Source organism: Corallococcus sp. AS-1-12 (assembly GCF_020036995.1).
Lineage (GTDB): Bacteria > Myxococcota > Myxococcia > Myxococcales > Myxococcaceae > Corallococcus.
Genome location: NZ_JAIQDD010000025.1, coordinates 54,908 through 145,205 on the forward strand (window position 1 = coordinate 54,908; position 90,298 = coordinate 145,205).

General features: G+C 70.1%; 69 protein-coding genes (1 of these 69 only partly in view). 32 read left to right on the plus strand and 37 right to left on the minus strand.

Annotated features, from left to right (window positions below):
• Window positions 1-934, minus strand: the 5' portion of a protein-coding gene (locus K8556_RS29820; protein ID WP_223743499.1) for a bestrophin family protein. 2 nt of this gene lie to the left of the window's left edge; the window shows 934 of its 936 coding nt (coding positions 1-934); it begins with the start codon at window positions 932-934; only part of the stop codon is in view: it crosses the left edge, with 1 base visible at window position 1.
• A gap of 74 nt (window positions 935-1,008) precedes the next feature.
• Between K8556_RS29820 and K8556_RS29825 the strand changes: the two genes are divergently transcribed.
• A complete protein-coding gene (locus K8556_RS29825; protein ID WP_223743500.1) occupies window positions 1,009-2,139 on the plus strand; it encodes a hypothetical protein in 1,131 nt (376 codons plus the stop codon).
• Window positions 2,140-2,197: 58 nt separating this feature from the next.
• Window positions 2,198-2,887, plus strand: coding sequence for a lecithin retinol acyltransferase family protein (locus tag K8556_RS29830; protein WP_223743501.1), 690 nt, complete (start codon window positions 2,198-2,200; stop codon window positions 2,885-2,887).
• Here the strand turns inward: K8556_RS29830 and K8556_RS29835 are convergent.
• Window positions 2,884-3,642 (minus strand): 2OG-Fe(II) oxygenase, encoded by a 759-nt coding sequence (locus tag K8556_RS29835; protein WP_223743502.1) that lies wholly within the window; start codon window positions 3,640-3,642, stop codon window positions 2,884-2,886. The two genes, K8556_RS29830 and K8556_RS29835, sit on opposite strands and share 4 nt — an antisense overlap.
• An 80-nt stretch (window positions 3,643-3,722) precedes the next feature.
• On the opposite strand from K8556_RS29835, the gene K8556_RS29840 reads away from it, so the two are divergent.
• Entirely contained in the window at window positions 3,723-4,160 is a 438-nt protein-coding gene (locus tag K8556_RS29840) for an iron chaperone (protein ID WP_223743503.1), read from the plus strand.
• Window positions 4,161-4,174: 14 nt separating this feature from the next.
• Here the strand turns inward: K8556_RS29840 and K8556_RS29845 are convergent, their stop codons facing one another.
• Complete coding sequence (locus K8556_RS29845; protein ID WP_223743504.1) at window positions 4,175-4,894, minus strand: DUF2306 domain-containing protein; 720 nt, start codon at window positions 4,892-4,894, stop codon at window positions 4,175-4,177.
• 139 nt (window positions 4,895-5,033) lie between these two features.
• Between K8556_RS29845 and K8556_RS29850 the strand changes: the two genes are divergently transcribed.
• The 3 genes from K8556_RS29850 (at window position 5,034) to K8556_RS29860 (ending at window position 8,286) form a co-directional block, all read left to right on the plus strand.
• Entirely contained in the window at window positions 5,034-6,197 is a 1,164-nt protein-coding gene (locus tag K8556_RS29850; protein WP_223743505.1) for a sensor histidine kinase, read from the plus strand.
• The gene (locus K8556_RS29855; protein ID WP_223743506.1) at window positions 6,194-6,841 is read left to right on the plus strand and encodes a response regulator transcription factor; all 648 of its coding nucleotides are present in this window, start codon (window positions 6,194-6,196) and stop codon (window positions 6,839-6,841) included. Before K8556_RS29850 ends, K8556_RS29855 begins: the two co-directional genes overlap by 4 nt.
• 302 nt (window positions 6,842-7,143) lie before the next feature.
• The gene (locus tag K8556_RS29860) at window positions 7,144-8,286 is read left to right on the plus strand and encodes a hypothetical protein (RefSeq protein ID WP_223743507.1); all 1,143 of its coding nucleotides are present in this window, start codon (window positions 7,144-7,146) and stop codon (window positions 8,284-8,286) included.
• A 54-nt stretch (window positions 8,287-8,340) separates the two neighbouring features.
• Here the strand turns inward: K8556_RS29860 and K8556_RS29865 are convergent, their stop codons facing one another.
• Complete coding sequence (locus K8556_RS29865) at window positions 8,341-9,585, minus strand: MFS transporter (RefSeq protein ID WP_223743508.1); 1,245 nt, start codon at window positions 9,583-9,585, stop codon at window positions 8,341-8,343.
• Window positions 9,586-9,707: 122 nt separating this feature from the next.
• Here K8556_RS29865 and K8556_RS29870 point away from each other — a divergent pair, with 122 nt between their 5' ends.
• Window positions 9,708-10,691: a LysR family transcriptional regulator gene (locus K8556_RS29870; RefSeq protein WP_223743509.1), complete on the plus strand. Its 984-nt coding sequence runs from the start codon at window positions 9,708-9,710 to the stop codon at window positions 10,689-10,691.
• A 13-nt stretch (window positions 10,692-10,704) separates the two neighbouring features.
• Here the strand turns inward: K8556_RS29870 and K8556_RS29875 are convergent, their stop codons facing one another.
• Complete coding sequence (locus K8556_RS29875; RefSeq protein ID WP_223743510.1) at window positions 10,705-11,835, minus strand: class I SAM-dependent methyltransferase; 1,131 nt, start codon at window positions 11,833-11,835, stop codon at window positions 10,705-10,707.
• A gap of 31 nt (window positions 11,836-11,866) precedes the next feature.
• On the minus strand, window positions 11,867-12,361 hold the full coding sequence (locus tag K8556_RS29880) for an endonuclease V (protein WP_255652485.1): 495 nt from the start codon (window positions 12,359-12,361) through the stop codon (window positions 11,867-11,869).
• Window positions 12,362-12,557: 196 nt separating this feature from the next.
• Here K8556_RS29880 and K8556_RS29885 point away from each other — a divergent pair, with 196 nt between their 5' ends.
• Window positions 12,558-14,129, plus strand: coding sequence for a PKD domain-containing protein (locus K8556_RS29885; protein WP_223743512.1), 1,572 nt, complete (start codon window positions 12,558-12,560; stop codon window positions 14,127-14,129).
• 56 nt (window positions 14,130-14,185) lie between these two features.
• Window positions 14,186-15,619 carry a glycoside hydrolase family 43 protein gene (locus K8556_RS29890; RefSeq protein WP_223743513.1) on the plus strand — a complete coding sequence of 478 codons (1,434 nt, stop codon included), beginning with the start codon at window positions 14,186-14,188 and terminating at the stop codon, window positions 15,617-15,619.
• A 13-nt stretch (window positions 15,620-15,632) separates the two neighbouring features.
• On the opposite strand, the gene K8556_RS29895 is transcribed toward K8556_RS29890, so the two are convergent.
• A complete protein-coding gene (locus tag K8556_RS29895; RefSeq protein ID WP_223743514.1) occupies window positions 15,633-15,887 on the minus strand; it encodes a hypothetical protein in 255 nt (84 codons plus the stop codon).
• A gap of 29 nt (window positions 15,888-15,916) precedes the next feature.
• On the opposite strand from K8556_RS29895, the gene K8556_RS29900 reads away from it, so the two are divergent.
• Window positions 15,917-16,378 carry an NAD(P)H-binding protein gene (locus K8556_RS29900; RefSeq protein ID WP_223743515.1) on the plus strand — a complete coding sequence of 154 codons (462 nt, stop codon included), beginning with the start codon at window positions 15,917-15,919 and terminating at the stop codon, window positions 16,376-16,378.
• A 160-nt stretch (window positions 16,379-16,538) separates the two neighbouring features.
• On the opposite strand, the gene K8556_RS29905 is transcribed toward K8556_RS29900, so the two are convergent.
• The 4 genes from K8556_RS29905 to K8556_RS29920 all read right to left on the minus strand — a co-directional run bounded on the left by K8556_RS29905 (window position 16,539) and on the right by K8556_RS29920 (window position 19,430).
• Window positions 16,539-17,249 carry an iron-containing redox enzyme family protein gene (locus K8556_RS29905; RefSeq protein WP_223743516.1) on the minus strand — a complete coding sequence of 237 codons (711 nt, stop codon included), beginning with the start codon at window positions 17,247-17,249 and terminating at the stop codon, window positions 16,539-16,541.
• Window positions 17,250-17,303: 54 nt separating this feature from the next.
• Complete coding sequence (locus K8556_RS29910) at window positions 17,304-18,116, minus strand: GNAT family N-acyltransferase (RefSeq protein WP_223743517.1); 813 nt, start codon at window positions 18,114-18,116, stop codon at window positions 17,304-17,306.
• A gap of 81 nt (window positions 18,117-18,197) precedes the next feature.
• Window positions 18,198-18,752: a hypothetical protein gene (locus K8556_RS29915; RefSeq protein ID WP_223743518.1), complete on the minus strand. Its 555-nt coding sequence runs from the start codon at window positions 18,750-18,752 to the stop codon at window positions 18,198-18,200.
• Between the two features lie 273 nt (window positions 18,753-19,025).
• Window positions 19,026-19,430, minus strand: coding sequence for a RidA family protein (locus K8556_RS29920; protein ID WP_223743519.1), 405 nt, complete (start codon window positions 19,428-19,430; stop codon window positions 19,026-19,028).
• A gap of 105 nt (window positions 19,431-19,535) precedes the next feature.
• Between K8556_RS29920 and K8556_RS29925 the strand changes: the two genes are divergently transcribed.
• Entirely contained in the window at window positions 19,536-20,441 is a 906-nt protein-coding gene (locus tag K8556_RS29925) for a LysR family transcriptional regulator (protein WP_223743520.1), read from the plus strand.
• Between the two features lie 11 nt (window positions 20,442-20,452).
• On the opposite strand, the gene K8556_RS29930 is transcribed toward K8556_RS29925, so the two are convergent.
• Window positions 20,453-25,279 carry an alpha/beta fold hydrolase gene (locus K8556_RS29930; RefSeq protein ID WP_223743521.1) on the minus strand — a complete coding sequence of 1,609 codons (4,827 nt, stop codon included), beginning with the start codon at window positions 25,277-25,279 and terminating at the stop codon, window positions 20,453-20,455.
• Window positions 25,280-25,572: 293 nt separating this feature from the next.
• Between K8556_RS29930 and K8556_RS29935 the strand changes: the two genes are divergently transcribed.
• Together K8556_RS29935 and K8556_RS29940 are read left to right on the plus strand one after the other, a co-directional pair.
• A complete protein-coding gene (locus tag K8556_RS29935) occupies window positions 25,573-26,442 on the plus strand; it encodes a hypothetical protein (protein WP_223743522.1) in 870 nt (289 codons plus the stop codon).
• Window positions 26,443-26,483: 41 nt separating this feature from the next.
• A complete protein-coding gene (locus tag K8556_RS29940; RefSeq protein ID WP_223743523.1) occupies window positions 26,484-27,374 on the plus strand; it encodes a hypothetical protein in 891 nt (296 codons plus the stop codon).
• 15 nt (window positions 27,375-27,389) lie between these two features.
• On the opposite strand, the gene K8556_RS29945 is transcribed toward K8556_RS29940, so the two are convergent.
• A complete protein-coding gene (locus tag K8556_RS29945; protein WP_223743524.1) occupies window positions 27,390-28,127 on the minus strand; it encodes a helix-turn-helix domain-containing protein in 738 nt (245 codons plus the stop codon).
• Window positions 28,128-28,245: 118 nt separating this feature from the next.
• Here K8556_RS29945 and K8556_RS29950 point away from each other — a divergent pair, with 118 nt between their 5' ends.
• On the plus strand, window positions 28,246-29,181 hold the full coding sequence (locus tag K8556_RS29950) for a DMT family transporter (RefSeq protein ID WP_223743525.1): 936 nt from the start codon (window positions 28,246-28,248) through the stop codon (window positions 29,179-29,181).
• 106 nt (window positions 29,182-29,287) lie between these two features.
• Window positions 29,288-29,791, plus strand: a complete 504-nt coding sequence (locus tag K8556_RS29955; protein ID WP_223743526.1) for a hypothetical protein — start codon at window positions 29,288-29,290, stop codon at window positions 29,789-29,791.
• Between the two features lie 24 nt (window positions 29,792-29,815).
• Here the strand turns inward: K8556_RS29955 and K8556_RS29960 are convergent, their stop codons facing one another.
• Both K8556_RS29960 and K8556_RS29965 read right to left on the minus strand, forming a co-directional pair.
• Window positions 29,816-30,316, minus strand: coding sequence for a hypothetical protein (locus K8556_RS29960; RefSeq protein WP_223743527.1), 501 nt, complete (start codon window positions 30,314-30,316; stop codon window positions 29,816-29,818).
• A gap of 13 nt (window positions 30,317-30,329) precedes the next feature.
• Window positions 30,330-31,211, minus strand: coding sequence for a hypothetical protein (locus tag K8556_RS29965; protein WP_223743528.1), 882 nt, complete (start codon window positions 31,209-31,211; stop codon window positions 30,330-30,332).
• A gap of 165 nt (window positions 31,212-31,376) precedes the next feature.
• Here K8556_RS29965 and rph point away from each other — a divergent pair, with 165 nt between their 5' ends.
• A complete protein-coding gene (gene rph, locus K8556_RS29970) occupies window positions 31,377-33,971 on the plus strand; it encodes a rifamycin-inactivating phosphotransferase (RefSeq protein ID WP_223743529.1) in 2,595 nt (864 codons plus the stop codon).
• 54 nt (window positions 33,972-34,025) lie between these two features.
• Here rph and K8556_RS29975 read toward each other — a convergent pair whose 3' ends face one another.
• The 9 genes from K8556_RS29975 to K8556_RS30015 all read right to left on the minus strand — a co-directional run bounded on the left by K8556_RS29975 (window position 34,026) and on the right by K8556_RS30015 (window position 52,559).
• Window positions 34,026-34,361, minus strand: coding sequence for a hypothetical protein (locus tag K8556_RS29975; RefSeq protein ID WP_223743530.1), 336 nt, complete (start codon window positions 34,359-34,361; stop codon window positions 34,026-34,028).
• Window positions 34,358-35,197, minus strand: coding sequence for a DUF2092 domain-containing protein (locus K8556_RS29980; RefSeq protein WP_223743531.1), 840 nt, complete (start codon window positions 35,195-35,197; stop codon window positions 34,358-34,360). Before K8556_RS29980 ends, K8556_RS29975 begins: the two co-directional genes overlap by 4 nt.
• A 164-nt stretch (window positions 35,198-35,361) precedes the next feature.
• On the minus strand, window positions 35,362-35,940 hold the full coding sequence (locus K8556_RS29985) for an HMA2 domain-containing protein (RefSeq protein ID WP_223743532.1): 579 nt from the start codon (window positions 35,938-35,940) through the stop codon (window positions 35,362-35,364).
• 9 nt (window positions 35,941-35,949) lie between these two features.
• Window positions 35,950-36,189 carry a hypothetical protein gene (locus K8556_RS29990; protein ID WP_223743533.1) on the minus strand — a complete coding sequence of 80 codons (240 nt, stop codon included), beginning with the start codon at window positions 36,187-36,189 and terminating at the stop codon, window positions 35,950-35,952.
• Window positions 36,186-39,143, minus strand: coding sequence for a cation-transporting P-type ATPase (locus K8556_RS29995; RefSeq protein WP_223743534.1), 2,958 nt, complete (start codon window positions 39,141-39,143; stop codon window positions 36,186-36,188). Before K8556_RS29995 ends, K8556_RS29990 begins: the two co-directional genes overlap by 4 nt.
• A gap of 312 nt (window positions 39,144-39,455) precedes the next feature.
• Window positions 39,456-40,394 carry a hypothetical protein gene (locus tag K8556_RS30000; protein ID WP_223743535.1) on the minus strand — a complete coding sequence of 313 codons (939 nt, stop codon included), beginning with the start codon at window positions 40,392-40,394 and terminating at the stop codon, window positions 39,456-39,458.
• A gap of 100 nt (window positions 40,395-40,494) precedes the next feature.
• The gene (locus K8556_RS30005) at window positions 40,495-40,944 is read right to left on the minus strand and encodes a hypothetical protein (protein ID WP_223743536.1); all 450 of its coding nucleotides are present in this window, start codon (window positions 40,942-40,944) and stop codon (window positions 40,495-40,497) included.
• A 9-nt stretch (window positions 40,945-40,953) separates the two neighbouring features.
• The gene (locus K8556_RS30010; RefSeq protein ID WP_223743537.1) at window positions 40,954-47,139 is read right to left on the minus strand and encodes an FG-GAP-like repeat-containing protein; all 6,186 of its coding nucleotides are present in this window, start codon (window positions 47,137-47,139) and stop codon (window positions 40,954-40,956) included.
• 101 nt (window positions 47,140-47,240) lie between these two features.
• On the minus strand, window positions 47,241-52,559 hold the full coding sequence (locus K8556_RS30015; RefSeq protein WP_223743538.1) for a hypothetical protein: 5,319 nt from the start codon (window positions 52,557-52,559) through the stop codon (window positions 47,241-47,243).
• A gap of 426 nt (window positions 52,560-52,985) precedes the next feature.
• On the opposite strand from K8556_RS30015, the gene K8556_RS30020 reads away from it, so the two are divergent.
• Window positions 52,986-56,075: a kelch repeat-containing protein gene (locus tag K8556_RS30020; protein ID WP_223743539.1), complete on the plus strand. Its 3,090-nt coding sequence runs from the start codon at window positions 52,986-52,988 to the stop codon at window positions 56,073-56,075.
• 76 nt (window positions 56,076-56,151) lie between these two features.
• Here the strand turns inward: K8556_RS30020 and K8556_RS30025 are convergent, their stop codons facing one another.
• Together K8556_RS30025 and K8556_RS30030 are read right to left on the minus strand one after the other, a co-directional pair.
• Window positions 56,152-57,123, minus strand: coding sequence for a M91 family zinc metallopeptidase (locus K8556_RS30025; protein ID WP_223743540.1), 972 nt, complete (start codon window positions 57,121-57,123; stop codon window positions 56,152-56,154).
• Between the two features lie 185 nt (window positions 57,124-57,308).
• Complete coding sequence (locus tag K8556_RS30030; protein WP_223743541.1) at window positions 57,309-58,121, minus strand: hypothetical protein; 813 nt, start codon at window positions 58,119-58,121, stop codon at window positions 57,309-57,311.
• 176 nt (window positions 58,122-58,297) lie between these two features.
• On the opposite strand from K8556_RS30030, the gene K8556_RS30035 reads away from it, so the two are divergent.
• Both K8556_RS30035 and K8556_RS30040 read left to right on the plus strand, forming a co-directional pair.
• A complete protein-coding gene (locus tag K8556_RS30035) occupies window positions 58,298-59,944 on the plus strand; it encodes a choice-of-anchor D domain-containing protein (RefSeq protein ID WP_223743542.1) in 1,647 nt (548 codons plus the stop codon).
• A gap of 83 nt (window positions 59,945-60,027) precedes the next feature.
• Window positions 60,028-60,858, plus strand: coding sequence for a HEAT repeat domain-containing protein (locus K8556_RS30040; protein WP_223743543.1), 831 nt, complete (start codon window positions 60,028-60,030; stop codon window positions 60,856-60,858).
• A gap of 20 nt (window positions 60,859-60,878) precedes the next feature.
• Here K8556_RS30040 and K8556_RS30045 read toward each other — a convergent pair whose 3' ends face one another.
• Complete coding sequence (locus K8556_RS30045; RefSeq protein WP_223743544.1) at window positions 60,879-61,496, minus strand: glutathione S-transferase family protein; 618 nt, start codon at window positions 61,494-61,496, stop codon at window positions 60,879-60,881.
• On the opposite strand from K8556_RS30045, the gene K8556_RS30050 reads away from it, so the two are divergent.
• Together K8556_RS30050 and K8556_RS39565 are read left to right on the plus strand one after the other, a co-directional pair.
• The gene (locus tag K8556_RS30050; protein ID WP_223743545.1) at window positions 61,495-61,773 is read left to right on the plus strand and encodes a hypothetical protein; all 279 of its coding nucleotides are present in this window, start codon (window positions 61,495-61,497) and stop codon (window positions 61,771-61,773) included. The genes K8556_RS30045 and K8556_RS30050 overlap by 2 nt on opposite strands.
• Before the next feature lie 180 nt (window positions 61,774-61,953).
• Window positions 61,954-63,318: a M57 family metalloprotease gene (locus tag K8556_RS39565; protein WP_304504018.1), complete on the plus strand. Its 1,365-nt coding sequence runs from the start codon at window positions 61,954-61,956 to the stop codon at window positions 63,316-63,318.
• 20 nt (window positions 63,319-63,338) lie between these two features.
• Here K8556_RS39565 and K8556_RS30065 read toward each other — a convergent pair whose 3' ends face one another.
• The 4 genes from K8556_RS30065 to K8556_RS30080 all read right to left on the minus strand — a co-directional run bounded on the left by K8556_RS30065 (window position 63,339) and on the right by K8556_RS30080 (window position 66,416).
• A complete protein-coding gene (locus K8556_RS30065; RefSeq protein ID WP_223743546.1) occupies window positions 63,339-64,163 on the minus strand; it encodes a diiron oxygenase in 825 nt (274 codons plus the stop codon).
• 14 nt (window positions 64,164-64,177) lie between these two features.
• Window positions 64,178-64,462 (minus strand): hypothetical protein, encoded by a 285-nt coding sequence (locus K8556_RS30070; RefSeq protein WP_223743547.1) that lies wholly within the window; start codon window positions 64,460-64,462, stop codon window positions 64,178-64,180.
• Between the two features lie 131 nt (window positions 64,463-64,593).
• The gene (locus K8556_RS30075; RefSeq protein ID WP_223743548.1) at window positions 64,594-66,057 is read right to left on the minus strand and encodes a collagen-like protein; all 1,464 of its coding nucleotides are present in this window, start codon (window positions 66,055-66,057) and stop codon (window positions 64,594-64,596) included.
• A 161-nt stretch (window positions 66,058-66,218) separates the two neighbouring features.
• Entirely contained in the window at window positions 66,219-66,416 is a 198-nt protein-coding gene (locus tag K8556_RS30080; RefSeq protein ID WP_223743549.1) for a hypothetical protein, read from the minus strand.
• 192 nt (window positions 66,417-66,608) lie between these two features.
• On the opposite strand from K8556_RS30080, the gene K8556_RS30085 reads away from it, so the two are divergent.
• The 5 genes from K8556_RS30085 (at window position 66,609) to K8556_RS30105 (ending at window position 71,133) form a co-directional block, all read left to right on the plus strand.
• The gene (locus K8556_RS30085; protein ID WP_223743550.1) at window positions 66,609-67,532 is read left to right on the plus strand and encodes a hypothetical protein; all 924 of its coding nucleotides are present in this window, start codon (window positions 66,609-66,611) and stop codon (window positions 67,530-67,532) included.
• 114 nt (window positions 67,533-67,646) lie between these two features.
• Window positions 67,647-67,904 (plus strand): hypothetical protein, encoded by a 258-nt coding sequence (locus tag K8556_RS30090; protein ID WP_223743551.1) that lies wholly within the window; start codon window positions 67,647-67,649, stop codon window positions 67,902-67,904.
• 108 nt (window positions 67,905-68,012) lie between these two features.
• Entirely contained in the window at window positions 68,013-68,267 is a 255-nt protein-coding gene (locus K8556_RS30095) for a hypothetical protein (protein WP_223743552.1), read from the plus strand.
• A 1,202-nt stretch (window positions 68,268-69,469) separates the two neighbouring features.
• Window positions 69,470-69,964, plus strand: a complete 495-nt coding sequence (locus tag K8556_RS30100; protein ID WP_223743553.1) for a hypothetical protein — start codon at window positions 69,470-69,472, stop codon at window positions 69,962-69,964.
• A 77-nt stretch (window positions 69,965-70,041) separates the two neighbouring features.
• Window positions 70,042-71,133 (plus strand): IS5 family transposase, encoded by a 1,092-nt coding sequence (locus K8556_RS30105; protein WP_223743554.1) that lies wholly within the window; start codon window positions 70,042-70,044, stop codon window positions 71,131-71,133.
• A 168-nt stretch (window positions 71,134-71,301) separates the two neighbouring features.
• Here K8556_RS30105 and K8556_RS30110 read toward each other — a convergent pair whose 3' ends face one another.
• Window positions 71,302-73,059 (minus strand): serine/threonine-protein kinase, encoded by a 1,758-nt coding sequence (locus tag K8556_RS30110; RefSeq protein ID WP_223743555.1) that lies wholly within the window; start codon window positions 73,057-73,059, stop codon window positions 71,302-71,304.
• A 124-nt stretch (window positions 73,060-73,183) separates the two neighbouring features.
• On the opposite strand from K8556_RS30110, the gene K8556_RS30115 reads away from it, so the two are divergent.
• Window positions 73,184-75,142: an ABC-F family ATP-binding cassette domain-containing protein gene (locus K8556_RS30115; RefSeq protein ID WP_223743556.1), complete on the plus strand. Its 1,959-nt coding sequence runs from the start codon at window positions 73,184-73,186 to the stop codon at window positions 75,140-75,142.
• 6 nt (window positions 75,143-75,148) lie between these two features.
• Here the strand turns inward: K8556_RS30115 and gspC are convergent, their stop codons facing one another.
• From gspC to K8556_RS30135, 4 genes are all read right to left on the minus strand, one after another.
• Complete coding sequence (gene gspC, locus K8556_RS30120) at window positions 75,149-75,907, minus strand: type II secretion system protein GspC (protein WP_304504019.1); 759 nt, start codon at window positions 75,905-75,907, stop codon at window positions 75,149-75,151.
• Window positions 75,908-76,037: 130 nt separating this feature from the next.
• Window positions 76,038-77,555, minus strand: a complete 1,518-nt coding sequence (locus K8556_RS30125; protein WP_223743558.1) for a M35 family metallo-endopeptidase — start codon at window positions 77,553-77,555, stop codon at window positions 76,038-76,040.
• 118 nt (window positions 77,556-77,673) lie between these two features.
• Window positions 77,674-78,375, minus strand: coding sequence for a zf-TFIIB domain-containing protein (locus K8556_RS30130; RefSeq protein ID WP_223743559.1), 702 nt, complete (start codon window positions 78,373-78,375; stop codon window positions 77,674-77,676).
• 49 nt (window positions 78,376-78,424) lie between these two features.
• Window positions 78,425-80,668, minus strand: coding sequence for an ATP-binding protein (locus K8556_RS30135; RefSeq protein WP_223743560.1), 2,244 nt, complete (start codon window positions 80,666-80,668; stop codon window positions 78,425-78,427).
• A gap of 110 nt (window positions 80,669-80,778) precedes the next feature.
• Between K8556_RS30135 and K8556_RS30140 the strand changes: the two genes are divergently transcribed.
• The 5 genes from K8556_RS30140 (at window position 80,779) to K8556_RS30160 (ending at window position 87,491) form a co-directional block, all read left to right on the plus strand.
• Window positions 80,779-83,211 carry a transglycosylase SLT domain-containing protein gene (locus K8556_RS30140; protein ID WP_223743561.1) on the plus strand — a complete coding sequence of 811 codons (2,433 nt, stop codon included), beginning with the start codon at window positions 80,779-80,781 and terminating at the stop codon, window positions 83,209-83,211.
• Between the two features lie 78 nt (window positions 83,212-83,289).
• On the plus strand, window positions 83,290-84,735 hold the full coding sequence (locus K8556_RS30145) for a hypothetical protein (RefSeq protein WP_223743562.1): 1,446 nt from the start codon (window positions 83,290-83,292) through the stop codon (window positions 84,733-84,735).
• 151 nt (window positions 84,736-84,886) lie between these two features.
• Entirely contained in the window at window positions 84,887-86,035 is a 1,149-nt protein-coding gene (locus tag K8556_RS30150; RefSeq protein ID WP_223743563.1) for a hypothetical protein, read from the plus strand.
• Between the two features lie 14 nt (window positions 86,036-86,049).
• On the plus strand, window positions 86,050-87,084 hold the full coding sequence (locus K8556_RS30155) for a serine/threonine-protein kinase (RefSeq protein ID WP_223743564.1): 1,035 nt from the start codon (window positions 86,050-86,052) through the stop codon (window positions 87,082-87,084).
• Between the two features lie 26 nt (window positions 87,085-87,110).
• Window positions 87,111-87,491, plus strand: coding sequence for a VOC family protein (locus tag K8556_RS30160; protein WP_223743565.1), 381 nt, complete (start codon window positions 87,111-87,113; stop codon window positions 87,489-87,491).
• An 81-nt stretch (window positions 87,492-87,572) separates the two neighbouring features.
• Here the strand turns inward: K8556_RS30160 and K8556_RS30165 are convergent, their stop codons facing one another.
• Window positions 87,573-89,930, minus strand: coding sequence for a 3'-5' exonuclease (locus tag K8556_RS30165; protein ID WP_223743566.1), 2,358 nt, complete (start codon window positions 89,928-89,930; stop codon window positions 87,573-87,575).
• Between the last annotated feature and the right edge of the window lie 368 nt (window positions 89,931-90,298).

Consider the following 90,298-nt stretch of genomic DNA (forward strand, 5'->3'; position numbering starts at 1 on the left):
AGCCGAGGACGAAGTCCCTGGGACGCAGCGGCTCCGGCTGGGGCTCTCCCAGCGACTCCAGCATGTTGATCTCCGCCGTGCGGGACATCGCGAGCAGGGGGAGGTCGTTGGGGGCTTCTCCGAAGGGCTCCTCCAGCTCCTCGCTGAGGAGGTCCAGGCCGAAGAAGGTGTAGGCGATCATGGCCGTGAGCACCGGCGTGAACCAACCCATGGACTCCGCGAGGCCGAAGGGCAGCAGCAGGCAGAAGAGGTAGGCCGTGCGGTGCAGGAGCACCGTGTAGGCGAAGGGAAGGGGCGTGAGGCGGATGCGCTCGCAGGCGGTGAAGATGCTCATCATGGCGTGCACCCGTTCGTTCAGGGCGCCCCAGGTGATGTCGGTGAGCCGGCCCTCCCGGAGCAGGCGGGCCAGCTCCAACTGGTGCTCACGCAGGAGGGCGTTGGGGCGGTTGCCGCTGCCCAGGACGCGCGAGCGCTCGGGCTCCTCGAGGTGGCGGCTGAGGGCCTCCGTGGCGTCCTGGCCTCGCAGGTGCGCGGCGAGCGCGTAGGGGAAGGCGATGGTGCGGTGCACCAGCCTCCTCGCCGCCTGCCGCCCGGCTTCCGGCAGCTCGGCGCGCCCGTCGTCCAGCAGCGCGATGGCCGCTTGGGTGAAGGCGCGCACCTCGATGATGAGCGCGCCCCACTGCTTGCGTCCCTCCCACCAGCGGTCGTAGCAGGCGTTGTTGCGGAACCCGAGGAAGATGGAGAGCGCGATGCCGAGCAGTGACAGCGGCGCGGGCGACGTGACTGGAAGCCGCAGGTGGCCCAGCTTGAGCGTCACGACGACGAGCGAGGCGAGCGCCGCGACCCCCAGCACGTGAGGCAGGACGCGCGGCAGGATGGTGCCGCGCACGACGAACAGGAGCTTGAAGAAGCCAGGGCGGGGTCGGACGATCACGGGCGCGTCTCGTGCCCCAAAACCGCGCCTGTCGCAAGCGTGCCGCCCTAGACTGCCTCCCTCCTGGAGGCTGAATGCACCCGAAGAGACTGCACCGGTTCCCCGTGTCCACGCTGCGCACCCTGGCCATGGGGGTCGCGCTGGTGTGCGTCGCTGGCTGCTCGGACGATGAGGGCGTGGACGTCCCCAACCCGCTGACCAACCCGAAGGACGGGCCCCCGGCCGGCAACCCGAACGCCGAGGCGACGTGCACCGTGCCCGCCGAGGCGGGGCTCGCGGACGTGTCCCGGCCCACCACCGTCGTCGGGACGGGGACGCCGGCCAGTTGCACCTCGGGTGCGTTCGTCGATGCCGTGGCGAAGGGTGGGGTCATCACCTTCGACTGCGGCCCGGAGCCGGTGGTCATCACGCTGGACCGGACGGCGAAGGTCTTCAACGACAAGGGGCCGGAGATCGTCATCGACGGCAAGGGGCTGGTGACGCTCAGCGGGGCGGGCAAGCACCGCATCCTGTACATGAACACCTGCGACCAGGCCCAGGTGTGGACGACCTCCCACTGCCAGGACCAGGACCACCCCCGGCTGACGCTCCAGAACCTCACGTTCGTGGACGCCAGCTCCAAGGGGGAGAAGGAGTACGACGGCGGCGGCGCGGTCTGGGTGCGCGGCGGGCGGGTGAAGGTCATCAACTCCCGCTTCTTCAACAACGTGTGCGCGGACACCGGGCCGGACGTCGGAGGCGCCGCGCTGCGGGTGTTCGACCAGCACGACGACCAGCCCGTCTACGTGGTGAACACGACCTTCGGCGGCAAGGAGGGTTACGGCGGGGGCTGCTCCAACGGCGGCGGCATCAGCAGCATCGGGGTGTCGTGGACCATCATCAACAGCCTGTTCTCCCACAACCGGGCCATCGGCAACGGCGCCAATCCCGCGCAGCCGGGCACGCCGGGCGGTGGCAGCGGTGGGGCCATCTACAACGACGGCAACACGATGACGCTGTCGCTCTGTGGCACGCGCATCGAAAACAACGAGGTCAACGCGCACGGCAGCGCCATCTTCTTCGTGAGCAATGACCACTCGGGCGACATCCGCATCGACCGGTCGGTCATCCAGAACAACAAGGGCGGCTCCTGGTACGTGACCTATCCGCAGATCTCCAACCACGCGGACACGCCCATCCGGGTAACGAACTCCACCATCGAGTAGCGCCCGTCGCGCCGCCGGGGGCGCGTGACCGTGCAGAGGGAAACCGCGAGGGCAGAACATGGCGAGAGATTGGGCCAGCACCCTGGTTGATCTTTTGACGTCGCCTGTTTCGGTGGTGACGGACGTCATTGATGCGCTCGCGGGCACGCCCGCCCACGAGCGGTTCTCCAATTCCATCAAGACCGATGTGTTTCAAGACTCACACCTGCGAGACCTGGATGGGGTCAGCACCGACCGAAAGCTCCGCCCTGGGACGATCCTCCGGGTAGGACGAACAGGCTTCTGGCACTACGGCGTGTATATCGGTGGGGATGAAGTGGTTCACTTCACCTCGGTGGACAGCGACGTCTCCACGGACAACCAGGTCATGCGGACCCCCATGTCCAGGTTCCTGGGTGATGCCAGTGAATTCCAGACATTGAAGTTTCCGCAGAGGGTCCGCGGGCGGCGGGTGTATAGCGGGAGAGCGACCTGCGCCAGAGCCATCGAGAAGATCGGCATGGGTGGGTACTCCTTGCTTGATAACAATTGTCAGCACTTCGCCGTCTGGTGCAAGACCGGCGTGGCGATTTCCGGGCAGACGGTTCTTGTCAATGGAGGTGAATCGGATTCGGCCGTTTATCGCGCCGGCGTCGAGGCGCCTGCCTTGACAGGCAGGTTGCCGGCGTTGGACAGGGTGCCAGACCTTATAGGTATGTTTGACATTGAGGTGTCGAGAACCCTGTTTGCATCCAACTACCTGCCCTAGCGAAGAAGGGGCGCCCAGAGGGCGCTGTGGGCCTCTGGCGCGTCCGGGGATTCCTCCGCCGTGTAGAAGTAGGCCGCGACCGTGGCCCGTCCCCGTTCTTCGGGACATGCCAGCGCGGCGGGGTGGCCGTGCCAGTGGGTGTCGCCGTGCGCCATCACGACCAGTCGATCGAGCACCGGCGCGATGCGGGCCTCGCACCGGGTGAGGTCGGCGTTCCACAGCTCCAGGTCGCCGCCCCACGCGGGCTCCCAGCCCGGGTTCAGGTAGTACAGGACCGTCAGCCGCCGTGAGAGCGCTCGGGTGCGGTCGCGGTTGAAGTCCGCGTGGAGCGCCAGATGGCCGCCTCTCAATGTGAGGTGCAGCCCGGCGCCCCGGAAGTGCGGATCCGCGATGAGCCCTCTGATGCCCGTGAGCGTCTCCAGGAAGTCGAGGAACGCCATGCCCGAGAGCTCCGCGAGCAGGTGCCGGAGCGCGCCGTGTACGCCTTCGAAGGCCTTGCGCTGAAGCTGCCCCAGGCGGGCCGCCTGCTCCGGATGATCGCGGCGCATCCAGGGGGCCCCGGTCGCGCCCGGAAAGACGCCGGCCAGCTCCGTCGCCAGCCGCTCCCCCAGCAAGCCGTCGATGACGACGTGCGGATGGGGCCGGGCGGTGCCGTAGGTGTCGCGATGCGCCAACGCGAGTGTGCGGAGCGCCGTCCGGCCGAGGAAGAAGCTCGGGCCCCGCAAAGGACCTTCATCAACTGTCGCGACGCTCACGGGCTCTCTTCCGCTGGGGGGCCGGCCATCGATGATGCCATGCTCGTCGCACCCTCGCTTCCGGACAGACAGGAGCCGCCATGGCGACGAAGACCCGAGCCCCGCTGACGATCGACGCCTATCTGGCGGGCGTGACCGACCCGGCGGCGAAGAAGACCCTGAGCGCCCTGCGCGCGCAGTTGCGGAAGCTGCTCCCCAAGGCCACCGAGACCATCAGCTACCAGATGCCCACCTTCAAGGTGGACGGGGTCGCCGTGGCGGGCTTCGCGTTCTTCAAGCACCACTGCGGCTACTACCCCTTCAGCGGCGGCGTGGTGCCGGCGCTGGCGTTGGAGCTGGACGGGTACACCACGTCGAAGAGCGGCGTCACCTTCCTCCCGGACGAGCCGCTCCCGGCGAAGCTGGTGAAGAGGCTGGTGCAGGCGCGGCTCGCGGAGATCGCCACGCGCGGGAAGAAGCCCGCGCCCGCGAAGAAGAAGCCCGCGCCCGCGAAGAAGAAGCCCAACCCGGCCGCATAGGAGCCCCGGGGGGCCTACCTCCCGGCCAGGGGAGACGCAGGGACGGCCGGAGCCGTTGCCGCCGGGGCCTTCCGGGCGAAGCGCTGGCGGTAGTAGCGCGTCCACAGGTTCAGCCCCACCACGCCCACCACCGTGGGGCCCAGGAAGACGGCGAGCTGGAGGCCCTCGATGCCGAGGTGCCTGGCGTTCACCACCAGCGCGGCGGTGATGGTGCCGATGCCCGAGGCCACCATGGCGCCCATGTGCTGGAACCACCAGTGCATGCGGTCCTGCGGCGGCCGCATCCAGTACCAGAGCCCGGTCGCCCCGGAGAAGATGCCCACCGGCGCGAAGCCCCACAGCAGCGGCACGCCCATCCGCAGCCCGTACGCCTCCGTGAAGAGCCCCAGGCAGAGGAGCAGCGTGGACAGGCCCACGTCCAGCGGGTGGGTGCTCGCCCCGGTGCGCGCCTTCGTCCTCATCACCCGCACGCCCATGGACGCGGAGGCCGCGCTCAGCACCGCGATGTAGATGAAGAACAGGTCCATGGCCTGCTCCCCCGGGGCCTGGATGAAGCGCCATCCGGAGATGGCCAGCGCGGAGATGGCGGAGGAGATCATCGCGCCCACGTAGACCTGGCCCACGCGCCGGTGCAGGGTGCCTCCCTTGCGCGCCACCAGGGGCAGCCAGAGCGTGACGAATGCGATGATCCCCGACGCGATGTGGAGCCAGCGGGCGAAGAGATAGAGCGACACGGGTGCCTCCGACGTGCTGCGAGTCCGGGACGCAAGGTACGCGCCGGCGCGGGTGCCTCCATCTGGCGGAAGTCATACGGCCCGCATGTGACTTCCGGCACATGGCCCCCCCGCGCCGGGTGGCCTAGGGTCCTCCGCCATGCCCGCGCGGTCCTTCGTGACGAAGCCCCCCACCACCCATCGCATGCTGCTCGTGGCCGGGATGCTCACCTGGGCCGTGGTCGGCTTCGCGCACGCCGAGGACCTGGCGCGTGAGCCCGCGCGGTGGCTGGCTCCGGACACGCTGGCGTGGGCGCTCGCGCTCCTCACCTTCGGTGGCGCGTTCTGGTTCCAGACGCGGGTGCAGGGCCGGGGAGAGCTGCCGCTGCTCGCCGCGCAGACGCTCGCGGCGCTGGTCTGCCTCGCCACGGGGGAGACCGGGCTGGACGGCGCGCTGCTCGCCATCACCGCCGGTCAGGTGCCGGAGATCCTCCCGCAGCGCCGGGCGCTGGCGTGGGTGGGGGCCCAGGTGCTGGGCATGCTCGTCGTGTTCGCGGTCCAGCGCCCGCCGGTCCAGGCCCTGGTGCAGACGCTCATCTACACCGGCTTCCAGGGCTTCACCTTCGGCACGGCCCTGGTGATGGTCCGGGAGGCCGAGGCCCGCCGCGAGCTGGCCCGCGTCCACGCGGAGCTCCAGGCCACCCAGGTGCTGCTCGCCACGCGTGAGCGCGAGGGCGAGCGGCTGCGCATCGCCCGGGAGCTGCATGACTCCGTGGGGCACCACCTCACCGCGCTCAGCCTCAACCTGGAGGCCGCCGCGTACACCGCGAAGGACACGGCCGCCGCCGAGCACCTGCGCCGCGCCCGCGAGGCGGCCCGCACGCTCCTGTCCGAGGTGCGGCGCACGGTGACCGAGCTGCGCGAGGCGCCCATGCCGCTCCTGCCCTCGCTGCGCGCGCTCGCGGAGGGCGCCCCGGGGCTCGCCGTCCACCTGGAGGTCCCCGAGGCGCTGGCCCTGGAGTCCACCGACGCGGCGCACTCGCTGTTCCGCTGCGTGCAGGAGGTCCTCACCAATACGCTGCGCCACGCCGGGGCCCGCAACCTGTGGGTGGTCATCGCCCCCACGGAGGACGGCGGGGTGCGGGTGCTCGCGCGGGACGACGGAAGCGGCGCGGTGCGGGTGACGCCCGGCGCGGGGCTCACCGGCATGCGGGAGCGGTTCACCCGGCTGGGCGGGCGCGTGGAGTGGCGCGCGACGGCGGGGCAGGGACTGGAGCTGGAGGCGTGGCTGCCCGCCGCGCGGGAGCGTGGGGTGGGGACATGAAAACGGTCCGACTGGTGCTCGCGGATGATCACGCCCTGGTGCGCCAGGGCTTGCGCGGCCTGCTGGACCTCACGCCCGACCTGCGGGTGGTGGGCGAGGCCTCGGACGGCGAGGAGGCGCTGCGCAAGGTGGCGGAGCTGGACCCGGACGTGGTGCTCCTGGACGTGCGCATGCCGCGCATGACGGGGCTGGAGGCGCTCCGCGCGCTGCGACGCACGGACGCGGACCGGCGCGTGGTGCTGCTCACGACCTTCGACGAGGACGCCGTCCTCATCGAGTCCCTGCGGCTGGGCGTGCAGGGCTTCCTCCTCAAGGACGTGTCCCTGGAGGAGCTGGCGGAGGCCATCCGGCGCGTCGCCTCCGGTCAGACGCTGCTGCCGCCAGGGGTCGCGGAGCGCGTGGCGCGCGGCATGGCGGAGCTGCCCCGCGACTTCCCCCACGCGGACCTGCCGGAGGGGCTCACCCGCCGTGAGGTGGAGGTGCTGCGCCTCATCGCGCGGGGGCTGAGCAACCGGGAGATCGCCGACGCGCTGGGGACGGCGGAGGGCACGGTGAAGAACCAGACCTCCAGCATCCTGTCCAAGCTGGGCGTGAGGGACCGCACGCGCGCCGTGCTCCGCGCCATGGAGCTGGGCTGTCTCTAAGCGTGTCCTGATTTTCGAACATGCCCTGGCGGGCGCGACCGGTGCCGGACACTGCGTCTGTCCAGGCCCGGACCGCGCGCCGTGAGGAGGCAGGCGTCCAGGGCATGCGGGAGTCCGATCCTGGAAGGGCGGCCGTTCCCTGGGGGGCGTTGGGCGGGTCCGTTCGCGCCCATACCCTTGCGGGCCACATCGACCTGAAGCGAGGACCCCCGATGTCAAAACCCCGCTGCTCGTGCCGCTCTCGTTGGATCCGTCTCCCGGTCTTGATGCTCTCACTGCTGTTCTGCAGCGCATGTGAGCCCATGGGAAGGATCGAGTCCCCCGAAACGCAGGCCCTCCCCATGGAGCCCGCCGCTGCTCCCGAAGCGGAGGCGCTTCCTCCCAATCCCCCCGCGCTGCCTCCGGCTCCCGCGGGGCTTCGTCCCGTCGCGGTCTGGGAGGAGATGTTCCAGCAAAGCGGAGGCCGTGAGCACCTGCAGACCTTCCTGCCCTGGAGCAACTCCCGCGATAGCTGGGACTTCTACAACCTGGCCTACGGCCTGGACGCCAACACGGCCATGTACCGGGCCACCGGGAAGCGGGCGTACCTGGACCGGGCCCTGCTCTACGTCAACAACCTGGTGGCCTCCGCCCGCGTCTCCTCGTCGCTTCCCCGGAGCCAGTTCCGGGACGGGTACCTGGGCTGGAGCTCGTCCCTGTCCTCCCCGGCCGGGCAGGAGGTGCCGCTCTATGAGACCTATTGCTGGCGCTACGTGACGCGCATGCTGCGCGTCATCCGCGAGACGCCGGACCTCTACGCCTCCGCCACCTACCGCAAGCAGTACGACCGGCTGCTGGCGTTCACCGAGCGGAACATCTTCGACAAGTGGTTCCAGCGTGGGGCGAATGACTTCGTCTACCGCAACCGCACGCACATGGCCGCGCACTGGGCCTTCATCGCCATGGACCTGTCGCGGATGACCAACGACCCGGCGCGCAAGGCCCGCTACCTGGAGGTCTTCGACAACATCAACCACGGCATGCCGAACTTCCCGTCCTCCCTGCGCGACAAGCTGTCGCCCAACCCCGACCACCCGGCCGCCTGGTTCTGGAACGACAAGTGGGACACCGACGTCCAGCCCGGCCAGGACGTGGCGCACGCGAACAACGTGGTGGCCTTCATCGTCGAGGCCCACGACGCGGGCATGGAGTGGACGGACGCGGACATCCGCCGCTTCGTCGTGACGCTCAACACCGTCATCTGGCCCTCGCCCAGGGTGTACGCGGAGTACGTGGACGGCACCGGGCAGGGGGATGGCTGGTTCAACGACGGGCTGATGAAGCTGGGCCGCTACGACGTCAACCTCCAGCGCCGGCTGGAGCAGCATCGCGTGGGCCAGAACAGCCAGTTCTTCGCCAACGCCGCGCTCAACGTGCGGATCCTTTCCGAACAGGCCGTGCAGTAGCGGGGCAGGGGCGCCCCGTCCCCAGTGAGGGGACGGGGCGTGGTGCCGGCGCCGTCAGCGGGCCGCCGGGAGCAGCCGGACGCCCAGGGCCGCCAGCGCGGAGGCCGTCGCCAGCACCGTCACGCCCACCCAGCCCCACCACGCCAGCACCAGGCTGCCCGTCGCCGCGCCAACGGACATGCCGAGGAACACGCCGACGAACAGCACCGCGTTGAGGCGGCTGCGGGCGGCGGGCTCGATGCCGAAGACGAGGGTCTGATGCGCGACGAGCGTCATCTGCGCCCCCAGGTCGAAGCCCACCGCGCTGGCGCCAATCAGCCACAGCCGGTGATGGGGCTCGAGCCACGGCGCCGCGAACATGGTGGCGAAGGAGAGGACGGTCAGCCCCGCGCCCAGGCGGGTGACGCGCTCCGGCCCGTAGCGATCCGCGATGCGGCCCGCCACCGGAGCGCCCAGCGCCCCCGCCGCGCCCGCCAGCCCGAAGGCGCCGGCCGCCGCGCTCCCCAGGTGGAACGGGGCGCCATGCAGCATCACGGCGAGCGTGGACCAGAACGCGCTGAAGCCAATGGAGAGCAGCCCCTGGGCCAGCGCCGCCCGGCGCAGGGCGCCATGCTTGCGCCACAGTCCCGCCAGCGAACCCAGCAGGGCGCCGTAGGAGAGCGTGTTGGTCGGGTGGAAGCGGGGCAGGCCGCGCCAGGCCGCCACGCCGATGAAGGCCACGCTGGCGGCGGCGACCCCGTACATGGCGCGCCAGCCGAAGCGCTCGGCCACCACGCCGCTGATGACGCGGGACAGGAGGATGCCGAGCAGCAGGCCCGTCATCACCGTGCCCACCACCTTGCCGCGCTCGTGCTCGGGGGCCAGGGTCGCGGCGGCCGGGACGATGTCCTGCGCCACCGTCGCCGTCAGGCCCACGGCGAAGCTCACCCCCAGCAGCAGTTGGATGTCCGGGGCCAGGCCGCCCAGCAGCAGCGCCCCGCTCAAGAGCGCGGCCTTGATGAGGATGATGCGGCGCCGGTCGAAGCGGTCGCCCAGCGGCGTCAGCAGCAGGATGCCCAGCGCGTAGCCCAACTGCGTGAGCATGGGCACCAGGCCCACCGCGGTGCCGGAGGCGCCCAGGGTGGACCCCATCACCCCCAGCATCGGCTGGCTGTAATAGATGGACGCCACCGACAGGCCCGCGCTCGCGGCCAGCAGCAGGCGCAGTCCCTGCGACAGCGAGGCGCGGGGGGCGGAGACCGCCGGTGAGGGGAGGGCGCCGGCTCCGGCGTTTCCATGTACGACGCGAATGAAGGACATGACGTTCACCTCGGGTGCTGCGCGATGAGGTGACAGTGCGTCAGAGGGGACGGGGTCGGTAGACGCGTGCGCCGTACAGCGGTTATACGCGTTGCGTATCACCCCGCCTGGAGCAGGTGCACATGCCCCATCCCTCGAAGCCGGCCCGGCGGCGCGGAGCCCCGCCGAGGCTTCCCGTGCCCGCCAGCGCCGACCGGCTGGAGCTGATGCAGACGTTCATCCGCATCGTGGACGCGGGGAGCCTGTCCTCCGCCGCCGCGCAACTGGGCACCACGCAGCCGACGGTGAGCCGCCGGCTCCAGGCGCTCGAGCGGTCGCTGGGGCTGCGGCTGCTCCAGCGCTCCACCCACGCGATGAAGCTCACCGAGGACGGCGCGCGCTGCTACGAGCGGGCGAAGGAGCTGCTGGCAAGCTGGTCCCTGTTCGAGTCCGACCTGCGCGGCGCGAGCGACGAGCCGGAGGGCACGTTGCGCGTCGTCGTGCCCCACGCGTTCGGGCAGGAGCTGCTGGTGGCGCCGCTGACGGAGTACCTGGGCCGCCACCCGCGAGTCTCCGTCGAGTGGCTGCTGCATGACCGGCCGGTGGACTTCATCGCGGACGGCATCGACTGCGCCATCCACGTCGGCGAGGTGCAGGACCCCAGCGTGGTGGCGATCCGCGTGGCGGAGGTGCCTCGCATCGTCGTGGCCGCGCCCTCGGTGCTGGCGGGAGGGCCCCTGCCGGCGCACCCCGACGCGCTCGCGAGGCTGCCCTGGCTGTCCCTGCGCACGTTCTACCGCCACGAAATCCCGCTGACCCATGTGGCCACCGGCGAGGTCCAGCCCATCGTCTTCCAGCCGCGCGTGAGCACGGACAGCCTCTATGCCCTGCGCAGCGCCGCGGTGATGGGCCTGGGCGTCTGCGTGGGCTCGTCCTGGGTGCTCCAGGAGGAGCTGCGGCGCGGGCGGCTCCTGCACCTGGTGCCGGAGTGGCGGGCCGCGCCGCTGCCCATGTCTCTGCTCTATCCCTCCGCGCGCTTCCATCCGGCGAGGCTGCGCCGGTTCGTGGCGTGGATGCGGGAGCGGATTCCCGCGGCCCTGGAGGTGGCCACGCGAACCGCTTCCTGAGGGCGCGCCCTGGCTACCTGGCGGTGGGCACCAGGCCGTAGAGGGTGGTGACCTCCCGGGAGCGCGCGGCGTGCAGGGGGTCCGCCTTGTCCTTCGCCTTGGAGTGCCGCGCCGGGGTGGACCTTCGCCACGCCACCGTCAGGCCGCAGCGCTCGAACTGCTCCTCCAGCCACCCGGGCGGGCGCAGGCCCAGCAGCACCGCCAGGTCCGAGAGGATCAGCAACCCCTCTCCGCCCGGGTTCAGCGCGGCGGGGAGCCCTTCGAGGAAGCGGCGCAGGAACTGGCTGTCCTCGTCGAACACCGCGCGGTCCACCCGGTTCTTCGGCGGCTCGGGGATCCACGGCGGGTTGCAGACGACAAGGTCCGCTCGTCCCTCCGGGAACAGGTCCGCCTCCGCCACCTGGAAGCGCTGGGAGAGGCCCAGCCGCTCCGCGTTCTCCCGTGCGCACGCCACCGCGCGGGAGTCGCAGTCCGTGGCCTGCGCGAACGCCGCGCCGCGCTGCAGGAGGAGGAAGGACAGCACGCCGGTGCCGGTGCCCACGTCGAACACGCGCTTGCCCTTCACGTCCGGCACGGCCGCCAGCAGCTCCACGTAGTCCGTGCGCGTGGGCAGGTAGACGCCGTAGTGCGGGTGGAGCAGCCCCTTCAGCCCCGGGACCTCCAGGCCCTTGCGCCGCCACTCCGCGGCCCCGAGCATTCCGAGCAACTGCTTGAGCGGCACGACGGTGAAGTCCTCCGTGGGCTCGCCCCAGACCTGCCGGCACGCCTCCGCGACGTCCGGCGCGCGCGCCAGCTCCAGGCGGTAGCCGCGGTCCAGCGCGACGACGATGCGAGACAGCGTCGCGTGCTCCTGCTGCCGCGCGCGGCGCTCGGCCCGGAACGCCTCCAGCGGTGAGCGGGCCTGCCAGGGCTGTTCGAGCCGCCGGCCCAGCGCGCCCAGCAGTTGCTTCGCGTTGTGGAAGTCGCCGGTGTAGCGCAGGAACTCGCCCCGGCGGACGCGCTTGAGCGCGGTGTCGGCGCGGAGGGTGTCGTCCACGGGCGACAGGCGCGTGGGCGCGGGCTCGTCACTCTCCGAGTGCCAGGTGAACGCGGCGCCGGGTGGAAGCTCGAAGGGCGAGGCGGTGGGGCGGCGGGGGCGGTCCATGGCGCTGGGCTAGCACGTCCTTGGCGCTCCGTCAGGGCTCACGGCACAGCCGGTCCACCTGCTTGAGCAGCGTCGGCATGCGCGAGGGGCCGTGCATCCGCCGGATGTGCTCCGCGGCGGTCGCGGTCTCCATGCCGATGGCCGTGACGAGCAGGGGACGCAGGCTCTGTCCCCGCACGATGGGCAGGGCCGGGCCGGTGGTGACATAGGGCGTCTTGGCCACGCCGATGACGGGCACCGCGCCGCAGAGCGCCTCGTACAGGTGGGCGCCCAGGCCGGGCACGCCCTGCCCGAGCCACACGTAGCCATCCACGACGATGGCCTCCAGCGGTTCCTTCACGTCCGCGAGCACCCGCAGCAGGTGCGGCAGCTCACGGCGGTAGAACTGGCCGGGCTCGTAGGGGGCCGCGATGGGGCCCCGGTCCACCAGGTGCCCGGCCTCCCGGGCGTCCGTCCACTGGCGGAAGAGGACGCACGCGGCCACGGTGACGTCAGGGCGGTAGTCCACGTCCACGCAGGCGAGCATCCGGTCCTCCTCGGGGGCCGCCCACGCTACCGCTGATCCACCGGACGCGGAGCCGCACTTCCGCGAACAGCCGCCCACGGCCTGGTTGGCTGTTGTCCCCGGCATATTCCAATTAGTCTGGACATGATTGACTCGCTGGTTTCCGTGCTCGCAATGTCTCTCTGTCGCCCACGCTGGCGACAGGGGGAGCACCACCATGCCGAAGTCGAAGCACCTCGCGTCCTGCCTTGCCCTCGCGCTGGCCACGGTCTCGCCAGTGGCCCTCGCGGATTCGGCCATCTACGGCGGCGGCCCGTTCTATTCGGGCGGCACCGCGGTGATGAACGACCTGCGCGGCTCGGGCTTCACCACCGTCATCCTCTGGAGCTTCCACATCGAGGACAACGGCGACCTCGTCTACAACGACATCCCGGTGGTCAGGAATGGCGCCTACATCGGTGACCCGGCCTGGCCCACGCGGCTGGCCACGCTCAAGACGGCGCCGACCTCGGTCAATCGCATCGAGGTGTCCATTGGCGCCTGGAGCGTCCCCGACTTCGAGCGCATGGCCCGGCTGGTCAACGGCACCGCCGCCGGCTGCGGCAGCACGCTCGTCTGCGGCACCGGGACCAACAGCATCCTGTACCGCAACTTCCAGGCGCTGAAGGCCGCCACCGGCGCGGACGCGGTCAACTTCGACGACGAGAGCGCCTACGACCTCGCTCCGACCACGCAGTTCGGACAGATGCTCATCAGCCAGGGCTTCAAGATCACCTTCGCGCCCTACACCCAGCAGACCTTCTGGCGGAGCCTCAAGGACAACCTCGGCGCCGCGGTCGACACCATCTACCTCCAGGTCTACGACGGCGGCGCCGGCAACAACCCCGCGAGCTGGAACACCGCGATGGGCATGACCGTCGATCCGGGTCTGTGGTCGCGCCACGGCACCAACTGCGCCAGCGGCGACAGCCCTGCCTCCGTGCAGAGCCGCATGAGCACCTGGAAGAGCAGCGCCGGCATCCACGGCGGCTTCATCTGGCTGTACGACGACATCCAGAAGTGCGTGGCGCAGGGCACGAGCGCGCAGTACGCGGCGGCCATCAACACGGCGGTCAGCGGCAACACCCCGCCCGTGGCCAACTTCAGCGTCACCGTGAGCGGACTCACCGCGACCTTCAGCGACGCCTCCAGCGACAGCGACGGCACCATCGCCTCGCGAAGCTGGAGCTTCGGCGACGGCGGCGGCTCGACCGCGACGAACCCCAGCCGTGTCTATGCCAGCGGCGGCAACTACCCCGTCAGCCTGACCGTGACGGACAACGGAGGCGCCAGCCACACCCGGACGCAGACGGTCTCGGTCGGCGCGGGCTACGCCAACCTGGCCCTCAACAAGCCGGCGACCGGCTCCACCGCCTGCAACAGCAGCGAGACGCCGGCCCGGGCGGTCAACGGGAGCGTCTCCGGCGGCACCACCGACAAGTTCTGCTCGCTGGTGTCCGGCGCCTGGCTGCAGGTGGACCTGGGCTCGGTGCAGACGGTCAGCAGCTTCACCGTCCAGCACGCCGGCGCGGGCGGCGAGGCGAGCACCTGGAACACCCGGGCCTTCACCCTCCAGACCTCCAGCAACGGCACGGCCTGGAGCACCCCGGTGACGGTGACCAGCAACACCGCCAACACCTCCACCCACGCCATCAGCCCCACGTCCGCGCGCTACATCAAGCTCAACGTGACCACCCCGTCCCAGAACGGCGACCCGGCGACGCGCATCTACGAGCTGGAGGTTCGCTAACTAGTAAAAGCTGATAAAATTGACTTCCAAGTCTTCGCGGGCCCGGAGGTCCATCGATGAAGAACCCCCTGTTGTCTTCCGCCGTCGTCCTCGCCGCGCTCGCGGCGGGGTGTGGTGAGGAGCGCCTCGACGGCGCCCTGATGGACGAGGTTCCCGTGGCCACGTCCAGCGGGGCGCTCGCGTGCTCGACGCGCATCACGTACGGGGACCGGTGGATCCACCCCGGGCACCCGGAGCAGTACGACATCGCGAGCGGCCTGGTGACCTGGGACGGCAGTTGCGTCAACGAAGGCACCAACTCCTACGCGGTGTTGTCGAACGGCTGGAAGCCGTACTTCACCGGGTCCAACGCCTGTGTGATGGCGCTCGACACGGACTGCTCCGGCGCCACCATCTGCGCGACGCGCGTCACCTACGCTTCGACGTGGCTGCACCCCTCGGGGCACCCGGCACAGTACGACGACGTGGGGGGCCGCGTGACGTGGGACCGGGGCTGCATCAACGCCTCGCCCAACTCGTACACGGTGCTGTCGAACGACTGGTCGCCGTACTTCAGCGGCACCAACGCGTGCGGCCTCTCGCTGCGCTACACGGGCTGTGGCGGGCTCTACCAGAACCCCGTGGTGCCCGTGGACTGCGCGGACCCGGGCGTCATCCATGACGGCACGCAGTACGTCGCGGCCTGCACGTCCGGGGGCGCGGCCAATGCGTTCCCGCTGCGCACGTCCAGGGACCTGGTCACCTGGACGGCGGCCGGCAACATCTTCCCCTCCACGCGCCGTCCGACGTGGGCCACGGGGGACTTCTGGGCGCCGGAGATCCACAAGGTGGGCGGCCGGTTCGTCGCGTACTTCACCGCGCGCCACCAGGACGGGAAGCTGTCCATCGGCGCCGCGACGGCCACCAGCGCGCTGGGGCCCTTCACGGACCTGGGCCACCCGCTGGTGCATGACGTGGGCATGGGGATGATCGACGCCACGTTCTTCCAGGACACCGCGGGCGTGCCCTACCTGGTGTGGAAGGCGGACGGGAACGCGGTGGGGCAGCCCACGCCCATCTACGGGCAGACGCTGTCGGCGGATGGGCTGTCGCTCACCGGCACGCGCCGCACGCTCATGAGCAACACGCTCTCCTGGGAGGGCGGCGTCGTCGAGGCGCCGTGGGTCGTCGCGCGGGGCGGCTACTACTACCTCTTCTACAGCGGCAACTCGTACGCCAACAGCACCTACGCCGTGGGCGTGGCCCGGGCCACGAGTCCGCTGGGGCCCTACACGAAGCTGGGCAACCCCATCCTCAAGACGGGCGGCGGCTGGGTGGGGCCCGGCCACAACTCGGTGGTCACCGGCCCCGGCGGGGACACGGTCATGGTCTACCACGCATGGAACAGCGCCCACACGGCCCGGGTGATGCTCGTGGACGCCATCACCTGGCCCAATGGCTGGCCCGCGGTCCCGGAAGCCCCGTCCTCCGGTTCGCGTCCGATGCCGTAGACGACGCGCGCGGTCACCCGGCGTCGGTGATGCGCGCCAGCAGCTCGCTCAACAGCGCGCTTTCGCCCGGGGTCAGGACGGTGAGCCGGTCCAGGGAGGCTCGCAGCGTGGTGGCCGCTGCACGGGCCTCCGTGTGCGCCGGCGACGCCGCCTCGGTGGTGATCGCGGCCAGGACCGTCTCTCGCGCGGCGTCGGACAGCTTGAGGTCGCGGTGCCGTTCGGGCTGGCGCAGGAGCGTGAGCACCGCGCCGTTGCACATCGACGACACGAGCCCGAGGAACGCCGCCGCGCAGGGAGGTGACCCCCTGGGCCCAGCACCGCGCCGCCATCGACGCCGCGCGGTCCGCCGGAGCGCGGCGCATCGTCTACACGAGCCACATGGGCGCGAGCCGTACGTCGGCCTTCCCTCCGATGCTCGACCACGCGGCGACGGAGCAGATGCTGAGCGAGTCCCGGCTCTCGTGGACCGCGCTGCGCAATGGCTTCTACGCCTCGAGCGCGGCGGTCCTGCTGGAGCGGGCCCTGCCATCGGGGGGCTTCGAGGCGCCCGCGGACGGGAAGGTCTCCTGGACCACGCACGCCGACCTGGCGGAGGCGGCGGCGGTGGTCCTGACAAACGAGGGGCGGTTCGACGGGCCGACGCCGCCGCTCACGGCGTCGCAGGCGCTCGACTTCGGTGAGCTGTGCGAGGTCGCGTCGGGCATCCTCGGACGCCCCCTCCGCCGTCGACCCCACGCTGCGGCGGTTGCTCGGGCGTGAGCCAACGGGCATGCGCGAGCTGCTCGCCGCGAAGCTGCGCGGCGCGGCCGGGTGAGGCTCGGGGCGCGGGGATGGACTTCAGCTCTCCGGGCCCAAGCAGCGCCACGCCCGGCGCCTGCTCCCGGCCGCGCGCCGAGAGCGTCGCTGAATCCGTGGGGCCCTATGCCGCGAGGGAACGGCTGGACGCGCCACCCTCACGGAAGATGCGCGGGTAGACGCTCCGGGCGACCCGGGCCGAGAAGAGGATGGCCTCCTGGTCCTCGGGGTCCGTCAGCCTCCCGAGGATCTTCACCATCTCCGCCACGTGGTCCCCGTCCAGCGCCCCATGGCTGCGCAGGAACGTCACCGCCTTGTGGATGTTGGGAATGGCGGACGCCGCCTGCATCCGCTCCGCCCATCGGCCCGCCCGCGTCTGCGACAGGTACTCCAGCACGTACGAGGTCCCCAGCACCGCCGTCGGTACGCCCGCGCGCGAGGTGAAGAAGTTCCACCCCGTATAGGCATCCACCGCCGGACTCTTCGCCGCCGCCTCCACCTGCTCCCGCGAGCACCCCAGGTTCTTCAGGTCCGACAGCAACCACTCGTCGTGCCCCCGCTCCTCCTCGCCCTTCTGGATCAACAGTTCCGCCAGCTCCGGATGGCGTCCCAGGTGCCTCAGCCGGTAGCCCGCCTCGCTGAGCAGCGCCGTGCTCCAGCGCGCGTAGTGGTACGTCTGGACGAGGTAGTGGATGTAGCCCTCCGCGTCGAGGGTGCCCTCGAGCATGCGCCGGGCGTCGGGCTGCGCGTCCACCGCCGCCACCAGCGCCCGCGCCTCCGCGTCCAGCGCCGCCAGCCAGGTGTCTCCCGCCTGCTGCTCCGTCTGTGTTTGCACGTGCGTCTCCTGTATGGGGGTTGAAGGTGAGGGAAGGGAGGCGCTCCTCCGGGCCTACGCGGCGGAGCGCAAGCGGTCCTCCAGCGCATGGAAGCGCGCCAGGGAGTCCGCCGGGATCTCATCGAGCGCCATGATGAGCGGCAGCGTGAACCACCGGAAATACGCGTCGTAGAGCGGCTCCGCGATGAAGCGCGCTCCCATCGTCCTGGCGAAGAGCGAGGGCGACCTGGGGACCCGCAGGCCCTCCAACTGCCCCAGCTTCGCCCGGGCCCGCTCCTCCAGGGTGTAGAAGGGCGTGCGGGACTGCGCCGCGGTCTCCCGAGGGTCAGGCACGTCCAACCGGAAGCACGGACTCCGCCATCCCCGGCTCGCCACCACGCGCCAGGACAGCAGTGCGTCCTCGGGCGCATCCGTCTCCAGGTTCGCGGACGCGATCCAGTGCGTCACCCCGCGCCGCCGGCTCTCGATGTACATGCCCGCCTGCAGCCACGTGACGGCCTCCGAGCGCCGCCACCTCGGCAGCACGCAGAAGCGCGAGGGCTCGGCGAGCACCATCCCCGGCCGGAGCAAGGCGGAGAGGTCCAGCCGCTGCTCCATTTCGAGCCCCACCGTCCCGCCCAGGTTCGCCGCCACCTCCGCGTTGGGCAGCGCCACCCGCATCGTCGCCACCGGCTCCGCGCCGACATACACGAGCACGTGGACGGTGGTGTCCAACGTGTCGACGCAGGTCACCTCCCGCCGTGTCAGCGCCGACTGCTCGGACAGCAGCCCCAGCTCTCCGCCAAAGACAGCCCAGCGGACGCGGGCGGCGTCGTCGAGCTCCCGTTGGGTGGTGGCGACACGCCAATGCCATTGCTCGCGCCTCATGGGTCGTCTCCCGGGAGAAAAGCCATCCACGGGCACCGCCCGAGGCCTCTTGCGAGGGCCCCGGGCGGCGTGAGGCTCACGTCACTGCATGATGGTGACGATCTGCGCCTGGCAGGTGTTGACGTCGATGAAGGAGTTGATGGTGTCGAGCGCACAGACGGCGCCGCCGTAGGTGCCGTAATAGACCGTCGCGGTGCAGGTCCCGGCGGAGTCCGCGATGTCCACGCGCCAGACGCACGTCTTCACGCCGGCCGGGTTCGCCGGGTCGACCGTCCAGTAGTACTGCTGGGAGAACGACGGGGCCGGCGCGGGGGCGCTGATCTGGAACCCGCCCAGGTTCGCGGTGGGCACGGGATAGGGCGAGAACACGCCGTTGAACGTGCCGTTCACGACCTGGAGGCCCAGGGAGATGGTGGCGCCGCTCTGGTTGGAGACGAAGAAGTTCTCCAGGGCCGCGCCAATGGACGCGCCGCCCTTCACCTGCGGAACTTCGAACGCGCCCTCGCGAACGCTGACGTACTCGCTGCGCTGCGACAGGAAGTCAGGGAACCCGAGGTCGGCCGGGCCGGCGAGGGCAACCGACGGCGCGAGGGACAACAGGGAGGCGGCCAGGAAACGCTTCACGTTCCTCGTCATGGACTACTCCTGAGTTGATTGTGTGGGGTTGGCCGAAGCCGCCGCATTCCTAACACTGGTCTGTATTTAACTGCAAATCAGAACGAGCAAAACGGGTGATTCCCGTGGGCGCGGAGGATTGCGATCTGGCCGTGTTGCACAGCGCGTTGGAGGCGCGGCTAGGGGGTTTCCACGGGTCTGCGCATACACGGCCGTCTGGGGTCGGCGCGCCCCCTCCGGGCGGGTAGGGTGGCGGGGAGTCCAAACACAGACGGGCAATGTGTCTGTTTAAGCTCAGCCCACGACGGCCGTGGCTTCGACCTCGACCAGGATGCCCGGCTCGTAGAGCACCGAGACCCCGATCAACGAGGCCGGCGCTGGGGTGATCTTCAACTCCCTGGCGACCTGCTCGATACCGGCGAGGAAGGCCGGCATCGATTCGAGCTTCCAATCGACCACGTAGATGGTCAGCCGGACCACGTCGTCGAACGTCGCCCCGGCGGCGGCGAGGGCGAGGGCGACGTTGCGGTAGGCCTGGGCCACCTGTCCGGCCAGGTCGCCGCGAGCCACCAACTGGCCCTCCGCGTCGTACGCCACCTGTCCCGCGATGTGCACCTGCCGGGTTCCGGTGGCGATGGCCACCTGCCGGTACACGTCGGGCTTCATGATTCCTTCGGGGTTGAGCAGGGTCACGGGCATGGATGATCTCCAGAGGGGAGGTGGGTGCCGGACCCGTATACCGGGGCCACTGGGGAACAGCGTTCCCCTCTCCCGCGACCCGGTCGCTACAATCGCGCGCCATCGATGAAGCGCGCCCACCTGGATGAGATCTTCGCCTTCATGTCCATCGTGGACGCGGGCAGCTTCGTGGGAGGCGGAGAGGCCCTCGGACTGACGCGCTCGGCGGCGGGCAAGGCCCTGGCCCGGTTGGAGTCCCGCCTGGGGGTGCGCCTGCTCAACCGCACGACACGTCACCTGAGCCTGACCGACGAGGGCCGTGTCTTTCATGAGCACTGCCAGCAGGTCCTCGCGGCGCTGGACGACGCGGAGGCCAGCGTCGGGCAGCGCACGGGGACGCCCCGAGGGGTGCTGCGGCTCACGCTGCCCGCCGCGTTCGGCAGGCTGCATGTCCTTCCCTTGCTGCGGGACTATCTGCGGACCTGGCCCGAGGTGCAGGCGGAGGTGAGCTTCTCCGACCGGGTCTCGGACATCATCGAGGAGGGCTACGACCTGGCGGTGCGCATCAATGCCTCCAGCAACGACACGCGCCTGGTTTCGAGGACCGTGGCCCGTTACCCGGTGTTCGTCTGCGCGGCGCCCGCCTACCTGGAGGCGCGCGGCGAGCCCCGCACGCCGGAGGACCTGGCGGCCCATGAGTGCCTGGTCTTCAGCAGCCGGACGCGACGCCAGCCCTGGCTGCTGCGCCAGAAGGGCGGCTCCGCGGTGAGGGTGGAAGGCCGAGGCCGGCTGCGGCTCGACAGCGGCGAGGCGATCCGCGACGCGGCCGTCGCGGGGCTGGGCATCGCCTATCTTCCCGGCTTCCTGGTCGACGAAGACCTGGCGAGCGGGCGGCTCAAGGCGCTGCTGCCGTCCTGTGAGACGGAGCAGGTCCCGATCCTCGCGCTCTACCCGAGCAAGCGCCACCTGCCGGCGAAGGTGCGGCGCTTCATCGACCTGATGGTCGAGCGGTGGAACACGCCGGCGCGCTGAAGGCCCTCTGGCTATCCCACCTCGTCCCTGATCATCCGCTCCGACGTCCTCTCCGCCCGGGGGGGCGTGGGTTGCTCGATGGCGGAGGTGTAGTCGAGCCCGCCCAGGTCCAGGTCCTGGAGGAAGCGGCGGATGAGGTCGGCCATCTCCTCTGGACGCTCCATGAGGACCAGGTGGTCGGCCTCGCGGACCGTGGTGAACAGGGCTCCGGGGATGGTCTCCGCCAGCCGCCGGACGTAGCCCGGCGGCGTGATGGGGTCGTACTCCCCGGTGAACACCAGGGCGGGGCGGTTCATGGGGCTGTGCCGGGGATCCCTCGCCGTGACCAGCAGCCGGTTCTGCACGTGGGTGTAGCGGCGCGCCTCTCGCGGGGTGACCTGGTGGAAGGCCTTCTCGACGAGCTGGCGGGTGGACTCGGCCTCCCGGACGTGGTGCGCCGGATCCTGGGCCATCGTCGCGGCCACCAGCTTCTGGATGAAGGACTCCAACTGGCCTTCGAGGATCACCTCCGCGTTGACGTCGAACCGGGCAATGGAGCCCTCGGGGAGCTCCGCCGAGGTGCCGACGACGACCAGGTGGTCGACGCGCTCCGGGTAGCGGTGCGCGAACTCATACGCGGTCGAGCCTCCATAGGAGATGCCGACGATGTGGAGCCTGGGGACCTCCAGGTGTTCGCGCAGGTGTTCGATGCAGTCCGCCAGGAAGTCGAAGCCCCGCTCCGGGGGCAGGTCGTCCGCCACGCCCGAGCCGGGGAGGTCGACCATGATCAACGAGCCCAGGGGGTGCAGCAGCCGCTCGAGCTTGGGCATCGCGTACATGTCCTGGAAGGCGCCGCTGGCGATGACGATGGGCGAGCCCGTCAACGGCCGCTCCGGACCCGCCACGACGCGGTAGGCGAAGCGCAGGCCGTCCTTCGTCAGGAAGCGGGTCTCCTGGGCCACGCCGCCCGCGAGCAGCTCCGCGAGCGCCTTCACTGTGCGGCAGCGCAGCATGTCCGCCCAGCGGACCTCGCGCTGGAAGAGTGCCTCCACGCCGCGATGCAGCCGCGCGAGCTGGATGGAGTTGCCACCGCGCTCGAAGAAGTCGTCCGTGTCTCCAACGTCCGGCTGTCCGAGCACGTCCGCGAACAGCTTGCGCAGCGGTCGCGTCGACACGGTGGTGTCCGAGTCGGGCCGCGCCGCGCCGGTGGCCTCCTCGACGGAGACGGGCACGCCGACACCCGAGGCATCCGTGACGCGGATGGGCGCGACCGCGGCCCGCGCCGCCTCCTTGAGCCGGCCGGGTCCCCGCGCGACCACGGCTCGTAGCGGCTCGGGCGTGCGCTCCACGCGGGAGCGCAGGAGGTGCCCGCCCGGGAGCACCCCCACGAGCCCGGAGGCCCGCGGCGCGGAGAGCGCGAAGGGGAGGGAGTCCAGGGCCTGCGCGGGCTCCATGAGGGCATAGCCGCGCGCCGTGGCCTGGCCTGTCACCTCCAGGTCCCGGGTGCGCTCGCCACGCCAGTAGCTCCAGCCGATGCTCCGGCAGACGGGGGCGCACGGCTCCCCCTGGACCTCCAGGTGGCACTGCTCGGCGAAGGCGTCCAGCACGGCGTTGCTGGCGGCGTAGGCCCCCTGGAACGCGCCCCCCAGGGTCGCGACGGCGGAGGAGAACAGGACGAGCTGCGCGCCCGGCCGCTGTCTCACCACCCGCCAGAGGTTGCACGCCCCCACGAGCTTGGGGCCCAGCGCGGTGGCCAGGGCCTGCGGCGGGGTCTCCAGGAGGGGCCGCTCCTCGTAGTGGCCCGCCAGGTGGAACACCCGGCTCACCGGCTGGGACGCAAGGAACTCCGCCTGCTCGATGGCGGCCAGGACGGCGTCGGCGTCGAGCACGTCGATGGCCTGGTAGTCCACCTTGCCGTGTTCACGCAGCACCGTCAGGACTCCCTGCTGCTCATCGGACAGCGCGGGCTCCTGCGTCCGGCCCAGGATGAGCATGCGGGAGGGCTTCTGGCGGAGGAGCCACTCCGAGACCTGCCGCCCCACGGTGCCCAGCCCTCCCGTGACGACGACGAGGCCTCCCTCCTCGCTCCTGGCGGCGTCGAGGACCGCGCCCTCGGGGAGGCTGGGGACCATTCTCGTGACGAACCGCTGCTCACCCCGCCAGGCCACCTCGGGTTCCACGGTGAGGGCGTCGACCTCCAACAGGATGCGCCGTGCGTTCGCCTCGGGTTGCTCGCGGGGCAGGTCCAGGTGGGTGACGCGCAGCCAGCGAAGCTCCTGGGGCGCACCCGCCAGCAGGCCGCGCGCCGCGGCGTGGGGCAGGTAGACCGGCTCAGCGTCGGTGACGCGCTGGCCCTGGAGGGTGATGACCTTCAGCAGGACCTGCCTGGGCGCGAGCGCGTCGAGCGCACCCAGCATCGGGACGATCCAGCCGCAGGCGCGCAGACAGGCGTCCTGGCGGGCCTTGGGCGTCGCGGGCACGTCGGGCGTGGCGGAGTCGGCCAGGTGGAGGACATGTCTGGGGGTGAAGCCCGCCGTCCTGAGTTCGTGGAGGAGGTCGCGGTGGTGGGCGGGGTTCTCCACGTCCATGCGGTAGCGGTGCGGGCCCTCGCGGGTGACGTCGGGCACCAGGGCCGGGATGACGGTGACGCAGGGCTGCCCACGGCGGGCCAGCTCGCGCCGCAGGGCCTCGGCGAGCCCGCGGCTGTCCGCGACGAGGAGCACGGGCTCGTTCGTGGCGGACGCGGTGGCGTCCAGGGGCGAGGCGCGCCAGACGCGGTGGAAGAACCAGGCGGGCAGGGTGTCGTGCTCGGCCTCCGGCCTCCGGGCCGCGAGCTTCGAGGCGAAGCCGCGCGAGAGCTGGGTCCGCTGGATCTTCCCCAGGTCCGTCTTGGGGATGTCCGCGCGCTCCACGGGGATCAGGTGGTCGGGGTTGACGCCGTGGCCGCGAGCCACGGCGGCGCGGATGCGTTGCAGGGCCTCCTGCTCGTTCGTGCCCGGCAGCAGGTGGAAGAAGAGGGCGAGCTGATCCGTCACCGCGCCCTCCGCGCGAACCGCGCACGCCGCGGTGAAGGAGCGGTCGATGAAGGGGAGCGACTCGACGGTGGCCTCGATCTCGTGGCCGAAGTGGTTGGCGCCGTTGATGATGATGGTGTCGCGGGAGCGCCCGGTCAGCGTGAGGCGGCCGTCGAGCAGGAAGCCCTGGTCTCCGGTGCGGAACCACCCGTCGGAGGTGAAGGACTCCCGGTTGGCCGCGTCGTTGTCGACGTAGCCCCGGAGGACGGTGTCCCCCTGGATCTGCAGCGCGCCGATTTCACCCTCTGACACCACCGCGTCGCCGTCGTCGACGATGCGCAGCCGCACGCCGGGGATGGGCGGCCCGAGCGAGACGACCTCGTCCTCGTCGGACGTGGTGTCGAGCCGGAAGTCGCGGGCATAGGTGACGCCCGAGGAGGTCTCGGACATGCCCCACGCGGGCCAGAGCGCGTCCTGCCGCAGGCCGTGGGGCGCAAGGGTCTGGAGGAACTGGCGGGCGACCCTGGCGGAGATGGCCTCACCGCCGTTGATCAGGATCCGCACGCGGGAGAGATCCCATTTGCGCTCGCCGGTCAGCCGGGGCAGCTCTCCGACGATGAGCCCGAACGCGAAGTGTGGCGCCCAGCTCAGGCTCGCCCGGTAGCGCTCCATCCAGTCCAGCCAGCGCAGCGGCTCACCCAGGATGAGCTGCGTGGGCACGTGGACCTCCGCGCAGCGCGAGAGCAGGTTGCGCGTGTGCATCATCGCGATGCTGCCGCCGTGCTCCAGCGCCATCCAACTGAAGGACACGTCGTCAGGTCCCATCCGCTTCACGTAGGCGCTGCCCCGGGCCTCGGTGACGATGGCCCGGTGGGTCAACGGCACCGTCTTCGGCGTCCCCGTGCTGCCCGAGGTGAACAGCAGCAGCGCGACGGAGTCCGGGTCCGCGTCCCGGTACGGCTCGACCGGGAGCTGGCGCGTGAGCTCCTCGATGGGGGCGGCCTTCAGCGCGTGGCCGGCGTCCCGGGCGAAGGAGCGGAGGGAGTCCAGGCGCGACAACTGGGTGATGACGAGCGGCCGGTGCAGCGCGGTCCAGGCCGCGACGAGCTTGCTGACGCCGGGGATGCCGTCCGCGTATTCAGCGGGGACCGTCAAGGGCGCGGGGATCACGCCCGCGAGCAGCGCCCCCCAGAGCGCGGTGATGAAGTCGAACGTCCCCGCGAGCTGGAGCAGCACCGTCTGGCCAGGACGCAGCCCCGCGGCGCGCAGGCCTCCCGCGACCCGCTGGGCCCGTTCGAGCAGCTCCCGGTAGGTGTCCGGCATGTCCACGCCGTCACCTTCGACGTGGATCATCCGTTGCCCTGGAGCCTGTTCCACCGCGGAGAGGAGCACGTCCACCAACGTCTTCTCCGGACCTGTCAGCGCGGGCCCTCCGTCGGAGAAGGCCCGCCGGGCGGCAAGGCCAGGCTTCCTCGTGGACGTCGCGCGGCCCGAGGCCACTGGCGGAGCCCGTGGGGGACGCCGCAGCCGGAGGACCCCGGGCGGAAATGCCCGGTCCTCGACGGACACCTGCCACGTGTCGGGTCCGAGGAGGCCATCGACGACCTTCTGCCAGGTGTCCACCACCGGCTCATCGAGCACACCCAGCCCGGAGCTCCGCAGGGCGGACTCCTTGTCCAGGGGAGGGATGGCCGGGATGAGGAACACGTGCAGCGGCCCCACCTTGTGGGGGCAATGGGTGCGGATGTGCTGGACGATCATCGGCTCGGTCAGGTGGCCCCGCGTGGCCACGTAGACCTCAAAGGCATCCGTCCCGCGCGCCGCGTCAGCCGGTGCCGGAAGCACGACACAATCCGCGACCCACCACAGTTCCAGGACGGCAGCGCGGATGGCAGCCCGCACGTCGTGAGGCCGCATCGGGGGTGTCGGCATGAAGTCTCCCTGAGAGCAGGGGAGAATGGATAAACGCGGAATGCCAGGACAGCCATTGGACCCGGCGTACAAGACCCCGCGCCGGAGTTTGTGTGCGGATTCGCGCAGTCCTCCGGAGCTTTTTCGCGAAGGGGGGTGAGGGAAATTCCCGCCGGATTTCGTTGATGGGCCATCACCGACACCCCAGACGGGGAGAAGGACGGACCATGAGACTCCGGATGCAGTCACACCCGTGGACGGCCGCGGCGCTCGCGATGCTCCTGCCCGCGGCGGCGCTGGCGAACGAAACCCATGTCTACGGCATCGCCAACTTCGGCGGCGCGGGGCAGTGCGATGCCAAATCGCACTCCGTGCATACGAAGACGGCGGCGGAGTTCGCCAGCTACTTCAACTCGCTCGTGAGCGCCGGATACTGGTCGGACGTCCGGACGATCAACAACTCGGGGGCGCGCGCGGACAGTTGGACCGACGCCTCGAAGGCGCCCGCGGCCGACGCGAAGGACACCCAGGCCAACGTCGGCGTGGACGACGCGGACGTCCTCTTCGTGCACACCCACGGCGGCCACAGCGAGGCGAACCTGCGCAGTTGGCTGGTGATGGGGACCAACGTGGATGCGTGCTCCGCCGTCACGGACACCCACATGAACCTGGGCAACGGCAAGCTGAACATCGCCGTCGTGAAGGCCTGTCAGTCCGGCGACTTCCAGGTCTGGAAGCAGGGCGGGTACCGGCAGCAGTTCACGACGCCCTCCAGCGGCTTCAGCATGTGGAATGCCTTTCACGGTGACTCGTCGTGCGGCAACTTCGTGAAGCGCTATGTGCGGCGCTACGTGGCGAACTCACGGGTCGACGGCGTGGGCGAGAACTGGATCGACGAGGCCTACGACTGGCAGGTCGGCAAGAACAACGACGACTGCCCGGTGTCCATCGTCTTCGGACAGAGCAAGGCGCAGCGCGTGGCGATGTTCGAGGCCGGCGGCTGGAACGATCGCAAGAACACCGGCAGCAAGAGCGCCTCCAGCTACTTCTACGTGGGGGGCTGCGACCCCGACAACGGGCAGAAGCTGCCCGAGTGACCGCCGCCGAGATCGACCTCCCACCGAAAGAACGAACCGCCATGAAAAGCCATCTGCTCATCCGATTCCTGACCGTCCTGCCGCTCGCCGCCGCCGCTGGCTGTGACAGCGGTGCCTTCATGGATCCCGCCGCCGTCACCACCCGGTCCGCCCGGGCGACCGTCGGCTTCATCTTCGACTCCACGGAGATCGCCACGCCTCCCACCGGAGGCCTTCCCACGACGCTGCTTCCCAGCACCGCGTTTGGCGACGCCATGTTGCAGCGCGGCCTGGTGGGGACGACGGAGCCCTTCACCCAGACGGACGCGCTGGGCTCCCGCGCGGGCCTGGAGTCCCCGTCCTGGAAGCTGGAGCGCGACCCGTCCGAGGGCCAGGTGCTGGTGCTGAACAAGGTCGCCAGCGGCCCGGAGACGCCGCAGGACCCCGCGCTCCTGCAGCGCAACGCCCTGGCCCGCCTCCAGCGCTGGGGCATCCCCACGGCGGAGCTGGGGCAGGTGCGGCAGGTGAAGTCGTTCACCCAGAGCGAGGACAACGGGGTCCTCGGAGCGCCGGAGCTGCACCGCCACAAGACCTTCGTGATGCGCGCCATCAATGGCATTCGCGTGGAGGGCCACCGCGCGGTGGTCTCCCACGGACCGGATGGCGGCTTCCAGCGCGCGCTCATCAGTTGGCCGGCCCTGGCCCGGTCGGGCCACCTGCTCCGGACGCGCCTGACGACGGCGCAGATCGAGGAGCGGGCGCGCGAGGCGCTCGTGGCCGAGGGTGAGACCGCCGGGCCCGTGCACCTCTCCTGGAAGTACGTGCCCACCCAGCTCAGCACGGGCGAATGGGCGCTGACGCTCCAGGTGTCCGCCGTGATGCCCTCGGTCACCGGCACGACGAGCACCGAGGAGCCCCGCGTCATCGACGTGGACGTGAGCGCGGTGCCCTGAGCGCGAGGAGGCCCGTCACGACGCCACGAAGCCGTGGCCGCGGACCTTGTCCGGCGTGGTGCCCGTCATCCGCCGGAACATCGCGATGAAGGCGGAGGCGCTGCTGTAGCCCAGGTCGAGCGCGATGGCCTCCACCGCGTGTCCCTGCTCCAGCATCGCCAGCGCCTTCACCACGCGCAGCCGCTGGCGCCATTCGCTGAACGACAGGCCCAGGCGCTGCTGGCAGCGCCGCTCCAGCGTGCGCTCGGTGGTGTGCAGCTCCCTGGCCCATTCCGCCAGGGAGCGCTCATCCTCCGGGTGTTGCTCCAGCGCCGTGAGGACCGGCCGCAGGAGCGGATCATCGGACATGGGCAGGTAGCTCCCATGGGAGGGCGCCAGCGCCAACTGGTCGATGAGCACCCGGAACAACCTGCGCTCGGCGCTGGTGCGTGGCTGCGCCAGTTCGTGGGCGCGCAGGTGTTCCATCAGGGACTTCATCAGCGGGCTGACCGCCATGGCGCACGCCGTCCTGGGCAGCCCCCGGCACCACGCGGGGTCCAGGTAGAGCGAGCAGTGGGTCGCCTCGAAGCGGTTCATGCCCCGGTGCTCCAGGTCGGGCGGCAGCCAGATGCCGTACTGCGGGGGCGCGAGGTAGTGGCTGCCCGCCAGCTTGAGCTCCATCACCCCGCTGAAGGCGTAGACGAACTCACCCCAGGGATGGCGGTGACGCGGATAGGCCGCCGCCGCGGGCAGGCTCGCCGAGCGGAAATACACGGGGTGTGGAAGCTTTGAGGTGAAGGGAACTGGCAGTTGCTTCGCCATGGCGGCTTCTCGGGATGGGTTGTCGGAATCTCGCTATATCCATCCGCCCCGTCAGCCGCAGGATGAAGTCATGAGCTCTCACCGGAAACCCGCGGATGGCTTCGCGTTCGCGACCATGGTCGTGCTGTGCGCCATCTGGGGCATGCAGCAGGTGGCCGTGAAGCTGGCCGCTCCGCACGTCCCGAACCTGATGCAGATGGCGCTGCGCTCGGGGGTGGCCGCGCTGCTCGTGAGTCTGTTGTGCTGGCTGCGGGGGGAGCGGGGGCTGCTGCGCCGTGGGCCGTGGCGCCCCGGCCTGCTCGTGGGCGTGCTCTTCTCCCTGGAGTTCCTCTTCGTGGGGGAGGGGCTGCGGCACACGCACGCCTCGCACATGGGCGTCTTCCTCTACACCGCGCCCGTGTTCTCGGCGCTGGGCCTGCACTGGCTCGTGCCCTCCGAGCGGCTGAAGCGGACGCAGTGGCTGGGGATCGCCGTGGCCTTCGCGGGCATCGCGCTGGCCTTTGGGGGCGGCTGGCTGAGAGGCGGCCTCGGCCCGGGCGTGCTCCGGGGGGATGCGATGGGGCTGCTCGCGGGCCTGGCCTGGGGGGCCACCACGGTGGTGATTCGCGTCTCGTCGCTGTCCGACGCACCGCCCACGCAGACGCTGCTGTATCAACTGGTGGGCGGCGTCGCGCTGCTGCTCCCCGTGGCCCTGCTCACGGGGCAGGCGGGTCCCATCACGATGGCCCCCGTGGCCTGGGCGAGCCTGCTCTTCCAGGGCGTCATCGTCTGCTTCGCCAGCTACCTCGCGTGGTTCTGGCTGCTGCGCCGCTACCTCGCCTCCAACCTGTCGGTGTTCTCGTTCATGACGCCGCTGTTCGGCGTCAGCGCGGGCATCCTCGTGCTGAATGAACACGCGGACCTCTCCTTCGCCGTGGGCGCGGTGCTGGTGCTCACCGGCATCCTCATCGTGAGCGGCGCGGGCCTGCTGCGCTCCGCGTCCGCGCTGAAGCCGGGCGCGACTTAAGGGAGGGCGTGCCAGCCGGTGCACACCGTGCAGCCCGCTGCACACGGCGCCGGCGGGTTCTCGGAGGAGGCAGTCCAGGGCATGGCGGTTGCTAACCCTTCGCGGCATGTCCAGCCGACTCCTGCTCCTGCTCTGTGTCCTGACCGCGCCGTTGGCCCGCGCTGAACTGCCCTCGCTGCCCCGGGACGAAACCTGGCTCATGGTGGGCCCCCTGTTCAGCAGCTCGGCGCGGGGGACGGGGGTGGGCCTGGAGGCGTCCCTCAACATCGCGAACGACATCCATGCCCTGGGGGTGTTTGGCCAGGCGCAGCGGATGGAGGATGCGCACACCCGGCTGAGCGCGGGCATCCAGGGCAACTTCACGTTGCTGGGGCTGGAGCTGGGCCTGATGCACGAAACAGAGACCCGGGCGCACGTGGCCACGACGGGGCTCCATGTCGCGCCCTACTTCTCGTTCATCTACGGCTCGGTGGGCCTGCGTCTGGGCATCCCGCTCTTCGCGACGGAGGACCACCGGCCCCGGTATGGCGTGGAAGGGGCGGTCGTCCTCAGCTTGAAGCTCCCCGTGTTGCTGGGAGGGAGCACCGTCGGTCGTTTCCCCCATCTGTGAGACGGATGGGGCCGGCGCCTCGCGCTACTCCAGCTCCGAGTAGGCCTCTTCCAGGCTCTCCAGGCTCTCTGCCACGTCCTTGGCGGGACATCGGGGGAGGTGGTCCACCAACTTGATGACCAGCGCGTCCACCACCTCGAGGCTCACCTCTCCCAGCTCGGTCTCACCCACTTCAACGAACTCCGCAGGCTCCCAGTCCAGGTAGAGACGAACCCGTTCGCTGCCGACCTTCTCCAGCACGAGCCGCGCGGCATCGTCTGGATGCTCATAGACCCATTTCTTCTCGGAGGACTCGAGCCAGGGAAAGACACTCGACCATGCCAGCGCGAAGTCTACTCCTGGCACGATGAACAAGGCCTTGCTGAAGTCACCCGACTCCGCGGCCAGCACATCCCCAAATACCTTGGGTTGGGAATCCGTCCCGAAGAAAACGGCCGTGCGGAAGAGATGGTATCCCACCAGCAAGTCATCCGCTTCGGACGAGGTGCTCCGCTTGAGTTCCTCATCAGACAAGACGCACTTCATCCACATGGTGTCCTCACGGAGGAACAGGCAAGGCGTTCAGTCCCAGCGCCTTGACGTAACCGGAGACCTTCGGATTGCAGGCGCCCACCTTCTTCAGCGCGGCCTCGGCTGACTTCTTGTCCGCGTGGATGCTCGTCACGATGAAGATCCCTGGCGTCAGCCGCTTGTGCGGCGTGGTCGGGAGCACCAGGAAGCTGTTCGTGCAGGCTTGATCCAACTGCGCACTGTCGCGGGAAGCGATTGCCTCCTCGACCGTCTTGAAGCTTCCGATGATGGCCGCGTAGCGCTCGGGCCGGCGCTGGAGTTCCTTCACGACTTTGTGTCCGGCGGCATCCCAGCGGAAGGCGTCGAGCTTCCACTGGTCGGGCTCCGCGGAAAGAAAGACATACTCCCTGAAGAAGCCCTCGACCGGTGAGCCCGGCTTCAGCGGGTACGGGCCGACGTGGGAACTCTCCGGCCCCGCGAAGTTCTCATCCCCGTTCCAGGCCTCCGCCACCCCGCCGTCCTTGACCGCGTAGAGGCGGTGCCGGCGATGGACATGCTCGAACCCGCCCTCCTGGGTGACGAGGAGCCCCCATTCCCCGGCCGTCAGCCGGACCGGCTGGACGGAGGTCGTGACGTTCTGCTCCTCCTCGCCAGAGGTCCAGCTCGCGGGAGACGCGGCCTTCTGGAGCCCGTGTGCCATTCCTTCGGGCAGCTTCGCCTTACGTTTCCCTCCTGACCCTTCGCTCAGCTCGATTTCGAGCTGGCAGGTGTCGCCCGCCTTGCGGCAGCCCGTCGCGCGCAGGACATACATCGCCCCGGTCGTCTCGCTCGCCTTGAAGCGCTTGAGCTCGAGGCCCCCCTGCGCCGCGGGCTCGGCGCTGCCCGCCGGGACGCTCGTGCCCAGGAGCACGATGAATGCCGAGCCCAGCGCTGACCGATTTCCAAACCCCATCGCTCCTGCCTCCCTCATTCCGACCTCAGCGGCGTTCGGCAGAGGATTTCACGCCGCCGCTCGGGCCTCCAGGGGACTTCAAAGGAGTACAGTGCAGCCCTTTCGCGTAAGGGAGGGGAACGCATGCGCTGCTACGTCTTGGGTCTCCAGGAGATTGACCCGTCGCAGGTCGCGGTCGTTGGCTGCAAGGGCGCGCATCTGGGGGCACTCTCGAAGCTCGACGGCATCCGCGTGCCGGATGGCTTCTGTGTCACGACGGACGCCTTCCAGCGGGTCATGGCGGAAGCGCCGTCGGTCAACGACCAGCTCATCCAGCTATCGCGCCTGAAGCCAGACGACCGGGAGCCGCTCCGCGCGCTCAGCGCGGAGCTCCGCCGGACCCTCGAAGGGACCGCCATCCCTGACGAGCTGGCTTCGGCGATCACCCACGCGCACGCCCGGCTCGGCGAGCATGCCGCCTACGCCGTCCGTTCGAGCGCGACGGCGGAGGACCTGCCCACGGCCTCCTTCGCGGGCCAGCAGGACACGTACCTGAACGTCGTGGGGCCGGCGTCGATCCTCCAGCACGTCCGCCGGTGCTGGGCCTCGCTCTTCACCGAGCGGGCCGTGAGCTACCGCCTGCGCAACGGCTTCGACCACCGCAAGGTCCGCATGGCGGTGGTCGTGCAACAGATGGTCTTCCCGCAGGCGGCCGGCATCCTGTTCACGGCCGACCCCCTCACCTCCAACCGCAAGGTCGCCTCCGTGGAGGCCAGCTTCGGTCTCGGCGAGGCCCTGGTCTCCGGCCTGGTGAACGCGGACTCCTACAAGGTGCGGGACGGCGAGGTCATCGCCCGGACCATCGCCACCAAGCAGCGCGCCATCCACGCCTTGCCGGAAGGCGGCACGCGCGAACAGGCAATCGAGCCAGAGCGGCAGCGGCAGCCCGCGCTGACGGATGCCCAGGTCGTGCGGCTCGAACAACTGGGCCGGAGAATCGAAGCGCACTTCGGAGGTCCCCAGGACATCGAATGGTGCCTCGTCGACGACGCGTTCTGCTTCGTCCAGAGCCGCCCCATCACCACGCTGTTCCCCATCCCCCAGGCCGGCGACCGGGAGCACCACGTCTACGTCTCCGTCGGTCATCAGCAGATGATGACCGACGCCATGAAGCCCCTGGGGCTCTCCCTGTTCCAACTGACCGCCTTGCGGCCGATGTTCGAGGCAGGCGGGAGGCTGTTCATCGACATCAGCCAGGCCCTGGCTTCGCCCGCGGGCCGCACGGCGCTCCTGGAGGGCCTGGGGAAATCCGACCCGCTGATCCGGGACGCGCTTCAGACCCTCATCGGACGCAGCGACGTCACCCGGCCGCTCCCGGACGCGAGCCCTGGCGGGCCTCCCGCTGGCGGCCCACCCGCCCCCATTGAAACCGACCCCGCCATCGTCGACGAGCTGATTGGCCGCACGCAGGCCTCCATCGCCGCCTTGAAGCGCGACATCCAGACGAAGTCCGGGGCGGCGCTGATCGACTTCATCCTGGCGGACATCCAGGAGCTGAAGCGGCTCATGCTCGAGCCGCGAAGCCATCAGGCGATCATGGCCGGGGTGGAGGCCACCTGGTGGCTCAACGCGCAGCTCCAGTCGTGGCTGGGCGAGAAGAACGCCGCCGACACGCTCACGCAGTCCGTCCCCCACAACGTCACGTCGGAGATGGGGCTGGCGCTCCTGGAGGTCGCGGACGTGATCCGCCCGCATCCGGAGGTGGTGGCCTTCCTGCGGCACGTCGAGGACGAGGGCTTCCTGGAGGAAATGGCCACGCTCCCGGGAGGGCGCGAGGCGCGCGACGCCATCCGCGCCTATCTCGACAAGTACGGCATGCGCTGCGCCGGTGAGATCGACATCACGAAGCCGCGTTGGAGCGAGCGGCCCACCACGCTCGTGCCCATCCTCCTCGGCAACATCCAGAACTTCGAGCCGGGCGCCGGAGCGCGGCGCTTCGAGCAGGGGCGTCAGGAGGCCAGGAAGAAGGAGGAGGAGGTGCTGGAGCGCCTGCGGGCCTTGCCGGACGGAGAGGGGAAGGCCGCGGAGACGAAGCGGATGATCGACCGGGTCCGGACCTTCATGGGGTACCGGGAGTTTCCCAAGTACGGCATCGTCAGCCGTTACTTCGTCTACAAACAGGCCCTGCTGGAAGAAGCCGGGCGCCTGGTGAAGGCCCGCGTGCTTCGGGAGAAGGAAGACATCTTCTACCTCACGCTCCAGGAGCTCCACGACGTCGTGCGCACGAACCACGCGGATGACCTGCTCATCCGCCTGCGCAAGGAAGCGTTCAGGGCGCATCAAGCGCTCACGCCGCCCCGGGTGATCACGTCGGAGGGCGAGGTCATCAACGGCGAATACCGGCGCGACGATCTGCCGGCCGGCGCGCTGGTCGGGCTGGCGGTCTCCTCGGGGAGCGTCGAGGGGCGGGCCCGCGTCATCCTGGACATGGCGGAGGCCCGGCTCGAACCGGGCGACATCCTGGTCACCCGCTTCACGGATCCGAGCTGGACGCCCTTGTTCGTGTCCCTCAAGGGACTGGTGACGGAGGTCGGCGGCCAGATGACCCACGGCGCGGTGATCGCACGGGAGTATGGCTTGCCGGCGGTCGTGGGCGTGGAGCAGGCCACCCGGCGGATCCGCGACGGGCAGCGGATCCGCGTGCATGGGACGGACGGGTACGTGGAGCTCCTGTCCTAGCCACGACGGGCGCTCCGGCGGCGGGGGAGGGCGTCACCGCCGGAGCGCCAGGGACTACTCGACGACGTACACGAGCGTGTCCCCCTGGTAGTAGGGGCGGTAGCGGACGCCGCCGCACTGCTGGTAGGCGACGCCGCCCACCGTCGTGGCCGTGCAGCCCGCGGGGAGCGCCGTGACGGTGTGCGCGCCCGCCGGCACCGCCACCACGGTCGTGTTGTTTCCGTAGTAGGCGTCCTGACGTGCGGCCGTGCGCCGCGAGGTGCGCCGCGCCACCCGGCGCGACGTGCCGTCCTGGGCCAGGGCCACCTCCGGGAGCAGCTCTCCTGCGAAGAAGAGCCCCAGCAGCATCACCGCCGCCCGCTGGCGGGACTTGCGCGAACGCGTGGTCATTTCGAGCCTCCTTGCTGCGCTCCGCCCTGCGAGTCCGGCGCGAGGAACGACACGCGCACGGCATCGGGTGGGGGCGTGAACTGGAACTGGTCCGGGCTGAGCCGGGGCGACAGGTTCCAATCGGACAGGGTCACCGAGTACTGCGGCGCGCCCGGCAGGTCCCGGGACGTGATGACGTACTTGAGCGGCAGGGGTTGCGGGCCGTCCTCGACCCACAACTCCCAGTCCACGCCGTCCCGGTTGCGGAACGCCAGGTGGTGCGCGGGCACGCCGTTCACCATGGAGCGGCCCAGGTACTTCCCGGAGCGCACGTCCTCGGTGAGGGCGGTGTAGGGATTGCTGAAGAGCATGTCCCCGCCGGGGGCATCCAATCCGAGCCGCTGGGAAGCCATGTCCAGCGTGGCATCCAGGGTGGGGGGCGCGGGCGTCGTCGCATAGGCGTTGGCGTTCTCACCGTGAACGGTGAGCCGCTGGCCGTCGTAGAAGAGGTGGAGTTTGGCCAGGTCTCCGGCGCGGTCCACGCGGAGCCGGTCGGGCCGCTGGAGGCTCACGTCGCCCGCGCGCTGCAACTGGACCTTCTGCCCCGAGTCGAGCACCTCATCGATCGTCCCCTCGGTGCGGACGGAGAACTCACGCTGCGCGGCCAGGAAGTCGCTCATCTGGCGCAGGGTGCGTTGGGCCCGCGGGTCGATCTGGGTTTCGGACTCGGCGCGCTCGGCGGGGGCTTGCTCTGCCTGCTGCGCGCTCGCGAGCAGGGGTGTCGCTCCCAGGAGCAGGGCGAGCAGGGGCCCGCACCACCTCTTCCTCAACCTTGCGCTGCCGTCTGTGTCTGCCATGAACCCCTCCTGGGTCGCGTGAAGCGCCCTGGACGCGGGCTTCGCCTCACGTCATCGGACGTTTCCCCAGGACGTTGAGGGCGTTGCCACCGGGCACCAAGGCTCACCGGTTCGACCGCCGCGCTGGCTGGTGCCCCGCGGAGGGCCATCGCCGCGAGCGGACTTCAGCCGGGCGTGTCTCCGCCGTCCTGGCGCACCTGGGCCTGGGTATTCTGGATGGCCACCTCCTCCGTGCTGACGAAGGTGCGGAAGGCCCACCAGCCCAGGCTGAACCAGGGAGGGGCGGACAGCTTGCCCTTCATGGCCACCTCCACCGCGCCCGCCGCCGCGAAGCCCAGCGTCGCGAGCGCGCCCAGGTCCATGTGTCCCCCGGTGGCGCGCAGCACGTCCACGTTGACGCCCTTGAAGAACAGGCTGGCCGCTCTCGCCACGCCGCTGCCCTCCGCGAGGGAGCGCAGCAGGGCCGCCTCCTCGGGCGGGGGCGCCTCCCCGGGGTGCACCACCACGTCCACGCCCGTGCGCCGTCGCACCTCCGCCAGCAGGTGCCCGGTGTCCAGGTCCTGGGGATCGTGGATGCACAGCACGCTGCCGGTGTAGGGCCGCACCTGCACCTCGTGGACGCCCTCCACACGCAGCAGGTCGTCCGCCAGCGAAGTGGCCTGCTTCGCGTCATGTCGCAGCCACGGCAGCCGCAGGCGCGTGCGCCCGGGAGACGAGTGGATGACGTAGATGATCCGAGGCATGCGCGCTCCCTAGGCCTGGGCCTCGCCCGCCGGCCGCGTCTGTTCGCTTCGCCGGGCCCGCGCCCTCGCCTCCGCCAGCAGGTCCTCGAGGTCCTCCTGCTTCATCGCGGTGCGCGCGGCCACCATGTCGACGAAGCGGTAGCCCGCGGTGGCCACCTCCACGAGCAGCGGCCGCAGGTGCCTGGCGACCAGCACCGTGCTCGCGCCCGCGCCGTAGCCCATGAGGAAGGAGGGGAGGTCGAACTTCATGAGGATGTCTCCAGGGAAGAGGTTGTGTCCGTCACCCGCCGCGTCCTGCGCACCACCTGGCCGCCCCACGCGGGCACCGCGCCCACCAGGGCCGGCAGGGCCAGCCCCGCCGCCAGTCCGCCGAACGTCAGCAGGGTGGGCGCCGGAAGACGCAGCACCCGCCGCAGCGGCGGGAGGGTGAGCGCCGCCGCGTGCATGGCCGCGGCCCCGCCGACGAAGACGGGGAGGCGCCACCCGCCGCCCTTGGAGACATTGCGCCGTGCCTCTCCAGGAGCGCGGCACACGGCCGAATAGCCGAGCTGCGCCGCGGTGAGCGTCCCGAACGCCAGCGGCGGGCCTCCCAGCGCCAGCCCCAGCCCGCCGACGCCCGCCAGCAGCGCCCCGTCGCGAACCACCCGCAGCGCCGCCGGCCGCGTGAGCAGCGGCATCCCGGGGGGCGCCGGGGGCCGGTCGAGGATGGCCGGGTCCCCCGGCTCCAGCGCCAGGGCGATCCCCGGCAGCGTGTCCGTGAGGAGGTTGATCCACAGCAACTGCAGCGGCGAGAGCGGCTCCGGCAACCCCACCAGGCTCGCGCCCAGCACCAGCGCCATCTCCGAGAGGTTGGTCGCGAAGAGGAAGCGCAGCGCCCGGCGCAGGTTGTCCTGGACGATGCGGCCCTCGCCCACGGCGGACATGATGCTGCGCAGGTCCTCGCTGGCCATCACCACGTCCGCCACCGCGCGCGCCATGTCGCTGGAGCGCACGCCCACCGCCACGCCCACGTCCGCCGCCCGGAGCGCCGGGGCGTCGTTGATGCCGTCCCCCGCCATGGCGACGATGGCCCCCTGCGCGCGCAGGGCCTTCACCAGCTTCCGCTTGTCCTCCGGGGTCACGCGCGCCAGCACCGAGGTGCGGGCGAGCCCGTCCGCGAGCGCCTCGCCTGACAACCCGAGCAGCTCCGCCAGCTCATGCGGGGTGAGGGTGGCTCCCTCCAGGCCCACCTGCCGGGCGACGGCCTCGGCCGTGCGGGGCTGGTCTCCCGTCAACACCACCGTGCGGATGCCCGCGTGCCGCGCCTGCCGCACCGACTCCGCCGCGCCGTCACGGAGCGGGTCCCTCAGCCCCACGAAGCCGAGGAAGGTGTACCCGTCCGTCGGCGCGGGGCCGTCGTCCCGGGCGAGCCGCCGCCAGGCCAGCGCCAGCACGCGCAGCCCGTCCGCCGCCAGCGCGTCGTTGCGCCTCGCCAGCCGCTCCCGCCCCCGCGCGTCCAGCGGCCCGCGCGACTCCCGCTCGCACATGCCCAGCACCTGCTCCGGCGCTCCCTTGATGAAGGCCACCGCGCCGTCGTCAGGCGCATGGTGGACGCTCAGCACGTAGTGGATGGCCTCGGAGCGTTCGCGAAGGTGGCGGCGGGGAAACGCGCGGCGCAGCGCGGCCCCGTCCAGCCCCACGGCGTGCGCGGCGGTCACCAGCGCCTTCTCCGTGGCGCTGCCGGACACCTCCAGCGTCTTGCCCCGGTGGTGGACGTCCACGTCGCTGTTGAGCAGGCCCAGCGCCAGCGCCAGTGTGGGCGGATCCTCCAGCACGGCCTGGGGCCGCGGGCGCAGCGCGGACAGCTCCAGGGGGCCATCGCCCATGTCCAGCACCTCCAGCCGCATCTCGTTGCGCGTGAGGGTGCCCGTCTTGTCCGCGCAGATGACGGTGACGCCTCCCAGCGCCTCGGCGGCGGACACGCGCCGCACCACCATGCCGCGCGCGTGCAGCCGCTGCATGGCGCGCACGAGCGCCGCGGTCGCCACCAGGGGCATGCCCTCCGGCAGCGCCGCCACGCCCAGCGCCACCGCGCCGCGCAGCACCTGGGGGCCGGAGCGGCCATGGGCCAGCCCCGCCAGGGCGGACAGCGTCGCCGCGCCCACGGAGGCCACCGCCACGCGCCGGTCCAACTGCCCCAGCTTGCGCGTCAGCGGCGTGGACGGCGCGGACTCCTGCGCCACCAGCTCCCGCACGTGCGCCATCTCCGTGTCCGCGCCCGTGGCCACCACCAGGGCGCGCCCATGTCCGGAGGCCACCGTCGTCCCCGCGAACAACAGCGACGCGCGCTCCGCCAGCGGCGCCTCCGCGTCCACCGGCGCGGCCTGCTTGGATTGCGGCTCGCTCTCGCCGGTGAGCAGCGCCTCGTCCGCGGAGAGCCGGTGCGCGTCCAGCACGCGCATGTCCGCGGGCAACACGTCCCCGGCGCGCAGCAGCACCACGTCCCCGGGCACGAGCTCCGCCACGGGCACCGTGAGCAGGACGCCGCCGCGCAGCACCTGCGCCGAGCCCGCCTCCAACTTCTGCCACGACGCGAGCAGCTCCTGGTTGCGGCGCTCGATGCGGTAGCCGATGCCCGCGTTGAGCCCCACCACCGTGAGGATGGCGGAGGCCTCCAGCCCGTCGCCCGCCAGCGCCGAGGCCCCCGCCGAACCCAGCAGCAGCACCGTGGGCACGGTGGCCAACTGCGAGCCAAGCATGGCCAGACGCGAGCGCGGCGCCTCCTCCTGCACGACGTTGGGGCCGAAGCGCCTGAGCCGCCGGGCCGCCTCCTCCGGGGAGAGTCCATGGTCCGTGCCGTCCAGCCGGGCCAGCACCGCGTCCACCGTCATCGCGTGCCACGCTGCCCGAGGCCCGCGCCGCGTGCCCTGCGTCGGGCGGGCCTTGCCCGGCGCGGGTGCGTGGGGGCTCGGAGCGTCAGGCTCCTGGCGCAGCCGGGCCAGCAGCGGGGCCTGTGGCGTGTAGCGCACCAGCAGCCGTCCGGTGCGAGGCTGCGCGCTCACCTCCTCGACGCCGGGCCAGGTGGCGAAGGTCCGCTCCAGCCGCTTGCCAAGGAAGGCGTTCCATTGCAGGTCGGGGACCTCCAGGCGCAGCCTGCGCGCCGCGGTCGAGTGGCGCACCACCCTTGCGGGCGCGCAATGCCCGTCCATGAGGAACACCACCATTCGCGACCCCCTGACCGGGCCTGGGAGACGTGGGGATGGGGGGCCGCCGGAACAAGGCGGCCCGGCGGGCCAGCGGAAGCCTCAGGGGTGACACCCGGGGGTGTGTTGTTGCAGCGGTCAACACCACCCCCTCCCTCCAGGGCAGCCCGGGGCCGCGACGAGCCTGGTTCCTCGCGACACGCAGGATGTCTGTCTTGGGTCCTTCCTGGTGATTGGCGGCGTCCTCGCGGCCGTGGGGCTCCCGCTCCTGTTCGTGGGCATCAGCCGCCACAACGACTACGTCGAATGGAATCTGAAGAGGGGCCCGGGGGCTCAACCGGAGCGGCGGCGCCTGACGGCCTCGGGAGTCCGGGCGAGGTGGAGCATCTGGTAGAGGCTCAGCAGCACCATCGTCACCGCGCGGGACGCGTCCGGGGCAGGGGATGTTTCAGCCTCCGCGTCCCTCGGGACCTGGGGAAGCCACGACTCCTCCAGCCGGATCCGGAGCCGGAGTTCTTCACCGGTGATGCGCAGCCGCTGGAGCTTCGCGCCCGGCGGAAGGCGCACCGCCTCCCGGGCCCGGTCGGGTGACAGCCCCGCGAGGGCAGGGTGCCGCTTCGCCTTCACGCGCAGCCGGGCCTCCAGGAACAGGGTGTCGTACTCCTTGACCTTCGTGCGACGCCGAAAGCTGTTGGGGCCAGGGGCGCTGACCTTGTTCCTGCGGCGCTCCACCGCGCTCAGCCGCAGGTGCGAGCCGTCCGCCAGCCGCGTCTCCAGCGTGAGCCAGGGATCCAACACATCCGGCATGACCTTCCGGGGGAGCTTCATGCCGTAGAAGCTCGAGCCCGGGCCCTCGGGACGCGGGTCGGGACGAAACCGCAGGCGCACGGGCGTGTGGGGTGCGAGGTCCGTCTTGAGCCGCAGGAGCACCCGGCGGACCAGCTCCGGCCGGCGGTCGAGCGCATCCCCGGGATGGCCCTCCGCGTGGAAGCGGCGGGGCAGCAGACTGCGAAACCACAGCACCGCCCCCAGCACGAACGCGAGGACTCCCGCCACGACGGACACCGGGCCGTCGGCGGTGCCAGCGACCCACAGGAACACGAGGAAGACCGCGATCCTCGCCAGGGAGGCCAGCCGGTGCCCCACGCGACTCCGGAAGCGGCGGGCCTTCTGGGTGGGAGGGAGCACCGCCAGGGCATCCAGCACGCCTGTCAGGGGGGCCTGAAGCTCCAGGGCCTGCGACCTCGGGGGGATGCCTTCAACGGATGCCACGCGGCCCTCCTGCCTGCATGGGCGTCTTCGGGTGCGGGCATGTTAGCCGTTTGGACTGCCACCGGGCCCCTCCACCCCTGCCAGAGGGGCCCGGTCCTGCTCACATCCCCGGGACGGCCCTTCGGAACTCCCGCAGGGTCATCTCCAGGTCGCCTCGCGCAGCATCTCCCGGGGGGAGGGCACTCTCGGGCCGGGCCATGAAGGACTCCACGCCCTCCAGGACGGCGCGGCACAGCTCGTCGGACTCGACCTCGCCCAGCGACGCCGTGCCGCACTGGATGGCGATGCGGCCCTTCTTGCCGCGCTTGAAGCGCAGGCTGAACGACGAGTCAGCCCCCACGAAGAGGTGCTCCTTCGCGCCGCCCGCCACCACCGCCTGGAGCCCGTCGAGCAGCCCCACGAACGAGACGGCGAGCATCATGGCCTGGTCCGGGGACCTGCCCTTGGAGGTGCAGGTCCCCGTGTCGCTCGTGAACGTCATGTGCCCCAGGTCGAAGCCCGAGCGGCCGGGGTCCTGCGCGTCGAGCCATTCACACTCCAGTCGGAACATGTCGGTGCCTCACGGGGTGGCCGGCGGGGTGCCGGCGGGAGTGGGGACATGGTTGGTCGTTCCACGGACCGGGAACGCCGAGATGACCCGGTTGCCGTCGTCCGAGTCCACGATGACACGGATGAGGTCCTTCTGGCCGTTGACGGTCGTCTTCATCTCGAAGGTCTGCAATTGCGTGCGGGGGTTCGACTTGCGCGTCCCGTACTTGACGACGTCCTCGGCCGCCTTGGAGATCTGCTGACGCGTGGTCCCCGGCGCGAAGAGGTCGCCGTGCCCGGCGGGATGGTTGCCCGTCACGTGGCGCGCGTCGATGTGGATCCACCCCTCCTTCAGGTTGCCATCATCGATGCGCGGCTTGTCCCGGTGGGGCGAGCGCCCGCCGCCGCCTCCTCCTCCGCCTCCGCCGGGCGCGGGGTTGTCGCTTCCGCCGCCCTTCTTCTGGAGCGCCATGAAGCGGGAGGTGGCGTTGGCGATGTGGACGGTGCCGTTGACGCCCACGACCACCGCGCCCGCCATCATCGCGGAGCCCGCGGCGACCGCGCCCAGGCTGACGCCCGCCGTGGCAGGGGTGCCCACCACGCCCGCCACCGCCAGCGCTCCGCCCGCGCCGCCCATCGCGTCGGCGAGGACGAGCTGGGCGATGCCGCCCACCAGCTCTCCGGCGATCTGCCCGTACTGGTTCTCGATGGGCAGGTCCACGGGGAGCCGCGGGGCCCCCACCGACTGCGCCAGCCCGGACAGGAAGCCCACGCCGAACTCCCGCGCCTTGGCGGCGAACTCGGCGTCCTTGCCATCCGGGTCCCAGTAGAGGACGGGGTTCTGGCGCACGTACTGGTAGGGATTGAGGTCCCAGGGCGCCAGGAGGAAGTCCTCGTCGGGCGCCTTCACCGGCGGATCCGGCGTCAGCCATTGGGCCATCTCCGGGGCCAGCCAGCGGGCGCCGTGGTCACTCCAGCCCGTGTGCGCGTCCGTCAGCTTGTTGAGGGTGTTGAGCGGCTCCTGCTGGTGGTCCACGTTGCCCACCACGCCGCCGCCGCCCACCAGCTCCCGGTACGCGTCGATGGGCGCGCCGAAGGGCTCGTAGCGCCGCTCCTCGAAGACGCTGCCGTCCGCGCGGGTGATCAGCGCGGGGCCCGCGGACACGCCGGTGTGGAAGTAGAGCGTGCTCGCCACCTCCACCAGCGCCGCGTGCTGGAGCGCCCGCTGGGAGGCCCTCACGCCCGGCTCGCACGCGGCCCCCAGCAGGGCCACCGCCACCAGGCCCGCCACCAGCCGGGGCCCTCGCGTCCGCGTGGACGTGCGCGGCAGGAACACCGACAGCAGCAGGAGCACCAGCGCGCCCGCCACCGTCCCCGTGAGGCCCCGGGCCACCGCGCCGTCGAGCGCCGCGCCCCGGGGGCCGCCGAAGTCCGCCAGCGGGCCGGTCGCGCCCGTCGCGGTCTGCGTGATGCGCGCAAGCGTCCGGTCCCCCAGCTTCACGTAGCGCTCGCGCGTCGTCGGCGTGCGCTGGGTGAGCTGGGGCGAGAACCAGTATTGGGTCTCCCCCGCGGCGCCCTGGGTCAGGGTGCGCTGGCCGTCATAGCCGTAGCCGTGCTGCACCAGGGCCGGCGTGCCGCCCGGGCCGGGCATCGTCACGCCGACCAGTTGATCCAGCCCGTTGTACTCCAGCGTGCGCGCGCCCTGCCGCACCACGCGCCCCGCCGCGTCGTAGTCCAGCAGCGTGTCGCCGCCAGGGGACTCCACGCGGGTGAGCTGGCGGGGCCCGAAGCCCCGCTCGCCGTGGTGGTAGGTGCCCGTCAGCAGGCCCAGCGCCCTGGGCCCGGTGGCCTGGCGCTGCAGCAGGTTCTGCAGGCCGTCGTAGGCGTAGTCGAAGCGGAAGGAGTCGGGGCCCTGCTTGAGCATCCCGTCCGGCAGCAGCTCGGCGCCGATGACGGCGTCCGTGAGGCGGGCCGCCGCGTCGTAGTTGAAGATGGCCGAGTGGTTGAGGCCCACCCCGTCCACGTCGCTCACCGTGGCGGGCGCGCCGTAGGCGTTGCGCGTCAGCGTCACGTCATAGAGGGCCGCGCCGGTGCCGCGCAGCGTCTGGACCCGCGAGGCCAGGCCCATGGCGTCGCGCTGGTACGACTGGCGCACGCCGTTGCCGTAGCGCTCCTCCATCACGCGGCCCGCCGCGTCCAGCGTCAGCGCCTCCCAGTAGCTGCCCGCCCGCACGGGCCGGCCCGCGGCGTCGTAGGCGTTGTCCACGCGCACGCCGTCCACCGTGGTGGCCAGCGTCAGCCCGGAGGGGCTGAAGACGGTGGACTCCTCGGAGGACAGGCCGTCGATGATCCGGCGCCGCGCCACCACCCGGCCGGCGGCGTCGTAGGTGAAGTGCACCGAGCCGCGCGGCTCCTCCACCCACGCGAGCCGGCTGGTGGTTCGGCCCGTGGTGCCGCCGTCCTGCGCGACGTCGTAGTGGTAGACGAAGGCGCTGCCGTCCTCGCCCTCGGTGCGCACCAGGCGCCCCGCGTCGTCGTAGATGAACTGGCGCGTCTGGTTCGCGCCGTTCGTGTGGTGCGTCAGCCGGCCGCTGTCGGTGTAGCGCAGGATGCGCTGCCCGATGTCCGGATCATTCGCCGCCACCAGCCGGCCCAGCGTGTCGTAGGTGAAGGCGTGGGTGGCCGCGCCGCCCTGCAGGCTCACGGTGAGCAGCCGGTCGGCGGCGTCGTAGGCGGCGTCCACCGCCTCCAGCACCGTGCCCACCTGCCGCTCCGTGCGCAGGATGCGGCCCAGGCCGTCGCGGCGGGTCGTCACCGGCGCCAGGTCCTGGACGGACTCGGTGGCCTCGAAGGCGCGGTAGGCCATGCTCCGCAGCGCCAGCGTGGGCAGCGTCTGGGTGACAGGCCGGCCCAGGGCGTCGTGGGTCAGCACCTGGCCCACGGCGCTGGTGGGGCGCGCTGTCGGCAGCGCGCCGTCCGCGTGGAAGCTGTCGGCCGCGTACACCACCAGGCCCCGGGCGTCGCGCTCGCGCCAGCCGGAGACGATCCACCGGTCCGCGCTCAGGCGCGTGGCCGAGTACAGCTCCTCGCCCAGGCCGTTGGTCACGGCCACCGTCTCACGCCAGGGGCCGCCGTCCTGCCACGCCCCCGTCCAACTGCCGGCCAGCGCGTCCTCGGCCCCGTCGAAGGAATAGGTGTACGTCCGGGGCCGCGGCGCGGACCAGTCGTAGACGAAGCGCAGGTGCGGGGGCTGGGTGCCCAGCGCCAGCGTCGAGGGCCGCCCCAGGCTGTCGTAGCTCAGGTGGGTGGTGGCGCCCGTGGGGTCGGTCATCGCCGTGGGGCGCCCCAGGACGTCGTCCCACGTCATGCCCCAGGACAGCGTCTGCCCCGCCTGCGGGCTGATGCGCTCCTCGGTGGGGTACAGGTGGTGGCTGTCGTAGCTGAGCTCGCGCCAGCTCCCCAGGGAGTAGGTGCGCACCGGGTTGTCCCAGGCGTCGTACTCCGTGGCGGAGCGCAGCACCCAGCGCGGGTTCGTGGCGTCCGCGAGGAACCCGTGCGTCTCACGCGCCAGCCGGCCCGCGCGGCAGGCCGCCGGGTCCGTCCAGGTGAACACCTGCGTGGCGTCGCCGTAGAAGTTGCGGGTGTGCGCCACCAGCGTGCCGTCCGCCTCGCGCACCTGCTCCTCGCACAGCACGTCCTGCACCCACAGCGTGTCGTCGCTGGCCCAGACGCGCGTCGTGAAGCGCTCGTCGCCTTCCAGGTCCAGCCGCCCGAAGCGCTCCTCCCGGATGGGGCGCACGCGGGCGTCGTAGGCATACGTCGTCTTCGTCACCAGCGGCGAGCTGACGCCTTCATGGTGCAGCGTGCGCTGCTCCAGCAGCGCGGCCCGGCGCAGCAGCGCCGTGTCCGGCAGGCCCTCCACCGGCCGCGCCTCGTACTCGGACGTCTCCACGGTGAAGAGCTGCCCCGTGCCGTCCTGGGTGCGCACCTCCAGGGGCGCGCCGCGCAGCGCGCGGTCCATCCCCAGGCCCGCGTGGTAGCGCGTCTCCTGGTACAGCGTCGTCGCCGGGGTGGCGCCCGGCGTCGTCATGCCGCCCACCAGGAAGCCGCCGAAGCGCCGCTCCTGGCCGTCCCAGAAGCCGTCCCGCACGGTGTACTCCACCGCGCGCACGGGGCCTCCCGCGCCGGGGTCCACCTCCACGCGCACCGGCACCGGCACGGACACCGGCAGCTTGCGCGTCCACGGGTTCGGCGTGGACTCCGCGGCCACGGAGAGCTGCGCGCTGGACGCGTACTGGAGCGTCACCGTCTTGCCCAGGCCGTTGTCCAGCCCCACCAGCATGCCCGCCGTCGTGGGGCCCGCCAGGTCCATGGCCCACATGCCGGTGGGGCCGCTCCACACCACGTCCTCGCTGCCGTTGCCGTTGACGTCCGCCAGCGCCACCACCGTGGACGCGCCGTCCGCGGACGGAGGCACCAGCCGCGTGGCCGTGGCCTCCACGCCGCCGCCCGCCTTGCCCCGGTACCAGTGCACGTAGCCGCCCAGCACGTGCACCAGGTCCATCAGCCCGTCGCGGTCCAGGTCCGCGAGCTTCACGTTGGCCGTGTTGGTGCCGTCCCCCCACGGGTAGAGGAAGCTGCCCGCCGCGGCGAAGGTGCCGTCCCCCCGGCCCAGGTAGACCTTGTAGCTCCCGGTGAGGAGCTGGACGACGTCCGCCAGCCCGTCGCCGTTCACCTCGTGGAAGCGCGCGTTGGGGCCGGGCAGCAGCGCGACCCCGTCCACCGCCGGCCGGCTCACCGCCGCGTTGAGGCAGGGCGTCTGCGTGGCGGGAGCGCCCGGGCAGCTCACCCGGTTCCAGCGCACGGACAGGGACTCGCTGCCCGTGCGCACCACGTCCACGCGGCCGTCGCCGTTGAGGTCCGCGAGGAAGGTGCTGGTGCTGAAGAGGGCCAGCGCGTCCGTGCCGTGCCACTTGGAGGCCGTGCTGCCCAGCGACTCACCCTGGAGGGTGTTCACCTGCCAGGCCTCGGAGAAGCTGCGCACCAGCTCCGGCTTGGAGTCCCCGTCCACGTCCAGGAAGCGCGCGCTGGAGAGCTGCGCGCCGGCGGCCCCCGCGAGCGTGCGCGCCGGCCCGAAGCCCGCGCCCGTGCCCTTGCGCCACTGGTGCCCGGAGGTGCCCAGCCGCACCAGGTCCGCCATGCCGTCGCCGTCGACGTCCAGGAAGCTGGTGCCCGTCGTGCTGAGCAGCCACCCGGAGGCGGGCTCCACCTGCACGGAGGTGGGCTCCTGCGCGGGCGCGTACTGGAACGTCAGCGTGGGCAACTGCCCCACGCTCCCGCGCCCCAGCATCGTCACCTGCTCCAACCGGCTCAGGGCCCGGGACTGCTCGTAGCCCAGCGAGTACACGCGCAGCACCTCGCCGAAGGCGTGCACGCGCACCTGGGACAGCCGCTGCGCCGTCTGGACCGCGAAGCCCGTGCGGTAGCTCACCGTCACGTCCGGGCGGGGCTCATGGATGAACTCCGCGCGGAACGCCGTGCCGGGGCCCCACTTCACCTCCGACAGGTACTGCTGCCCCTGGTGCTGGGTGTACTGGAACGTCACGGCCTGGCCGTTGGGGTGGAGGACCTCCTCCACGAACCACCCCGCCACGCGCGCGCCGTCCGCCTGGCGCCCCGCCGCGGTGATGCCCAACCGGAAGCGCACGCCGCCGCTCTCCGTGACGACGTAGCCGTCGCCGTCGCGCTCCACCTTGATGCTGTGGCCCTGGCCCTCCACGCGCCACGTGCCGTCCGGCAGCGCCACCAGCCGGCCACCGCCGCCCACGCCCAGCAGCTCCAGCTCGTCCGCCGCGGTGTACGCGGGCACGCCCTGGCGCGTGGCGCGCCGGATGGAGGCCTGGGGCAGCGCCCAACCGACGCCCAGGGGGCCGTTGCCCAGCTCCCCTGAGTACGCCAGCGACAGCTTCGGCCCGAAGCCGGCGATGCCCTCCGGCAGCTCCAGCGGCACGCGGTAGCCCAACTGCCCGCTGAACACGTTCACGCTGGGGCTGTCCGCGAGCCCCCGCACGCTGCCGGGCCCGTCCGGCAGCTTCACCGTCTGCGCGGTGGCGGCGCCCGGAGCGGGATCTCCCGCCCCCCACGCCGGAACGCCCAGGAGCAGGGCGCCCAGCGCCGCGCTCCATCCTATGAATGACCTGCTGCGCCGCCCGTGCATGGACAGCCCCCTCTTCCTTGCGATGTGTGGGATTCCGACGTGATGGACAAAGACAGACACCCCTCCCGCGCCAGGCGGGCGCGGGAGGGGTTGAAGCAGCTTCAGGGATAGACGTGCGTGGTGGCGGCGGAGACCTGCTCGAAGCGCAGGTACACGTCCGTGATGCCATCCAGCGGGAAGTGCGTGTCCACGCCGTCCCGCGTCAGCAGGTTCACCCAGGGGAAGATGACCTCGTATTCCCCATAGAGGCCCCGGCCCTTCCACTCGGTGGAGCCGTCACCCGAGGGGGTCTGCTGGAAGGTCACCACGTTCTGCCCGGTGGCGGCGGCCACGCTGACCGGCGTGAAGGTGGCCTCCTCGCCCGGGCGGGCGGTGCCGGTGTACCCGCCGCTGCGCAGCGACGGGCGCAACGACCGTGTCTGCAGGCCCGGGTGGTCCGGGTCGCACAGGTGGCTGGAGAACGTGTTGCGCTTGCGCAGGATGAGCGGCGCCAGCCCGCGCGTGTTGAGCCACGTCTCCAGCCGGTCATCGCCCACCAGGTGCGCGTGCACCGTCCACACCTTCTCCCCGCAGCGGATGGCGTTGGGGCCCAGGCCGTCGCGCAGCGCGAAGCGCAGGCCCTGGCCCAGGTAGCGGCCGTTGTCGTCGTACACCGCGCTCTCCGGCGACAGCAGCCGGCGGGTGAAGCGCTCCTGCTTCGTCAGGCTGCGGTCCCCGGGCACGGTGGCCACCTGGTCCTCCAGCTTGAGCACCCCCGAGCGCAGCGCCACCACGAAGGACTGCGCCTCCACGTCCCGGCCGTAGACGGTCTTGTCCAGCACCGCGAAGCTGTAGGCGTTGAGCGCGCCCAGCAGTTGCAGCGGGCCTTGCGCCGCCAGGATGGCGCCCAGGGCGGGGGAGCTCTGCTGCTTCTCGTACTCCAGGGCCCGCGCGAAGAGGTACGACAGCCGCTTCGCGGTGGCGAAGGTGTCGCGCGCCGAGGTCAGCTTCTCGTGCAGCCAGAAGTCGTGCGAGAAGAGCGGCACCTGGCGGTCCTGCTCGCGCGCGACGACCTGGTCGCCCTCCATGAGCAACTGGCGCACCCGTCCCTCCAGGCCCTCCAACTGGAGCAGCGCCGCGTCCACGCTCGTCTCCACCTGGTCCACCTGGAGCGCCGCGGTGTGGATGCCCACCGCGTACATGTTGGACTCCGCGTAGCACTGGCGCACGTTCGACTGGAGCTGGAGCGCCTCCATCTGCGCGCGGTGGGCGTTCTCCGCCTGGGAGATGCGCTCGCTGATGCGGATGGCCTCGTCCTTGTACCGGTTCTCCGCGGCCCCCCCCAGCAGCTTGAAGCTGCCCCAGACGGCCCCGAAGAGGCCCCCTTGCGCGAACGCGCCGATGATGCCGTCCGCCTTGCTGTTGAGGTCGCTGAGGTTGTTCACGCGCCGGTCCACGCGCGCCTTCTGGGCGATGAGGTCGTGCATCTGCTGCTCGAAGGCCGCGCTCAGCGCCAGTTGCGTGTTGGTGTCCTCCTGGAGGAGCGCGCAGCGCTGACGCGCGACGCGCAGCCGCTCCTGGGCGTCCGCCCACTGCGACTGGGCCACCTGGACGCTCTGGTTCGCGCCGATGAGGGTGAGCACCGCGGCGCCCATGTCCCCCCGGTAGCAACTGCTCTCCAGCTTGTAGCCCAGGCTGGAGGCGGTGGGCAGTTGGCTGCCCGCCGTGCCCAGCTCCTGGAGGCACGCGGTGTTCGCGGAGGTGAGCGCGTCCGGGGACAGGTCCTTCGTCGGCAGCGGCGGCCCGTACAGCTTCGCCACGGGCAGCGTGACGCCGCTCCAGGACACCACGCCCGAGCCCGCCGCCACGGTGACGTCCGCGTAGTGCTCCACCAGGGTGCGGACCGCCGCGTCGGTGTAGTCGGTGGGGGAGGCCACCAGCTTGCGCCAGGTGCACAGGGTGAAGCGCGCGTGCTCGGTCTTCACGCGGGAGTGCACCACCGCCGCGGGCTGCTGGCACTCGGGCTTCACGAAGCAGGTGGCGGGGCTCAGCGGCTGGGCCGTGCGCGCCGGGTCGAAGCGCTCGAGCACGTTCTCGGAGGCCACGTCCGTCAGCCCGCACATCTGCACGATGGGGGCGCCGTACTGGCGCTGGAGCTCCAGGACGCGCTGGTCCTTCATGCTGCCCTGGAAGGCCTCCTGCACCTCGCCGTTGCGCAGGTTCACCCAGGCCACCTCCGCCTGCACCTTGGCGGCCACCGCCGTCTCCACCGCGCCCTTCGCGTTGGCGTGCAGGTACGTGGAGCTGCCGAAGTAGCGCTCGATGGGGCCCGTGGGCGTGGCGCCGAAGGCGATGGGCGCCTCGTCCAGGGGCATGCCGTAGGGCGTGCAGTCCGTGAGCGCGCGCAGCTTCTCATAGGACTGGCGGCGCACGGCCTCCAGCTCCGCCTGCGCGTCGCGCCAGCGCACCTCCCAGGACAGCTCCCCCAGGCCCATGGCGGGCGTGCACGCGGCGCGCTCCTTCGCGTACGCGGAGCGGGCCATGGCCTCCACCAGCACCTCGTAGCGCAGGGTGCGCCCGAAGCGCGCCAGGGCCAGGTCGCGCGTGGAGCCCGCGGACACCGGGCCGCAGGAGGCCAGCGTGGTGCGCGCGGTGGCGTCCAGGTCCTCGTTGAGCAGGCGCAGGTGCGCCGTCAGCCCCTCCAGCATCAGCGCGGGCAGCCCCGCCGTCGCGTCGTGCTGCGGCTGGGCGCCGGGCAGGGGGGCCAGGTCGCCGGCCGGGAAGTCGTAGCGCGTGCCCTGGGCGATGGCGTCCTGCAACTGCGCGTCATCCACCAGGAAGTCCCACGCGGCCAGCCGGGTGCCGACCGCGCCGGACACCTTCTGGCGGAACGGGGGGACGAGCGAGAAGTCCTGGAAGCCGATGTCCTCCGTCGCGGGCGCCACGGACGCGCCGCCCGCGTCCAGCCGCCTCCAGTCCGTGCCCCGGTCCACCACCGCGAAGGCCAGGGCGCCGGTGGTGCGCGGCACGCTCCACGTCCAGGTGGCGACGGTGCTGCCCGTCAGCCCCTTCTTGCGCGCGGCCACCGCGGTGAGCTCCCACGCGTCCGTGCGGTCCAGGCACTTCACCTGCAGCGAGCGCGGCGCGCTGGCGACGCCGTCCGCCGCATAGGACGCGAACGCCAGCTCCACGGGCGTGGTGGTGCTGGTGCAGCCGGCCGCGAGCGACGGGGTGTGGAAGAAGAACGTGCTCTTCGCGCGGTTCCAGCGCGCGCCGGGGCCCCGGTCCTGCACGGACACCTGGGAGGCGTTGACCGTCCAGGACGCCACCGGCGGGGGCGGCAGCCGGTAGTCGGGGTTGAGCAGGCTGCACGTGCGGGCCGCGTCATTGCCCGGCACGAGCGACGCGTAGGCGTTGTCCAAGAGCAGGTCCCAGCCCTTCTCGAAGCGCTCCATCAGCGCGGGCACGGAGTCCCAGTCGGACGGCGGCGTCTCGTTGAGGAAGGCGGACAGCTCGCGCTGCTGCACCACCTGCTGGGCCACGTAGCCGTGCGTGGCGATCCACTGCTGGAACAGGCGCCACGCCAGGCGCTGGTCGCGGCTGGTGGACTCCCGGGCGCTCAGGTGGAGCGCGCCGTAGAAGCGCGCCAGGTTGAAGCAGCGCCCCGGGGTGATGCGGCTCGTGGAGGACAGGCTGGAGCGCTGGGTGAGGACCGCGTAGCGGGTGCCGAAGCGGTTGGCGAACCAGGGGCCCGCGGCCAGGCTGGGGCCGGACACCACCGGGCGCTTCAGGTCCGCCATGCACTCGGAGAGCATCTCCATGTCGGTGAGGCGGTCCGGGTTCTTCAGGCCGTTCGTGTCCGGGTAGCGGTCCCAGGTGTTGAGCAGCTCGGCCTCGTAGGGCAGGCCGCCGTTGGCGCAGACGAAGTCGCCGGAGCGCTCGCGCACCAGGCCCTGCGCCGCCGCCACGGTGGCGGCGGCCGGAAAGCCGCTCACGTCCTGGGGGCTGGAGGGGTTGCCCTGGTGGCAGAGGATGCCGCGCGCCAGCCGCGAGGGCGTCAGCGTGGCGTCCAGGGCCAGGTACTCGGTGAGCTTGCTGGAGGCCTCCTGGTCCCAGGCGGCGCGCTCCTCGCTGACGACGGTGTTGGTGGGCGTGGTCGCGCTGACGCCGGCCCACGTGCGCACGCCGGGCACGCACACGCCCAGGTCCGGCTCGCACACCTCGCCGGTGGCGCACGCGGAGGCGGGGCACGCGGTGAGGGGCAGGTCGCTCACCCCCGTGGCGGTCTCCACGCGCAGGCGGGACAGTTGGTAGCGCGCGCTCACGCCCCAGGTGCTGCTCACCGGGCGGGGCAGGCGCACGGTGAAGGCGCCGGACAGCCGGGGGCTGGAGGCGCCCGCGCCGTCATACCCGCCCTCCACGTCCACGGTGACGGCGTCCGCCGTGCTGGAGCCGGAGGAGGACGGCAGCCACTCCTCGCCGTGGCGGTTCGTGCCGGCGCTCAGGCGCAGCTTCCCGGACGGGGACAGGGTGCGCGACGCGTCGTACAGGTACAGGTGGGTGTCGTTGGCGAAGCCGCGCACCGGCAGGACGATGGGGTCCGTGCCCGCGTCCGCGGAGGCGTCCAGCGCCAGCGTCACCGTGCCGTGGAAGGGCCGCACGCCGCCCACGCCCGGCGAGGACTCCAGGAGCTCCGCGTCCACGCGGGTGCGCCGGGGCGTGCCCTGGGCGGCCTCCAGCGTGACGTACCAGCGCGACAGCGTGGTGTCGGAGCGGGGCCGCACGTCCACGTTCACCGTGGCGCGCTTGCCCGTGCCGAAGTCGCTGAACGTCCACGTGCTCACGGTGCACTCGCTGGCGAAGACCGTCGCCGGCGCGTCGCCCGCGTTGCACGCCACCTCCATGCCCGGGCCGCCCACCACGCGCACCGGCTGGTTCGCCGCCTTGGCGGCCTCCGTCGCGTTCAGCGCCGCCACGCCCACCACCAGGCGCTGCGCCGTGAAGGGCGCGCTCGGGGCGGGCGCGGAGAAGGTCAGCGCGCCGGGGGTGACGTCCACGCGCGGCAGCGTCCCGGGCAGCTCCAGCGGCGCCTCGGAGCCCTCTGAAGCGCAGCGGCCCTCGCAATCACAGACCTGGCCCGTGAGGCAGCCGGTGCCCGCCGGGCCTCCCGCCAGGCAACTCCAATCACACTGGCCCGTGCTCTCATTGCAGAAGGACCCCTGCGGGCAATCCTCGTCATAGGTGCACGCGCGCGCGGTCAGCGGCGACTTGAGCGACTGGAGCAGGGCGTTGTTGCGCTCGTCGCAGGTGGTCTCCAGCGCCTGCCGGGACAGGCGCACGGGGGTGTCTTCGGGGACATCGGGAGGGGCGTCGGGGACGCCGCAGGCCGTGGCCCACAGCAACCCCAGCACGCCCGGGGCGCACCAGCGGAACGAACGCATTTCGGAGGACTCCGGAAGAAGAGGCAATGACTTGCACCCGTCATACGGAGGGTGGCTCCGGCGCTGGTCGTGCCAGGCCCTTCGCGCGAATCCTTGGACCAGGAGCGCCGGGCCCTTGCGTATCAGCGCCAGGAATCCAAGGAGGCGCCTCGCCGCGAGTCCATGCGCGCGCCGCGCCCTCCTTCAAAGGAGCAAGGAATGCAACGCAATGTGAGCGCGGGGCGCGGCCTGGCCCTGGCCGTGTTGATATGTCTGGCGTGGGGATGTGACTCCGCCCCGGCCAGCGCCTCCCGTCCCAGGTTGCCCTCCCACGCGGGCCGCCTGTCGCGCGAGGCGCTCGGCGGGGCAGGGGAGCTCGCGCGGGCGGAGCAACCGCTGGTCTCGGCCCCGCCGTCCACGGCGCACCAGTGGAGCACCACGGCCAGCATGAGCATGGCGCGCACGGGCCTGGCGATGGCGCGGCTGCCGGATGGCAGGGTGCTCGCCAGCGGCGGCTGCGGGGCGACCACGTGCACGGCCTCGGCGGAGCTGTACGACCCGGCCACGGGCACCTGGACGGCCACGGGCGCCATGCTGCGCATGCGCGCGGGGCACAAGCTGGTGGCGCTCCAGGACGGCCGGGTGCTGGCCCTGGGCGGCGTCTGGTGGCCGCTGGGAAACTGGGGAGGCGGTGACACCGACACGGAGCTCTACAACCCGGCCACGGGCACCTGGTCCTTCGCGGGCACCCTGTCGCACGGGCGCGACTCCTTCACCGTCACGCTCCTGGACAACGGCCGCGTGCTGGTGGTGGGCGGGGAGTGGGCCTACTCACCCGACGAGACGGTGGAGGAGTTCAACCCCACCGCCCCCAGCGACATCGCCTGGACCCAGGTCGCGAGCCTGCCGGGAGGACGCTACGCCCACAGCACCACGAAGCTGCCGGACGGCAGCGTGCTGGTGGTGGGCGGCACGGACGGCGACGGGCTGATCCGCGACGACGCCCAGCGCTACCACCCCGCGACGGGCACCTGGACGGCCGCGCCGGGCCTGCTCCAGGGGCGCTACGGCCACAGCGCCGTGGCGCTGTCCAACGGCCGGGTGATGGTGTTTGGCGGCTGGGTCTGGGGCTGGAACGAGTGGGGGGAGGAGACGCAGATCCCCGCGGACAGCGTGGACGTCTTCGACCCGGCGACGGGGACGTGGCGCTGGGGCAACCCGCTCGCGCTGCGCAGCGAGGGCATCGCCGTGCCGCTGCCGGGCGGCCAGGTGCTGGTTGCGGGCGGCCACCACAACTTCGATTACACGGTGACCGCCCACGCGGAGGCGTGGTCCTGGACGATGGGGCCCAGCGCGGCCGGCACGTCGATGCAGCGCTCGGGCGCGGCGGCGGTCCTCCTGTTGGACGGGCGCGTGCTGGTGGCGGGCGGCTATCGCAACGGCGCGCTCGCGGCGTGCGAGCTGTTCACGCCCGCCAGCAGCTTCGGGCCGGCGGTGCGGGACTGGGTCTACGGCGCGCACCCCCTGCGCCGCTCGCGCGCGCAGGCTTCGGCCGTGGTGCTGCCCTCCGGGAAGGTGCTGGTCGCGGGCGGCCTGTCGAATGAGGATCACCTCGCGTCCGCGGAGCTGTACGACCCGGCCACGGGCACCTGGGAGCTCACGGGCGCCATGGCGACGCGCCGCTCGAAGCCCACGCTGGTGCTCCTGTCCACGGGCAAGGTGCTGGCGGTGGGCGGCGCCAACGAGGAGGCCCTGCACACGGCGGAGCTGTACGACCCCGCCGTGGGGACGTGGACCGCCGCTCCCAACCCGGTCGTGGGGCGCACGGAGGCCACGGTGACGGCGCTGCCGTCCGGCCACCTGCTGGTGACGGGCGGCCAGACGCTGGCGGGCGTCACGGTGAACACCGTGGAGCGGGTGGATCCGCTCACCGGCACGCGCACGGTCCTGGGCGGCCTCCAGAAGGTCCGGCGCGGCCACCAGGCGCTGCTGCTGCCCTCGGGCCGGGTCGCGGTGTGGGGCGGCATCAGGCCGGACTACAACCAGGAGACCCAGGCCGAGCTGTACGACCCTGCCACGGGCACCTCGTCCGCCGCGGGCACCGTCCCCGTCTGGGGCTCGGAGGGCGTGGCGCTGCGCTCGGCCACGGTGCTGCTGACCGGAGGCACCTCGGCCTCCGGGGTGGTGGCGCCGATGCTGTGGAACCCGGTGACGGGCACCCTGAGCCCCGCGGGCACGCTGGCCGAGCCTCGGGTCCAGCACCGCGCGCTGTTGCTCCCCGATGGCCGCGTCCTCGTGGTGGGCGGCTACGCCCCGACCACCTTCGGCGCCGTGCTGGACAGCGCGGAGCTGTACGACCCCGCCACGAACACGTGGAGCGCCGCGGGGAAGCTGGGCACGCGGCGGTCGCTCTTCACCGCGGTGACGCTGGCGAGTGGCCAGCCGCTGATCATCGGCGGAGCGAGCGCCGCCCGCGTCCTGGACTCGGCGGAGCTGCTGCCCCTGGGCGCCTGGCGGACGGTACAGCCCCTCACCACGGCGCGCTATTCGCACACGGCGACGCGCCTGGGCTCCGGCAGGGTGCTGGTCGCGGGAGGCATCCGTGACTCCTCGAGCGCGCTGGCGACGGCGGAGGAGTACGACCCAACGGCCGACACCTGGAGCCCGACCCCCGCGATGCCGGTGGCCCGCTTCAGCCACACCGCCGTGTCGCTGGACGGCAACCGGGTGATGGTCACCGGAGGCATGGCGTCCACGGACGTGGTGCTGGCCTCCTCGCTCATCTACGACGCCACGGCCAGGACGTGGGCCGGGACGAGCGCCATGTCCGCGCCGCGCCTCCTGCACACCGCCACGCGGTTGCCCGACGGCAGGGTGCTGGTGGTGGGCGGGCACGACGGCATCAATGTCTTCGCCTCCGCGGAGCTGTACGACCCGGCCACGGACCTCTGGACGTCCACGGGGGCGCTCGCGAACGCGCGCTTCGGCCACACGGCCACGCTGCTCGCCAACGGAAAGGTGCTGGTGGTGGGAGGCCAGGACGTGGATCCGGTGCTGGGCTACCCCGTCCCCATGGCCACGGCGGAGCTGTACGACCCGGCGACGAACACCTGGAGCGCCGCGGGTGCCCTGGCGTCCCCGCGCGCCTTCCACGCGGTGGTGTCGCTGCCCACGGGCGCGGTGCTCGTCTCCGGCGGTCACGACGGGGCGGACTACACGGCGACGGCGGAGCGGTACGACCCGGTGACGAACACCTGGAGCGTCACGGGAGCCATGGGCACCCCGCGAGACGGCCACGCGCTGCACCTGCTGTCCTCCGGCAAGGTGCTGGCCCTGGGCGGCTACGACGGAATGGCGCTGACGCGGGTCACGGAGCTGTACGACCCGGCCACCGGCACCTGGACGCCGACGGGCCTGCTGTCCACCCCGCGCTACAACCAGGCGACCACCGCGCTGTCCACGGGAGACATCCTGGTCGCGGGCGGCTACCTGAGCCCCAGCGCGCAGAACGCCACGGTGGAGCTGTACCGCCCGTGACGTGAAACAGGGCTCACCGCCTCCTTCAACGGGGCGGTGAGCCCTTCGGTGCACCGGAGCCCAAGGCCCCGGTGTCTCACTTCTCCAGGTCGCCGACGATCTTCTGGAAGGGCGACGGCTGGCCGGACAGCTTCTGGAAGAAGTTCCGGGCGTCGGTGCCCTGGTCGTAGTTCTGGAAGGCCACGTCGTTGCTGTTCTTCCCGTCGGGCTTCAGGCCCGAGTAGTCCTGGCGGGCGGGCAGGCCGTGCTCGGCGCGGATGGCGTTCTCGGACGGGGCCCAGTTGTTCCGCGTGTGCGGCGTGGGGCGCAGGCCAACGGTCTCGAACTCCTCCGTGAGGCGGAGGCGGTTGTCGACGGTGTCCTTCATGTTGGCCGAGTGCGACGGGTACTGCTTGAAGACATCCGCGTCGCTGTGCTTGCTGGCGGCCAGGGGGCTCACCTGGAGGCCGTTGGACGCGCGCCAGGCGTGGACCGACTCGTGGCCCAGGCTGTTGAAGCGCGGGCCGGAGGCCGTCTCGTCGTACTTCACGTCGCTGGCCGTGCCGGCGCCGGGCTGGCCGTCGTAGCGGTACGCCGGGCGGGTGGACGACAGGGTGCCGTCATTGCGCGGCACATGCGAGTTGGGCATCGCCGAGTTGCGGCCCGAGTAGATGTCCATCGCCGTCAGCGGCTGGCGCAGCGTGCCCGTGGCGCCGGGGTTCACGGCCTGGGTGCGGCCGTTGATGTCGTTCAGCATCTGGTTGCCCACGGGCTTGCTCGTGAGGCGGTTGGTGGACGTGCGCACGTCCTGCGTGAAGTCCGCGAACTGCGCGCCGGACTGGCCGCTGTCACGCCGCGTCCGGATGCCCTGGAGCTTGGGGTCCACCACGCCGTAGTCGGTGGGCTTGAGGTTGTTCTTGCCCGCCTGCAGCTCCGCGGGCGAGGCGATGGGCTTCGGCTTCGCGGTCTCCGGCTTCGCGGGCAGGCTGTCGCTGCGCGGGCGGGACGTGGGGGCGCTGGAGCCGAACGACGAAGAGGGCTTGGAGAACGAAGAGGAGCGCAGCTTCATGGGAGGGCCTCGGGAGTGGAGTGCGGCGACGGACCACCCCTACTGCACCCCGCGTGCCCACCGTTTCACCGCCCCGGTGGGCACGCGCCCCTCCTGATTCCAGGGGGTTACGTCAGGCGAAGACCGCGGCCCCGGTGACTGGAGTCAGGGGCCTGATGTCTGGAGACATCAGGGAGGGAGCCCGCCTACTGGCACGACGCCGGATACGACGGAGTGATGACCGTCTGCCCCGACTCGTTGACGGTCAGGACGGAGCCCTCCGTGGCGCCGGTCACGGCCTTCGCCGTGGCGGTGAAGCCCGTCGTTCCGTTCAGCGTGACCCTGTAGATGAACCGGCAGCCGCCCACCCAGGACGCGTCCGGGACGGCCGCGCGGGTGCCATCCGAGCACCCCTCCGGCACGAAGCCGATCACCGGCAGGTGGGGGGAGTACTGATCCTTCTCCGCGAAGTACGACTGCTCGGACACGTGGATGGCGGTCAGGTTGCGTCGGGCCTCGCGCAGTTGGGCCTCGCAGGTGAAGGCTTGCGGCGGCAGGCACTCCGCGGAGTCCACGTAGCGGCGCACCCCCTGGCGCTCCAGCCAGAAGAGGCGGCCGGAGACGGGGTGGGTGCCAATCTGGAGGGTGATGCCCGCGGACGCCGTCCCCGCCACGCCCTGCGCCACCGCGGTGAAGCCCGGAGAGGGATTCGGCGTGATGCCCGTGACCTTGTAGGAGAAGTTGCACCCGGACACCCAGCCCGCGGCCGGCACGGGAGCGCGGCTGCCGTTCGGGCACGCCGCGGGGGCGAAGCCGGCGCTGGCGAGGTTCAGGGTGAAGACATCATTCACTCCGAAGTAATCCGACTCCGCCGCGAAGAGCGACCGCATCTCGCGGATGGCTTCGCACTCCACCGTGCCGCAGTCCACTGGCGTCCCCACGTCCGCCAGGGCGGTCGCGGAGAAGCCTGACATTCCCACGCACAGGACGGACAGCCACTGCTTCAGGTTCTGCTTCATGCGGTGTGAGCTCCATTTCGGGAAACAGGCGCGCCTTGGACAAGCGTACCCGGTCACCGGTTCCCCGGGAGCGGCTTTAGCCATCCATGACAGGCGCCGCGTCGCGGTCGTGCCAGGCCGGGAGTTCAGGCCATGGCTTGTCATGGTGCCTGGGACTTGGCTAGAAGCCCGCCCCCATGTTCCGAAAGTCTTTGAGCCTGGTGCTGCTCCTCGGCGCACCCCTCCTCTTCGGCGCGTGCTCCGACGAGCCCGCCCTCATCATCGACCGGAAGTCGTTCGACTTCGGGGACCTGGAGGTGGGGGAGGCCACGGCCGAGCAGCTCTTCACGGTGCGCAACGCCTCGCCTCACGACGTGGCGTCGGTGGGGGTTTCCGTCGAGGGCTCCGACGCCTTCGCCATCACCTCCAACACCTGTGAGAAGTACCTGGCCGCGGGGATGGAGTGTGAGGTTCGCGTGCGGTACGCGCCGCGCCTGGGCGGCACGCACTCCGCCAGCCTCAAGGTGGCGGGGGCGCCCTCGGCGGAGCGGACGGAGCTCCAGGGCACCGCCTTCGCGTGGGTGGACGTGACGTCCCTGCCGCCGGGCACCCGCATCGTGGCGGGGGATGACTCCTTCACGTGTACCCAGCCGTGCAGGCACGCGGTGCGCACGGCGGAGCTGACCCTGTATGTCAATCCAGAAGGGTTCCCGACGTGGAGCGCGGCCTGCGCCAGCGCGCCGCGCAGCGGCTGCCTGCTCCGCATGGATGCGTCGAAGGTCGTCGCCCTGAATGCGTGGTTGCCCCTCTATCAATGGGAGGTGCGGCGCAGCCGTCCCCCCATGGCGATCGCGCCGCTGCCCTACGGCAATATCGTCGTGCTGGACAGCCTGGGCGTGACGTCGTTGGACGGCGCCGGGCAGGAGCGCTGGTCATTGACCGTGCCCGGCACGGCAAGGCTGGTCGTCACCAGCGACGGGGCCATCTCGCTGCTGCGCTACGACGGTACGGTGACCCAGTACGACAGCGAGGGGCGGCCGCGGTGGACGTACAGCGCCCAGGGGATCCGGAGCGGTGAGTTCATGACGGCGGACACCCTCGGTAACACCTACGTGCTGCTGACCCAGGGGAACGAGAACACCGCTGTGGTGATGAAGCTCATCGCGCTGTCACGCGAGGGCGTCGAGCTGTGGAGCACCGTCATCAATGAAGGCCCGATCAACTATCCCTCGGGCCTGGGGGTCATGGGTGACGGGAGCCATGTCTATGTGGTGGGCGGCGTGTACAAGCGGGGCGCCACGCCACAGGAACTGGTGTTCGAGAAGAACTTCACCCAGAAGCTCACCCCCGCTGGGGTTGCGCTGTGGACGAAGCCAGCCTCCCCGGGCGGCGTGTCCTTCACCCCCTCGGGTGAGATGCTCTTCGTCTTCAGCAACTACTCGCCCCCTGGAGGCGTCGTGGCCTCGTGGAGTGACTCCGACGGCGACGTGCTGTGGGAGTCACAGACTCGACCCGAGAAGGGGCCGGGCGTGGTCGACACGTACGCTGCTCCTCCCAATTTCAACACCGTCCCCAGGCTGCTCCTTGGCGGGCACGAACTGCTCCCCGGCACGAACACCTACGGCCGGGGCTGGTTCGCCGATATGGGTGACAGGACGAAGCTGGCTCCGGGGTCCATCACGTACATCGAGTCTCCGTACGGCAATGGGGCCTGGGTCAGCAGCGTCGTCTATTCCTTCCCCGCGCGTCACGTGGTGGTGGGCGGCGGCTTCGGCAGCCACGTGGAACCGGTGGAGGGCTTCATCCGCCTGTACGACCCCCTCACGCTCACGATGGAGCGCTGACGCGTCCGGTTCGCTACGGAACCCAGGCAGGGCAGGGGCAGGTGCCTGGGAGGGCACAGGCATCCGGCGCTAGGCTGCCCGGCATGGATTCTCCGCCCGAAGCCGGCCTCTCCACCGAAGAACTGTTCGCCCGCACGCTCCAGGGCGGCGAGGAGGACGAGGGCGCGTGGCGGGCCATCTGGCAGCTCCACCACCGGGGTGGGGAAGAGGTCTTCCAGCGCGCCGCGGCCTGGCTCCAGTCCCCGTCCCCGAAGGAGCGGGGACGCGGCGCGAACGTCCTGGCGCAGCTCGACTTCCGGCACCGCTCGCCGGAGCTCGTGGCCCGCTTGACGGACGCGCTCCTGCCGGCGCTCGCGAAGGAGCAGGACGCCGCCGTGCTGGAGGCGATGGCCGCCGCCCTGGGCCACCTGGGTGACCCCCGCTCGGTGCCCGCGCTCCTGCCCTTGAAGGAGCACCCGGATGCCCACGTCCGCTTCGGCGTCGTCATGGGGCTGGCGAGCCACCGGGACGCCCAGGCGCTCCAGGCGTTGATCCACCTCTCCCGCGACGCGGACGAGGTCGTGCGCGAGTGGGCCACGTTCACGCTCGGCTCCCAGGCGAGGGAGGTGGACACGCCGGAGCTGCGCGAGGCGCTGGTGGACCGGCTCTCCGAGACCCACGTCAAGATTCGGGGGGAGGCCCTCCTGGGCCTGGCCCTGCGCAAGGACGCGCGCGTCGTCGAACCGCTGCGGCGCGTGCTGGAGGGGCCCGGGGTCACCACGCTGGACGTGGAGGCGGCCCAGGCGCTGGAGGACGTCTCATTGCTCCCGCTGCTGCAGGGGCACCGCGAGGCCCTCGACGAGGAGGACGCGGACCACGAGTTCCGCGCGGTCCTCTTCGAGGCCATCCACGTCCTGGAGTCCCTCTCCCGGTGACGGCGTCGCCGCGGCGATGACTACGGCACGCCGGGGACGTCGGTGATGCGCAGGTGGCGGGGCTGGGCCCGCACCCGCTCGAACCATTCGCGGATGGCGGGGTAGCGGCCCAGGTCGAACCGGCCCTCCTCCGCCACGTGCGTGTACGCGTACAGCGCGATGTCCGCGAGGCTGTACTGCTCGCCCGCGAAGAAGGGCCGCTTGCGCAGCTCACCCTCCATGACGTCGAGCGCGGCGTAGCCCTTCTGGATGCGCTCCTCCAGCTCCTTCTCCTTGCCGGAGGGGACGCCGAAGAAGGTGAGCCACGCCCGCGCCACGGCGATGTAGGGCTCGTGGCTGTACTGCTCGAAGAACATCCACTGGAGCATCCGCGCCCGCTCCAGCCGGTCGGTGGGGATGAAGGGCGTGCCTTCGCCGAAGTACCAGAGGATGGCGTTGGACTCGGCGAGTAAGAGCCCGGGCTCCAGCTCCACGGTGGGGGTCCGGGCGATGGGGTTCATCGCCTTGAACTCCGGCGTGCGCGTCTCTCCCGCGGAGAGGTCCACCTCCCGCGTCTCGAACGGAATCGCGAGCTGATGCAGCAGGAGGCGGACCTTGTAGCAATTCCCGGAGGGGTGGAACTGGTGGAGCTTGATCATGGGCGGTGAGTCTATGCCCCTGCGCGTCCGAGCCAACGGGCGCGTGGATGATCCGCGGGGCATCCCCATCGCCACCGGAACAGGGGACCAGCTCTTCCCGGCCGTGGCCCACCACGACTCGAAGTCCCTCGTCGTCTGGCAGAGCGACTTCGACGGCGTGAGCCGCGTCCGGGCAGTGCGCGTCCGCAAGGACGGCACCGTGATGGCTCCGGGCGTGTTCGCCATCTCCAGCAGCGACCATGACCGCGAGGCCCTCAGGCCCGTGTGCTGGACGTGAACACGCTCACCCGCACGCCCACGCCTCCTCCGGAGGCCCCGTGAGCGGCCTGCTTCACTTCAGTCATGGAATGTTCGCTGTTTAACTCTTGCTTGTTTTCCGGTGATTGAGGTGGGTTTGACGCATGCGTGGATGGGGACGCGCGGTCGCGCGTTGTCCTTTCCTCGAACAGAGGTTCGCATGCGTAGACTTTCCATGGCGTTGCTGGTCGGTGCCTCCCTCGCCGGTTGCGGAGGCGACCCGGAGGTGGAGAACCAGGAGATCATCTCCAACCTGACCAAGGCCGGCTTTCCGGCCAATGACATCCAGGTCTTCGACGGAGCCGTGTACGTGGGCCGCGACGCTCACGTGACGCTCGAGGCGTCCCGCGAGATGCTCCAGTCCCTGGACGGGAGCGCCGAGCAGTACCGCACGACGAACCAGGTGGGCACGGGCGTGACGAAGATCTGCGTCAACCCCACCGCCGCGTTCAACAGCTATCCCAACCTGAGCCAGGGCCTGGACCTGGCCATCGCCAACTACAACGAGCAGGGGCTTCGGCTCACCTTCGCTCGCGGCCCGACCACCGGCTGTACGGCGAACATCTCCGCGGAGACCACGTCCGGGACCGGCGGTCAGGCGGGCTTCCCGTCGAACGGGCTGCCTTACGGGGTCTTCTATATCGGCACGGGTCTGGACAGCTACAGCGCGGACGTGAACGAGCACGTCATCACCCACGAGCTGGGCCACGCCATCGGCTTCCGTCACTCGGACTACTACAACCGCAGCATCAGTTGCGGCGCCGGTGGTGACGAGGGCGATGCGGGCGTGGGGGCCATCCACATCCCCGGGACGCCCACCACGGCCACCGTGGGTGGCTCCATCATGAACTCCTGCTTCCGGTCGACCGAGACGGGCGAGTGGACCAGCTCCGACGTCACCGCGCTGGCGGCTCTCTATTCCACGGGCGGCGGGGTCGCGAGCTGCTCGGACTACAACGTCGGCTCCTACCGAGGGCAGAACGGGACGCAGATCCGCTGCGGCTGCGGCGCGGTGGGCGGGGGCGCCGTGTGGGGGACGGACCTCTACACCGACGACTCGAACGTCTGCGTGGCCGCGGTGCATGCCGGCGCCATCTCCACGGCGGGAGGGACGGTGGTGATCACCATCCAGCCGGGGCAGTCCAGCTACGCGGGCACCACGCGCAACGGCGTCACCACGTACTCCTACGGCGCCTGGGGCGGGAGCTTCTCGGTCAGCGGCCTGACGCCCCCGCTGAGCGCCTGCTCCAGCTACAACTTCGTGTCCTACCGCGGCCAGAACGGGACGAGCGTCCGGTGCGGTTGCGGTCCGGTGAGCGGTGGCACGGTGTGGGGGACGGACCTCTACACCGATGACTCGAACGCCTGCGCGGCCGCGGTGCACGCGGGAGTGATTCCGGCGTCGGGTGGGAACGTGTCCGTCACCATCCAGCCGGGGCAGTCCAGCTACACGGGCACCACGCGCAACGGCATCACCACGTACTCCTACGGCGCCTGGGGCGGGAGCTTCTCCCTCAGCCCGTAGCCGTCGCGTTCGCCTCTGGCTCAGGGGACGTGGATGCCGTGCCGCGAAAGCGGCGCGCGCACCTGCGTCTCCGCCGTCTCCTGGCTCACCGTGACGTAGTCCCGGGACTCCATCCAGCCCAGCTCCGTCACGTGCTCCAGCAGGAAGCCCTCGCTGGTGACGCCGTCCTTCGTGGTGCTGCGAAGCTTCTCCCAGAGCGGGGCCTGCGCATCCAGGGCCTCGCGCGCCACGCGTCCCAGCCGGTCCTTCTCCGCGGCGTCCAGGTCCGGGGCGAGCCAGTCCAGGTACAGGAAGCCCAGCCGTCCGTGCAGGGCCTCCTCCTGGACCAGCGTCGTGAGCACCGCGCGCGTCAGCGGGTGGGATGTCGCGCGGAGGCAGCCGGACAGGAGCGCGAAGGAGAGCGTCTCTCCCACGCAGCACACCCTCACGATGAGCTCGCTGGCGCGCTGGAGGTAGGTGAGCGAAGGGTCGAACGCCACGGCGAACGCCCCGGGGGAATAGGACAGCCGGGTGCCGCCCCCCAGCCGCATCGCCATCCGCGCGCAGAGCTCCACGTGGTGGATCTCCTCCGAGGGGAAGCGCGCCGCCAGGCTCCACAGGTCCAGGGGCACGCGCGCCTCGCCCATCACCTGGACCAGTTGTCCCATCACCGTCGCGCTGCCGAACTCGTTGAGTGCCCGCAGCGTCCACGAGTACCGCGCCCGCTCCAGCAGCGCCGCCGGGTAGCGCGATGGCTCCAGCGCGTCCCACGGATAGCGCTCCGCCACATGGCCCGACGCCCGCTCGTGCAGCGTCAGCGCGGGGCCGTCCGTCAGGTCCAGCTCAAAGAGTGCCTCGGTGGCCATACCGCACGCCTCCTTCAGGGGTCCTGGAGAAGGCCCGCGTCCATCCCCGCGTCGGCGCCCGCGTCCCGGATGGAATCGTTCGTGCCATTGGACGGGTCGCAGTCATCGTCGGCAAGGCCACCGTCGTAGACGCACGGCGCGGGATTGGTCGTCATGAGCGACCCGCACGCGACCATCGTGAAGGCCGCGCTCGCGGCGGTGGCGGCCAGCAGCACCCGGCCCCGGCGGCGCTGCGGCGGGGCGGACTCCAGCGGCAGGGAAGGGGACGACACCTCGGGCTTCGGGGGGAAATCGCTCATGGCTTCCTCGCGGTTCGCCGGCCCGACAGCTCGCCCTGGCACCCTATCCCAGACGCGCTGGACCTGTCATGCCCCCCGCGCCCACGGGAGGCGGAGGGCCCATCCATGGCTCGCGCACCCGGCGGGCCGCTTCAGTAGAAGAGCAGCTCCGGCTGTGGCGCGATGGTGGTGATGACATCTCCCGCGGTGCCGGCCTTGGCGGCATCACCGGCCGCCGTCGACTTCGTGCCCTCGCCGCCGTCACCCGCGCAGGCGCCACCGCCTCCTCCAGCCTGCGCCAGCGAGGTCGCCGTGCCCGCCACGATGGAATTGCCCGCGGCGCCGCCACTCACCTGCAGGTTGGCGGGGTTCGCGATGGACGTCGGGTTCGCGGTGAGGAACTGGATGATGCCGCCACCGCCGCCACCCCCGCCGCCGTACATCTGCCCCGTCGCCGGAGTCGAGCCATTCCACCCCGGGGCCCCGTTGCCTCCGTTGGCCTGGATCTGCCCGTTGCCCTCCAAGGTGATGGTGCTGCGGGAGATGAGGCTGACGACGCCGCCACCCCCTCCACCGCCGCCCGCCGCGGGGGTGGGCGAGCCGTTGGGCCGGTTGACGGTGGGGATGCTGTTGTTGATGCCCTGGCGGCCGTTCACGTCGATGGTGCCGCGGATGATGATGTTGCCCTTGGCGGCGAGGATGAGCCGCCCGCCGCCGTCACCGCCGATGACGTCGGAGTTCAACGTGTTGCGGTACCCGCTGCCGCCGCCAATCACGTCGGCGCGGGAGACCAGCGCCGTGCGCCCCAGGTCCAATCCCTTTCCTCCCACGGAGTTGAAGGAGGCGGACATCGCGATGCCCTTCTGCGACGGGTTCAGGGTCTGGATGCTGAAGTCGGGGTTGACGTAGATGAGCGCGCTCGGGTTGATGACGATGTCGCCGCTGGCGCGGAGCATCGTCCCGCTCGAAACGATGAGCGTTCCGTTGATGGTCAGGTTCCGGAACATCATGTTCGCGCCGGCCTGGGGCCAGTTCCCTGCCTGGAAGTAGCGCGGTGGACCGGAGGACTGGACGGTGAAGTCTCCCGCGGAGCCGTCGCCATAGAGCGCGAGCGCCCCCGACTCGCCCTGGGGCCCCTGCGCGCCGGTGTCGCCCTTGGGGCCCTGAGGCCCTTGCGGGCCCACGTCACCCGTGTCGCCCTGGATGCCCTGGGGGCCCGCAGCGCCCACCGCGCCGGTGTCGCCCTGGGGACCCTGCGAACCATTGCAGAGATACTTCGTGGTCTGGCCGTTCACCTCGTCGGCATCCAGCTTGCCGTTGGCGTTCGCGTCGAGGCCCGTCTCCATCCGGACACCGCCGGAGGCGCAGTGGGGGCCCGGCGCCTCCGGCGTGGTGAGCAGCAGGGCCGTCAGCCCCTGGGGACCGGGAGGACCTCCCGCTGGGCCCGCGGGCCCCTGCGGACCTTGAGGCCCCTGCGGGCCCTGGGGACCCGCCGGGCCCTGGAGGCCCTCGGAGCCCGTCGAGCCCTTGCAGGCGGCCACGCCGAGGAGCCCCGCCGAGAGCGTGGCTCGCAGCACCTGTGGACGAAGAATCACCGTGAAAACATGAACGCGCATGACCACCCCCTGAGGACGACGCGTGTGTTCCGGGCGCGGATGAGAACTCCGCGCACCGGAGGAAGACGGTCGCGCATTCTCGCCCCATTCCTCCGCCGCGCGCCAGCGCGCCCGGGGGCATCCCGCGCCCGATACGGCTCCGGTGCTTGCTCAATCAATGACTAGCAGAGGCCCGCCCAGCGGACGTAGCCGTAGCCACCGGCGCAGGTATACGGCGGGGAGCAATAGAGCTGGCCGCGGACCCAGTTCTCGCCGTTCGATGAAAACACCGAGCTGTCGGTGTTGAAGTGGTTGCCGTACTTCAGCACGAACACGAGTGAGGAGGACGTGCTGGGCTGGCTAGGGATGACGCCGCGCATCGTTTCCTCCGGCGGGCAGTTGCCAGAGGAGGGCGTGTTGTTTCAACGCGAGCCGCGCGGCGCGGGGCTTATAGCGGAGGCGATCAACCCGCATCAAATGCGGGGCAGGGATGACTCCCTCTGTACACGGGGCGTGCGGGGAGGCCGTCGTCCCCGACCATCCGGCTCCGGTCCGTAGTAGGAACGCTTCCGATGTCCGAACCCAACGACTCCTCGCTCCTGGAACTGCTGGACCTGGCCTTCGACGCGCTCTGTGCGTCCCGCGTCTCGGATTGGGTGGACCCCGACCGGGTGCTCGCGGCGGTCGACCTCGCCCTGACGCCCGAGCGGGTGACGGGCTGGCACGCGCGGCTGGTGGTCCCCGTGCGCACGCGGCTGCTCGCGCGAGCGGCGAAGAGCCGCATCAAGCTGGGCGCGTGGCTCCCCGAGGAGGCCACCGCGTCGCTGACGGAGCTCCTGGGCCAGCCGGTGCGCCTGCCTCGCAAGGCCATCGACGAGCTGGTGGCGTCCGAGCAGGTGCGGGAGACCGTGCGCACCACGCTCCAGGAGACCCTGTCGTCCCTGGTGAGCAAGGTCATCGCGGGGGCTCCGGGGGTGGGCGGCGGCGGGCTGCGGGATGCGCTGAGCTGGGGCGCGCGAGCGGCGGCCTCGGCGGGGAAGGGACTCCTGGGAGGCCTGGGCGGCGGCTTGCAGGACCGCGTGCGAGAGGTCATCGACGGCTCCATGGCCCTGGTGCAGCGGCGGATCGCCGAGCGGCTCGCCAGCGAGGAGACCGCCCGGGCCCTGGGGGCACGGCGCCAGAAGCTCTTCCTGTCCACGCTGGAGAAGACGGAGGCCGAGGCCGCGCAGGCGCTGGGCCAGGTGCCCCACGAGCACCTCGACGGCCTGGTGCCCCAGGTGACCGCGCACAACCTCGCGCGTCCCGAGGTCCGCGAGGGGTTGAAGGCCGAGCTCCACGCTGTCCTGGATGACCTGTCACGGCACACCGTGGGAGAGCTGCTGGATCAGGCCGGGCTCCGGGACGCGACACGTCAATGGCTGCACGCGCACGGCCTGCCCTTCGCGCGCACGCTGGCGCACTCCGCCGCCTTCAACGCCTGGCGGGCCCGCATGTAGTCCGCGGAGAAAACTACACCCGTGCTGCTTTGAGAGAGATTCAGGCCACGGTGCCATCATTCCAAGCCAAGACAGGATGTGTTAGGATTTGAGCGTCACCCCGACGGAGGACGCATGCGAGCGAGCATTGTCTGTGGGCTGTTGGCGACGGCGCTGATGGTGGGCTGTGGTGGGGCCGTGGAGCAGGACGAGGAGCCCCAGTTGGGCACGCAGAAGTCCCCGATTCCCGACTGCAGCGGTTCACACGACGCGATCAATTACTACAGTGACGCTGCCCACACGACCCTGATCGGGATCCGGGGCTGCTACTGCGGCTCGTGGTCCAGTTGGGGCAAGACGTCCGCCTTCTCCGAACCCAACTGGGACTGCTGAACGACAGCGGTCTGCGCGGTACATCGCCTGGACAGGCGCGCTCAGCGACCCGGCATGACCGCCGCTCTTGCGAGGTAGAGGAAGAGAACCCAGCAGAGCGGGAGTTCGATGAGCGAGACCCAGATCCCGACACTGGCCACGGAGCTCCACCGCGAGCTGAGCTTCGTGGCCGCCACGATCGCAATCCCTCCCGCCACCCATCCGCCAAGGAGGATGAGGAGCGGCAGAAGGATCACCGCCGGCTCAATGGGGGGGAACAACCAGGTCAACATCGCGACCCCCGGAGCGACGAAGGGCGCCAACGCGCACAGGATGACCGCGAAGGGGACACGTGGCCCTGATGGCGTCTTCCGCAGCGGCTGAATCGCCTTCCGCGCGACGGGCTGACCCGGGACGAAGCGCGTCGCGCACTGAGAACAGGTGACCTCTCCACCTGGCTCGCCGACAGTCGATTGAAGGCAGAGGGGGCAAATGACCACGATCGATTCTCCTGCCGGAGGATTGAAGCGCCGAGCCCCCCGCTCCTCATGGTTTGGGTGGGACACGAACGGCAACGTACCTGACAACGGTCCCGTCCAATACCTGAGCCGAACCAGAGCCCTCGCTATAGCGCCACACGTCTGCCCGATACGATTTTCGAGCACCTGGGGAAGCCATTCGATGGGGAGCGCATTCTTGCCTGGATACGCCCATTCGCCGCGCTCATGAGGTTCGCACGCGGCCCCTGATATCAGACAATGTTTGTCATTCCCCCCTTGCGGACGCACACCGGGCAGGCTCCAGGGTCCCAAGATGGTGCTCGGCGGGGTGGCTTCACCGCCTGAGGTGGTGCGCGGCCGGGCCCTGCCCGCAGTCCGCGAGATAGGCCGGTGACGCTCCGGGGGCTCGGTATCTCTGGCCCTGTCCGAACAACGTTCGAACTCAGCCAAGCACCTGAAATTACTACGACTCGGTCCGCTAGCCCGCCCGTGTATCATCGAGTACGCAACTAGAGTCGCCTCCATTCGAAAAATACAAGTATAATCTGCAAATACGGAAAGTGCGCCATGTCCTGATGGTGAGGCAGTTATGCGGGTTCCAATCGCAGTTAGACCAGACAGAGCGCACTTCGCCTCGCTCCTGGCAGGCGCAGCACTATTGCTTTCCTTCGGCTGTACTTCTGCCAACTCGAATAGAACAGGCAGAGCAGACCGAACGGCGTTTGCCTTGGCGCAACCTGAGTGCAACCAAAGCGACTCGACTATTTCCTGTTGCCTCAAGAGACATCCGTATAGCCCTGAAAGCTGCGGAGTTGAAGCGCCTGCGAGATCTCCTCGGCCGCCTATTCTCCTCCCGCCGCCGGGGTCTACGGACCCTGCAAGCGCAGAAGAGTTACCAACACCAGCAGAGAGGGAACGCTGGCGATCAGAAATATGCGAGCCACACTACGATAAATGCGTAGACAAAGGGGGCGGAACAAAGCCCGGCCGCGTCCACAATGAGACGCAATGTAAAGCTTGTTACGAATACTGCACGCGCAGAGGCTTTTGGCCCAGTTCTGCCAACGGGAAAAGGTGTCCAGGAGGATGAGAAACCGCCAGCCGCAGAAGACTGAACGCGAGCCCATTGGCGCACTGGAGAGCGGTAGGCTTCACCTCTCTTTGTCAAAGGCGACCTTCGCGGAGTTCGAGCGCATATTTCTGGAACACCAGCGAGCATGGCTGCGCAAGGCCAGGACGGCGAAAGAGCAGCTTGTCATCAAGCGAAGGACGGCCGAAGACATTCTGCTGGGTGCCTACGGGCGCGAGTGCACCTGGGCTGAATTCAGCCGTGCGCTGCGTCGCACTGAAAATCTGGGCTACGACAATCCAGGAAGGCGAGCGCACATAGCGTGCTTGTTTGCACTCACCGTCAAGCAATTTCCTGGGCAGTCCGAGAGGGCGCGGCGGAAGCTGGATGAAGCAGAGCGGCACCTGCTCTTTCTGCGCAAATCCCACCCTGTGCGGAAGGAAAACCTAAAAGACATTCAACGCATTCGGCGGATGGCCGGATGGGAGACAAGCGCTCCACGGGCGCGCTAGCAGGCTGTTGAGAAACCCCTCCGAGGGATCGACACCCCGCACCGTGGCGTGGTGTCCTCCGCGTCACGGAGGGAGTGATGCGCGGACGGCCCAAGCAGCAGACGACGCTCCTCAGCTTGAGGACGCCGGGAGACCGGGTCCCCGCGGGCCATCCGCTGCGCAGGGTGAAGGACATGGCGGACGCCGCGCTGGCGGCGCTCTCGCCGACGTTTGACGCGATGTACAGCGGCATCGGCCGCCCGAGCATCCCGCCGGAGCAGTTACTGAAGTCCTGCCTGCTCATGGCGTTCTACTCAGTGAGAAGCGAGCGGCTCTTCTGCAAGCAGCTCGACTACAACCTGCTCTTCCGGTGGTTCCTCGACATGGGAATGGAGGACGCCTCATTCGACCACAGCACCTTCTCGCAGAACCGGGACCGGCTCTTGGCGCATGACGTCGCCCGGAGATTCTTCCTGGCGGTCATGAGCCAGGCGCAAAGCGCGGGGCTCACCAGCAGCGAGCACTTCAGCGTGGATGGCAGCCTGATTGAGGCCTGGGCGTCCCTGAAGTCGTTCCGCCCGAAGGACGAGAAGGACGAGAAGAAGGAGCCGCCCGACGACAAGGGCAACCCGACGGTGAACTTCCACGGGCAGAAGAGGGGCAATGCGACGCACGCCTCGACGACGGACCCGGAGGCACGGCTTGCTCGCAAGGGCGACGGCAAGGAGGCGCGGCTGGCCTACAGCCTCAATGGCGTCATGGAGAATCGCAACGGGCTGCTCGTAGACCTCGCGGTGATGCCGGCGGATGGCTTCGCCGAGCGCGACGCGGCCGTGATGATGCTCGAGGGGCTGAAGTCCCGGAACGCGCGCGCTTGCGTGGGCGCGGACAAGGGCTACGACACGGCGGACTTCGTCGCTGACTGCAGGCGCATGGGAGTGACGCCTCACATTGCCCAGACGACGGACACTCGACGCCGCTCGGCCATCGACCGGCGAACGACGAGGCCCGCCGGATACGCCCTCAGCCAGCGGATACGGAAGCGAATCGAAGAAGTCTGGGGCTGGATGAAGACGGTGGGCGGCTTCCGCAAGACGCGCTTCAAAGGCAGGGAGCGGACGGAGCTGGCGGCCTACCTGGTGGGCGCCGCGTATAACCTGGTGCGGATGGCGCGGCTGACTGCCGCATAGGCGCCCTTCGCCCTCCGCCTCCCCCGGATGACAAGGTTGAGAACGGAGGGCACGAGAAGCCCGGTCTCATGCCTTCAAACCGGGCTTCTTCAAGAGCCTGCTAAGTCGGCACGGCGCGAAATGGCTTCGCGACCCCGAGGGGCGCGGTGCGCACAAGAGACCCGCGGCCTACTCGAACACGCCGATGCCCGGGTCGTTGCCACCGGACTTCGTGGGCTTCGTGGGCCGGGGCGGCGGCGCGGCGCGCAGCGGCTCCAGCTTCACGCTCACGCGCTGCTCCGCCGTATCCGCGAGCCGGCTGTAATCCAGGGTCTTCTCCTGGTCATGATGCCCGGCGAGCTTGAAGCGCAGCTCGGTGACCTTGGAGCGCGGCATGAGCAGCTTGGTAGGCGTGGTGCCGATCTGCGCGTCACCGTCGAAGATGGCCGCGCCGGACGGCGAGGAGGTGAACTCCACCGTCACGTCTTCCGGCATGGCCGCCGGAGGAGGCGTCGCTGGCGGCTCCTGCACCCGCGTGGGCGGCGCCTCCACGGGCGCCTTCGGAGGCGCCATCGCCACGGGGGGCGACGTCGGGGCCGTCTCGCCACCGCCGCGCGTCATCACCACCGCCACGCCCGCGCCAATCAGCAACAGCGGCACGCCGATGATGGCCGCCTTCACGCCCCCGGACATGCCCCTGGGCGGCGGCGGAAGCTCCGGCTCCGGCTCCACGGCGCGAGGGGCAGGGGGACGCGGCCGGCTCGCGGCCACGGGCGCCGGGCTGTTCGCGTTGGACGTCCCACGTGGTGCGGGGGCCTGCGCTCCCGCCGGCGTGGTCCCCCGGGGCGGAGCCAGGCCCACGCGGGACCCCGTCTTGCCCGTGGCCGGTGCACGGCCCGCGCGGCTGCCGGAACCCAGCCGGCTTCCCGAACCCGCGCGGCTCCCAGAGCCCGCACGGCTGCGGCTGCCCGTGCCCCGCTCGGCGCCGGGCGTGCCGCCCGTGGGGTGCGCGTCCAGCTCCTCCGGCGACAGGCCCTCCACCGCGTCCAGCAGCGCGTCGATGAACTCCTGCGCGTTCTGGTACCGGTCCTCCTTCTCCGGCGCGAGCGCCTTGGCGAAGAAGGCGTCCAGCTCCGGCGGCACCGGCGCGCCCTGGCGCTTGCTGTTCACCGGGGGCACGGGCTGCGTCAGCGACGCCGTCAGCGCCTTGCGCACCGTGTTCGCGCCGTAGGGCGAGCTGCCCGTGAGGCAGAAGTAGAGCACGCCCGCCATCGAGTAGAGGTCGGAGCGCTGGTCCACGGACTCGCCGCCGGCCTGCTCGGGCGGCATGTACTGCGGGGTGCCCAGCACCTGGCCCGTGGAGGTGAGCTGCTCCTCTTCGTCCTGCTCCAGCGCCTTCACCAGACCGAAGTCCAGCACCTTGACGAAGTCCTTCCCGTCGAGCGCCTGGACCATGATGTTGTGCGGCTTCAGGTCGCGGTGGACGCAACCCTCCTCGTGCGCGTGCGCCAGCCCCAGCGTGGCCTGCTCCAGCAGGTTCACCGCGCGGCGCAGCGTCATGGGCCCTTCGCGCTTCACCAGCTCCTTGAGGCTCTCCCCCTTGAGGAGCTCCATCACGTAGTAGCAGGTGCCGTCCGCCGCCCGGCCGAAGTCGAAGATGGTGATGACGTTCGGGTGGCGCAGCCGGCTGGCGATCTCCGCCTCGCGGCGGAAGCGTTCGAAGAACTGGGGCGCCGCGGCGAGCGACGGGTTGAGCGTCTTCACGGCCACCGGGCGCTGCACGGACGTCTGCGTGGCCCGGAACACCATGCCCATGCCGCCCTGACCCAGGACGCTTTCAATCTTGTAGCGGCCGTCCAGCACCTGGCCCAGGAGCTGGAGGCTCTGCGCCGCGCACAGGTGATCTTGACCTTCGGTACTTCCGCAGTGGGGGCAGGGGGCGGCCATGGGTGCCGGGAGTATAGGCAAGCCCTGCCTTCCGCCCAACCGGGGAGATGTGCCCCCTGGGCAGTCAAGCAGGCATCAGAACCGTTCCCGTAGGGCTTGCCGGCTGTTATCTCCCCCCTCCGCCATGAGCCTCGTCATCGCCCAGGACATCAGCCTCGCCTACGGAAAGAAGGTCCTCTTCGACGAGGACAATTTCACCCTCGGTCCCAGGGACCGGGTGGGCCTGGTGGGGGCCAACGGGACGGGCAAGTCGTCCCTCATGAAGATCATCGCCGGGGCGAGCCAGCCGGACGGGGGCACCGTCCAGTACAGCCGCCGGGCCCGGGCGGGCTACCTGCCCCAGGAGATCGCCGGCCTGCCGGAGGGCACGGTCGTGGAGGCGGTCATGAGCACCGTCCCCGGCCGGGACTCGCTGGAGTCGCGCCTGAAGGACACGGAAGCGGCGCTCGCGGCCAGCTCGGACGAGGAGGAGCAGTTGGAGCTGGCGCAGACGCTGGCGGACCTCCACGCGGAGCTGGACGACTTCGAGAACCGCTACGGCCGCCACCACGCCGAGCGCATCCTCAAGGGCCTGGGCTTCAAGGACGCGGACCTGTCCAAGCCCACCCAGGCGCTCTCCGGCGGCTGGCGCATGCGCGCGGCGCTCGCGGGCCTGCTGCTCCAGGATCCGGACCTGCTCCTGTTGGACGAGCCCACGAACCACCTGGACGTGCCCACGCTCGCGTGGTTCGACGGGTTTTTGCGCCGCTCCAACAAGGCGATGGTGCTCATCTCCCACGACCGCGACTTCCTCAACCGGCAGATCAACCGGGTGGTGTCGCTGGAGATGGAGGGCGTGCGCGAGTACGCCGGCAACTACGAGGACTACAAGCGCCAGCGCGCCGAGGAGATGGTGCTCCTGCAGGCGCGGGCGGAGAAGGTGGAGCAGCGCCGCGCGGAACTCCAGTCCTTCATCGACCGGTTCGGCGCGAAGGCCACCAAGGCGAAGCAGGCGCAGAGCCGCGCGAAGATGCTGGCCAAGCTGGAGAAGGTCCAGGTCCTGGAGGAGCGCCAGACGATGAAGTTCCGGTTCCCGGAGGTGGAGCGCTCGGGCCGGGACGTGGTGTTGATGGAGGGCATCACCAAGCGCTACGGCGCGCTCACCGTCTATGACGGGCTGAACGCGCGGCTGGAGCGGGGCCAGCGCATCGCCGTGGTGGGCGCGAACGGCGCGGGCAAGACGACGCTGCTCAAGATGGTGGCGGGGGAGCTGGCGCCGGACAGCGGCAAGGTGACGCTGGGGCACAACGTGGTGGTGGGCTACTACGCGCAGCACCACGCGGACAAGCTGGACCGCCGCAACACCATCATCGAAGAGGTGCGCCCCCTGGCCGCGGACAAGCCGGAGAGCTACGTGCGCGGCGTGCTGGGCGCGTTCCTCTTCAGCGGCGACGACGTGGACAAGCCCATCGGCGTGCTGAGCGGCGGCGAGCGCGCCCGCGTGGCGCTGGCGAAGCTGCTCCTGGTGCCGTCCAACTTCCTCCTGATGGACGAGCCGACGAACCACCTGGACCTGGACTCGTCGGAGATGCTGATTGAAGCGCTGAAGCTGTACGGCGGCACGCTGCTGTTCGTGAGCCACAACCGCAGCTTCATCAACAACCTGTGCACGCACGTCTGGGAGGTGGCGGACGGCAAGCTCACGTCGCACCCGGGCAACCTGGACGAGTACCTCTACCACCAGGAGCAACTGCGCCTGGCGGCGGAGGGCGCGGACACGGGCGCGTCGAACGGGAAGGGCGCGGCGTCCACGGGGCCCGTGTCGGAGAAGGAGCGCAAGCGCCTGGAGGCGGAGGCCCGCCAGCGGCGCTCGGTGGTGGAGGGCCCCATCAAGAAGGAGATCGCGAAGCTGGAGGAGCGCATCGCGAAGGTGGAGGCCGAGCAGAAGGAGCGCGAGGCGCAGCTCGCGGACCCGGTGCTCTACAACGACTTCGCCCGGGCGAAGCCGCTGATGGACGCGCACCGCACGGGCAAGGAGGAGCTGGAGGACCTCTATGCCCGCTGGGAGGCCGCGCAGGAGAAGCTGGCGGCGGCGCAGGCCTGACGGGGGCTACTGGACGTCAAAGGTCTTCCGGACCGGGGCGCCGCCGCGTTCAATCTGCAGCTCGATGCGCCGGGCGTCCCGCAGCTTCGTGAAGGCCTCCAGCGCCTTGTCGGGGCTGTCCAGGTCCAGGCCGTTGATGCGCTGGAGCACGTCTCCGTTGCGCAGCCCCAGCCGTGAGTAGAAGGAGTCCTCCCGGATGGAGAACAGCTTGAAGCCCACGGGGCGGCCGTCCTTGAAGGCCGGGACCACCCGGGCCTGCATGGACAGCTCGTTCAGATGCGTGAGCGCTTCGGTGACGTCCTCGCGCGGCACGGTGTAGGTGTCCGGGCCGGTCTCCCGGATGCCGCGACCCAGGCCCGGTTGGGCGGCCCCCGGATGGACGTTCACCGCGACAGGCGCCGCGCTCCCGAAACCGTCGACGTACTCGAGCCGCCCGTCCACCAGCAGCAGGATGCGCTCCCGCTCGATGGCGAAGACCCGCGCGCCCTGGATGGTGTCGCTGACCATCAGGCTGCGCGCACTCCCAGCCGGGAGCTCATGGATGGAGGCCATGGACCAATGGGGATCCTGCGCCACCAGGGTGCCCAGCAGGCTCCGGCCCAGGGGTCCCGGAGGCCGGGCATCACGAAGGCGCTGCTCACCTGGTTCACGATCAGCGCGGCCGTCAGGGCACACGCAAAGACAAGCAAGACGAACAGGCCCTGGACGGGCCGCTGCATTCCACGGTTCACGAAAAGGCCTCCCTGTTTGGAACAGGGAGGCCATGAGCAAGCCGGGGGCCAGCGGCTGCCCCAGAGTGAGCGCGGCGGGCGCTCACGCCCGGTCAGGGACCTCGTGTCAGGGGGCGCGGTGCCGGCAATGACAACCCGTCATGACACGCTGTCACGTCCCGCCCTCAGTGGCCGTAATAGAAGGACGAGCCCCAGATGGAGGCGGGCCGGCTGGCGGGAGCCGTGCCCACCAGACAGTGCGCGCCGTCATACCCCCCGATGGGGCAGTTGGGCGGAGGCGTGATGTAGAGGTTGTTCGACCACTTGAAGGGCGTCGAACCCCACGGCAGCGGCATGACGTAGCAGTTGGCCCCGTCGAACGACGAAGGCGCGGGGCACGCGTTGCCGGGGCCGGGCGTCAGGTAGAGGTTGCCGGACCAGACGAAGTAGCTGGTGCTCCAGGACGGGTAGGGGAGGATGTAGCAGTTCGCGGTGTCCCAACTGGACGGCGCCGGACACACCGTGCCGGGCAGCGCGTTGACGTAGTAGGCGTTGTTGTGGACGAACGCCGTCAGCCCGGCGGGCACGTTCATCACGTGGCAGTTCGCCCCGTCCCAGGTCGCGGTGATGGGCGCGCCCGTGTGGGACGTGACGGTCGGCGCGCAGGGGTTGTAGGGGCTGTACGGCGTGGCCTCGGCGAAGTACTCGTGGGAGTCCGCGTTCTTGATGGCCTTGTGCGGCTTCGACGTGGCCAGGCTCTGCGCCGCGCTGTGGCCGTACTCGATGTCGCGGGTGCTGGCGACCGACCAGAAGTGGCTGATCTCGTGGATCAGCGTCCCCGCCTTGGAGTCGTTTCCGGTCATCGGCGCGGGCCAGAAGGCCTTGCACAGGTGGATCTTGAAGTTCTCCCAGGGAATCACATAGGCATACGCGCTCTTGTTGCAGTTGCAGTAGAACTTGATGTCTTCGTTATCGACGGCGTTGCGGATCTTCCGGAAGTTCTCGCGGACGGTGCTGTAGCGCGAGCTGTCATGGGCGCCGAACCACGTGGTGTAGCGGGAGGTGACGCTCCCCGCCACCAGGTAGTCATAGGAGTCGTCCGCGTAGTTCAGGGCGTGCTCCCGGGCAGCGATGATGGCGCTCTTCTCCGAGTCGCTGCAGCCCTTGAACTTCTCGTTGTCGCCATTGACGATCTTGGTCGTGTCTTCGGCGTCGTCCGGGTTGGGGCGCGGCTCCCGGCCCTCGATCTCCAGGGTGATGACATTGGAGACGGCGAGCGCCTTGTCGGACTGGGGGCTGAAGATCTCCGTGTTGTACTGGATGGAGTAGGTGCCGGAGACGGCCAGGTCGTAGTTGTCCCAGAGCGACGCGATGCCGGTGACGCTCTCACCCGGCTTCAGCGTCAGGTAGTCGCGGTCCGTGGGCGCCGCGCGCTTGTAGAGCCGGCCGATGTACTCGACGGGCTTCTCCTCCAGCGACACGCTGAGGATGTCCGCCTCGATGCCCTCGATGACCGGCGTGTGGTAGCCGAGGATGCGGACCGGTTCGCCGGACACGTTCGTGAACGTGACCACGAGGTCCACGGGCGCGTCCGCGGAGAACTTCGTCGCCTTGGACGCGAGCTTGATTTCGAGAGCTTCCCCGGCGCTGGCGTGCAACGGAATGGAGACGAGCGCGGCCACGATGAGACACGTCAATTTCATCCAGCTTCCCCCTGTGTGGGTGTGATGCCCGGGCAGGGTGCAACAGTCTGGATGGATTTATCAATGTGACAAATGCGTCGTGAGCGGCGCTGGTTTGTAACCAGAATTGCTACAGCGGCTATTTGAAGATCTTCGACAGGAGCCACACGACGGCGGATTCGGCGGCGCTGTTGTTCAGGTGCCGGGCGCGGCGGCCGTAGGTCTCGCTGGGCTGGGCCTTGGTCAGCTCGTCCGTGTACGGCGCGGAGCCCTCCGGCGCGCAGCTTCCGCAGTACAGCCGCTCCTCCCAGACGAACCCGTAGCGCACGTCCATCCGCCGGCCACACGTCACGCAGGCCGGCTCGTCGCCGACGCGCACCTTGGGCAACAGGCTCAGGCTCCGCCGGTCGTCGTACTCGTGCTCGAAGTCGGCGGCGATGGGCGGCGGCTCGGGGCGGGCCTCCGGCGCCGCGGCCTTCTGGAGCCGGGCCAGCTCCTCCCCGTCCATCGCCACGCCCCGGCACTTCGTGCAGACGTCCACCGTCACGTCCCGCAGGTCCACGACGGGCAGCGGCGCGCCGCCGCACGTGGGGCAGGTGGGCGCCTGACGCCCGCAGGACGGACAGCCTGGGACGTACTGGAGCGAGGCCTCACAGCCCTTGCACCGCCCGGGCTTGCCCTTCGCCTGCTCGAAGACGGCCGCCAGCGTGGGCGCGCCGACGACGCGCGCCAGCATCTCCTCCTCGAACCAGGCGGCCCCGCAGGCGCCGCACTCGTCGCGCACCAGCCCCCGGGCGTAGGTGTTGCGCATCGTCGTCTGGCAGAAGGGGCACGCCTGCATGGCACCCGCAGCCTACCGGGTCTTTCCCGGAAACGGGATGCCGCGCGGCTCACCCCGCGCGGCGGCGCTTCTCCTTCTTCGGCTTGGGCTCGGGCGTCTTGGGGGGTGGCGCGGGTTCGCGCAGCTCCTCCGGGACGGGGAGGGCGGGCTGGGAGGGGCGCGTGGGCGGCGCGGGCGTGCCGTCCGGCAGCGCGCCTTCCACGGGCTCGGACGGGAGCGCCGGCAGGCGGATGATGAACGCGGTGCCTTCCCCCACCTTGCTCTGCACGCTGATGCTGCCGCCGTGGTTCTTCACGATGCGCTGGCAGATGGCGAGCCCCAGGCCCGTGCCCTTCTGCTTCGTCGTGAAGAAGGGGACGAAGATGTGCGGCTGCTGGTCCGCCGGGATGCCCGGGCCCGTGTCGGAGACGCGCACCTCCACGAACTCCGCGCCCGCGCTGCGGATGTCTCCGAAGCGCTCCGGCTTCTCCGTGCGCACCGTGATGCGGCCCGGCTGCGGCCCCAGCGCCTGCACCGCGTTCTGCACCAGGTTGATCAGCACCTGCTTGAGCTGCTCCGCGTCCCCTTCCGCGCGCGGCAGGCGCAGGTCCAGCTCCACCGCCAGCTCCGCCGTGGGCGGCATGTCGTTCTGGATGAGCCGCATCGTGCGCGTCACCACCTCGTTGAGGTCGGTGGGCCCGAAGTTCTGTTTCAGCGGACGCGAGTAGTCCAGGAACGCCGTCACCACGCCGTTGAGCCGGTTGACCTCCTCCACGATGACGTCCAGGAACTCGCCGTCCTCGCCCGGCAGCTTCTTCGGGTCCAGGCACTGCGCCGCGCCCTTGATGGCGCCCAGCGGGTTGCGGATCTCATGCGCCAGGCCCGCCGCCATCTCACCCAGCGCCGCCAGGCGGTCGCGCTCGCGGATCTTCTCGTACAGCTTGGAGTTCTCCAGCACCGTCGCCATCCGCTCGGAGACCTCCAGGATGAGCGCGATCTCATCCGACGCGTACGCCTCCGGCACCCGCTCGTCCCACAGGTTCAGGAAGCCGATGACGCGATCGTTGCCCATCAGCGGCACGCTGATGCCGGCCTTCATCTGGAGCAGCGCCGCGCGCGTGTCGTTGAGCCGCTTCAGCTCGTCGCGGAAGCGCTTGCCCTCCACCGCCTGCACCCGCATCACGGAGATGCGCCGCTCGATGTTCTCCAGCAGCACCGCCTTCTGCCCGCTGGCCACCGCGAAGAGCACGCCGCGCGCCGCCGCCGTGTCCAGGAGCGCCACCGGCAGGGGCCCGCGCGAGTCCAAAAGCCGGTAGCCCGGCCGGTCCTCCGCCATCAGGTACACCGACGCGTGCGTCACGCGCCCCGTCTCGTGCAGCGCGTCCAGCACCACGCGCGCCAGCTCTGAAATCTCGATGACGGACGCCATGCGCACGCGCAGGGCGCCCAGCGTGCCCAGCAGCGCGAAGCGCTCGCGGAAGAAGATGCGCACCACCATCTCCTCCACCTTGGTGCGCAGCGGATCCAGCAGGATGAGGATGACGAACGCGGCCACCACCGTGTTGAAGACGAAGAGCGACGTGTTCTCGTCCACCCACGCCGTCAGCACCGTGAACACCGACGCCAGGATGATGGCCAGCACCGTCTGCGAGGCGATCTTCCCCAGCAGCTCGTGCAGGTCCATCAGCCGCAGCCGCAACAGCGTCTGCGCCAGGAAGAACAGGTAGAGCGTCGCGAAGACGGGGCCCAGCGTGGGGAACGGGATGTCGTTGCGCGACAGGAAGTCCAGCCCGTTGAACAGCACCGCCGCGCCCGCGCCAATGGCCAGGTACGCCAGCCGGAACTGCTCGATGCGCGACTCCGTCGTGCGCACCCGGTGCACCAGCAAGGACACGGAAGTGAACAGCGTGCCCAGCACCCAGGCGCCCAGCGCCAGCCGGGCCCATGGTTTGTCCGCCAACGGTGTCACCGCGACGGTCAGACCCAGCACGCCGGACAGGAGGGCGAGCCGCCGGCCGGCCTGGTGCGCTCCCTTGCTGACCCCCAGGAACTCGAGGAAGAAGGCGACCGCCGCCCCGGGCACCAGGGAGACGACGGCCACCGTCGCCCCGAGGGCGATGCGGGACACCCAGGGGTAGTCCTGCGGGGGGAAGATGCTGTGGAAGAAGAGGCTGAGGTAGTACCCGGCGACCGTCAGGGTGAAGACGGAGTAGAGCGTGAGGACCCGGGGCCGTCCGGGGCGCAACAACATGGACACGCCCAGCGCCAGACCGATGATGGAAGCGAGCAGTGCGCTCTGGGTGCGGATATCCATGTGCAGGCGGACAGTCTAACCTCTGTCAGGGGCTGGAAATTTTCCAACCATCCCCAGTTGTCCTCGGGCGTGCCCGAGCGCATCTCCCAGGGTCCCCGAGGCCCCCGCGAATGAAAGTGTCCCTCCAGCATCTCGCCCTCCTCGCCTCCGCGGCGCTGCTGTCCGCGCAGGCTCCCGCCCCCACGGCTCCGGCCACCCCGGCCCCGGCCGCCACGGCTCCGGCTCCCGCTTCCAGCGACGACACGGATCAGGCCCCCACGACGCGCACGGACAGCGCGCCGTCGGAGGCGCAGTTGACGCCGCCGCCGGACGCGGACAAGGCGCCGCTGCCGGTGGGCTACGTGCAGGTGTTCAACCCGGCCTTCCCGGGGCTCGTGCCGCCCACGCCGGTGGTGCACCGCGGGCGCCGCTACGGGCTGGAGGACCTGACGCCGTACTTCGCGGACGGCAAGAAGAGGGACGCGAAGGACGCGTTCGACAAGGGCCAGTACACCAAGGCGCGCGCGCTGCTGGAGGGCGAAGGGGACAGCCCGCCGGTGCGCTACCTGCGCGCGCTGTCCGCGGTGCGGGCCGGGGACGACAAGGCGGCGGCGACGGAGATGGCGGCGCTCGCCAACGACTACCCGGCGCTGAAGGACCGCTGCCTCACGCACGCGGGCGTGGCGCTGGAGTCCCAGGGGCGGCTGGAGGACGCGGCGGCGAGCTTCAAGCAGGTGCCGGAGGGCTCGCGCATGTACGTGGACGCGCGCCTGGGCCTGGCGCGCGTGCTGCGCAAGAAGAAGGACTACGACGGCGCCATGGAGGCGCTGACGCCGCTCACCCAGCGCATGATGACGGGCTGGGGCCGCAACGTGGGCGCGGAGGCGCTCATCGCCACGGCGGACCTCGCGGTGGAGAAGAAGGACAAGGCGGCGGAGAAGGCCGCGCTGTGGAAGCTGTGGACGGCCCAGCCGCTGTCGCCCATCGTCAAGCAGGTGGAGAAGCGCCTCAAGGGGCAGACGCCGCCCGTGGAGGCCAGGGTGGGCCGCGCGGAGGCGCTGATTGAAGCGCACCGCAACAAGCAGGGCATGGCCATCCTGGAGCCGATGCTCAAGACGCTGAAGCTGCCGGACGCGCTCGCGTGCCGCGCGCACTTCGCGTTCGGCAAGGGGCAGCGCAAGGAGCGCCAGCACACCGCGGCCATCCAGGTGCTCACGCCGGTGGTGGAGCAGTGCAAGGACCGCGACCTGCTGGCCCGCGCGCTGTACGTGCTGGGCTCGTCGCGCTCCATCGTGGATCAGCAGCGCGGCACGGACACCTACGAGCGGCTGGCGAAGGAGTTCCCGGACCACTCGTTCGCGGACGACGCGCTCTTCTACGCGGCCGACCTGTACGTGAAGACGAACCGCCCCAAGGAGGCCATGGCGCGGCTGGACGAGGTCGCGCGGCTGTACCCCAAGGGCGACTTCCTGGGCGAGGCGCTCTTCAAGGCCTTCTGGGTGGCGCGCACGTCGAAGGTGGAGGACGGGGGCTTCTCCTTCCTGGACCGCATCGAGGCGCAGTTCGCCACCGCGGACGAGTCCTACGACGTGGAGCGCGCGCGCTACTGGCGGGCGCGCACGCTGGAGGAGCGCGGCAACATCCAGGGCGCCGCGGAGCTGATGGAGAAGCTCGCGGTGGAGCACCCGGCCACGTACTACGGCCTGATGGCGCGCGAGAAGCTGGGCGAGCTGGACCCGAAGCGGCTGGAGGCCGTGTCGGCGTCCATCTTCGAGGTGCCGGAGGCGGCCAGCCCCTGGCCGATGTTCGCGGGCCCCATGGGGGACGACCCGCACTTCCGCGCGGGCGTGGAGCTCCTGCGGCTGGGCTTCGCGGACTCCGTGTCGTCGGAGCTGATGCTGGTGAACCGCGCCGGCCAGCCCCCGGAGTCCATGCGGCTGCTGGTGATGGTGCTGTCGCAGTCCGGCGACGCGCGCTCGGCGCACGCCATCGCGCGGCTCGCGCTGCGCAAGGACCTGAGCGGGCGCATCACCGCGCAGACGCGGCCCGTGTGGGAGGTGGCCTATCCCAACGCGTTCCGCGACCTGATCGAGAAGCACACCGCGCCCGCGGGCGTGGAGCCGGACCTGCTCCAGGCGCTGATGCGCGAGGAGAGCGCGTTGGACCCCAAGGCCCTGTCCTGGGCCGGCGCGCTGGGCCTCACGCAGTTGATGCCCTCCACGGCGAAGGGCGTGGCGCGCGAGCTCAAGGTGAAGCACTTCTCCGTGGACTCGCTGCTCCAGCCGGAGCTGAACATCCGCTTCGGCGCGCACTACCTGGGCGGCCTCATCAAGAAGTTCAAGGGCCACACGCCCTACGCGGTGGGCAGCTACAACGCGGGCTCCGGCGCGGTGAACCGCTGGCGCGCGGCCAACCCGGACCTGGCGCTGGATGCGTGGGTGGAGGAGATCCCCATCGCGGAGACGCGCGGCTACATCAAGCGCGTGCTGCGCTCCTACAACACCTACCAACTGCTCTACGGCCGCGCCCCGAAGGTGCCGGTGATGCCCAGTGCATCGCGTTAGTGTGTAATCCTGGCTGAAGCCTGAATTCGCGCTTTCTTTGTGGAGGGGGAGGGGCGGGCCGTGATTTCGTCGGCCGCCATGCTCCCCCTCCGAACGAGAGTCGCTCCCCTCGCCGTGGCGGTGTTCACCCTGGTGGGCTTGTGTCTTCCGGCTGAAGCCGAGGCGCAGGCGTGGTCGCTGACGAACGCGCAGCGGCAGGCGTTCCTGCGCTACTACGCGCCGGTCATCTTCAAGCGCGCGAACGCGAACGACAACAAGCACGGTTACGACTGGTTGACGAACTTCGACTTCGACCAGGACGGGGACTTCTCCAACAACAAGCTGCACTGGAAGCAGATCAACCAGTACGTGGACGCGTCGCGCGTGGGTCCCAGCGCGTTCGACAGGTGGCGCGTCCGGCCCACGCTCTACACGTCACTGATTGAGTACATGGACGGGGGGAAGAACCTCACGCTCGTGTATCACCTGTATCACGCGCTGGATAAGAACGCGGCGGGCGACTGGCAGTTGCACGACTGGGAGCGCGTGGAGCTCCAGGTGAAGAACGTGGTGGGCGACCCGGGCCGCGGCGAGTCCGTGGCGTACGCGGTGGTGACGCAGCACAAGCGCAACGTGGTGCGCCGGGCGGGCAGCGGCGACCTCCAGTTCATGCAGACGGGCACGGGCAGCCACCTGCTCGTCTGGCAGGCGGAGTGGTCCGACAAGCTGCTGGCGCCGCACGGGCAGGAGCTGCGCTTCGTGACGGATCCGTACTCGTTCTTCGCGGGCCGGATGGCGTCCGGCGGGAAGGCGGAGGCGGACGTGAACAACGACGACGGGCGCAAGAAGCTGCACTTCGTCTTCGTGCCGGAGGACGACGGGGCGGCGGTGGCGGCGTTCAACGCGCAGCCGCTGCGGTACGCGACGGCGGACGCGCTGGCCAGCCGCTATGACAACGGGTCCTCGGCCAATTGGCCCGCGGTGAAGCGCGTCACGTACGAGCTGCAGGACCTGGCGGACATCCTCCCCACGCACTGGGAGCACGGGGGCTATGCGACGCACTGGCTGCCGGACGAGCCCCAGTTCTTCCTCCTGGAGAGCCCGGTGGTGAACGAGGCGGGGCAGGCGGAGGTGGGCGTGGGGATGCAGCGCTTCTTCTCCAGGACGCGCGACGTGGAGGGGCAGGACGACCGCGAGGGCTACCCGTCGAAGAAGTGGTTCTTCGGCACCTTCGAGCTGAACGACAAGGCGTCGGACACGGGGGGCGGCGGGTCCAGCGAGTTCCACGACAGGTCCTGGGCGGGCACGGTGGTGGACTCGCGGGGGCAGACGCGCATGAGCGCCAGCGGATACCCGCCGTCCGTGAACTCATACTGGTGGCAACACGACTACTTCGTGCACTCGGGCGTGACGGACGACACGGATGGGCGGGAGCAGGGCTTCTGGCTGCAGGGTGGGTGGTACCTGCCTCAGAGCGGCGGGTTTGACGGACGCTGGGTGCAACTCTTTGCCGACCGGCCGGGTAGGGAGTCGGGCGAGTACTGAATTGGTCCTGATTGCCGCGGGGGAGCAGCGCGAGAGGCGGCGCTCATGCCCTGCTGCTGAAATGCTGAAGAAGGGGACCCGGGGTGGCGGTGGGCTGGTAGGGTTGCGCCGCAGTTCCACCCCCCCCTCGTTTGCGTGAAGGAAACACGCCATGAGCCAGCCCAGCGTCCCCAGCCCTCAACAGATAGACCTCAACCGCACCGCCGTGGAGATCGCCCCCGAGACCTTCTGGGTCGGGAAGCGCGAGCCCGGCGGCATCTTCTTCGCGAACCCGTTCCTGCGCCGCTTTCGGGGCACGGACCCACGGACGGCGAAACCCGCCGAGTTCAACCTCCTCATCGACCCCGGCTCGAGCAGTGACTTCTCCACCATCCACACGAAGGTGGTGTCGCTGATTGGGGGGATGGACCGCCTGTCCGCGCTCTTCATCAACCACCAGGATCCGGACGTGGGTTCGTCCGCGAACATCATCTCGGCGCGCTACTCGCCGCGCGCGAGCATCCTGTGCTCCGAGGACACCTGGCGGCTCATCGTCCACTTCAACCTGCCGCGCAACCGGTTCATCCCGACGGAGAAGTTCACGGGCGGGTTGAGCGTGCCCACGGGGCACAAGCTGCTGCCGGTGCCGTCGCCGTTCTGCCACTTCCGGGGCGCGGTGATGCTCTACGACCCGCAGACGCGGGTGCTCTTCACGGGAGACCTCTTCGGCGGTCTCACGGACAGCAAGGCGCAGGGGCTGTGGGCGGAGGAGTCCGACTGGACGGGCATCCGGGCGTTCCATCAAATCTACATGCCGGTGAACTCGGCGCTGGTGCGCGCGGTGGCGGCCATCCGGAAGCTCACGCCCGCGGTGGAGATGATCGCCCCGCAGCACGGCCGCATCATCCGGGGCAAGCTGGTGCAGCAGTTCCTGGAGCGCATGGAGCGGCTGCAGGTGGGCCTGGACATCATCGACGAGGCGCAGGACCGCTCGCACCTGCAGGCCTGGAACGCGGTGCTTGACCGGGTGCTGACCCTGGCGCGCGGCTACCTGGGCGACTCGGTGGAGGCGAAGCTCACCGCGAGCGAGCAGTTGTCGGACACGGCGAAGTTCAACGGCCAGCGGCTGGAGGTGAGCCGCATGGGCAAGTGGACGCTGGAGCACGTGGTGGGGGTGCTCTGCCAGGGCGAGCCCTCGGAGATTTCAGGCCCCATCATGGTGGAGGCGACCATCGCCGCCGCTGAGTACAACCTGCCCACCCCCCACCTGGACATCGAAGGCGCAGGCGCGCCCGCGCCCGTCTCGCTGCTGGAGCCGTGAGAGGGGAGGGAGGGGTGCATTCCAAGGACCGAGACAGCGGAGGTTTGACCTATCTGGGCCCGGAGGCGCTGAACGCGCGGCCGGGCAACGCCGTGACCGAGGACGGGTCCGAGCCGACGCTGCCGCGGGTGCAGACGCCCGTGTCTCCGGGCGGGACGTTGCTCCAGGGCGCGGTGACGCCCCGGCCTCCCGCGCCCCTGCACCAGGGGCTCGTCCCCGGGCAGGTGGTGGCGGGGCGCTACCGGGTGGAGAAGTGGCTGGGCGTGGGCGGCACGTCGGCGGTGTACCAGTCGCTGGATGTGAAGAAGCAGCAGCGCGTGGCGCTCAAGGTGCTGGCGGTGCCGTACGCCGACGAGGCGATGGTGACGCGCTTCCGCCAGGAGGTGGAGCACGCCCGGGCACTGGAGCACGTGAACATCCTGCAAGTGTTCGACGCGGGCTCGGATGGGGAGCGGCATTACCTGACGGTGGAGCTGCTGGAGGGCAAGGACCTGCGGCAGGTGATGCAGGAGGGGCGCCCCACGCTGGCCAATGCCTTGCGGTGGCTGACGCACGCGACGGTGGCGCTGGAGCACGCGCATGCGCGCGGGGTGCTGCACCGGGACGTGAAGCCGGGGAACCTGTTCATCACGCGCACGGGCGTGCTGAAGCTGATGGATTTCGGGCTCGCCAAGAGCGAGCACGTGATGGGGAACACGGCGCAGGGAGCGACGCTCGGGACGCCGGAGTACATGGCGCCGGAGCAGGTGAAGGGCATGGAGGTGTCGCCAGCCACGGACCTGTATGCGCTGGGGGTGGTGGCGTATGAGCTGCTCACCGGGCAACTGCCGTTCCGTCATGCCCAGCCCGTTCCGCTGATGCTGATGCATGTGCAGGAGACGCCCATGCCTCCGAGGAAGCGGCGTCCCGAGCTGCCGGAAGCGTTCGAGCAGGTCGTCCTCAAGCTGATGCGGAAGCAGCCCGAGGAGCGTTACGCGAGCGCCACGGTGCTGCGCGCTGAACTGGCGAAGCTGTGGCCGCTGGCACTCCGGCAGGGGCGCGCGTTATAGGAGGCGCTTTCCCCGGGGGGGCCTCCATGTCTGTCAAATTCAACCACACCATCGTCCACGCGAAGGATCAGGTCGCGTCCGCGCGATTCCTGGCGGAGTTGCTGGGATTGCCCGAGCCCACGCGCTTCGGGCCTTTCACCGTGGTGAAGCTGTCGGATGGAGCGTCGCTCGACTACAGGACCACGCAGGACGCCATCTCCGGCCAACATTACGCGTTCCTGGTGTCGGAAGAGGTCTTCGATTCGCTGATCGCGAAGATCCGCGACCGGAAGATCCAGCACTGGGCGGACCCGTTCGGCCGGCAGGAAAACCAGATCAACACCCATGACGGAGGCCGCGGGGTCTACTTTCAGGACCCCAGCGGTCACTTCATGGAAGCCATTACGGTGCCGTACGGCGGCTGGTAGTGGCTTCTCGATACCGCGTGGATTCAAAGTGAAGCACAGGTTCATTCGTACGAAAACGGCTCGGGCCGTGAGTCTTTCCTGTCATACCGCAGAAGGTGTTGCGGTTTGAATTAAGCTTTTCAAGAACGGCTCCAGATCACTGTGCTCAGTGCCGTAGTAGAGCAGGCTCAGCCCGGCGCCAGCATTGATGGTCTCGCCAAAGCGAGCCAATTGATAATGACGATATGACGAGCTTCTGAATGTCGAAGCGCGCCATTGCAAAAGGGAGCCGAAGTTTGGGTCGTCCAGCCCCGAGCCGAATCCGATAAAAACGAGTGTCTTCATTGAAGCCAGGGCCTGCAGCATTGCTTGGCCATGTGCGTTGGCAAGGATGCTTTCGTATGACCTGAGGCCGAGCACTACCGTGTCGGGATGCCTCCACCAGCCGTGAAGGTGAACAATGCCGGGCCGCTCACCGCGGAATGCACGCTCGATATCCCTGGGATCACGTGAACTCACAGGTGGAAGGCCAGAAACATCCTCAATAAGTCCGTCGTAATTTGTTGTCGCAATAGGAGTTCCCAGGGCAAGAATGGACTTGATTAGTGAGGGGTTGACAACCTTTAGTGCGCCCACGTCATGGTCAAGCCAATTCGAAAACTCTGCGCCACTGGGTGCCCCGAGTTTCTGGCTTATCTTTTCTGCTGCACTGAGCAGAGGCAGTGTGTCTCCAGTGATGCGACCTGTTTCGATGTCGTTTATGATGTTGTCCCTCCACTGCATGGGGGGAGGTGGCTGAACGACCTGCATGCAATATTCTAAGCCGCTGCGCAGTAGGCCAAGCCAAGAAGCATTCTGGTTTCGATTCGTGGCTGCGATTGATGCCCCGGCCCCAACGATGCAAAGAACTTGGCCTGTTGCGAGTTTGTTTCTTAGGTCGTCTATTAAGAGAGATTGATTGGGAATGGAATTGGTCCGCGCAGGGCTTTTCTGGAGTATGTTGGTCGGGGGCACGGTGATTTGACGCTCGGGAGCCTCAGCAGCGGGCCTGGGTTGTAGTTGTTCGATGGAGTTGCGAATCCGGTTCGCTTCGTCAGTCGAGAGTCCAGTGCTTCGCGACGTAAAGCGGCCGTTGAGTTGAGAACCGAACCGAGATGGTGTTTGTTTCTTCATGGTGCCGAAGACGAAGCGCTTTTTTGAATGGCTTACTATGCAGGCTGCCCTAGATCTCGTGATTGCCACGTAGAGAAGTCGAGCGGCTTCCTGGACAAGTCCTGGATAGGGGTTGCGGTACTCTCCGGGCCAAATGTCATCTTCCATGCCCGGAATAAAAACAACTTGGGCGCCTAGGCCTTTTGCACCATGCACCGTCAATATCCTGACCCGCATTGGCGCAGTCGTTAGGGACGGCGGCGAATTGTCCAGGCGGAGCGCTATGTTGTCGAGGATGGAAGTCTGTTGTTCGTCGGTGTCTGATTGAATGTAGGTCAGCGCCTCTTTGAGGGTTGACTGGCTTGGTAGGCGTTCGATAGCACCAAGCCATGCGTCAACGGCCTCTGGGTTTAAATGCATGAGCAGTATTTCTGAAATTTCGTCCTTGCGGTCCCCTATGGAGTCTTCAGGGGCCCAGGCGGAAACTGCCTCGCAAATTGACACAGCCCTAGATAGAGCTTGTGCTTCTCGGTTGGTGAAGATGTCTGGAGGAGGTTTTTGTTTGAATAGAGCTATATAGCTTAGGTTGTTGACTAGGGCCTTTTCTGCAATCCCATTGCATGTTGATATCCCAATTCGAGGGAGCACTCCAAGTAGTGTGCGATGTGCCACGTAGTCGTTGCCGTTGCAGGCGATTCGTAGGCAGGAAAGCGCTAGTCTTCCACCGTCGCTTTCTCCGTACCCATCCTCCCTGGGGAGGGAGTATGGTAATCCTTCGGCGTCAAATGCGTCCGACAGCGTCTTTTCTTGGATTCTCCTGTTTGAGAGCAGGATGACGATTTCGCGATGCGAAACTCCGCTGTCTATTAGCGATCGGCATGATTTTGCGATCGCTAGTGCTTCTTGTTTGTGTGTTTCGAAGCTCCAGAGCAGCATGGAGTTTTCCGTCGAATCCCTATGGAGCGAGTAGAGATTCTTTGGGATGCTCTGTGGGGAAAGATTACGGCTGAGTACGGCTCTTGCGGCAGATAAAATTGAGGGGGTGCAGCGAAAGCAGCCCTCCAATACGTGTGTTTGGGTCGTTGGATGTCTCTTGTGGAATGTCTGTATTCCCAGCGGCGAGGCGAATCGGAATGAATAGATGCTCTGGTCGTCATCGCCGGCGACGAAGGTTGTGACGCCTGAGTCGGCAATGCTGTTGATGAATTCAAGATCGCATGGATTGAGATCCTGGAACTCGTCAACAATTAGATGTTGAATGCCAAGTAGCTCTGTCGGGTTTAGGAGGCCGGATGCAATCTGCTCCATGCATTGATACACGATTTGGCCGGGAAGGACGCATGAGTAAAGTTGGGTGCGTGGTCCATTGAAGGCGGCGAATGCGCTTCTTTCGCTCAGCGAAATCGGCGGATCGGGCGGTATATAGCTAGGCGCCGCCCAAGTGCGTGTGTTCCAGAAGGCCTCGTGCTCATGTCTGATTTTTTCGCATCGTGCGGGTGTGTAATTTCTGACGTGCGAGAATTCTGCGTCGAATATGTTCTTGCACTCCCATCGATCGAGCACTATGGGATCGACAGGGTACTGTTCTAGTTGACCCGCTTTTTTTCTACGTCGGCAAATATGGCCTGAGCGTCTCTTCGACGCCTCGGAGGTAGCCGTCCGGGTCGTCGCGAAAG

What these genes read in the sequence shown, in the direction of transcription:
- K8556_RS29825 (WP_223743500.1), top strand. Translation starts at nt 1,009, where the DNA reads ATGCACCCGAAGAGACTGCACCGGTTCCCCGTGTCCACGCTGCGCACC.
- K8556_RS29830 (WP_223743501.1), top strand. Translation starts at nt 2,198, where the DNA reads ATGGCGAGAGATTGGGCCAGCACCCTGGTTGATCTTTTGACGTCGCCT.
- K8556_RS29840 (WP_223743503.1), top strand. Translation starts at nt 3,723, where the DNA reads ATGGCGACGAAGACCCGAGCCCCGCTGACGATCGACGCCTATCTGGCG.
- K8556_RS29850 (WP_223743505.1), top strand. Translation starts at nt 5,034, where the DNA reads ATGCCCGCGCGGTCCTTCGTGACGAAGCCCCCCACCACCCATCGCATG.
- K8556_RS29855 (WP_223743506.1), top strand. Translation starts at nt 6,194, where the DNA reads ATGAAAACGGTCCGACTGGTGCTCGCGGATGATCACGCCCTGGTGCGC.
- K8556_RS29860 (WP_223743507.1), top strand. Translation starts at nt 7,144, where the DNA reads ATGGGAAGGATCGAGTCCCCCGAAACGCAGGCCCTCCCCATGGAGCCC.
- K8556_RS29865 (WP_223743508.1), bottom strand. Translation starts at nt 9,585, where the DNA reads ATGTCCTTCATTCGCGTCGTACATGGAAACGCCGGAGCCGGCGCCCTC.
- K8556_RS29870 (WP_223743509.1), top strand. Translation starts at nt 9,708, where the DNA reads ATGCCCCATCCCTCGAAGCCGGCCCGGCGGCGCGGAGCCCCGCCGAGG.
- K8556_RS29875 (WP_223743510.1), bottom strand. Translation starts at nt 11,835, where the DNA reads ATGGACCGCCCCCGCCGCCCCACCGCCTCGCCCTTCGAGCTTCCACCC.
- K8556_RS29880 (WP_255652485.1), bottom strand. Translation starts at nt 12,361, where the DNA reads ATGCTCGCCTGCGTGGACGTGGACTACCGCCCTGACGTCACCGTGGCC.
- K8556_RS29885 (WP_223743512.1), top strand. Translation starts at nt 12,558, where the DNA reads ATGCCGAAGTCGAAGCACCTCGCGTCCTGCCTTGCCCTCGCGCTGGCC.
- K8556_RS29890 (WP_223743513.1), top strand. Translation starts at nt 14,186, where the DNA reads ATGAAGAACCCCCTGTTGTCTTCCGCCGTCGTCCTCGCCGCGCTCGCG.
- K8556_RS29910 (WP_223743517.1), bottom strand. Translation starts at nt 18,116, where the DNA reads ATGAGGCGCGAGCAATGGCATTGGCGTGTCGCCACCACCCAACGGGAG.
- K8556_RS29915 (WP_223743518.1), bottom strand. Translation starts at nt 18,752, where the DNA reads ATGACGAGGAACGTGAAGCGTTTCCTGGCCGCCTCCCTGTTGTCCCTC.
- K8556_RS29920 (WP_223743519.1), bottom strand. Translation starts at nt 19,430, where the DNA reads ATGCCCGTGACCCTGCTCAACCCCGAAGGAATCATGAAGCCCGACGTG.
- K8556_RS29925 (WP_223743520.1), top strand. Translation starts at nt 19,536, where the DNA reads ATGAAGCGCGCCCACCTGGATGAGATCTTCGCCTTCATGTCCATCGTG.
- K8556_RS29935 (WP_223743522.1), top strand. Translation starts at nt 25,573, where the DNA reads ATGAGACTCCGGATGCAGTCACACCCGTGGACGGCCGCGGCGCTCGCG.
- K8556_RS29940 (WP_223743523.1), top strand. Translation starts at nt 26,484, where the DNA reads ATGAAAAGCCATCTGCTCATCCGATTCCTGACCGTCCTGCCGCTCGCC.
- K8556_RS29950 (WP_223743525.1), top strand. Translation starts at nt 28,246, where the DNA reads ATGAGCTCTCACCGGAAACCCGCGGATGGCTTCGCGTTCGCGACCATG.
- K8556_RS29955 (WP_223743526.1), top strand. Translation starts at nt 29,288, where the DNA reads ATGTCCAGCCGACTCCTGCTCCTGCTCTGTGTCCTGACCGCGCCGTTG.
- K8556_RS29960 (WP_223743527.1), bottom strand. Translation starts at nt 30,316, where the DNA reads ATGAAGTGCGTCTTGTCTGATGAGGAACTCAAGCGGAGCACCTCGTCC.
- rph (WP_223743529.1), top strand. Translation starts at nt 31,377, where the DNA reads ATGCGCTGCTACGTCTTGGGTCTCCAGGAGATTGACCCGTCGCAGGTC.
- K8556_RS29975 (WP_223743530.1), bottom strand. Translation starts at nt 34,361, where the DNA reads ATGACCACGCGTTCGCGCAAGTCCCGCCAGCGGGCGGCGGTGATGCTG.
- K8556_RS29980 (WP_223743531.1), bottom strand. Translation starts at nt 35,197, where the DNA reads ATGGCAGACACAGACGGCAGCGCAAGGTTGAGGAAGAGGTGGTGCGGG.
- K8556_RS29985 (WP_223743532.1), bottom strand. Translation starts at nt 35,940, where the DNA reads ATGCCTCGGATCATCTACGTCATCCACTCGTCTCCCGGGCGCACGCGC.
- K8556_RS29990 (WP_223743533.1), bottom strand. Translation starts at nt 36,189, where the DNA reads ATGAAGTTCGACCTCCCCTCCTTCCTCATGGGCTACGGCGCGGGCGCG.
- K8556_RS29995 (WP_223743534.1), bottom strand. Translation starts at nt 39,143, where the DNA reads ATGGTGGTGTTCCTCATGGACGGGCATTGCGCGCCCGCAAGGGTGGTG.
- K8556_RS30005 (WP_223743536.1), bottom strand. Translation starts at nt 40,944, where the DNA reads ATGTTCCGACTGGAGTGTGAATGGCTCGACGCGCAGGACCCCGGCCGC.
- K8556_RS30010 (WP_223743537.1), bottom strand. Translation starts at nt 47,139, where the DNA reads ATGCACGGGCGGCGCAGCAGGTCATTCATAGGATGGAGCGCGGCGCTG.
- K8556_RS30015 (WP_223743538.1), bottom strand. Translation starts at nt 52,559, where the DNA reads ATGCGTTCGTTCCGCTGGTGCGCCCCGGGCGTGCTGGGGTTGCTGTGG.
- K8556_RS30020 (WP_223743539.1), top strand. Translation starts at nt 52,986, where the DNA reads ATGAGCATGGCGCGCACGGGCCTGGCGATGGCGCGGCTGCCGGATGGC.
- K8556_RS30025 (WP_223743540.1), bottom strand. Translation starts at nt 57,123, where the DNA reads ATGAAGCTGCGCTCCTCTTCGTTCTCCAAGCCCTCTTCGTCGTTCGGC.
- K8556_RS30030 (WP_223743541.1), bottom strand. Translation starts at nt 58,121, where the DNA reads ATGAAGCAGAACCTGAAGCAGTGGCTGTCCGTCCTGTGCGTGGGAATG.
- K8556_RS30035 (WP_223743542.1), top strand. Translation starts at nt 58,298, where the DNA reads ATGTTCCGAAAGTCTTTGAGCCTGGTGCTGCTCCTCGGCGCACCCCTC.
- K8556_RS30040 (WP_223743543.1), top strand. Translation starts at nt 60,028, where the DNA reads ATGGATTCTCCGCCCGAAGCCGGCCTCTCCACCGAAGAACTGTTCGCC.
- K8556_RS30050 (WP_223743545.1), top strand. Translation starts at nt 61,495, where the DNA reads ATGGGCGGTGAGTCTATGCCCCTGCGCGTCCGAGCCAACGGGCGCGTG.
- K8556_RS30045 (WP_223743544.1), bottom strand. Translation starts at nt 61,496, where the DNA reads ATGATCAAGCTCCACCAGTTCCACCCCTCCGGGAATTGCTACAAGGTC.
- K8556_RS39565 (WP_304504018.1), top strand. Translation starts at nt 61,954, where the DNA reads ATGCGTAGACTTTCCATGGCGTTGCTGGTCGGTGCCTCCCTCGCCGGT.
- K8556_RS30065 (WP_223743546.1), bottom strand. Translation starts at nt 64,163, where the DNA reads ATGGCCACCGAGGCACTCTTTGAGCTGGACCTGACGGACGGCCCCGCG.
- K8556_RS30070 (WP_223743547.1), bottom strand. Translation starts at nt 64,462, where the DNA reads ATGAGCGATTTCCCCCCGAAGCCCGAGGTGTCGTCCCCTTCCCTGCCG.
- K8556_RS30075 (WP_223743548.1), bottom strand. Translation starts at nt 66,057, where the DNA reads ATGCGCGTTCATGTTTTCACGGTGATTCTTCGTCCACAGGTGCTGCGA.
- K8556_RS30080 (WP_223743549.1), bottom strand. Translation starts at nt 66,416, where the DNA reads ATGCGCGGCGTCATCCCTAGCCAGCCCAGCACGTCCTCCTCACTCGTG.
- K8556_RS30085 (WP_223743550.1), top strand. Translation starts at nt 66,609, where the DNA reads ATGTCCGAACCCAACGACTCCTCGCTCCTGGAACTGCTGGACCTGGCC.
- K8556_RS30090 (WP_223743551.1), top strand. Translation starts at nt 67,647, where the DNA reads ATGCGAGCGAGCATTGTCTGTGGGCTGTTGGCGACGGCGCTGATGGTG.
- K8556_RS30095 (WP_223743552.1), top strand. Translation starts at nt 68,013, where the DNA reads ATGAGCGAGACCCAGATCCCGACACTGGCCACGGAGCTCCACCGCGAG.
- K8556_RS30100 (WP_223743553.1), top strand. Translation starts at nt 69,470, where the DNA reads ATGAGAAACCGCCAGCCGCAGAAGACTGAACGCGAGCCCATTGGCGCA.
- K8556_RS30105 (WP_223743554.1), top strand. Translation starts at nt 70,042, where the DNA reads ATGCGCGGACGGCCCAAGCAGCAGACGACGCTCCTCAGCTTGAGGACG.
- K8556_RS30110 (WP_223743555.1), bottom strand. Translation starts at nt 73,059, where the DNA reads ATGGCCGCCCCCTGCCCCCACTGCGGAAGTACCGAAGGTCAAGATCAC.
- K8556_RS30115 (WP_223743556.1), top strand. Translation starts at nt 73,184, where the DNA reads ATGAGCCTCGTCATCGCCCAGGACATCAGCCTCGCCTACGGAAAGAAG.
- gspC (WP_304504019.1), bottom strand. Translation starts at nt 75,907, where the DNA reads ATGGCCTCCCTGTTCCAAACAGGGAGGCCTTTTCGTGAACCGTGGAAT.
- K8556_RS30125 (WP_223743558.1), bottom strand. Translation starts at nt 77,555, where the DNA reads ATGAAATTGACGTGTCTCATCGTGGCCGCGCTCGTCTCCATTCCGTTG.
- K8556_RS30130 (WP_223743559.1), bottom strand. Translation starts at nt 78,375, where the DNA reads ATGCAGGCGTGCCCCTTCTGCCAGACGACGATGCGCAACACCTACGCC.
- K8556_RS30135 (WP_223743560.1), bottom strand. Translation starts at nt 80,668, where the DNA reads ATGGATATCCGCACCCAGAGCGCACTGCTCGCTTCCATCATCGGTCTG.
- K8556_RS30140 (WP_223743561.1), top strand. Translation starts at nt 80,779, where the DNA reads ATGAAAGTGTCCCTCCAGCATCTCGCCCTCCTCGCCTCCGCGGCGCTG.
- K8556_RS30145 (WP_223743562.1), top strand. Translation starts at nt 83,290, where the DNA reads ATGCTCCCCCTCCGAACGAGAGTCGCTCCCCTCGCCGTGGCGGTGTTC.
- K8556_RS30150 (WP_223743563.1), top strand. Translation starts at nt 84,887, where the DNA reads ATGAGCCAGCCCAGCGTCCCCAGCCCTCAACAGATAGACCTCAACCGC.
- K8556_RS30160 (WP_223743565.1), top strand. Translation starts at nt 87,111, where the DNA reads ATGTCTGTCAAATTCAACCACACCATCGTCCACGCGAAGGATCAGGTC.
- K8556_RS30165 (WP_223743566.1), bottom strand. Translation starts at nt 89,930, where the DNA reads ATGGAGCAGATTGCATCCGGCCTCCTAAACCCGACAGAGCTACTTGGC.